85 protein-coding genes and 5 pseudogenes (1 of these 90 running past the window's edge) are annotated in these 115,343 nt (G+C 70.3%); 58 read left to right on the forward strand and 32 right to left on the reverse strand.

Features of this window, described 5'->3' with window-relative positions:
• From E1288_RS48565 to E1288_RS04395, 5 genes and pseudogenes are all read left to right on the forward strand, one after another.
• Window positions 1-127, forward strand: a pseudogene (locus tag E1288_RS48565) (IS630 family transposase); the annotation flags it as partial.
• 54 nt (window positions 128-181) lie between these two features.
• Entirely contained in the window at window positions 182-820 is a 639-nt protein-coding gene (locus E1288_RS04380) for a type VII secretion system-associated protein (protein ID WP_132481131.1), read from the forward strand.
• Between the two features lie 29 nt (window positions 821-849).
• Window positions 850-1,542, forward strand: coding sequence for a type VII secretion system-associated protein (locus E1288_RS04385; protein ID WP_132481134.1), 693 nt, complete (start codon window positions 850-852; stop codon window positions 1,540-1,542).
• Between the two features lie 175 nt (window positions 1,543-1,717).
• A complete protein-coding gene (locus tag E1288_RS04390) occupies window positions 1,718-3,007 on the forward strand; it encodes a YrhB domain-containing protein (RefSeq protein ID WP_132481137.1) in 1,290 nt (429 codons plus the stop codon).
• A 331-nt stretch (window positions 3,008-3,338) separates the two neighbouring features.
• Complete coding sequence (locus E1288_RS04395; protein WP_132481140.1) at window positions 3,339-3,806, forward strand: DUF6314 family protein; 468 nt, start codon at window positions 3,339-3,341, stop codon at window positions 3,804-3,806.
• A 34-nt stretch (window positions 3,807-3,840) separates the two neighbouring features.
• Here E1288_RS04395 and E1288_RS04400 read toward each other — a convergent pair whose 3' ends face one another.
• Complete coding sequence (locus E1288_RS04400) at window positions 3,841-4,749, reverse strand: CPBP family intramembrane glutamic endopeptidase (RefSeq protein WP_132481143.1); 909 nt, start codon at window positions 4,747-4,749, stop codon at window positions 3,841-3,843.
• Between the two features lie 353 nt (window positions 4,750-5,102).
• Between E1288_RS04400 and E1288_RS04405 the strand changes: the two genes are divergently transcribed.
• A complete protein-coding gene (locus tag E1288_RS04405; RefSeq protein WP_132481146.1) occupies window positions 5,103-5,828 on the forward strand; it encodes a MerR family transcriptional regulator in 726 nt (241 codons plus the stop codon).
• Window positions 5,829-6,042: 214 nt separating this feature from the next.
• On the opposite strand, the gene E1288_RS04410 is transcribed toward E1288_RS04405, so the two are convergent.
• Window positions 6,043-6,969 (reverse strand): LysR substrate-binding domain-containing protein, encoded by a 927-nt coding sequence (locus E1288_RS04410; RefSeq protein ID WP_132481685.1) that lies wholly within the window; start codon window positions 6,967-6,969, stop codon window positions 6,043-6,045.
• A gap of 84 nt (window positions 6,970-7,053) precedes the next feature.
• On the opposite strand from E1288_RS04410, the gene E1288_RS04415 reads away from it, so the two are divergent.
• The 3 genes from E1288_RS04415 to E1288_RS04425 all read left to right on the forward strand — a co-directional run bounded on the left by E1288_RS04415 (window position 7,054) and on the right by E1288_RS04425 (window position 9,853).
• Window positions 7,054-8,358, forward strand: a complete 1,305-nt coding sequence (locus tag E1288_RS04415; protein WP_132481149.1) for an aspartate aminotransferase family protein — start codon at window positions 7,054-7,056, stop codon at window positions 8,356-8,358.
• Between the two features lie 137 nt (window positions 8,359-8,495).
• Complete coding sequence (locus E1288_RS04420) at window positions 8,496-8,747, forward strand: hypothetical protein (RefSeq protein WP_132481152.1); 252 nt, start codon at window positions 8,496-8,498, stop codon at window positions 8,745-8,747.
• Window positions 8,744-9,853: a sensor histidine kinase gene (locus E1288_RS04425; RefSeq protein ID WP_132481155.1), complete on the forward strand. Its 1,110-nt coding sequence runs from the start codon at window positions 8,744-8,746 to the stop codon at window positions 9,851-9,853. The genes E1288_RS04420 and E1288_RS04425 overlap by 4 nt, the downstream gene beginning before the upstream one ends.
• Before the next feature lie 8 nt (window positions 9,854-9,861).
• Here E1288_RS04425 and E1288_RS04430 read toward each other — a convergent pair whose 3' ends face one another.
• Window positions 9,862-12,516, reverse strand: coding sequence for an AAA family ATPase (locus E1288_RS04430; protein WP_165967981.1), 2,655 nt, complete (start codon window positions 12,514-12,516; stop codon window positions 9,862-9,864).
• A 232-nt stretch (window positions 12,517-12,748) separates the two neighbouring features.
• Between E1288_RS04430 and E1288_RS04435 the strand changes: the two genes are divergently transcribed.
• The 4 genes from E1288_RS04435 (at window position 12,749) to E1288_RS04450 (ending at window position 17,250) form a co-directional block, all read left to right on the forward strand.
• Window positions 12,749-14,122 carry a helix-turn-helix transcriptional regulator gene (locus E1288_RS04435; RefSeq protein ID WP_132481161.1) on the forward strand — a complete coding sequence of 458 codons (1,374 nt, stop codon included), beginning with the start codon at window positions 12,749-12,751 and terminating at the stop codon, window positions 14,120-14,122.
• 379 nt (window positions 14,123-14,501) lie between these two features.
• On the forward strand, window positions 14,502-15,182 hold the full coding sequence (locus E1288_RS04440; RefSeq protein WP_235883333.1) for a helix-turn-helix transcriptional regulator: 681 nt from the start codon (window positions 14,502-14,504) through the stop codon (window positions 15,180-15,182).
• 209 nt (window positions 15,183-15,391) lie between these two features.
• Window positions 15,392-16,141 (forward strand): response regulator transcription factor, encoded by a 750-nt coding sequence (locus E1288_RS04445; protein WP_132481164.1) that lies wholly within the window; start codon window positions 15,392-15,394, stop codon window positions 16,139-16,141.
• The gene (locus E1288_RS04450) at window positions 16,138-17,250 is read left to right on the forward strand and encodes a sensor histidine kinase (RefSeq protein ID WP_207954171.1); all 1,113 of its coding nucleotides are present in this window, start codon (window positions 16,138-16,140) and stop codon (window positions 17,248-17,250) included. The genes E1288_RS04445 and E1288_RS04450 overlap by 4 nt, the downstream gene beginning before the upstream one ends.
• Before the next feature lie 5 nt (window positions 17,251-17,255).
• On the opposite strand, the gene E1288_RS04455 is transcribed toward E1288_RS04450, so the two are convergent.
• Together E1288_RS04455 and E1288_RS04460 are read right to left on the reverse strand one after the other, a co-directional pair.
• Window positions 17,256-17,663, reverse strand: a complete 408-nt coding sequence (locus E1288_RS04455; protein ID WP_132481170.1) for a CAP domain-containing protein — start codon at window positions 17,661-17,663, stop codon at window positions 17,256-17,258.
• A 161-nt stretch (window positions 17,664-17,824) separates the two neighbouring features.
• Window positions 17,825-18,028, reverse strand: coding sequence for a histidine kinase (locus tag E1288_RS04460; protein ID WP_132481173.1), 204 nt, complete (start codon window positions 18,026-18,028; stop codon window positions 17,825-17,827).
• A 244-nt stretch (window positions 18,029-18,272) separates the two neighbouring features.
• On the opposite strand from E1288_RS04460, the gene E1288_RS04465 reads away from it, so the two are divergent.
• Genes E1288_RS04465 through E1288_RS04475 form a run of 3 tightly spaced genes read left to right on the forward strand, consistent with a single transcriptional unit; the run spans window position 18,273 to window position 21,549 of the window.
• The gene (locus E1288_RS04465; protein WP_132481176.1) at window positions 18,273-18,896 is read left to right on the forward strand and encodes a helix-turn-helix domain-containing protein; all 624 of its coding nucleotides are present in this window, start codon (window positions 18,273-18,275) and stop codon (window positions 18,894-18,896) included.
• 44 nt (window positions 18,897-18,940) lie between these two features.
• Window positions 18,941-20,419, forward strand: a complete 1,479-nt coding sequence (locus E1288_RS04470) for a peptide MFS transporter (RefSeq protein ID WP_132481179.1) — start codon at window positions 18,941-18,943, stop codon at window positions 20,417-20,419.
• Between the two features lie 32 nt (window positions 20,420-20,451).
• Window positions 20,452-21,549 (forward strand): NAD(P)/FAD-dependent oxidoreductase, encoded by a 1,098-nt coding sequence (locus E1288_RS04475; RefSeq protein WP_132481182.1) that lies wholly within the window; start codon window positions 20,452-20,454, stop codon window positions 21,547-21,549.
• Window positions 21,550-21,857: 308 nt separating this feature from the next.
• On the opposite strand, the gene E1288_RS04485 is transcribed toward E1288_RS04475, so the two are convergent.
• Both E1288_RS04485 and E1288_RS04490 read right to left on the reverse strand, forming a co-directional pair.
• On the reverse strand, window positions 21,858-22,271 hold the full coding sequence (locus E1288_RS04485) for an SRPBCC family protein (RefSeq protein ID WP_132481185.1): 414 nt from the start codon (window positions 22,269-22,271) through the stop codon (window positions 21,858-21,860).
• A 30-nt stretch (window positions 22,272-22,301) separates the two neighbouring features.
• Window positions 22,302-23,312: an aldo/keto reductase gene (locus E1288_RS04490; protein ID WP_132481188.1), complete on the reverse strand. Its 1,011-nt coding sequence runs from the start codon at window positions 23,310-23,312 to the stop codon at window positions 22,302-22,304.
• Window positions 23,313-23,455: 143 nt separating this feature from the next.
• Here E1288_RS04490 and E1288_RS04495 point away from each other — a divergent pair, with 143 nt between their 5' ends.
• Complete coding sequence (locus E1288_RS04495) at window positions 23,456-24,355, forward strand: LysR substrate-binding domain-containing protein (protein ID WP_132481191.1); 900 nt, start codon at window positions 23,456-23,458, stop codon at window positions 24,353-24,355.
• A 66-nt stretch (window positions 24,356-24,421) separates the two neighbouring features.
• Here the strand turns inward: E1288_RS04495 and E1288_RS04500 are convergent, their stop codons facing one another.
• The 7 genes from E1288_RS04500 to E1288_RS04530 form a co-directional block, all read right to left on the reverse strand.
• Window positions 24,422-25,240, reverse strand: coding sequence for an aldo/keto reductase (locus E1288_RS04500; protein ID WP_132481194.1), 819 nt, complete (start codon window positions 25,238-25,240; stop codon window positions 24,422-24,424).
• Between the two features lie 57 nt (window positions 25,241-25,297).
• Window positions 25,298-26,500, reverse strand: coding sequence for an MFS transporter (locus E1288_RS04505; protein ID WP_132481197.1), 1,203 nt, complete (start codon window positions 26,498-26,500; stop codon window positions 25,298-25,300).
• Window positions 26,501-26,969: 469 nt separating this feature from the next.
• The gene (locus tag E1288_RS04510; RefSeq protein ID WP_132481200.1) at window positions 26,970-27,764 is read right to left on the reverse strand and encodes an SDR family NAD(P)-dependent oxidoreductase; all 795 of its coding nucleotides are present in this window, start codon (window positions 27,762-27,764) and stop codon (window positions 26,970-26,972) included.
• A 371-nt stretch (window positions 27,765-28,135) separates the two neighbouring features.
• Window positions 28,136-29,302 carry an NAD(P)/FAD-dependent oxidoreductase gene (locus tag E1288_RS04515; RefSeq protein WP_132481203.1) on the reverse strand — a complete coding sequence of 389 codons (1,167 nt, stop codon included), beginning with the start codon at window positions 29,300-29,302 and terminating at the stop codon, window positions 28,136-28,138.
• Window positions 29,299-30,750: a sodium:solute symporter family protein gene (locus tag E1288_RS04520; RefSeq protein WP_132481206.1), complete on the reverse strand. Its 1,452-nt coding sequence runs from the start codon at window positions 30,748-30,750 to the stop codon at window positions 29,299-29,301. Before E1288_RS04520 ends, E1288_RS04515 begins: the two co-directional genes overlap by 4 nt.
• Window positions 30,751-30,766: 16 nt before the next feature.
• A complete protein-coding gene (solA, locus tag E1288_RS04525) occupies window positions 30,767-31,903 on the reverse strand; it encodes an N-methyl-L-tryptophan oxidase (RefSeq protein WP_132481209.1) in 1,137 nt (378 codons plus the stop codon).
• Window positions 31,904-32,019: 116 nt separating this feature from the next.
• A complete protein-coding gene (locus E1288_RS04530; protein WP_132481212.1) occupies window positions 32,020-32,730 on the reverse strand; it encodes a GntR family transcriptional regulator in 711 nt (236 codons plus the stop codon).
• Between the two features lie 174 nt (window positions 32,731-32,904).
• On the opposite strand from E1288_RS04530, the gene E1288_RS04535 reads away from it, so the two are divergent.
• Both E1288_RS04535 and E1288_RS04540 read left to right on the forward strand, forming a co-directional pair.
• Entirely contained in the window at window positions 32,905-33,351 is a 447-nt protein-coding gene (locus E1288_RS04535; protein ID WP_132481216.1) for an RrF2 family transcriptional regulator, read from the forward strand.
• Window positions 33,352-33,426: 75 nt separating this feature from the next.
• The gene (locus E1288_RS04540; protein WP_132481220.1) at window positions 33,427-34,611 is read left to right on the forward strand and encodes a globin domain-containing protein; all 1,185 of its coding nucleotides are present in this window, start codon (window positions 33,427-33,429) and stop codon (window positions 34,609-34,611) included.
• A 127-nt stretch (window positions 34,612-34,738) separates the two neighbouring features.
• Here the strand turns inward: E1288_RS04540 and E1288_RS04545 are convergent, their stop codons facing one another.
• Together E1288_RS04545 and E1288_RS04550 are read right to left on the reverse strand one after the other, a co-directional pair.
• Window positions 34,739-35,782 (reverse strand): NAD(P)H-dependent flavin oxidoreductase, encoded by a 1,044-nt coding sequence (locus E1288_RS04545; RefSeq protein WP_132481225.1) that lies wholly within the window; start codon window positions 35,780-35,782, stop codon window positions 34,739-34,741.
• A 74-nt stretch (window positions 35,783-35,856) separates the two neighbouring features.
• A complete protein-coding gene (locus tag E1288_RS04550; protein ID WP_207954172.1) occupies window positions 35,857-36,813 on the reverse strand; it encodes an NAD(P)H-dependent flavin oxidoreductase in 957 nt (318 codons plus the stop codon).
• 131 nt (window positions 36,814-36,944) lie between these two features.
• Between E1288_RS04550 and E1288_RS04555 the strand changes: the two genes are divergently transcribed.
• Window positions 36,945-37,859, forward strand: a complete 915-nt coding sequence (locus E1288_RS04555; RefSeq protein ID WP_132481234.1) for a LysR family transcriptional regulator — start codon at window positions 36,945-36,947, stop codon at window positions 37,857-37,859.
• A gap of 260 nt (window positions 37,860-38,119) precedes the next feature.
• Window positions 38,120-39,304: a Gfo/Idh/MocA family protein gene (locus E1288_RS04560; protein ID WP_132481238.1), complete on the forward strand. Its 1,185-nt coding sequence runs from the start codon at window positions 38,120-38,122 to the stop codon at window positions 39,302-39,304.
• Window positions 39,305-39,740: 436 nt separating this feature from the next.
• Here the strand turns inward: E1288_RS04560 and E1288_RS04565 are convergent, their stop codons facing one another.
• Window positions 39,741-40,673 (reverse strand): zinc-dependent alcohol dehydrogenase, encoded by a 933-nt coding sequence (locus tag E1288_RS04565; protein ID WP_132481242.1) that lies wholly within the window; start codon window positions 40,671-40,673, stop codon window positions 39,741-39,743.
• Between the two features lie 85 nt (window positions 40,674-40,758).
• Between E1288_RS04565 and E1288_RS04570 the strand changes: the two genes are divergently transcribed.
• A complete protein-coding gene (locus E1288_RS04570) occupies window positions 40,759-41,529 on the forward strand; it encodes a TetR/AcrR family transcriptional regulator (protein ID WP_235883334.1) in 771 nt (256 codons plus the stop codon).
• Between the two features lie 389 nt (window positions 41,530-41,918).
• Here E1288_RS04570 and E1288_RS04580 read toward each other — a convergent pair whose 3' ends face one another.
• Genes E1288_RS04580 through E1288_RS04595 form a run of 4 tightly spaced genes read right to left on the reverse strand, consistent with a single transcriptional unit; the run spans window position 41,919 to window position 46,093 of the window.
• A complete protein-coding gene (locus E1288_RS04580) occupies window positions 41,919-42,947 on the reverse strand; it encodes an ABC transporter ATP-binding protein (protein WP_235883335.1) in 1,029 nt (342 codons plus the stop codon).
• Window positions 42,944-43,966 (reverse strand): ABC transporter ATP-binding protein, encoded by a 1,023-nt coding sequence (locus E1288_RS04585; protein ID WP_132481251.1) that lies wholly within the window; start codon window positions 43,964-43,966, stop codon window positions 42,944-42,946. The genes E1288_RS04580 and E1288_RS04585 overlap by 4 nt, the downstream gene beginning before the upstream one ends.
• On the reverse strand, window positions 43,963-44,874 hold the full coding sequence (locus E1288_RS04590) for an ABC transporter permease (protein WP_132481256.1): 912 nt from the start codon (window positions 44,872-44,874) through the stop codon (window positions 43,963-43,965). Before E1288_RS04590 ends, E1288_RS04585 begins: the two co-directional genes overlap by 4 nt.
• A gap of 16 nt (window positions 44,875-44,890) precedes the next feature.
• Entirely contained in the window at window positions 44,891-46,093 is a 1,203-nt protein-coding gene (locus E1288_RS04595) for an RNA-guided endonuclease InsQ/TnpB family protein (protein WP_132481259.1), read from the reverse strand.
• Window positions 46,094-46,109: 16 nt separating this feature from the next.
• On the opposite strand from E1288_RS04595, the pseudogene tnpA reads away from it, so the two are divergent.
• A pseudogene (gene tnpA / locus E1288_RS50280) lies at window positions 46,110-46,353 on the forward strand (IS200/IS605 family transposase); the annotation flags it as partial.
• A gap of 26 nt (window positions 46,354-46,379) precedes the next feature.
• Here the strand turns inward: tnpA and E1288_RS04605 are convergent.
• Window positions 46,380-47,354: pseudogene (locus E1288_RS04605) on the reverse strand (peptide ABC transporter substrate-binding protein); the annotation flags it as partial.
• Between the two features lie 445 nt (window positions 47,355-47,799).
• Here E1288_RS04605 and E1288_RS04610 point away from each other — a divergent pair.
• From E1288_RS04610 to E1288_RS50095, 11 genes and pseudogenes are all read left to right on the forward strand, one after another.
• Window positions 47,800-48,696, forward strand: a complete 897-nt coding sequence (locus tag E1288_RS04610) for an SIS domain-containing protein (RefSeq protein WP_132481262.1) — start codon at window positions 47,800-47,802, stop codon at window positions 48,694-48,696.
• Entirely contained in the window at window positions 48,693-49,586 is an 894-nt protein-coding gene (locus E1288_RS04615; RefSeq protein WP_235883337.1) for an ROK family protein, read from the forward strand. The genes E1288_RS04610 and E1288_RS04615 overlap by 4 nt, the downstream gene beginning before the upstream one ends.
• 161 nt (window positions 49,587-49,747) lie before the next feature.
• Window positions 49,748-49,904, forward strand: a pseudogene (locus E1288_RS48575) (N-acetylglucosamine-6-phosphate deacetylase); the annotation flags it as partial.
• A gap of 102 nt (window positions 49,905-50,006) precedes the next feature.
• Complete coding sequence (locus E1288_RS50285; RefSeq protein WP_408012976.1) at window positions 50,007-50,165, forward strand: amidohydrolase family protein; 159 nt, start codon at window positions 50,007-50,009, stop codon at window positions 50,163-50,165.
• Window positions 50,166-50,170: 5 nt separating this feature from the next.
• On the forward strand, window positions 50,171-51,034 hold the full coding sequence (locus tag E1288_RS04625) for a class II fructose-bisphosphate aldolase (protein WP_132481700.1): 864 nt from the start codon (window positions 50,171-50,173) through the stop codon (window positions 51,032-51,034).
• Window positions 51,031-51,978 carry a 1-phosphofructokinase family hexose kinase gene (locus tag E1288_RS04630; RefSeq protein ID WP_132481266.1) on the forward strand — a complete coding sequence of 316 codons (948 nt, stop codon included), beginning with the start codon at window positions 51,031-51,033 and terminating at the stop codon, window positions 51,976-51,978. Before E1288_RS04625 ends, E1288_RS04630 begins: the two co-directional genes overlap by 4 nt.
• Before the next feature lie 178 nt (window positions 51,979-52,156).
• Window positions 52,157-52,942, forward strand: a complete 786-nt coding sequence (locus E1288_RS04635; RefSeq protein ID WP_132481269.1) for a DeoR/GlpR family DNA-binding transcription regulator — start codon at window positions 52,157-52,159, stop codon at window positions 52,940-52,942.
• 89 nt (window positions 52,943-53,031) lie between these two features.
• Window positions 53,032-53,409, forward strand: coding sequence for a PH domain-containing protein (locus tag E1288_RS04640; RefSeq protein WP_132481273.1), 378 nt, complete (start codon window positions 53,032-53,034; stop codon window positions 53,407-53,409).
• A gap of 655 nt (window positions 53,410-54,064) precedes the next feature.
• A complete protein-coding gene (gene rox, locus E1288_RS04645; RefSeq protein WP_132481277.1) occupies window positions 54,065-55,492 on the forward strand; it encodes a rifampin monooxygenase in 1,428 nt (475 codons plus the stop codon).
• Between the two features lie 362 nt (window positions 55,493-55,854).
• Window positions 55,855-56,877 (forward strand): LLM class flavin-dependent oxidoreductase, encoded by a 1,023-nt coding sequence (locus E1288_RS04655; protein ID WP_132481280.1) that lies wholly within the window; start codon window positions 55,855-55,857, stop codon window positions 56,875-56,877.
• Between the two features lie 501 nt (window positions 56,878-57,378).
• Window positions 57,379-57,870, forward strand: a complete 492-nt coding sequence (locus tag E1288_RS50095) for a hypothetical protein (RefSeq protein WP_132481284.1) — start codon at window positions 57,379-57,381, stop codon at window positions 57,868-57,870.
• 237 nt (window positions 57,871-58,107) lie between these two features.
• Here E1288_RS50095 and E1288_RS04665 read toward each other — a convergent pair whose 3' ends face one another.
• Window positions 58,108-58,734: a TetR/AcrR family transcriptional regulator gene (locus tag E1288_RS04665; protein WP_132481288.1), complete on the reverse strand. Its 627-nt coding sequence runs from the start codon at window positions 58,732-58,734 to the stop codon at window positions 58,108-58,110.
• 83 nt (window positions 58,735-58,817) lie between these two features.
• Between E1288_RS04665 and E1288_RS04670 the strand changes: the two genes are divergently transcribed.
• The gene (locus tag E1288_RS04670; protein ID WP_132481291.1) at window positions 58,818-59,789 is read left to right on the forward strand and encodes a zinc-dependent alcohol dehydrogenase family protein; all 972 of its coding nucleotides are present in this window, start codon (window positions 58,818-58,820) and stop codon (window positions 59,787-59,789) included.
• Window positions 59,790-60,209: 420 nt separating this feature from the next.
• Here the strand turns inward: E1288_RS04670 and E1288_RS04675 are convergent, their stop codons facing one another.
• Window positions 60,210-60,635: a nuclear transport factor 2 family protein gene (locus E1288_RS04675; RefSeq protein ID WP_132481296.1), complete on the reverse strand. Its 426-nt coding sequence runs from the start codon at window positions 60,633-60,635 to the stop codon at window positions 60,210-60,212.
• An 83-nt stretch (window positions 60,636-60,718) separates the two neighbouring features.
• On the opposite strand from E1288_RS04675, the gene E1288_RS04680 reads away from it, so the two are divergent.
• From E1288_RS04680 to E1288_RS04700, 5 genes are all read left to right on the forward strand, one after another.
• Window positions 60,719-61,288 (forward strand): PadR family transcriptional regulator, encoded by a 570-nt coding sequence (locus E1288_RS04680; RefSeq protein ID WP_132481300.1) that lies wholly within the window; start codon window positions 60,719-60,721, stop codon window positions 61,286-61,288.
• Window positions 61,275-62,087 (forward strand): SGNH/GDSL hydrolase family protein, encoded by an 813-nt coding sequence (locus tag E1288_RS04685; protein WP_132481305.1) that lies wholly within the window; start codon window positions 61,275-61,277, stop codon window positions 62,085-62,087. Before E1288_RS04680 ends, E1288_RS04685 begins: the two co-directional genes overlap by 14 nt.
• A gap of 289 nt (window positions 62,088-62,376) precedes the next feature.
• Complete coding sequence (locus E1288_RS04690; protein WP_207954192.1) at window positions 62,377-65,001, forward strand: DEAD/DEAH box helicase; 2,625 nt, start codon at window positions 62,377-62,379, stop codon at window positions 64,999-65,001.
• Between the two features lies 1 nt (window position 65,002).
• Complete coding sequence (locus E1288_RS04695; RefSeq protein WP_132481315.1) at window positions 65,003-66,331, forward strand: SWIM zinc finger family protein; 1,329 nt, start codon at window positions 65,003-65,005, stop codon at window positions 66,329-66,331.
• Between the two features lie 836 nt (window positions 66,332-67,167).
• The gene (locus tag E1288_RS04700) at window positions 67,168-68,508 is read left to right on the forward strand and encodes an amino acid permease (protein WP_132481703.1); all 1,341 of its coding nucleotides are present in this window, start codon (window positions 67,168-67,170) and stop codon (window positions 68,506-68,508) included.
• Window positions 68,509-68,566: 58 nt separating this feature from the next.
• On the opposite strand, the gene E1288_RS04705 is transcribed toward E1288_RS04700, so the two are convergent.
• Both E1288_RS04705 and E1288_RS04710 read right to left on the reverse strand, forming a co-directional pair.
• On the reverse strand, window positions 68,567-69,676 hold the full coding sequence (locus tag E1288_RS04705) for an aldo/keto reductase (protein ID WP_132481319.1): 1,110 nt from the start codon (window positions 69,674-69,676) through the stop codon (window positions 68,567-68,569).
• Window positions 69,677-69,693: 17 nt separating this feature from the next.
• Window positions 69,694-70,071 (reverse strand): nuclear transport factor 2 family protein, encoded by a 378-nt coding sequence (locus tag E1288_RS04710; RefSeq protein WP_132481322.1) that lies wholly within the window; start codon window positions 70,069-70,071, stop codon window positions 69,694-69,696.
• A gap of 133 nt (window positions 70,072-70,204) precedes the next feature.
• On the opposite strand from E1288_RS04710, the gene E1288_RS04715 reads away from it, so the two are divergent.
• Window positions 70,205-71,167 (forward strand): quinone oxidoreductase family protein, encoded by a 963-nt coding sequence (locus E1288_RS04715; protein WP_132481326.1) that lies wholly within the window; start codon window positions 70,205-70,207, stop codon window positions 71,165-71,167.
• Window positions 71,168-71,260: 93 nt separating this feature from the next.
• Here the strand turns inward: E1288_RS04715 and E1288_RS04720 are convergent, their stop codons facing one another.
• From E1288_RS04720 to E1288_RS04735, 4 genes are all read right to left on the reverse strand, one after another.
• Window positions 71,261-71,746 (reverse strand): DUF6130 family protein, encoded by a 486-nt coding sequence (locus E1288_RS04720; protein WP_235883338.1) that lies wholly within the window; start codon window positions 71,744-71,746, stop codon window positions 71,261-71,263.
• A 384-nt stretch (window positions 71,747-72,130) separates the two neighbouring features.
• Window positions 72,131-72,724, reverse strand: coding sequence for a TetR/AcrR family transcriptional regulator (locus E1288_RS04725; protein ID WP_132481709.1), 594 nt, complete (start codon window positions 72,722-72,724; stop codon window positions 72,131-72,133).
• Window positions 72,725-72,839: 115 nt separating this feature from the next.
• The gene (locus tag E1288_RS04730) at window positions 72,840-73,547 is read right to left on the reverse strand and encodes an alpha/beta fold hydrolase (RefSeq protein WP_165967983.1); all 708 of its coding nucleotides are present in this window, start codon (window positions 73,545-73,547) and stop codon (window positions 72,840-72,842) included.
• Between the two features lie 127 nt (window positions 73,548-73,674).
• Window positions 73,675-75,306: a tannase/feruloyl esterase family alpha/beta hydrolase gene (locus E1288_RS04735; protein ID WP_132481334.1), complete on the reverse strand. Its 1,632-nt coding sequence runs from the start codon at window positions 75,304-75,306 to the stop codon at window positions 73,675-73,677.
• A gap of 395 nt (window positions 75,307-75,701) precedes the next feature.
• On the opposite strand from E1288_RS04735, the gene E1288_RS04740 reads away from it, so the two are divergent.
• Together E1288_RS04740 and E1288_RS04745 are read left to right on the forward strand one after the other, a co-directional pair.
• A complete protein-coding gene (locus E1288_RS04740; RefSeq protein WP_132481337.1) occupies window positions 75,702-78,428 on the forward strand; it encodes an ATP-binding protein in 2,727 nt (908 codons plus the stop codon).
• A 160-nt stretch (window positions 78,429-78,588) separates the two neighbouring features.
• The gene (locus E1288_RS04745) at window positions 78,589-79,626 is read left to right on the forward strand and encodes an alpha/beta fold hydrolase (protein WP_132481341.1); all 1,038 of its coding nucleotides are present in this window, start codon (window positions 78,589-78,591) and stop codon (window positions 79,624-79,626) included.
• Between the two features lie 178 nt (window positions 79,627-79,804).
• Here the strand turns inward: E1288_RS04745 and E1288_RS04750 are convergent, their stop codons facing one another.
• Window positions 79,805-80,236 (reverse strand): organic hydroperoxide resistance protein, encoded by a 432-nt coding sequence (locus E1288_RS04750; RefSeq protein ID WP_132481344.1) that lies wholly within the window; start codon window positions 80,234-80,236, stop codon window positions 79,805-79,807.
• Window positions 80,237-80,525: 289 nt separating this feature from the next.
• Window positions 80,526-81,281, reverse strand: a complete 756-nt coding sequence (locus E1288_RS04755) for an AfsR/SARP family transcriptional regulator (RefSeq protein WP_132481347.1) — start codon at window positions 81,279-81,281, stop codon at window positions 80,526-80,528.
• 408 nt (window positions 81,282-81,689) lie between these two features.
• Here E1288_RS04755 and E1288_RS04760 point away from each other — a divergent pair, with 408 nt between their 5' ends.
• From E1288_RS04760 to E1288_RS04830, 15 genes and pseudogenes are all read left to right on the forward strand, one after another.
• Window positions 81,690-84,173, forward strand: a complete 2,484-nt coding sequence (locus E1288_RS04760) for a BTAD domain-containing putative transcriptional regulator (protein ID WP_235883339.1) — start codon at window positions 81,690-81,692, stop codon at window positions 84,171-84,173.
• Between the two features lie 570 nt (window positions 84,174-84,743).
• Entirely contained in the window at window positions 84,744-85,481 is a 738-nt protein-coding gene (locus tag E1288_RS47870) for a helix-turn-helix transcriptional regulator (RefSeq protein WP_207954173.1), read from the forward strand.
• Window positions 85,482-85,673: 192 nt separating this feature from the next.
• Window positions 85,674-86,068 (forward strand): annotated as a pseudogene (locus E1288_RS48580) (aldehyde dehydrogenase family protein); the annotation flags it as partial.
• 420 nt (window positions 86,069-86,488) lie between these two features.
• Window positions 86,489-86,803: a WXG100 family type VII secretion target gene (locus E1288_RS04775; protein WP_268951795.1), complete on the forward strand. Its 315-nt coding sequence runs from the start codon at window positions 86,489-86,491 to the stop codon at window positions 86,801-86,803.
• A gap of 33 nt (window positions 86,804-86,836) precedes the next feature.
• The gene (locus tag E1288_RS04780; protein ID WP_132481353.1) at window positions 86,837-87,127 is read left to right on the forward strand and encodes a WXG100 family type VII secretion target; all 291 of its coding nucleotides are present in this window, start codon (window positions 86,837-86,839) and stop codon (window positions 87,125-87,127) included.
• A gap of 99 nt (window positions 87,128-87,226) precedes the next feature.
• Window positions 87,227-87,814, forward strand: coding sequence for a hypothetical protein (locus tag E1288_RS04785; protein WP_132481356.1), 588 nt, complete (start codon window positions 87,227-87,229; stop codon window positions 87,812-87,814).
• Window positions 87,815-87,901: 87 nt separating this feature from the next.
• The gene (locus E1288_RS04790) at window positions 87,902-90,688 is read left to right on the forward strand and encodes a hypothetical protein (RefSeq protein ID WP_132481359.1); all 2,787 of its coding nucleotides are present in this window, start codon (window positions 87,902-87,904) and stop codon (window positions 90,686-90,688) included.
• Between the two features lie 37 nt (window positions 90,689-90,725).
• Window positions 90,726-94,703 carry a type VII secretion protein EccCa gene (eccCa, locus tag E1288_RS04795; protein ID WP_132481362.1) on the forward strand — a complete coding sequence of 1,326 codons (3,978 nt, stop codon included), beginning with the start codon at window positions 90,726-90,728 and terminating at the stop codon, window positions 94,701-94,703.
• 37 nt (window positions 94,704-94,740) lie between these two features.
• Window positions 94,741-96,156: a type VII secretion integral membrane protein EccD gene (eccD, locus tag E1288_RS04800; protein ID WP_132481365.1), complete on the forward strand. Its 1,416-nt coding sequence runs from the start codon at window positions 94,741-94,743 to the stop codon at window positions 96,154-96,156.
• Window positions 96,157-96,163: 7 nt separating this feature from the next.
• Window positions 96,164-97,501 carry a type VII secretion protein EccB gene (gene eccB / locus E1288_RS04805; protein ID WP_132481368.1) on the forward strand — a complete coding sequence of 446 codons (1,338 nt, stop codon included), beginning with the start codon at window positions 96,164-96,166 and terminating at the stop codon, window positions 97,499-97,501.
• Window positions 97,502-97,506: 5 nt separating this feature from the next.
• Window positions 97,507-100,041 (forward strand): hypothetical protein, encoded by a 2,535-nt coding sequence (locus E1288_RS04810; RefSeq protein ID WP_132481372.1) that lies wholly within the window; start codon window positions 97,507-97,509, stop codon window positions 100,039-100,041.
• A 15-nt stretch (window positions 100,042-100,056) separates the two neighbouring features.
• Entirely contained in the window at window positions 100,057-103,353 is a 3,297-nt protein-coding gene (locus E1288_RS04815; RefSeq protein ID WP_132481375.1) for a right-handed parallel beta-helix repeat-containing protein, read from the forward strand.
• A 49-nt stretch (window positions 103,354-103,402) separates the two neighbouring features.
• Window positions 103,403-103,807, forward strand: coding sequence for a YbaB/EbfC family nucleoid-associated protein (locus E1288_RS04820; RefSeq protein WP_132481379.1), 405 nt, complete (start codon window positions 103,403-103,405; stop codon window positions 103,805-103,807).
• 7 nt (window positions 103,808-103,814) lie between these two features.
• Window positions 103,815-104,255: a hypothetical protein gene (locus tag E1288_RS04825; protein WP_132481383.1), complete on the forward strand. Its 441-nt coding sequence runs from the start codon at window positions 103,815-103,817 to the stop codon at window positions 104,253-104,255.
• A gap of 96 nt (window positions 104,256-104,351) precedes the next feature.
• Window positions 104,352-115,343: the start of a WXG100-like domain-containing protein gene (locus tag E1288_RS04830; protein WP_235883368.1), read on the forward strand. It continues 27,687 nt past the right edge of the window; only the first 10,992 of its 38,679 coding nucleotides appear in the window; it begins with the start codon at window positions 104,352-104,354; the stop codon falls past the right edge of the window.

Raw genomic sequence — 115,343 nt, forward strand, 5'->3', positions numbered from 1 at the left:
GGACATCCGCGAGTGGATCAAAACATGGAACGACAACCCCCGGCCGTTCGTGTGGCGCAAGACCGCCGAGGAGATCATTGACTCACTCGCCCGATATTGCCAACGAATTTCCGGCGCAGCACACTAGCCTTCCCGCCTCAACGGCGTTACCAGGCACAGCGCATGCAGAAAGGAATCACCAGTGACCAGTGACCACCCCACTCCGGAGGAGGGCGAAGCTCCCGCTGGTCCCAGCGAGGAAACACCCGCCGGTCCCGACCAGGAGGCGTGGGCCCTCGTGATCGACCCGGCCTGGCAGCCAGAGTCCGATGAGGACGAGCCGCCGAACGAGGCCGTCCTCGGTTCCTGGCAAATCGGAGCCGACGGCACCGTCAGCGCGTTCCAGGCCAACCCGGACTATGTGCCCTCCCGCGAGGATTCCGCCACCGACCCGGTGGACGCGGTGCTGCAACTGGTGGCACGCGGCGACTACAGCGGCGAGGCGCTGCTGGAGGCCATGCGTGATGCGCTGCTGCTGATCGCGCTGGACGACGAGAGCAACGCCGTCGTCACACTCTCCCCGGACGAGGTGCCGTCAGTGCTGGTCGCCACTTCGCCGGTGCACGCCCGGCGGGTCGACGTGCCGACCTGGCACGAGATCACCGCGCAGGCGCTGGCCGACTCGCTGCCCGACGAGGGGGTCGACGTGCTGCTCAACCCGGGCGCGCCGATGTCCATGCGGGTGCTGGCGAGCTCGCTCAAGCACGCGATGGCCGACGCCGGAACCGCCGATCCGGACGCGGGCGGAACCCCGCCCGAGCCACCGGCGGAACAACGTTGAAGCCGACAGGAAGCAGCGAGGAAACTTCGATGTCCGAGGACGAAACGCCCGAAACCGCCCCCGCTGCCGAGGGCGAGCCCGTCGACCAGTGGGTCGTGCTCATCGACCCCGAGTGGGAGCCCGAGCAGGAGCAGCAACAGCCGCCGGAAACCGCGATCGTCGGTTCCTGGTACATCGACGGCGACGGCTCGCTGCGGGACTTCCGCCCGAACCGCGCCTACCAGCCGTCCAGCCCGGACTCGCCGACCGACCCGGTGGACGCCACGCTGCGGCTGGTGATGCGGGGCGAGCTGCCCGTTCCCGAACTGCTGGCATCACTGCCCGGGTCGCACCTGGTCATCGGCCTGGACGAGGAGCACGCCCCGATCGTCACCCGCGCACCGGACGGCAAGCCGTCGGTGCTGGTGCTGACCGCCTTCGCGCATGCGGAGCGGTTGACCGTCCCGGCGTGGGCGGAGATCACCGCCGAGGAGCTCGCCGATGCCCTGCCCGAAGAAGGCGTCGACGTGCTGCTCAACCCGGGCGCGCCCGCATCGACGCGCATCGGGGCGCAGGAGTTCCGTGATGCGGTGCGCGGTCAGGGCGGCGACCACCCGGACACGGCCGGTGCGTCTGGGGAAGGCGAACCCGGACCCGCGGCCGAACAGGCAGGAGCCGCCGGGCCGGCGGAATCCTCCCGCATTACGGACTTGGCGCCGGCGGACGTCACGTTACTGGGATGACCCGACGACGCGGCGAGCTCCCGAGGCGCCTGCGCGGTGGTGGGGGATTTCCCGGGCGCGGCGGCCGAGCGCGCCCCTCCGCGGCGGCGGTGGCCCACGCTGCAAGTGGCTTCCGCCGCGTACTGAACAGATCCAAGAGGTCCGAGCTGTCGGACGAGCATTGACCGAGGTGACGATGAGCGACGATCTCTCCCGCAGGGCCGCCGACTGGCTGGACCGCACGTATGGGGACCTGGTCACCCTGACCGATGACCGGCCCCTGGTCGACGGTGACCGGACGCAGCTGTTCGGCTGCGACTACGCGGGCGGCTCCGCCGAGCCGCTGTTGGCCGCCACCATCGCGGTGCCCAAGGACGGCGGCCAGCCGTTCCCGGTCTCCAACGCCGACCCGTTGGATGAGGAGCTCAACGCGGCGGCGGGATTCTCCGACCAGCAGCCGTGGCGCTGGCGGGTCAACGCGCGCAGCTGCCTGGTCGCGACGGACGCCGCGGTGGACCGCCGCCCGGCTTCCGCGCTGCCGTGGGAACCGCTGGACGAGGCGCCCGGCTGGTGGGACCGGATGCTGACCGCGCACTTCCCGACCGCGGAGGTGTCCACCTGCTCCACCTGGGCGGACGTGACGTCGATGCTCTTCGAGGGCGGGCCCGGCACGCGCAGTGCGGTGTGGCTGCGCAGGCAGCACTCCGGGGTGGAGATCACCGGCCACCTGCTCTACGCGTTCAACGACGACGGCAAGGCCATTTTCCTGGACGGGCAACGGGGTTCGCTGGCGCGACTGGACGACGACGAGATCGGGCAGCTCGTGGTTGCCCGCTTCCATCGGCCCGCCGTGGACGGCGTCGAGGTGCTCCGGGCGCCCTGGGAGAACGCCGCGCCGGACCTGCGAGCCGCGCTGGACAAGGCGAACAGCTGGCTCGACCACACCTACCAGGAACCGGTCGTCGTGGTGGACCCGGACGAAGCGGACGAGACCGAACGCGGCTGGCTGTTCGCCTGCACCACCCGGCGTTTCCAGGAGTCCGGCGACTGGCGGGACCAGATGCTGGATGCCGCCCTGGTGGTGCCGAAGGAAGCGGGCGAGGCCCCGTTCGGGCTGCCGAACAACGACCCGTGGAGCTACCTGATGGGGTGGGACGCGCGGCAGGACGGGCTTTCCGCGCCCCCGGGCCCCGCCGCCGCGGCGTGGTTCGAGCCCACGATGCGCGAGCTCGGCCCGCCGCTGAGCGCCACCATCCACCAGGGCTGGGGCGAGGTCCTGACCGAGATCGCGGGCGCCCCGACGGGCGCGAAGGCGCTGGTGTGGATCCGCCGCACGGACTTCCGCGGTCGGGAATCGGTGGGCAACCTGCTGGTGGCGGTCAACGAGGGCGGCGAGGTGCGGCTCATCGACTCGCTGGCCGAGAACGGGCAACCATCCTTCGACCAGGACCCCTTGGCCCTGCACGTCATCCGCTACGGCTCGTGACAGGTCGGCGCGGTTCGCGCCGCGCCGACCACCGCCCACAATGCAGTCGTGAGTGCGTACCCGGGCCGGAGCCCCGGTACGCACTCACGACCGGTTCGAACGTCACGCGGGCGCCGAAGCGGGGTGTCACCGGTGCCCGGCGGAGCCGGGGGCGGACAGGGCCGGTCGGCGTGACCTTCGCACTGCGGTATCAATGGGCACAGGTGCCCTCACCCGCCTGTTCACGAGGCGCCCGGGGAAGTTCCCAATTTTAGGCAAAATTGGAATCCCCTGGCCGCCGAGGCCACCCGGCTCAGCAAGTGGACACGCTCCTGTGCGGCAGAATGCACGTGTGGACTCCGTGCACACCGCTACCGGTTTCCGGGTTACCGACCTCGTCGCTCACTTCGCCGGGCGGTGGGGGCTGGACCGGAAGATCGTCGATTCCACCGGTGCGGGTATGGCTACGCTCACCGGCGTCGCGAGCTTCACCCCTGACGACGACGGGCTCGTCTACCGGGAACGTGGAACGCTGGTGATGGGGGAGTACCAGGGACCGGCGACCAGGGTCCTGCATTTCCGGGTGCGTGGCCCCGGGCTGGCCGACGTGCATTTCGACCACGGCGGTTTCTTCCACGATCTCGACCTGCGCGACGGCCGGTGGCCGGTACGCCATCCCTGCCGCGATGATCTTTACCGTGGCGAGGTCGTCATCCACGGCCCGGATGACTGGCGTCAGGTGTGGACGGTCACCGGCCCGGCCAAGAGCTATACGTCCACCACTGCGTTCCGCCGCATGTCGGTCGAAGACGAAACCTGACCGCGGTCGCTGGTCGCAGGCCCCGGTGGTGCCATCAGTTGGGCGAGGTGATCCACGGTGCCAACCGCCACACGATGGCTGCGGCCAGGGCGATGACGGCCATGGGGATGATCAGCACCGGACCGGTGGGGGCCGACAGAGTGCCCAGGCGATCGGCCAGGATCGTCGGGACGAGCAGCATCGTGTTGTTCACCGCATGGACGAGGACGGCGACTTCGAGGCCACCGATGCGCTGCACCACCACCGAGAGGGCCACCCCGCAGATGATGTAGTAGGCGAGGGTCCAGCCGTTCGCGGCGCCGTGGATCGCACCGAACAGCAAAGCGGTGACGGCAGTGGCGACGGTGAACGCGGCGGCCGGGCGGCGGAAGCGCGCACCGATCGCGCGGGAGAGCAGGCCGCGGAAGAGGTACTCCTCACCTGCGGACTGCAGGGGCACGGTGATCACGGCGACGGCGGAGAGCGCGATCGTCGTCGCGGTCAGCTGGATCGGTCCGGTCGGCATGACGAACTGCAGAACGACCATGTACGCGGCCCACAACGGGACGATGACGACAGCGGCACGCCCGAGAACCCGCCACCGGAAGCCACCTGCCAACGACGACAGCCATCGAGGCTTGTGCCGGTAGATCGACCACTGCAGCAACCCCGCCGTCGGGATCAGCGCGGCGAGCAGGAGGTTTCCGGTGATCCAGAACCCGACGGTGAACGACGGCGCAGCCGGATCGAACGGTGTCACGCCGAGGAGGCGGTCGAGCGCGGTTCCGACCGGCACGGCCGCGACGAAGAGCACGGCGAGCAGCGCGCCAAGGCCGGCCACCATCGCCAGGATCGTGCGCCACACCTGCTGCCGGTCCCGATACGCCTGGACGTACGACAACGCCTGCGGGATCTTGCCGCCTTCGTCGATGTTGCCGTCGCGGGCCGGCGGTGCGTGGTTCATGTCGTCTCCTCGGTCCGTGCTCACGTCATCGCGCGTGATGCCTGGACCGAGGAAAAACTACGACGTAGCGTCGGAGTCAAGATTGATTGAGCCTAATCCTGGTCGGCCCGCAGCCGCGGGTCGCAAAGCTGCACGTCGACGGGATATCGCATGCGCCGCAGGCGCATAGCCCACCTACGACACCTGCACCGCCGCGGGTTCTCAGGGGCTTCCTGGCGAGGACGGCCCCTCCGCCGTGTATTGGACATACATCAGGAGGGGCATCCACAGACCAGGGAGCCTCTGAGGTTCCGCCACCCGCACCGCCACGCAAAACGAGGTTGGAATAACCTCTTTGGAACGGAGGGCCTTCCATGAGGTCGCAGGAACTCGCGGATCTTGCCGGTGTGACCGTGCGGACACTGCGGCATTACCACCAGATCGGTCTGCTCCCCGAGCCGCCCAGGTCCTCGAACGGCTACCGGCGATACACCGCGGTCCACCTGGTACGGCTTCTGCGCATCCGGCATCTCGCCGAGCTCGGGGTGAGCCTCGTCGATGTGCCGGCCATGCTGGACGATGAGTCGACGGACACGAGCGCGACGATTCTCGAGCGAGTCGAAGCCGGCATCGACTCGCAGATCGAGCGGTTGAAGGCGCAACGCGATCTCGTGCGCGCCCTGCGCGTGGAAGGGCGCAGCCCCGACATCCCGGCCGACGTCCACGGCGACCTCACCCGGCTGCACGACGTCGCCCGCCTCCCGCCCGATGCGACGAGACTGGACCTCGACGTCGCCACACTGATGGGGCACCTGCCCGGCTCCGACGTCCGTGCGCGTCGCGAGGAGCTTGTGGCCGTGGGCGAGCACGCGCAGAGCACGGAGTTCCTGGATGCGCTCAGATGCCTGGCCGAAATGCCTCCGGACGCCACCGACGAGCGCAGGCAGCGCGTCGCGGACGAGTTGCGGACCCACGTGCAGGCCATCCGGTCCGGCACGAGCTCTTCGCTGCCTGTGAGAGCTGCCCCGCTCATCGGCCAACTGCTGGAGCAGTACTTGAACGCTGCCCAGCTCGACACCTTCGTCCGCATCGCGCAGTAGCCGCCGTCGTCGGGCCGCTCATATCGCCCCGGCCGGCGGTAGCGAGAGGGTCGATGCCACCCTTGCCGAGATCGGCGAAGACCTCGACGGGTTCGAGCCAAGCGTCCACAATGGATCAGGAGTTCGCGGAGGAGCCCTGTTTTTCCGCAATTTCCATTGAAATCGAAGATTCAATTTCAATGGAAATTGCGGGATGGGGAGGCCGAAGCGGGCGTCACCGGTGTCCGGCGGAGCCGGGGGCGGACAGGGCCGGGATGTCCGGGTGATCGAGCAGCGTCTCGACCACGGCGTCCACGGCCGCGCGCGGCCCCGCCTCCCGGCGCCGCACGATCGCGACGTTGCGGTGCACCGGCGTGCTGAGCTCGCGGGTGACGACCGGGGTGCCGGGCGGAACTGCCAGCGCGGGCAGCAGCGCCACCGACCGGCCGGATTCGACGTGCTGGAGCAGCAGCAGGCAATTGCTGAACCGGCAGGCCACTCGGGGTTCGAAGCCGGACTCGTGGCACAGCCGTTGGGTCAGCTCCGCCATGTACGAGCCCGGCCGGTCGCACGCCCAGGTCTCCTCCGCGCATGCGGCGAGGTCGATCACCCGGCGCCGCGCGAGCGGATGGTCCGGCGGCAGGACCAGCACCACCGGGTCGGTCCCCAGCGGGACGACTTCGAGATCCCGGTCCCACGGGAACTTGACGTAGTCCGTCGTCGTGACGATCACGTCCACCTCGCCGCTGCGCAGCGCGGCCCCGCTCTCGTGCGGTTCGGACTCGATCAGCTCCACGTGCAGGTGCGGGTGCGAGTCCGCCAGCCGGGCCGCCGCCGGCACGGCGAGCGTGTAGATCGCGCTCTGGAACACCCCGAGCCGGACGGTGCCGATCGGCTCGTCGTTGAGGGCGCGCAGCTCGGCCTCCGCCTCGGCAATCTGGGCCAGGATCTCGCGGCCCCGGCGGGCGAGGGCGATCCCGGTGCGGGTGAGCCGCACCCGGCGCCCGGACCGCTCGATGAGCCGACTGTGCGTTTCGGTTTCGAGCACGGCGAGTTGTTGGGACACCGTCGACGGGCTCATGTGCAGCGTCTCGGCCACCGCGCGGACGGTGCCGAGGCTGTCGAGCAGCCCGAGCAGGCGCAGGCGCCACGGGTTGAGCATGCCACCATTGTGCAGTTCCATCGAACAGCATCGTCGAAATCGTGTGATGGACGCGCACCTACGTCCCTTCGTAGCGTCGGGGCCATGCTGGACGACATCGCGAACACCGCACCCGAACGCCACCTGGTCCGCTACTCGGGTCGCGGCGCCTTCAGCCCCGGGATCATCGCCCGCGCCGAGGGGAGCTCGGTGTTCACCGAGGACGGGCGCGAGCTGCTCGACTTCACATCGGGGCAGATGAGCGCGATCCTCGGCCACGCCCACCCGGAGATCGTCGCGACCGTTCGCGAGCAGGTCGCCCGGCTCGACCACCTCTACAGCGGGATGCTGAGCCGCCCGGTGCTCGACCTGGCCGAGCGGCTCGCGGGGACGTTGCCGGAGCCGCTGGACAAGGCGATGTTCCTGACCACCGGGGCCGAGGCGAACGAGGCCGCGCTGCGGATGGCGAAGCTCGTCACCGGCGGGCACGAGGTCGTTTCGTTCGCCCGGTCCTGGCACGGCATGACCCAGGCCGCGGCGAACGCCACCTACAGCGCCGGGCGGGTCGGGTACGGGCCGGCCGCCACGGGGAACTTCGCCCTGCCGGTCCCCGACCGGTTCCGGCCGGGAATCGTCGACGCCGACGGGAACCTGGACTGGCGTCGGCAGCTCGACCTCGGCTTCGAGCTGATCGACGCCCAGTCGGTCGGCAGCCTCGCGGCCTGCCTGGTCGAGCCCGTGCTGAGCTCGGGCGGTGTCATCGACCTCCCGCCGGGCTACCTGGCGGCGCTGCGGGACAAGTGCCGCGAGCGGGGCATGCTGCTGATCCTGGACGAGGCCCAGACCGGGCTGTGCCGCACCGGTGACTGGTACGCGTTCGAGCGCGACGGCGTCGTCCCGGACATCATCACCCTGTCCAAGACACTCGGCGCCGGGCTGCCCCTCGCGGCCGTGCTGACCAGCGCCGAGATCGAGCAGCAAGCCCACGACCGCGGGTTCTTGTTCTTCACCACGCACGTCAACGACCCGCTTCCGGCGGCCGTCGGCAACACCGTCCTGGACGTGCTCAGCCGCGACCGCCTCGACGTGCGCGCCCGCGAGCTCGGCGTACGGCTGCGCGGCGGACTGGAGGAGCTCGCCGCGCGGCATCCGGTGATCGGCGACGTGCGCGGGCGCGGCCTGCTGGTCGGACTGGAGCTGGTCGACGGGCCGGGCGGCGAGGACGCCGACAAGCTCGGCGCCGCCGTCACCCGGCGCTGCGCCGAGCTCGGGCTGCACATGAACATCGTGCAGCTGCCCGGCATGGGCGGGACGTTCCGCATCGCGCCGCCGCTGACCGCCACCGACGCCGAGATCGATCGCGGCCTGGCGATCCTCGACACCGCGCTCGCCGAGACGACCGGCCGCTGACGGGCCACCGGATTCGATCGTGACGGCGTGAACCGCCCCGCTGCGGGTCGAACTTGCCACAACGGCAAGAGCGTTTCCGGGTCGTGTTGATCGGTGACTATTGTGGACCGATCAACGCTCTGAAGCAGGTTCGGAACATGACGCAGACGGATCACGCCGCGGATCCCCGCCCCCACCAGGAAAGGCAGAGGATCCTGGACGACCTCGTGGTCGCTCAGGTGCTCACCGGCCGCCCGGGACGGACCGGCTTCCCGCCGGTCGCAGTTTCGGGCGCGGGGCAGGAGCCGGCCGAGGATGATCGGTCACGCTCAGGCTCTCGTGAGCTCGTGCGGCGGGCGGTCATCGGCCACCGGTTCGGCCCGCCCGGCCCCGCGGGCGGCCTGCGGTGAATCCGTCGCTGATCCTGCTGATCGCGGTGTGCGAGTCGGTGGGCGTGGGACTCGTCGGCGCCGTGGTGCTGCGCTTGCTCCGCCGGTCCCCGGTCGGGAACTCGCTGATCGCGGTCATCGTGATCACCGTCTGCGGGACCAACGCGAGCACCATCACAGTCGTCCTCGTGACGCAGTCCGCCGAAGTGCCGGTGGTGGTGACGCTGCTGGTCAACTTCGTCGCCGGCGCGGTTTCGCTCGGGATCGGCCTGCTGCTCGGCAGGTCCGTGATGAAGGGCAGCAGGCAGCTGGCCGACGCCACCCGCACCTTCGGCGTGGCCGAGCGGTTCCGGCTGCCGGAGGACCCGCCGAGCGCGGAGCTCGCCGAGCTGGCGCGGGAATTGCGGATCACCAGCGACAAGCTGGCGGAGTCCAGGCGGCGGGAACGGACGGTCGAGCAGTCCCGGCGGCAGCTGGTCGCCTGGATCTCGCACGACCTGCGCAGCCCGCTGGCGAGGCTGCGGGCCGTGGCGGAGTCCATCGAGGACGGTGTGGTCGACGACCTGGACGACTACCTCGGGAGGATTCGCTCGGACACCGAGCACCTCACCGCGATGGTGGACGACCTCTTCCAGCTCTCCCAGATCCAGACCGGGACGCTGCGCCTGAACCCGCGGGAGGTGGCCCTCGACGATCTCGTCAGCGACGAGGCGGCCGGGCTCGACGTGCTGGCCGCCGGCCGCGGAATCCGGTTGCACGCCAGGACGATCGAGCCGGTCACCGTCCGGGTGGACGACCGGTCCATGACCCGGGTGTTCAACAACCTGCTGTCGAACGCGATCCGATACAGCCCGGAGCGGACGACGGTGGTGGTCGACGTCCGCGCGGTGAACGGCTGGGCGGTGGTGTCGGTGTCGGACGAGTGCGGCGGGATCCCCCCGCAGGACCTGGGTTCGGTCTTCGACATGGGATGGCGTGGCCGCAAGGCGAAGACCGGGACGGCCGGGGGTGGCGGTTTCGGGCTGACCATCGTGCACGGGCTGGTGCAAGCCCACGGCGGGCACGTGTCGGTGCGCAACGTGCCCGGCGGCTGCTGCTTTGACGTCCGGTTGCCCCTGATCCGCTGAGCCGCCGGTCAGGCGCAGCCGCGGAGCGTCGCGGTCGCGAGTTCGGCGCGCGACCGGTAACCCGTGCGCTGGAAGAACCTGGTCAGTCGCCCCTCCACGCTCTTCTCGCTGGTCCCCAGCACGGTGGCGACCTGCGAATTGGTCAGGCCCTCGGTGATCAGGGTGGCCAGCAGCCGCTCGTTCTCCGCGACCGTCGCGTTGCGACCGGGGACGGCCACGTTGCGCGTCCGCATCAGCAACCGCAGCCGCGCGCGGGGGATCAGGGCGCCGAGCTCGCCGAAAGCCTCGTACGCCGCGAGCAGGAGCTTCCGGTCGGCGAACCCGCGTTCCGCCACGGCGGTGACGGTGGTCGCGAACTCGAAGGGCCGGTCCTGCTCCGCCGCGAGTTGCAGCACTTCTGCCGCGGCGTCGGAGGCGCCTTCGACGAATACCCGTGCGAGCAGCCGGTTCTGGTGGGCCTCTGCGGTGCCGAGCTCGTCCGCGATCTGCTCGATCCGTTCCGCGCACAGCTTCGCCGCGTCCTTGTTCCCGCGCCGCGATTCCAGCTCGGCGATGTGCAGCCACAACTCCTCGGTACCGGCGATGGCACCGGTTTCGGCGGCCGCGGTGAGCGCTTGCTCGACGACGGCGCGTGACTGCTGGTGTTCGCCGATCGTCAGGTCCAGCAACGCTTCCGGGAGGGCCAACCGGTGCGGCAGCAGCAGGTGCCGGGAGCGGGCGTCCTCGATGGCGGCCCGGGCCCGGTTCAGCTGGCCGCGCGCGGTGAGGATGGTCGCCATGTCCCGGAACATCGCGGCCTGCCCGGGCGGATCGCCGTGGAGGGACGCGGTGGCGATGGCCGACCGGGCGAGGTCCAGCGAGCGGTCCCACTGCCCGGACCTGGCGGCACGGACCGCCCCGCCATCCGCCGGAGCGTCGGGGGAGCCCAAGCCGAGCGCCTGGAGCAGAGTCCGGGCCGCTTCGACGGTGGGTGGGGCGGCCGTGGGTGTCGTCCCACCCGCGACCGCCACCGCGGCTTCGGTGAGGGCCTGCCCGAAAGCGGCCGGGCCGGTGCCGCCCGCGTGCCACGTGCCGTGCCCGGCGAGGAGTTCGTCGCGCGCGTCGGACCAGCGGTCGAGCAGGCAGAGCGCGGCGGCGCGGGTCACGAGCCGGGTCGCGTCGCCGCCCGAGTGCCATCCGGCTGCGGCGATGTCGCGCAGCGCGGCCGTGTTCCCGTTGCTCGCGAGCCCGGCGGTGGCGATGATCTGCAGCTCCTGCAAGGAATCCGCCGCGAGCCAGTCCTGGTGGTCGCGCAGCGCCGCCTCGGCCGCCTCGGCGGCGGGGGCCAACCTCTGGTGTTGGGCGCAGAGGACCGAATGCCGGTGCAGCGCCGCGGCGCGCCGGACGGGATCGGCGATCAGCCCGCACGCCGCCCACCGCCACCGGACGGCGCGAGCGTCCTCCGATGCGGCCTCGCCGTGGGCCAGCAGCTCCGCCGCTGCCCGCTCGACGTCCACGAGCCTGCCCGCATCCACGATCCGGTCCGGCAGGTAGCCGTCATCGGGGCAGGTCGCGGCACGTTCCCAGATCGCGGTCACGGCCAGCTGCGCGCTCCTGCTCCGCTCGTAGGGGCCGAGGCACGCGGTCAGCAACGCGGCGAGCATCGGCACGCGGAACCGCCACCCGTTCCGGAACGTGACCACTCCCGAAGCGCGCAGCTCGCGAAGGACGTCAAGGACCTCGTTTTCGCCGATCCCGGCCGTCGCGGCGATCAGCGCCGGGGCCGCCTCGCCCAGCGGGTGCAGCACCGACAGGGCCTTGGCCACGGGCCAGGTCGCCGGATCGCGCAGGGCCGCGAACAGCGGGTGGGTGATCGGCAGCCGGGGAGCACCGGTGCCGATCAGGTGCGCCCGGCGGTCGACGACCCGCAGCCGGTCGGCCGCCAGGTAGCCCTCGATGGCGGCGTGCACCAGCGTGGGCACGCCCCGGCATGCGTCGCGGAGTTCGGCGGCCAGCCCAGGCGCGGGCTTGGCCCCGAGGAGCGAGGTGAGGATGTGGTCCACTGCGGACACCGATAGCGGCCGGAGCCGTTCCTCGTGCACCAGGCCGCGGGCGCGCAGCGACGCCAGGTCGCCGCCGCCGTCGTTGGGCGTGGTGGCGGTGCAGACGAACGTGATCCGGTCGCCGGCCAGCGCGTCGAGCGCGGCGGAGAGGCTTTCGGGGGCGAGCCGGTGTGCGTCGTCGATGAGGACGACGAGCCGGCCTCCTCGGATCGGGGCGGACGACAGCCGCCGCACCGCGGCCGCGCCGGACTCGCCGCGGACCGGCGGCGCGCCCAGCTCGTCGGCGATCCTGCCCACCAGAGCGGGGAAATCCCTATCCCCGGCGGAAACCTTGATGTCCGCAGTGGAGACATCCAGCCCGGCCAGCCGCGCCCGCAGCTGACCCAGCACCCAGCTGCGGCCGATCCCGGCCGGGCCGATGATCACGACCAGCGGCCGCCCCGGACGGCTCGTGCAGACGTCGAGCACGCGGGCGATCAGTTCCTCGCGGCCGGACGAACGGGCATCCAGCTCGGCTTCTCGGGCACCGTTGGCGGCGTGGGGTGTACGCCTGTCCGCGATCTCGGGAAGAGTCGGGATCGTCCGGTTGGGAGTGGGGATCGTCCGTCGGGAGTTCAGCACGAATCCCAGTATTGCCAGCCGGCCCCGGCGCATCGAGTTCCAAGTTGTGAGGAGATTCTTAAGCTTTTCTTGCCAGGTCATCCGCTGGTTCGGAATCCTTGCGCATTTCTGAATTCTGTCGTTCAGGAGTCTTTCCGCGCCCGGGTTTCCGGGTCACCCGGCATTAGCGTCCGCCCGACGCGGTAAATGCATCGAGTCTGGCGCGACGGCGCCGGGAACGGGACGGACGGCAATGGGGCGGGAACAGATGGCGATCGAGGGCAGGGATGACGCGCTGGCGGCGCTGCGGTCCGCGTTGCGGACCAGCGCGCCCGGCGGTCGCCTGCTGATCGTCCGCGGCGATGTCGGCATCGGGAAGACGCGACTGCTGGACGCGGCGGGCCGCCGCTGGCGTGCCAGGGGCACGCGGGTGGCGCAGGTGCGCGGCCGATCCCGCGCGACGGCAGCGGAAGCCGGCACCGACCGGTACGGGGTCGGCGCGGTCGTCGACGCGCTCCGGCAGGACTTCGACCGGTTCGGCGACTGCGGGCTGGTCGACGCGATCAGCGCGCTGACCCGGTTCCGCCAGGCGGAGGAGCCGGCCGCGCGGTTCCCCGCCGTGGCGGCCGAGTTGAACTGGGTGTTCGGCCGGATCAGCAGCCGTGGTCCCGTCGCGGTGCTCGTCGACGACGCGCCGGCCATCGCCGACCCCGTCCCGCTGCTGCAGGCGGCCCGCCGCCCCGGTTGCCTGGTCGTAGCGTCGATCCGGCCGGACGAGGCGGTGGCCGCCGAGCTGCTCGACCTGGCGGACGAGGTGATCGACCTGGATCCACTCGCCGACGAGCACATCGCGGCCCTCGCGGGCGATGATCTGGACGAAAGCGTTCACGTGGCTCTGCGCGCGGCGCTCGGGCCGCTGTACGGCAACCCCGGCACGGTGCTGGCGACGGTCGAGGCGCTGCGGGACAGGGGACGGCTCGTCGCCGATGGCGACCACCTCCGCCTCGACGACCAGGCATCCATCTGCCTGCCCTACGACCACGACCTGCTGCTGCGCGCCCGGCGGCTCGGCGGCCTCGGCCCGCGGCTGCTCGCCACGACGGCCTGGCTCGGCGCGTTCGGCATCGATGACCTGCCCGCGGTCGCGGACGCGCTGGGCGAGGACGTCGCCGAGTGCGGCCGGACAGTGGACCGGCTCGTCGAGAACGGCTTGCTGGTGGGGGATGTTCGGGGGCGGCTGTGCTGCCTGTGCCCGGCGCTCGCGGTCTCCGCGGTGGCCGAGGAGCGCGCCGCGGTCCGGTGCTTGGCGGGCCCGGCCGCCGAGTTCCCGAAACCGGCGCTGCTCCGCGAAACCGGTGGTTCGCCGCTGGCGGCGGCCCCGGCGCAGCCCCCGTCCGCCGCGCAATCCTGGTCGGCCACCGAGTCCCGCATCGTCGAGCTGATCGGCATGGGGCTCACCAACCGGCGGATCGGCTCGGCGCTCGGGTTGAGCGAGAAGACCGTGGAGAGCCAGCTCACCCGGCTGTTCGCCAAGACCGGCTGCCGCTCCCGCGTGGCGCTCGTGGCGGCCGCGAACTCGGCCGGAAGCCTGCGAGGCGCCGCGCTGCGCGGGCGGTCCGCGGCTTAAGAAGGTCCGAAGTGGACAGTAGGCGCGAAGATGTGTTGATGAACTGGTCGGGTCCTGGCGTGGGCGGGCGAATTCCTTGTCTCGAAATGAGTTTCACCCACAATGCATTGCGGATTCGTCATGTACCCCAAGCGGTGCCGCAGGGGATGCGGTGTCGCCTTTGGACAATTGGATCGGCGCGGTCGCCGGCAGATCCGCGGGGGGAATCCGGTGAGGGGATTCCCGCGAGCCCGCCCCGAGGACGCGATCGGCCCTCCCGGCGCCGGACACTCGAATCATGTGGCTCGCGCGTTGTGCCGCCGAGAGCGCCGGGGCGGAGCGGAAGGTCGGGCGTCGCGTCGAACAGCACGCTCGCAATGCAAGTCGGAGGAAGAGCGCGATGATGACCAAGGTCGAATCGGCAACGCACACGGTGAACTCGGCAGCGCGGGAGCCCGGCGAGCAGGTTCGGGTCGCGGTGTGGGCGCAGGACCCCATCACCTTGACCGGGCTGACCGGAATGCTCCTGGGCACCGCGGACGTGTTCGTCGCGGCGGACCCGTTTCCCGCCGACGTCGACGTGCTCGTGTTCGCCGTGGACCGGGTGACCCCGGAAGTCCTCGCCAGCATGAGCAAGGCGGCCTCGGAATCGGCGGCGCCCGCGGTGCTGGTGGCCAGGCAGTTGGAGCGCACCGTGCTGCTGCGGGTGGTCGAGTGCCGCGTGGTCGCGGTGCTGCACCGCGGCGTCGCCACGGGCGAGCGGCTGGCCGAGGCGATCCGCGTCGTGGCCGAGGGAGGTGGTGTGCTGCCGGCCAACCTGCTGGGCGAGTTGCTGCGGCAGGTGGAGAACCTCAACCACGAGGTCCTGGAGCCGCGCGGCCTGAACTCCGCAGGCTTCACCTCCCGGGAGATCGGCGTGTTGCGGCTGCTGGCGGAAGGCTGGGATTCCGAGGAGATCGGCAAGAAGCTCTGCTACTCGGAGCGCACGGTGAAGAACGTCATCCACGCCATGACGAGTCGGCTCAAGCTGCGCAACCGGCCTCAGCTGGTGGCCCACTGTGTGCGGACGGGCGTGATCTGAGCGATCCGGAGATGCCGCGATGCGCACGGACGTCGTCCGTGCGGGAGAACGACTTTCGCGGTCGCTCGTACGAGCGCGCCCGTGCTCGACTGCGGTTTCCGGTTGCGGGAGCGCAGGCATCCCGCGGCACGGCGCACTTCGACCGGCTGCACGTGGCTCGGTGGTTCGGACTAGGGTGGCATGAAAACGGCAAGAAGCAGGTTTCGACGATGACGCAGGCTGATCTTGGCGCGGATCACCGATTCCGGGGGCGAGAGCCGCGGATCCTGGTCGTGGAGGACGATCCGACGGTTGCCCAGGTGGTCACCGGCTACCTGCGCCGGTCCGGCTACACCCCGGTGCACGCCTCGGACGGCGCGATGGGGCTGGAGCTGGCGCGGCAGATGTCGCCGGACCTCGTCGTGCTCGACGTGATGCTGCCGGGGCTCGACGGCATCCAGGTCTTGCGCGAGCTGCGCGCGTCCAACCAGGTGCCGGTCATCATGCTGACCTCGCTGGGGGAAGAGGAGCACCGGCTGCGCGGCCTGGAATCCGGCGCCGACGACTACCTCACCAAGCCGTTCAGCCCGCGCGAGCTGGTGCTGCGGGTCCAGTCCGTGCTGCGCCGGACGATCGCCATGCCGCCGGCCCGGGTCGACGGCGTGCTGCGCGTCGGCGACCTCTTGGTGGACCGGGCGGCGCGGGTGGTCAGCAAGGCCGGACGCGAGCTGAACATGCCGATCAAGGAATTCGAGCTGCTGGTCTTCATGATCCGCAACGCGGGTCGGGTGGTGCGGCGGGACGAGCTGATGCGCGAGGTCTGGGCGCACAACTTCGGCGATGCCTCCACGGTCACGGTGCACGTCCGGCGGCTGCGGGAGAAGGTCGAGGACGACCCGTCCCGCCCCGCGCTGCTGAAGACCGTCTGGGGCGTCGGCTACCGGCTCGACCTCCCCGAGACCGGCGCCGGATCAGCATGACGTCGCTGCTGGTCGCGTTGATCGCGGTGTGCGAATCGGTCGGCGTGGGTCTCGTCGGCATGGTGGTCCTGCGGCTGCTCCGCAAGTACCCGGTGGGATATTCGCTGGTGGCAGTGATCATCATCACCGTGTACGCGATCAACACGAGCGCCCTCACCGTGGTGCTCGTCGCGCGGTCGGCGCAGCTGCCCGCCGACCTGCTCCTCGCGGTCGTCCTCATCGCCGGGGCGGTGGCCATCGGCGTCGGACTGGTGCTCGGCCGGTCGGTGATGAACGGCAGCCGGCAGCTGACCGACGCCACGCGCTCGCTCGGTCAGCGGCATCGGTTCCAGCAGCCGGCGGACCTGCCGAGCGCCGAGTTCGCCGAGCTCGCGCAGGAGCTCCGGATCACCAGTGACAAACTCGCCGAGTCGCGGCGCCGAGAACAGGCGATGGACGCGTCCCGGCGGCGGCTGGTCGCCTGGATCTCGCACGACCTGCGTAGCCCACTGGCGCGGCTGCGCGCCGTGACGGAGTCCATTGAGGACGGCGTGGTGGACGACCTGCCGGACTACTGCAGGAAGATCCGCGGCGACACCGAGGTCTTGTCGGAGATGGTGGACGACCTGTTCGAGCTCTCCCGAATCCAGTCCGGGACGCTGCGCCTGGCCCCGCGGATGGTGGCGCTGGACGACCTCATCAGCGACGAGGTGGCGGCGCTCGAAGTGGTGGCCGGTGACCGGGGGATCAGCCTGCGGGCGAGGACGATCGAGCCGATCGTGGTCAACGTGGACGACCGCGCCTTCACGCGGGTGTTCAACAACCTGCTGGGGAACGCGATCCGGTACGCCCCGGAGGGTTCGACGGTGACCGTGGACATCCGCGCGGTCGCGGGCTGGGCGGCCGTCGCGGTGAGCGACGAGTGCGGGGGAATCCCGGAAAGCGACCTGGCCTCCGTGTTCGACATGGGGTGGCGCGGGGAGGACCGGAGGACGCGCGGCAGCAGCGGCGGGGGCCTCGGCCTGGCCATCGTGCAGGGTCTCGTGCAGGCGCACAACGGGAACGTGTCGGTGCGCAACGTTCCGGGTGGCTGTTGCTTCGAGGTGCGTCTCCCGCTGCCCGCGGCCTGAGGCCGTCAGTAGCCGAAGTTCTGCGTCCACCACGGGCCGGTGGCGTCGATATGCAGCCCCACGCCGATGAACCGGAAGTCCGCGTTCAGGATGTTCGCGCGGTGCGGGATGCTCTGCATCCAGGCGTGCACCACCGCGGCGGGCGTTCCCTGGCCGGCCGCGATGTTCTCCCCGCCGGGGTCCTCGAAACCCGCGGCAAGCATCCGTTCGAACGGCGACGGGCCGCGCGTCGCCTGGTGCGCGAAGAAGCCGCGCCGCGCCATGTCGGCGCTGTGCCCGCGAGCGGCGCGGCGCAACCGCTCGTCGACGTGCAACGGGCCGAGCCGCCGCTTCTCCCGCTCCACGTTCACCAGCCGGACGACCTTGTCCTCGGTCTGGGTTCGCACCAGATCTCGGCTGGAACCTAAAGCCATTCTCCCGATCCTCCCGAACTTCACCGACCGGCACCAGCTTCGCCCATGCGAGGGCTGGGACGAGCCGGCCGGGCCGCGAAGTCGGCGAACGGGCAGGAATCCGCGACTTTCGGGCAACGTTCCGGCTGCACCGTTGCCCCTCGCCGGCTTTAGGGGTCGTTTCAGAGCGCGAGCTGCGGGTCACCGGCCGTGGCGGAGATCAGCCCGAGCTGGAGGGTCAGTGCCGACAGGCCCGCAGCCGGCCCGTCGTGCAGCTCGCGTTCCAGCTCGTAGCGGTACCTGACGGTGCTGCGCCCGGGCGCGCGCAACCAGCCGGGCAGCAGCCTGCCCAGCCCGGTGAACCTGCGCGCGATCTCAGTCGTCATAACAGCATCATCCCGGTGAAGCCTGGGAGAAAGATCGCAAACCGGGCAGGACAGGGATATCCCTCATCTCCCGTGCACAGCGCCGATTCGAGTCCACGAGTCGTGCTGGACTGTCCACATCGGATTCATAGCTGAAGCCGCGCTGGTAGGGGCTCTGCCGGGGCCGGTTGCCGAGATGTTCAGTATTGACTGCCTCTGTTTGGTGTGACTAAATGCCAGTACCCGAGGGAAGGGGGCAGGAATCGTGGCCGACAGCGCTCCTCCGGCCGAACCCGCCGCCGATGGCCCGACCCGGCTGGTGGGGGCGGCGATCAAGCGGATCCGCACCGAGCGCGGCCTGACGCTGCGGGACCTGGCGGAACGCTGCGGGCTGTCGCCTGGTTTCCTCTCGCTGGCCGAGCGCGGCATCAACTCGATCTCGCTGACCTCGCTCTTCGCGCTGGCCAGCGCGCTGGAGGTGGACGCGGTCGAGCTGCTGGGCGCGGCCGGTCGCCGCGGCCGGCGCGAGTACTCGATCGCCCGGCACGACGACCCGCACGCCACGCGGGTGGTGATGGGCGAGCGGGAGCACCGCGTGCTGACCGCGGACCTGCCCGACCAGCGCCTCGAAGCGATGGTCACCGCGGTGCACCCGACCGCCGAGCCGTCACCGGTCACCCAGCACGACGGCGAGGAGTTCTGCTACGTGCTGCGCGGCGAGCTGGCGTTCCTGCTGCCGGACGAGACAGCGGTGCTCGGCGCCGGTGACTCGATCCACTTCAAGTCCCGGATTCCGCACGCCATCCACAACCGCGGCACCGCGATCGCGGAGGTGCTCTGGACGGTCGACCGCCCGCTGCTGCGGCGACCCGACGGCACGACTCGCTGACCGCGCCTCTCCCGCCGGTGCACGCCATCCATCGAAAGGCGGCCATGAGCGAGCAGACGGAGATCCCCACGAGCGACCGAGGTTTCTTCGGCCACCCCCGCGGCCTGGCCACGTTGTTCTTCCTGGAGATGTGGGAGCGGTTCTCCTACTACGGGATGTCCGCGATCCTGCTGTACTACCTGTACGACCAGACCTCCGATGGCGGGCTCGGGCTGGACAAGCCGACGTCGTCGGCGTTGGTGTCGATCTACGGTGCCCTGGTGTTCATGTCCGGCATCGTCGGCGGCTGGATGGCCGACCGGTTGCTGGGCATGCGCCGCGCGGTCCTGCTGGGCGGCCTGCTGATCATGTGCGGTCACCTGGCGCTGGCGGTGCCCGGCGGGTTGCCCGCGCTGCTGGTGTCGATGCTGCTGATCGTGGTCGGCACCGGACTCTTGAAGCCGAACGCGTCCAGCATGGTGGGGGAGCTGTACACGCCGGCGGACAACCGCCGCGACGCCGGGTTTTCCCTCTTCTACATGGGCATCAACCTGGGCGCTTTCATCGCGCCGTACCTCGTGGGCACGCTCGGGCAGCAGGTCGACTACCACTTCGGCTTCGGTCTCGCGGCCGTCGGGATGGCCGCGGGCCTGGTGGTGTACGTCCGGGGGCGGGCAAGGCTTGGCCAGGCCGGGGACGCGCCGACGAATCCGCTCCTCTCCGGTGAGCGGCGCCAGGTGGCGTTGCGCGCGGCCGTGGGCGTCGCGGTGTTGGCGGTGGTGGTCGCGGTTCTCGGCGCCACCGGGTTCTTGACCGTCCAGGTGCTGATCAACGCTGTCTCGGTGCTCGCGGTGCTGCTGCCGGTGGCGTACTCGATCATGATGCTGCGCAGCCCGAAGGCCGATGCCGTGGAGCGGTCCCGGTTGATCGCCTACATCCCACTGTTCATCGGCGCGGTGTGCTATTGGGTGGTCAACGAGCAGTCCGGCTCGGTGCTCGCGCAGTTCGCCGATACGCGAACCGACCTGGAGATCTTCGGATTCGCGGTGCCGTCCTCGTGGTTCCAGTCGCTGAACCCGATCGCCACGCTCGTGCTGGCCCCGACCTTCGCCTGGCTGTGGATCAGGCTGGGGGACCGGCAGCCCACCACGCCGCGCAAGTTCGCCACCGGACTGCTGCTCGGCGGGGCGTCGTTCGTGCTGATGGCCGGGCCCGGTCTGCTGCACGGCGTGGATGCGCTCGCCAGCCCGTGGTGGCTCGTCGCGAGTTACTTCGTGGTGATCTGCGGGTCGATGTGCCTGTCGCCGGTGGGGCTTTCGGCCACCACCAAGCTCGCCCCGCGGGCGTTCCTGGCCCAGATGATGAGCCTGTGGTTCTTGGCCTCCGCCGCGGCCGCGGGCATCAACGCGCAGCTGGTGCAGTTCTACCGCGCGGAGACCGAGGTCGGCTACTTCGCCGGGGTCGGAGCGGCGGTGATGGCCGCCGGGGTCGTCATGCACCTGATCGCGCCGTGGGTGCAGCGACGCATGGGCGGTGTGCGATGAGAAGAAGTCGGTCGAACCGGGAGGAGCGGGAAATGCGGGTGGTGGTCGTCGGTAGCGGCATCGCGGGTGCGGCAGCCGGATACGAGCTGGCCCGGGCCGGGGTGGACGTGGTCCTGGTGGACTCGCCGGCCCCAGGCCGCGCGACGTCGGCCGGTGCGGGCATCGTCTGCCCGTGGTCGTCCAAAGTGGATGATCCGGACTGGTACCGGATCTCGGTCGCCGGGGCGGAGCACTACCCGGAGCTGCTGTCGGCGTTGGCCGCCGACGGAGAGACCGAGCTCGGCTACCGGCGGGTCGGCTCGCTGCGGCTGGTCTCCGAAGACGAATCGGTCGAGGCGTTTCAGCGGGTGGCGGAGCGTGCCGCGGAGTCCCCGATGGCCGGCGAAGTGGAGTTGATCAGCGGTCGCCGGGCCCGCGAGCTGTTCCCGCCGCTCGAACACGAAGGCAAGGCGATCCACATCCCCGGCGCAGCGCGCCTGGATGGCCGCTTGGTCCGCGACGCGATGCGCCGCGCCGCCGCCCGGCGCGGCGCTCGGATCATCAATGGCACGGCCACGATCGTCGCCGACAGCGCGGTCCGCGGCGTGCAGGTCGACGACGTGTTCATCGGCGCGGACGCCGTGATCGCGGCGGCCGGTGCTTGGTCGCCGCAGCTGCTCGAACCGATCGGCGTCCAGGTGCGGGTCACGCCGCAGCGCGGCCAGATCATGCACCTGCGGCTGCCAGGCGTGGAGACCACGAACTGGCCGGTCGTGCTGCCGCGGTCGCGGCACTACATCCTGGCCTTCGACGACTCGCGGGTCGTGGTCGGCGCGACCCGCGAGGACGAGGCCGGCTTCGACCACCGGGTGACCGCGGCGGGGATGGCGGAGGTGCTCGGCGAGGCGCTGTCGGTGGCCCCCGGGCTGGCCGGCGCCACGCACGTGGAGACCCGCATCGGGTTCCGCCCGATGGGACCCGACATCCGGCCGCTGCTCGGCGCGGTCCCGCAGGTCGCCGGGCTGGTCGTGGTCAACGGCCTGGGGGCGTCGGGGCTGACGATCGGCCCGTACGCGGGTTCGGTCGCGGCGCGGCTGGCCCGCCAGGTCGACCCGGGGATCGACCTGGCACCTTACGACCCGCTGCGCTGAGGTTCCGGCCCGCGCCGGGTCGGCACTAGGCCGCCGACCCGGCGCCGGGTGCCTGACGCCGATGGCGATTTCGCGCGAAATCGGCGCCTTGCTCGCGCCGCGCTCGGCTGCGGTCAGCTCTCCGCGTCGCGATCGGAATACAGGTCGCGTCCCCGGGTTTCCCGGACGATCACCGCGCAGACGAGCCCGATCAGCGCCGCCACCGCCCACAGCGAGGCGATCGGCCAGGAGGCGCCGCCGGCGGCGTTGCCGAGGGCACCGGTGACGAGCTCCGGCGGAGCTTGCGCGCGGACATCCCGTATCCGGGCTCACGCGCCCAGCGTTTTCGTCAGTGCAGCCAAGCCGTCGGCGTAGATGCCGTGGAACAGGGCGATCGCTTCCTCGTCGCTCGTTCCCACCGGCGTGAAGGTGCCGGACCACTCCACTCGGCTCTGCGAGTCCGACACCTCGTGCACGGTGATGGTGGAGCGGTAGCCGGTGACGGGGAACGGGGCCTGGACGATCGAGTAGGTGTAGGTGCGCGCGTCGTTGTCGAACGCTTCGAGGCGTTCGACGATGGTGCCGCCCTCCTCGTTGGTAAGGCTGCGGACGCGTCCGCCCTCGCCGAGCTCGCTCGCGGGGATGTAGGGCAGCCAGTCGGGCAAGGAGTCGAAGCCTCCGATGAGCTGCCAGATCCGGTCGGCGGGCACGCGGATGTCGATGGTTGCGGTCGTAGTTGCCATGGTCTTCTCCTGAAGAGGCGGAATAGCGGGTCAGGCGTTGGGGACGGGGGCGTCCGGCGCGATCAGCCCTTCGGCGCGCAGGGCCGCCCAGAAGGCCGTCGGAACGGTCTCGTCGAGTGCGGCGACGTCCTCGGCGATGCGGCTCGGCCGTGTGGCGCCGGGAATGGCCGCGGCGACGGCGCGGTGGGCGAGGGAGAACTGCAGCGCCGCTGCTTTGATGTCCACGCCGTGCTGCGCCGCGAGCGCCTTGATGCGGTCCACCTTGGCGATGATCGAGGCGGGGGCCTTCTGGTACTCGAAGTGCTGTCCGCCGGCGAGAATGCCGGAGCTGTACGGCCCTCCGACGACGATGTCGACGCTCTGCGCCTCGGCGGCCGGCAGCAGCCGCTGCAGGGCGCGCTCGTGGTCGAGCAGCGTGTAGCGCCCGGCGAGGAGGAACGCGTCCGGCTTCGGCTCGTCGAGGTCGAGCGTCAGCTCCAGGGGCTCGACGCGGTTGACGCCGAGGCCCCAGGCCTTGATGACGCCTTCGTCGCGCAGCTGCTGCAGGACCCGGAATGCGCCGGTGCGGGCGGACTCGTATGCGGCCAGCCATTCGTCGCCGTAGAAGTCCTGGGCGACGTCGTGCACCCACACGATGTCGAGGCGGTCCGTCCTCAGCCGCTTCAGACTGTCCTCAATGGAGCGCATCGTGGCGTCGGCCGAATAGTCGGGGACGATCTTGTTGGGCCGTCCGTGTTCGAAGATTCCGCCCTTCTCACCCAGATCCCGGGCCGCGGGGTCCTCGATCTCGTTGAGGATGACGCGGCCGACCTTCGTGCTCAGCACGAATTCGTCGCGGGGGCGGTCGGCCAAACCGTCGCCCAGCCGGATCTCGGCCAGGCCCGCGCCGTAGAAGGGGGCGGTGTCGAAGTAGCGGATTCCCTTGTCCCAGGCGGCTTCCACGGTGGCCGCGGCCTCTTCTTCGGGGATGGCCCGGAACATGTTGCCCAGCGGTGCGGTGCCGAAGCCCAGTCGGCCGGGCAGGAAGGAACTGATGGACATGGTGCGGATTCCTTGCTGTGCGAGGTGCGACGGGAAGTTGCTTCCTGCGTCGGTTCGTCGATTGACAAGTTCGAGGTTAGGGACGAAACTTGAGACTGTCCAAGACTTACTTGGACAGAGTTAAGTCTCCTGAGGTCTTATCCATGTTGGATTTGCGGCAACTCCGCTACTTCGTCGCCGTCGCCGAGACCGAACACGTCGGTCAGGCCGCCGAGCGGCTCCACATCTCCCAGTCGCCGCTCAGCCGGCAGATCGCGCAGCTCGAGAAGAACCTGGGGCTTACCCTGTTCGAGCGCAGCCAGCAGCGGATCCGGCTCACCCGGGACGGCGAGGTCTTCCTGGCCGAATCCCGTGCGCTGCTACGGCATGCCGACCGCCTGGAGAGCCTGGGCCGTCGGCTGGGCCGCGGCGAAGAAGGCGGCCTGTGCATCGGCTACGTCGCCGACGCCATCCACACCGGCATCCTGCCCGGCGCACTACGTGCACTGCACGACACAAACCCCGACGTCCACATCGCCCTGTACAACCTGGCGCCCAATGCGCAGTTCGAAGGACTGCGGCAGCGCAGCCTCGACATCGCGCTCGTCCACGAACCTCCGTCCGCGGATGATCCCGACCTGTTGGCCGCGCCGCTGTTCCAGGACCCGTTGCTGCTCGCCCTGCCCGCGAGACATCCGCTCGCAGACAAGGAAGAGATCGCTCCCGGCGACCTGGACGGTCAGTCGTGGATCGCGATCGAGAACGCCCAGGATCCCGCCTGGCGGGACACGTTCATCGCGTCCTGCGCCGCGGCCGGCTTCACGCCGGACATCCGCCTCGACGCCGCCGAGCCGCTGACCGCGCTCGGCCTGGTCGCCTCCGGGCTCGGGCTCGCATTCGTGCAGAAGAGCATGGCCGGCGCCACCACCGAGGAGGTCGAGGTGCGCGAACTCCCTTGGCACGACGGCTGCGTCCGGCTGTGGGCCGCATGGCACCGAGTCGACCTGCGGCCCGTGGTGACCTCGTTCCGCGCCACCGTCCTTCGCACGAGCAGCGCCGAATAGCTCGCAACTGCGCGGAAAGGTCGCACGGGCGGAGAAGATCCGCCCGTGCGACCTGTGCGCGGGTCCTCAGTTGAGGGTGTCGGGGTCCGGCCCGGTGCGCAGACCGCGGTCGAGCGCGGCGATCGCGGTCATCTCGTCCTCGGCCAGCGCGAAGTCGAAGACGTCGATGTTCTCGCGGATGCGGGACGGGGTGACGGACTTCGGGATCACGATGTTGCCCAGCTGCAGGTGCCAGCGGATGACGACCTGGGCGGGCGACTTGCCGTGCCGAGCGGCGATTTCGGTCACCGTGCTTTCGCGGAGCAGCGCACCCTGGGCCAGGGGACTCCAAGCCTCGGTTGCGATTCCGCGCTCGGCGTGCAGGGCGCGCAGCTCGCGCTGCTGGAGCCCGGGGTGCAGCTCGATCTGGTTCACCGCCGGGACGAGCGCGCTGTTGTCGAGCAGGCGACGCAGGTGCGCGGGCTGGAAGTTCGACACACCGGCGGCGCGAACCCGCCCGTCCGCCACCAGCTTCTCGATGGCCTTCCAGGTCTCCAGGTACAGGTCGCGAGCCGGCGTGGGCCAGTGGATGAGGTACATGTCCACGTGGTCCAGCCCGAGCGCGTCCAGGCTGCGGTCGAACGCCTCGAGTGTCGTGTCGTAACCCTGATCGGCGTTCCACAGCTTCGTGGTGACGAACAGTTCGTCGCGGGCGATTCCGGACTCGGCGATGGCGCGGCCGACGCCGGCCTCGTTCCCGTAGATCGTGGCGGTGTCGATGGAGCGGTAACCGGCCTGCAGGGCGGCCGCGACCGCGGCCGTGGTCTCCGCGTCCGGCACCTGGAAGACGCCGAAGCCGAGCTGCGGGATCTCGACGCCGTTGTTGAGGGTGGTGGTGGGAACCATGATGTGCAGAACTCCTCGTGGGTGTTGCGGATTTGCGTCCCCGTAGGGGGAGCGGGATCAGTGCTGGGCGGCCACCGGCTCGGCGGGTGCGGGAGCCGCGCTGGGAGCGTGCGCCCGGCTGCGGCGGTCGAGGAAGGCCGCGAGGAAGGACAGCAGCAGCGCCGTGCCGGCGAGCACGGCTCCGACCCAGTTGGGCGAGGTGTAGCCGTATCCGGCGGCGATCACGACGCCGCCGAGCCAGGCGGCGAGGGCGTTGCCGAGGTTGAAGGCGCCGATGTTGGCGGCGGAAGCCAGGGTCGGGGCGGCGGATGCCTGGTCGAGGACCCACTTCTGCAGCGGGGGCACGGTGGCGAAGCCCAAGGCGCCGATGATGGGCAGGGTGATCGCGGCGAGGACCTGGCTGTGCGCCGTCACGGTGAACAGCAGCAAGGCGACCGCGAGGGCGGCGAGCGTGGCGAAGAGCATGGGCATCAGGGCCTTGTCGGCGAACTTGCCGCCCAGCAGGTTGCCCAGGAACATGCCGATGCCGAACAGCACGAGCAGCCAGGTCACGCCGCCCTCGGAATAGCCCGCGACATCGGTCATCATCGGCGCGATGTAGGTGATCGCGGCGAACACGCCGCCGTACCCGAGGACGGTCATCGCCATCGCGAGCCAGACTTGCACGTTGCGGAACGCGGCGAACTCGGTGCGGATCCTCGCGGCCTCGGGCTTGCCCTGCTCCGGGACGAGCATGGCGACGCCGAGGAATCCGATCACGCCCAGCAGGGCGACGATGCCGAAGGTGACCCGCCAGCCGGCGGCCTGCCCGACGTAGGTGCCGCCGGGGACGCCGATGATGTTGGCGATGGTCAGCCCCATGAACATCAGCGAGATGGCCGAGGCCTTCTTCTCGGGGGCTACGAGGTTGGCGGCGACCACGGAACCGATGCCGAAGAACGCGCCGTGGGCGAACGAGGCGACGACCCGGCCGATGAGCATGACGCCGAAGGTGGGAGCGGCGGCGGAGAGCGCGTTGCCCGCGATGAAGATGCCCATCAGGAACAGGAGCATCTTCTTGCGGGAGACCTTGGTGCCCAGGACGGTGAGGATCGGCGCGCCGATGACGACACCGAGCGCGTAGCCGGACACCAGCCAGCCCGCGGCGGGGATGCTGACGCCGAACTCGCCGGCGACCTGCGGAAGCACGCCCATGATCACGAATTCGGTGGTGCCGATCCCGAAGGCGCCGATGGCGAGGGCCAGGAGCGCGAGAGGCATGTGCACGGCCTTCCGTTATGACTGCGTCTGAACCTTACGAGCGTCGACAATAGTTGCAGACGCGTCCTAGTTCAATGTGCAGTCATTGTGACGCGGGAGATAGTTGCAGACGCCTCATAAAGGTGCAAGCTCGGTGTTGCAGGTAATCGACAGGAGGTGCTCGTGGGAATCGCCGACGATGCCGTCGAAGTGCGTGCCCAGCTGATCAGCGCCGGCGGACGGGGCCTCGAACCTGTCAGGCGGCAGGTTCCGGCTCAAGGGTCGTTCCAGGCCGGTGCGTGGGGGCCCCTGTGAGGTGTGGTCGTCCGGGTGGAGGGCGTCGATTTCGCGCGAAATCGACGCCGCGCGTGGGGGCGGGTTGGCGATTTCGCGCGAAATCGCCCGCCTGTGCCAGGCGCCGGGGCCTTCGGGATCAGCCGGGCGGAGCCACTCTGAAACACCTCAGGGTCGGTGCCCCGGGTGAGACCGGTCAGGGCAGGATCGAATCGACGTAGCCACCGTCCACGCGCACCGCGCCGCCAGTTGTGGCCGATGCGAGCGGTGAGGCCAGGTAGACGACCATGTTCGCGATCTCCTCGGGCTCGATGAGCCGCTGCAGGAGCGACTGCGGCCGGTTGGTGCGCATGAACTCGCGTTGCGCTTCTTCCCAGGGGAGGGCCCGGTCGACGAGCTGGTAGACGAAGTCCTCCACGCCGCCGGTGTGGGTCGGGCCGGCGATGACCGAGTTGACCGTGACCCCGGTGCCTGCGGCGGCCTTCGCGAATCCGCGGGAAGCGGCGAGCAGCGCGGTCTTGCTCGTGCCGTAGTGGATCATCTCCTCGGGGATGACCACGGCGGAGTCGCTGGCGATGTTGAGCACGCGTCCCCAGTCGCGTTCGATCATCGCGGGCAGCAGCAGGCGGGTCAGCCGCGCCGATGCGAGGACGTTGACCTCGAAGTAGCGCCGCCAATCGTCATCGGTGATCTCGAGCGCCGGGGTGGCGCCGAAGATTCCGAGGTTGTTGACCAAGATGTCGACGTCGCCCGCCAGGTCCACGACCCGGTTCGCGCCGTCCTCGGTGCTGACATCGGCGACGGCCGCGCGCACGGCCGCGTCCGGGACCTCCTGCCGAATCTTGTCGACGGCGGCGGTGACGGTCTTCTCCGAACGGCCGTTGACGACGACATCGGCGCCCGCGCCGGCGAGACCGCGTGCGATCGAGAAACCGATCCCCGCCGAGGAACCGGTGACGATAGCGGTCTTCTCGCTGAGATCGATGCGCATTCTTCGCCTCTCTGGCAGGGAAAACGTTGTCTGGTCGTCCTATGAGGATGGTGGTCGTGGCGTCGATGCGGTACGCGGCGCCGCGACCTTCGTGGGATTCTCCCCCACGAGACCGTCCGCCGCTGACGCGCCGGTGCTGCTCCGGGGTCCGGATGTCCGCAATTTCAATGGAAATCAGAGGTTCGATTTCCATTGAAATTGCGGGAGTTGTCCACAGCCTCCGGCGTGTCGTGGCCCGACACGCCGGAGGTCCGCGGTTTCAATTGAAACTGCGGACCACCGAAACGTAGACCACCGAACGTAGATCACCGTTGTGCCGGTCTGCGCGGTGCGCAGGTGGCCGGAGGAGCGCCTGGGCACTGCGGGTTCCGTTACTGCTGGCCGGCGAAGCGGGCCGGTTGGAGGGCGGGGAGGTCGGTGCGGCCGATGAGGCGCTGGGGACGGAAGTCCGCGAGCATCTCCGCGAGGTCTCCGGTGAGGAGTTCCTGCGCGGCGAGACGCCCGAGGAGTGGGCCGAGCGTGATGCCGCTGTGCGTGCAGAGGGTGTAGATCCTGCCCCGGTCACCGAGGAACCCGGCGACGGTCAGGCCGTCGGCGGGCATGGCGCGCTGGCCGATGCGCAGGGACTCCAAGTGGGCCCCTCCGGTGCCGTCGAGCAGGTCGTTGAGGCGGCTGCACAACTGCCCGGCGTGGTAACCGTCGAGCGCCGGCGGGTTGGCCGGGTCGGCGTCGGTGTCGAGGTCAAGGCCTTGCACGATCAGCCGACCGCCGCCGTCCGGGCGGACGTTGAGCCGCGGCGTGGTGAGGATGCGGTCCAGCCTCGTGGGGAGCGGGTTGGTGAAGCCGAGCATCCCGACGGTCGCGGTTCCCGCGGCGTCTGGGTCGGCCACGGGGATGCGGTGCCCCGCCGACGCGGTGAGCGCCTCGGTCCAGCGGCCGACCGCGAGGACGACGGCGTCGGCCTCGGCGACGCCGTCGGTCAGCTCGATCCGCACCCCGCTGTCGGTCTCGGACAGGCCGGTCACCGTCGCGGGGCAGCGCAGGCGTGCGCCGTGGTCGCGAGCTTCGCCCCACAGCCGCGATACGAGCAGCGCCGGGAAGACGTGTCCTTCGGTGGGGTAGTGGGCGATGTCGGTGACGTGGTCGGGGATGCGCAGGTCAGGCACGAGTTCGCGGGCCCGCTGCGGGGTGATCCAGTCGACGGGGTAATCGCGGCCGGTGAGTTCCGCGACCGAGGCGGCGAGCCGGTCCGCGCCCGTGGGGTCTTCGGCCCACTCGAGATTTCCGTTGCGCACCAGCCATGTCTGCGCGGTGTCGGAGGCGAGCGCGTCGTGTTCGGCGAGGCCGGCGACGTTGAGGTCGTGGTAGGAGCGCGGGTTCTTGCTGTGCGAGTTGGTCCAGGCGAACGACGTGCCCGACGTTCCGGCCAGCGCCGCGGACCGTTCGAACACGGTCACCTCGGCGCCCCGCAGGGCCAGCGATCGTGCGACGCTGGCACCCAGCACTCCGAGACCGACGACGGCGATCCTCTTGCTCATCGTTCCCTCACAATCTCACTGCGAACGGCCGGCGCGGGTGCGTCGGCCCTCTTGCTGGACGTCGCGACGGTCATCAGCAGCAGCACCACGGCCGAAGTGACGATGCCGTACACCGCGTAGGGCACGGTGGTGTCCAGCACCTGCGCGACGCCGCAACCGACGATGCCCGCCACCATGCTCGCGATCGCGGTCGCCGGGGTGAGGTGGCGGCGGCGGTGCAGCAGGTAGCCGAGGAAGATCGGCGCGGCCAGCGCCGCCGCCGAGTAGGCGTAGGTGGCCACGAGCCACGGCAGGGCCTGCGGGAACACGACCGCCAGCACGGCGGCGATGATCGACACTGCGACGGTCAGCACCCGCGACAGCGCGACGGTCCGGCGCTCGCTCGCCTGCTTGCCGGCGATGTTCTGGTAGACGTCGCGGGTCAGGTTGGCGGTGACCGACTGCAGGGCGGCGCCGCTGGTGGCGACGATCGTCGAGACGAGGAACGCCGCGAAGACGATGAGCATCCAGGACGGGAGCTGGGTGAGCAGCCAGCCGGCGGCGTCCTCCTGGGAGGCCAGGTTCGGGTTCATCGCGTGCACCGCGAGCCCGATGCAGCCGGCGTAGACGCCGCTGATGAGCATCGTCAGCCCCGAGAGCCCGAGGCCGCGGCGCGCATCGCTGATCCGCTTGGTCGCGAACACGCGCTGGTAGTAGAGCTGGTTGGTCAGCGTTCCGGGGATGATCGCGGCCGCCCACAGCCAGATCTGCTGCCAGCCCACGGCCGTGATGCCCTCGAAGCCCCACAGCCGCTGCGGCACGACCTGGGTGACGTGCGTCCAGCCGCCGGCCAGCTGGATGCCGTAGAGCGCGACGACGAGCGCCATGGTGATCTTGAAGAGTCCGAACACGAAGTCGGCCCAGGCCACCGAGGTCAGCCCGCCGGGCAGCACGAACGCCAGCGAAGCGAGGGCGATGACCGCGACGAGCACGGGGAGCGGGATTCCGGTCAGCTGGCCGAAGAGCCGGGCGAAGGCGACGAACTGCGTCGCGATCCAGCCGAACGGGACCACCAGCGCGGCGAGCGCGGCGATGGCGGTGAGCAGCCGGTTCTGGCCGAACAGGCGGGTGACGACGTCGGGCACGGTGGTGAACCGCTGCTCGCGCAGCCAGCGTGCGATCAGCATGAGCAGCAGGAAGCCGACCAGCACGCAGCCTTCGTAGATGAACACCGACCACCCGGAGCTATAGCCGATCCCGACGTGGGCGATGAGCACGCCACCGCCCGAAGCGGCGGCGAACTGGGTGATGACGACGACGAACAGCGGCAGCGACTCGTTGGCCGCGAGCCAATCCTGGGACGTCTTCGCGCGGCGTCCGAAGTAGACGGACATGGCGGCGCCGGCGCCGATCACCAGCAGGCTGGTGAGGACGATCCCGACCAGCTGTCCGGTCGAACCTGTGGGCATGGTGTGCCTCCAGTGATCACGCGTTGGTGAAGCGGCTGGGGTCGAGGTGGTCGATGTCGTGCGCGGTGCCGCCGGTCAGGACCAGGTCGGCGCCGATCTCGCCGAAGACCGGTGCGAGCTTGAAACCGTGGCCGGAGAAGCCGGTCATGACCGTGGCGTTGCGCAGGCCGGGCAGGGCGCCGAGCAGCGCGTGGTCGTCCGGGGTGAACCCTTCGGCGTAGGTGCCGATCCGGATCGGGTGCGGCACGACGCCGGGCAGCAGCCGGGCCGCGGCGGCCGATGCCGCGCGGACGAACTCCGGGGAAGCGTTGCGGGGCAGGGCATCCGGGCCGTCCAGCACCGGGAACCCGAGGTGGTGCGGCACGGTCTTGATGGATGCGCCGTCCAAGGACGGGAAGCAGGAGAACCCGGCTTCGCGGTGCCGGCGGATGGTGATCGGCAGCCGGTCCGGCAGATGGGCGGCGTGGTCGCGGGCCGCCCACCAGCACGCGGTGATCAACCGGACCTCGACCGGAAGTCCTCGCAGCGCTTCCAGCCGCGACGCCCACGGCCCGGGGGCGAAGACGACGTGATCGGCGTCGAAGTCCTTGCCGTTGCTGGTGATTCGCCATCCATGCGCGGTCTCGGAGACCTCCTGGACCGGGTGGTGGGACAGCAGCGTCGCACCGGATGCCTCGGCGGCGTGCAGGGCTGCCTGCACCGCGAGTTCGGGGCGGAGGACGCCCGCGGCCGGATCGAACACCGCTACTTCGTCATCGTCGACCGCGTGCTGGGGAAAGCGCTTTCGAGACCGGTTCGCGTCGAGGACTTCGTGGTCGAGCCGGTGCTCTTCGGCGCAGCGCTGGACGGCCTGGATGTCCGGATGGTCGGCGCGACCGATGGTCAGCCCGCCGCACATGGTCAGCAGATCGGATCCGGACGTTCGCTCCAGGTCGTGCCACAGGCCGCCGGACCGCTGCAGCAGCGGAACGTAGCTCGACCCTTCCTTGTAGACGGTCCGGAAGATCCGCGATTCACCGGCGGATGCCCCGCGGTCGTGACCGGGGGAGTAGGCGTCGAAGGCCAGTACCTCGGCCCCTCGACGGGTGAGCTGCCAGGCGGTCATCGCACCGATCACGCCGGTGCCGATGATCGCGATGCGCGGGATTGCCAATGGTCACACTCCTTCGTGCGCCGATGACGACGTTCACCGGGGATGGGAGGTCCGTGAAAATGCGCACGGCGTATCGACCGATCCACTGGGGATCGGCGGCTGAGGGGGATTCCTCGTTACTGGGGAATCGTTTGTTCGAGGAAGTACTCGACGAGGTCGGGGCGCATGATCCACCACGCCACTTCGGCGAGATCGCCGTCGGTCAGCCAGGTCAGGCGCCGCAACCGAATCACCGCCTTGCCCGCGGGCAGCTGCAGCCGATCCGCGGTCGCTTCGTCGAGGTTGATCGGGTCGATGTAGACGCGGGACTTCGCCGCGGGAACGCCGATGCGGGTGAAGTAGTCGTGCACGGTCAGGTGGACGAGGTCCTCGTCCTGCAGTCGTGGTGCCAACGAGAACGGGATGACGGACAGTTCGACGGCGATCGGGTTGTCGTCGACGTCGAACTTCAGCCGCCGCAACTCGTGCACCGGCGCGTCGTCGGCCACGCCGGGCAGGTCGACGTCGGCGTCCCGGGCCGGGAGCACCGTGATCGAGTCCACCGCGTGCCGCCCCGGGATCTCCGGGCCCTGCAGCACCGGGTTGGCGATGCGCAGCAGGTTCTCCTGCCGTGCACTCGATGCGACGAACGTTCCGCGCCGGCGGTGGCGCTCCACCAAGCCCGCCTGCGCCAGCTCGGTCAGCACTCGCTGCGCGGTCGCGCGGCCGATCGAGTGCTCCCGCTGGAGCTCGGACTCGGTCGGCAGCCGGGTTCCAGGCGGAAGCGCGCCGGAGCGGATCTGCCGCTCCAGCTCGTTGCGGATCCGCAAGTACGCCGGGACTGCCATGGGAGGAGAATCTAGCGGGCGCCAATTGACCGGTCAATACAGGATTTGCACGGTCAATACCGTTGCGGGACGGCGGTCGTCCTGATCGGATCTGCGCGCGCCGGGTATGAGCTGCCTTACAGGCGTGCGGGGGATATTTGGATTTTGAGATTCCAGTTATCTAGGGTCGTGCTCGTGCGGCTGACCAAAAGAACCGATCTCGCGCTGCGGATAGCGATGCGCCTCGCGGTCCTGGACGACGAGGCCGCCCCGACCACTCGCGAGGTCGCCGACCAGGTCGCCGTTCCCTACAGCCATGCTGCGAAGGTCGTCACGCTGTTGCAGCGCCTAGGCGTCGTCGACGCTCGGCGGGGCCGAGGTGGCGGGCTCGCTCTGACCCAGTCGGGGCGCACCGGATCTCTCGGCCGACTCGTCCGCGAGCTCGAAGGCGTGGGCGATGTGGTGGGCTGCGAGGACGATCCGCCCTGCCCGCTGCGGTCGGCATGCCGGCTGCGCACGGCGCTGCGCAACGCCCAGGAAGCCTTCTTCGCCGCGCTCGACCCGATCACCATCGAGGACCTGGTGGCCGCCCCCACCGGGCCGATCCTGCTGAGCCTGTCGTCGAGGCCGCCGGCGGGCTGACCCCGGAACGCACCGCGCCCGGTGATCCGGTGCGGCCGAAAATACGAATATTGGATACCAGTTTGGAGTTGGCCGATGTTGTCCGAGGAATCGATCGAAACGGTGCGCGCCACCCTGCCGGCGGTCCGCAGCGCCATCGGCGAGATCGCGTCGGTGTTCTACGACAAGCTCTTCACCGCCCACCCCGACCTGTTGCGCGACCTGTTCAACCGGGGCAACCAGGCGAGCGGTGCGCAGCAGCAGGCCCTGGCGGGATCGATCGCCGCGTTCGCCTCGGCGCTCCTGGAACATCCCGGCACCCCGCCCGAGACGATGCTGAGCCGCATCGCGCACAAGCACGCGTCTCTGGGGATCACGCCCGAGCAGTACGCGATCGTGCACACCAACCTGTTCGCCGCCATCGCCGAGGTGCTGGGCGAGGCCGTCACGGACGAAGTCGCCGCGGCGTGGAGCGAGGTCTACTGGTCGATGGCGGACGCGCTCATCGCGATCGAAGCCCGCCTGTACGCCGAGGCGGGCACTCCCGACGGCGACGTCTGGCGCGACTACCGCGTCGTGGGCCGCCTGCCCGACAACGACGTCGTCACCTTCCTCGCCCGCCCGGTCGACGGCGCCCCGCCGCCCGTGTCACGACCCGGCCAGTACGTGTCCGTGCAGGTCGAACTGCCGGACGGGGCGCGCCAGATCCGCCAGTACAGCCTCTCCGGCGCGCCCGCCGACGCGGTGCAGTTCACGGTCAAGAAGGTCGTCGGCAGCCCGGACGGCGAGGTCTCCAACCACCTGCACGAGCGCGTCGCCGAAGGCGACGTCCTCCGGATCGGGGCGCCCTTCGGCGATGTCACGCTCGATGATGGCGACGGACCGGTCCTGCTCGCCTCGGCCGGCATCGGCTGCACACCGATGATCAGCATGCTCAACCACCTGGCGGCCACCGGCTCGCCGCGCCGGGTCATCGCCGTGCACGCCGACCGCGCCCAGGGCACCCACGCATTCCGCGCCGACCTCGACCAACTCGTCGCGAAGCTTCCCGACGCCACCGCCGACGTTTGGTACGAGGCCCCCGAAGGTCCCTGGCCTGCCGACCGCACGGGCCTGGTCGACCTGGCCGTGATCGGCATCCCGGAGGGCATCACGGCCTACCTGTGCGGGCCGTTGCCGTTCCTGCGCGCGGTCCGCACCCAGCTCCGCGAACTCGGCGTCCCGGCGGCCGACATCCACTACGAGGTCTTCGGCCCCGACCTCTGGCTCGCCCAGGACTGACGTTTCCGAGCGGTGCTCCGATGATTCCGTCCAGCCCGCATCGCTGAACCGCGTCTCGACCACCAGGGCGCCGACCACACCCGAACATCCGGATGCATCGTCGGCGCCACCTGGTGCTCGTCTGCGATCAGGCGAGCAGTTCGCGCGCGTCCGTCCACATGCGAGTGACGATTTCTCCCGCCGGTGCCGTGGTGGCCAGGGCCGCGCTCTGGCCGGCCCAGTGGTTGACCCGGTCGAGACCGGCCGCACCGCCTCGGCGCCACCGGCCCACCAGCTGCCGCTGGACGGGATATGGGGCGGGCAAAGGAGCTTCGTCGCTCGTCCATGCCGTCACGAATGGCGTCGGCGCCGTCCGTCCGAGTCGGCCGGTGTACGCGCGGGTGGTGACCGTCCGCTCCGGCGACAGCCCTTCCATGGCGGCCGACCAGCCGTCGTCGATGCCCGCCTCGGGGGAGCGCAGCAACGCGGTCCCCACCTGGACCGCGCTCGCGCCGAGGGTCAGCGCGGCGGCCACGCCACGTCCGTCCGCGATTCCGCCGGCCGCGATGACCGGGATCCGCAGCCGGTCGGCAAGGTGCGGGATCAGGGCGAACAGGCCGACGTCGGTCTGCTCGGCCGCCTGCGGGTCGAAACTGCCCCGGTGCCCGCCCGCCTCCATGCCCTGGGCGACGACGGCGTCGGCGCCGGCGTCCTGGGCCGCCAGGGCATCGGCGAGGTTGGTCGCGCAGGCGAACCACGCGATGCCCGCCTGGTGCAGCCGCTCGACGTAGTCATCGGCGAAGAGCCCCATGATCGACGAGACGACCGTCGGCCGGGCCGCCAGCATGGCCTCGCACTGCTCGGCGAAATCCGGGCTCGGGGGCCCGGCCTCGCCCGCTTCGCCGAATCGCGCCAGGAACTGCTCCGCGGCCTGCTGCCGCCCGGGGTCGTCGACCGGCGCGTCCGGGATCCAGGTGTTCAGCTGAAACGGGCCGGTCGTTCCCGCGCGGAACCGCTCCACCCAGTCGCCGATGAGTTCGGGCCGGTCGAGCACCACCCCGTTCGCGCCCATCCCGCCGGCTTCGGCCACCGCGATCGCCAGCCGGGGCGGGCAGGCACCGGCCGTCGGCGCCTGCAGGATCGGCACGCGCAGACCGAAGCGCGCGCAGAAATCCCGGACTCGTTGCTGCATGTGCAGTTCCTTCCATGGTGTTGCGTGGTGGACGAGCAGATCAGGTCTGCGGGTGCGGCGCGCTGTCGACGAGCTCAGGTCGGGACGAGGATGGACGAGGCTTCCCGCACGACGCGGTCGATGATCGCTTTGACGGGCTCGAGTTCGTCGATGAGGCCGATCGCTTCGCCGACGATGACGTTCCCGATGCTGTAGTCGTCGTTGTCCTTGGCGTTCTTGAAGACCTCTTGCAGACGGGGCAGGTCTTCGCGCATCTTCTGCTCGTGCCCGTGCCACTGCCGAACGAAGTCGTTGCGCAGCACTCTTCCGGTGTAGTGGGAGGGCCAGTCCACCGCCCGGACGATGTCGTACACGCTCTGCCGCACGGTGTCGTCGCCGCTGGAGGCGAGTGCACGGCGCTGCGCGGCGGCGGACACGGCCGCCTCCGTGCTCGCCCACAACCGGCTCCCCATCAGTACGCCGTCGGCCCCCAAGCACAAGGCGGCGGCCAGTCCGCGGCCGTCCGCCACCCCGCCCGAGGCCACGAGCAGTGTGTCCGGAGAACGTGCGGCGAGCAGGTCGGCCAGTTCGGGAACCAGGGTGAGCGTCGAACGGGTTCCGGTGCCATGCCCGCCCGCCTCTCCTCCCTGGGCCACCAGAACGCGCGCTCCGGCGTCCAGGGCGCGTCGCGCTTCTTCGACCGTGCAGACCTGGCACAGCAGCGGCACGCCCGAGTCGTGGATCCGGTCGGCGAACGGCATCGGGTCGCCGAACGACAGGAACACCGCTGCCGGGTCGTGATCGAGCGCGACGTCGAGCAGCTCGGGGTTCCGGGCCAGGCACCACGTGATGAACCCGCATCCGACCCGCCTGCTCACCGACGCCAGCTGCTCGTCCAGCCATTCGCGGTCGCAGTATCCGCCACCGAGCAAGCCCAGCCCACCCGCCGCGGACACCGCCGAAGCGAGCCGGGCATCGGCGACCTTGTCCATCGGCGCGAGCAAGACCGGCTGCTCGATGCCCAGCGCCGCCGTCAGTCTGGTTGGGATCACCGGGCTCTCCCCGCTGTCGACCTGCGTCTTCGGTGCAGGAAGGACGCTAAGCTCTGCTTGGCATCGTGTCCAACGATGAGTGGCGAACGCTGCCATCGTCAGCGACGAACCCTCAAGGTCAGGAGCGAGACGTGGAGTTGTCGGACCTGCAGGTGTTCGTCGTCGTGGCACGCACCGGCGGCATCACGCGCGCGGCCGCGGAACTGCACACCGTGCAGTCCAGCATCAGCGCGCGAATGGCAGGGCTGGAACGAGAACTCGGCGCGATCCTCCTCCGCCGTCACGCCCGGGGAGTGGCCTTGACCGCGGCCGGGGAGCAGTTCTTCGGTTACGCCCAGCGGATCACATCGCTCGCTGACGAGGCCCGCCGCGCCGTTCGGGACGAAAGGCCCTCCGGGCCTTTGAGGATCGGAGCGATGGAGACGACGGCCGGGATTCGGCTGCCGCCCGTCCTGGAGTCCTACACCGCGGCCTGGCCGGATGTCGACCTTTCCGTGCTCACCGGCCCCACCGAGTCGTTGGTGGCGCTGGTCAAGGACCACGCCCTCGACGGAGCGCTCGTCGCCGGCACCATCAACGACGAGGACCTGCACGAAGAAGAGGTCTTCACCGAGGAAATGGTCGTCATCACCGCGCTGCGGCACCGCGACCTCGATGACGCATTGCGCGGACCCAACGGCCCTCGACTGCTCGTGTTCCGCGCGGGGTGCTCGTACCGGCGCAGGCTCGAAGCCGTCGTCCGAGCGCGCGGCGTGGAACCGAAGGTCCTCGACTACGGCACGGTCGAAGGCATCCTCGGCTGCGTCGCCGCCGGCCTCGGGGTCACGATGCTGCCCCGGGCACTGGTCGAGCATTCCGGACTGCGCCACCGACTCCGCCTGCACCGGATGGCGCCTACCGATGCAACGGTGACGACCGTGTTCGTTCGTCGTCGCGACGCACACGTCACCATGGCGCTGAAGGAGTTCCGCCGGCACCTCCACGCCGCGGCCGACCGCAGCGTCGGCGCGGTCTTGCGCACGGTCGCGCCAGGAGAGGGCGGGTAGTCCCTCCAGGGGTGCTGTCGCCGACGTCGGTTGTGGTTGCCCTCCCGTCGAATTCGGCCAGAAGGCCGGTCGCCGCCCAGGCGCAACAGTGATGCCGCTCGCGTGTGCCATGTCCTGTCCTGGGGGTGGTGTCGGCGGCGTGGGCGACATAGAGTGGATTGCGCGAAAGTGATCGATATATGCTGCAAACAATCATGTTGGAGCAAAAGTGCGCAGTCTTGCCGGTGCGCGCACGTGGCCGTGGTGCGGGAAGGTGACCCATGGACGTAAGGACAGGTGTGCTCGGTTGCGGGTTGCGGGTGGGGATCGCCGACCACGCCCACCGGCCTGGTGAGGGCTCGCGGATCGTCGCGGTGTGCGATCCGGATCCGGCGCGCGCCGCTGCCGCCGCGCAGCGCTACGGCGACGACGTCCGGCAGACGCACACGCTCGACGAACTGCTGGAAAGCGAACTGGACGCGGTGTTCGTGGTCAGCCCCGACCACCTGCACGAAGAGCACGCCATCCGCTGCCTGGAAGCCGGACTCGCCGTCTACCTCGAGAAGCCGCTGGCGGTCACCACGGCCGGCTGCGACCGCGTCCTCGCCGCGGCGCGGCGGTTCGGCGGCAAGCTCTACGTCGGGCACAACATGCGACACATGCCGGTGATCCGCACGATGCGCGATCTCATCACCTCGGGCGCGATCGGGGAGGTCACCTCGATCTGGTGCCGCCACTTCGTCGGGCACGGCGGCGACTTCTACTTCAAGGACTGGCACGCCGACCGGAGCAAGAGCACGAGCCTGCTGCTGCAGAAGGGCGCGCACGACATCGACGTGCTGCACTGGCTGGCCGGCGGGTACAGCAGGCGCGTCAACGCGATGGGCGCGTTGACCGTCTACGGCGACCTCACCGACCGCAACGAGCGCGAGACCTACAAGACGGGCCACGACTGGGCCGAGTACGAGCAGAACTGGCCGCCGCGCAGCCAGACCGGCCTCAACCCGGTCGTGGACGTCGAGGACCTGAGCCTGGTCAACCTGGAGCTGGACAACGGCGTGCTGGCGAGCTACCAGCAGTGCCACTACACGCCGGACTACTGGCGCAACTACACCGTCATCGGCACCGAGGGCAGGCTGGAGAACTTCGGCGACGACGCGGACTCGGTGGTCAAGGTGTGGAACCGCAGGCACCGCGGTTACGCGCCGGACGCCGACCGGGTGGTGGAGGTCGAGCGCGCCAGCGGCGGGCACGGCGGCGCGGACCCGCGCATCGTGGCCGAGTTCCTGGCGTTCGTGAGCGCCGACGTGCCGACCGTCACCTCGCCGATCGCGGCGCGGGAAGCGGTCGCGACCGGTTGCGCGGCAACGGAATCGCTGCGCAGCGGTGGAATGCCGGTCGAGGTGACCGCGCCGGACGCCGCCCTGATCGACTACTTCGAGCGGTCCCGCGTCAGCTCGTCCTGACCAGCGCTCCGCTGCGCCCGCCGCATCGGCGGGCGCAGCGGACACTTCTCCGCGGCACGCCAGCACAGCGCTCCCGGGGGTCGTTTCAGAATGCTGCGCAGGTACGCGTGGGACATGGCCGTCTGAGGTGCACGGCGCCGGTTTCGCGCGAAAGCGGCGTTCCGCGTGGGGCGGGATGGCGGTTTCGCGCGAAAACGCCACCGGCGTCAGGCACCCACCACCGTGGCGTACTTGTCCACTTCGGACGTTGATCGGTTTGTTGGCCACAACAAACATCCGCTCATGCCGCATAGCGCGTTCGCCGGCGCCGTCGGCTGGATCGCCATCGCTGCGGAGCGGTGGCTGGCGCCCTACTGGTAGAGCGCCTCTACCAGGGCATACTGCGGAACCAACCCCGGCCACCGCTAGGAGTGCGTACGCGCCGGACGGTGTGCTGTCAGGGGTGGAGGACGACCTTGATGGCTCCGGAGGCACGGTCGCCGGCCACGCGGAAGGCCTCTGCGGCGTCGTCGAGGGGGAAGCGGTGGGTGATCACCGTCTGCGCGATCTCGGGGTTGCCGGCGAGCATCGCCGCGGCCTGTTCGGTGTCGCGGACGCCGTCGTGCCGGCCGTAGGCGATGGAGTGGATGTAGACAAGTTCCTTGACCAGGCTGACGATGCCCGGGATGGGCACGGTCTGCTGGTATACGCCCAGCAGCACGACGCGACCGCCGACGCGGGCCAGTTCGGCGCACCGGGCCAGGCCGGCCTCGCTGCCCGCAGCGTCGATCACGACGTCGTAGACGCCGTCCGCCGAGCCGAATCCGAGGCGTTCCGCCGCGATCCTCTGGTGTGTGTGGCGCACCTCGACATCGACGTCGAAGCCGCGCTGCCGGGCTGCCGCTGCAGCCAGCAGCCCGATGCTGCCGCCGCCGACGACCGCCACCCGCTCCCCGGGCTCGAGTGCCGCGCTACGCACACCGTGCCAGGCCACCGACGCCGGCTCCACGAGGCAGGCGTCGCGCACATCCAGGCCGGACGGGAGTCGGACGAGCATGTTCTCGGCGACGGTGACGGCATCGCACATCCCGCCGTCCCTGAATATCCCCAGCGTTCCGTGCTCCGGCGCGTTGCACCGCTGGACGTGGCCGGCGCGGCACTGGTCGCACTCTCCGTAGTAAACGGTGGGTTCGACGGCGTAACACGTGCCGTCGGCGGCGGTGCCGGCGAACTCGTGACCATAGGTGTAGCCCAGTACGCCATTGGTCGCGAAGTCCACGTCGGTCCCGCAGATACCCGCCGAGGCGATGGTGAGGCGAACCCCGGGCGCTCCCAGTTCTTCGACCTCGGCCACGAGGATGCCCGAATCGGTGTTTCGTACGGCGCGCATGGTGATTCCTCTCCGCTTCAGTTATGCGAACGCCGTTAGCTTAGACTAAAGTGATAGATGTTCGCATAGCGGTTACCCTTGCCTGGTGCGCGAACCGATGACGACAGCCGGGACGGGCGATCCGCCGCCGAAGAGCGGGCCGGGAACGAGGCCGGGCTCGGCGGCCTGGTGGCTCGCCCGGGAGCAGGAACCCGTGCGGCAGCGGCGGCGCCGGTCGTTGACCCTCGAGGCCATCCTCGACGCGTCCATGGCCCTGCTCGACACCCGCGGGGCAGCCGCGCTGACGATGCGCAACCTCGCCGAGGCACTCGACTGCACGCAGGCGTCGCTCTACCGCCACGTGCGCAACCGCGAGGAGCTGGTGACCCTGCTCGTCGACCGGACCCTCGGCGTGGCGAGTTCGGTTCCGCCTGACGGCGCGGACTGGGCCGAGAAGGCGGCGTGGTCCGCACGCCTGTTCCGCGAGCACCTGCTCCGGCACCCTGGCGTGGCCTCGCTGCTTCGCGGGACCGAGCGGCTCGGTCCCAACTCGCTGGCCGGGAGGGAGTACTCCCTCGAACTGTTCATCGGCGCCGGTCTCAGCCCCCGGCTCGCGGCCGCCGTCGCGTCGTCGCTGGCCACCTTCGTGATCGGCTCGGTGCACTTCAACCTCGGCCTGGACGCGTCGGATTCCGAGGAGATCAGTCACCGGCGCCTGCTGTACCGCTCACGAGACGCTGCGGCCTTTCCACTGCTCGTCCAGCACGCCGATGTCCTCGCGGAGGTCGGTAGCGACGACGAGTTCGAAGTCGGACTCAACGCATTGCTGACCGGATTCCGGATCCTGATCGAGCGCGAGAACACCACACGCGACTGATGTGAAACAGGTGCGAGGAGGGCGGCCCCGTCGCGATGGTCTCCGGTCCCGCTGGCTGTCCAGCGCTCCTAGCGCAACCATACGAACGCGTTCGCCGACGCCGGGACCTGCTGCACGGCCCGGGTTCCTCTGCGCACCACGGTGATCGGCTGCTGGCCCGGGGCGACGTCGCACTGCCGTACTCCCAGCAGCTCCGACGCGCGCCCCGGTCGAGATCCAGAACGCCACCAGCACCCGGTCCCGGTTGGGCGGCCAGATTCACGTGGCCCAACAGTGCCGCGCCGATGGGAATCGGCAGCCCGCTGTCCACATCGGACATGCACCAACTCTTCCGTCGCGGATGGTCGCTCATCCTTGATCAACACGAGTTGGTGCAGTCAACTGAACGGTCACCGCGATCCGCCGAGCGCGGCGCGCGGGTCGGCGTCGGCGACCTCGGTGGCGAAGTGGCAGTGCGAGACGTGCCCCTCGCCCAGGTCGTGCCCGGCCGGAACGGTGTGCGCGCAGTCCGGTCGGGCCATCCAGCACCGGGTGTGGAACGGGCAGCCGGGCGGCGGTGCGATCGGCGACGGCGGGTCGCCTTCGAGCACGATGCGCTCCTGCTCCGGTTCGTCGTCGAAACCGGGGCGCGGGATCGCGGACAGCAGCGCCCGGGTGTAGGGGTGGGCCGTGCGGTCGTAGACCGCGTCGCAGTCGCCTTCCTCGACCACCCTGCCCAGGTACATCGTCGCGATCCGGTCGCAGAAGTGCCGCACCACGTCGAGGTCGTGCGCGATGAACACGACGGTCAGCGACAGTTCGCGCTGCAGCTCGGCGAGCAGGTTGAGGACCTGCGCGCGCACCGAGACGTCGAGCGCCGAGACCGGTTCGTCGCAGATCAGCACCTCCGGGTTCAGCGCGATGCCGCGGGCGATACCGATGCGCTGGCGCTGTCCGCCGGAGAACTCGTGCGGGTACCGGTCGAGGTGGTCCGGCCGCAGGCCGACCTGTTCCAGGAGCTGCTCCAGTCGCGGGCGCAGGCCCGACTCGGGTAACGCGTCGCGGTGGATCCGGAACGGCTCGGCCAGGATCGAGCCGACGGTCTTGCGCGGGTTGAGCGAGGCGTAGGGGTCCTGGAAGACCATCTGGATGTTGCGCCGCATCTGGGTTCGGGCGGCGCCTTTCGCGCTGTGAACGTCGACGCCCCGGTAGCGGATCTGCCCGCTGGTGGGCTTCTCCAGCGCGGTGAGCAGCCGGGTCAACGTGGACTTGCCGCACCCGGACTCGCCGACGATGCCCAGCGCCTCGCCCTTGCGCAGTTTCAGGCTCACGCCGTCGACCGCTTTGACGGTGGCGGATCCGAGGCCGAACCGCCCGCCGCCGCGCTTGCGGTAGTGCTTGGTGACGTCGTGCACGTCGAGGATGTGCTGATCGGTCACGATGCGACCTCCGTCCAGAAGTGGCACCGGGTCTGCCTGCCGTCGTCCAGCTGCAGCAGTTCCGGTTCGACCGACTCGCAGTGTTCGCGCGCGATGCTGCAGCGGGGGTGGAAGCGGCAGCCCGCGGGGCGATCGGTGAGGCTCGGCGGCAGGCCGCTGATCGCGGGCAGCGGACCGCCGCGGTGCGACCGCCGCGGGATCGAGGCGACCAAGCCCTGGCTGTACGGGTGGATCGGCGCGGTGAACAGCCGGCGGATCGGCCCGTGCTCGACGACGCGCCCGGAGTACATCACCAGCGCGCGGTCGGCCATCTTGGCCGCGACACCGAGGTCGTGGGTGATCAGCACCAGCGCCAGGCCGCGCTCGGCCTGCTGCTCGGCGAGCAGGTCGAGGATCTGGGCCTGCACGGTCACGTCGAGAGCGGTGGTGGGCTCGTCGGCGATCACGACCTCCGGGTCCAGCGCCAGCGCCATCGCGATGAGGATGCGTTGGCGCATGCCGCCGGAGAACTGGTGCGGGTAATCGCCGGCGCGGCCGGCCGCCGCCGGAATCCGCACCCGGTCCATCATTTCCACGGCCTGCCGCCACGCCTGCTTCCGCGACGCGCCGCGGTGCAGCCGGTACAGCTCGCCGATCTGCTTGGCCACCGGTTGCACCGGGTTCAGCGCCGTGAGCGCGTCCTGGAAGATCAGCGACACGCGCGATCCCGTTGCCGCGCGCCGTTGCCGCTCGGGCAGCGCGAGCAGGTCCTGGCCACCGAGCTCGACGGTGCCGCTGACGATCTCGGCCGGCGGCGTGTCGAGGATGCCCATGATCGCCTGCGCGGTGACGCTCTTGCCCGAGCCCGATTCGCCGAGCACGGCGAGCGTTTCGCCCGCGCCCACGCTGAAGCTGACGTCCTGGACGGCGTGCAGCCGGCCGGCGGGCGTGTGGAAGTCGACGCTGAGGCCGCGCACGTCGAGAACCGTGCGCCGGTCGTCCTCGGCCTGGTGCGGCGCGGACCGCGCCTTCGCGTTCACGAATGGTTTCCCTTCGGGTCGAGGGTTTCCCGCAGGCTGTCGCCGAGGACGACGAACGCCAGGACGGCGCCGGTCAGGAACAGGGCCGGGTAGACCAGCAGGTGCGGGCTGGCCTGCCACTGCTGCTGGGCGGTGGAGAGTTGGAGCCCCCACGAGATCGCGGGCGGCTGGAGCCCGATGCCGAGGAAGGTCAGCGCCGCCTCGGCGGCGATGACACCGCCGATCTCGAGGGTCTTGAGCACGATCAGCGAGGTCAGCGCGTTCGGCGCGATGTGCGTGCCCATGATGCGCAGGTGGCTGCCGCCCAGCACGCGCGCGGCCTGCACGTATTCGAGGTTGCGGATCTTGAGCACCGAGCCGCGCATGTAGCGCATGCCGCCGGGCCAGCCGAAGACGATCAGCACCAGGCTCACCGTCCAGATCGTGCGTTCCTCGAACAGGTTGAGCACCACGATCGCGGCGATGATCATCGGCAGGCCGAACACCACGTCGGCGATCCGCGACACGACTCCGTCGACGATGCCGCCGAAGTAACCGGCCAGCGCGCCGAGCACCGCGGCCAGCACGAAGGTCACCGCGGTGACGAGCAGGCCGATGGCGATCGACGGCCGGGCGCCGTGCACGACGTTGGCGAAGTAGTCGCAGCCCTGCATGTCGAAGCCGAACGGATGGCCCGGTGCCGGGCCCGCGCCGCTGAGCCGCAGTTCGCAGTGCATCGGATCGGCGGAGGTGAACAGGCTCGGCCAGACGGCCATCAGCACGTAGCCGGCGGCGATCAGCGCCGCCACCACGAACAGCGGCGCGCGCAGCGGCCTCGGCAGCCGGCCGACCAGGCTGAGCCCGAGGTAGTTGACTGCTCCCCGTCCTTGAAGGGCGGAGATTCTTGATCTCAGCGCCCGACACGGCATGATGGGGATTTCTGGCTCAAGCCGCCTCCCGGCTCTGCGAGCCGGGAGGTCTTCCGCTCTCATCACCAGCCGGGTACAGCCCAGCCCGGACGAGCATCACATGCGCCGAGTTCTTATCCCTCGCAGACGCGTGGCCGCATGCGGTGCAGGTGTAGGTACGTTCGGACAGCGGCAAGGCGTGCTTGGTTCTCGCTCCGCACTTGGCGCAGTCTTTGGTCGTGTTCTTCGGGTCCACCAACACGACCTGCCGGCCGTGCTTGCGGCCCATCGTGATCAGTTCGTTCTTCGTGGCCGTAATCGCCGCATCGGCGGCTTTGCGAGCCATCGTGGTTTTGGCCAGGAACTTCGGGCGGAAGTCTTCAACGGCGATCGCATCATGGTCGGCTACCACGCGCTTAGCCCACGTGCGGGCGGTGTCCTGGCGTTGCCGGGCGATCTTCTTGTGTGCCTTGGCCGCTTGGCGTTGTGCCTTGCGGTAGCCCTTGCTCTGGGCCTTCCCGCGCGGTGCACGGCGCCGGGCCATCATGCGTTGATACCGGGCAAGTTTCGCCACCGCGTCCTTGCCATGCTGGGCGTGGGGAAGGTCGTGGTCCTCGGATGTGGTGGTAGCGGTTTCCTTGACTCCCCAGTCGATACCGATCACACGACCTGTCTCCGGCAACGGCTGGACACGGGTCTCGACCACGAAGCTCGCATACCAGTGGCCCAGCACATCGCGGTACACCCGCACCGACGAAGGCACGGCAGGAAGCTCCCGGGACCACACCACAGTAGCCACGATGCCGCCCGCCAGGTGCAGACGAGAATCCTTGACCCGGAACCCGCGCAGCGTGTAGTTCAAGCTCGGCGCGGCCAGATGCTTCCTTTTGAACCTGGGCATCCCGGCGCGCTGCCGCATCGGCAGACGCGCCTTGATGTCCTTCAACGCCTTGGCCCGGGATTTCGCGAAGTCACGGATGATCTGCTGCTGCGGCACCGAGCCACCTGCGCGCAACCACTCGTAGCCTGCACGCCAGCCGGTCAGAAGCTTGTCCAGGTGCGCGGGACCACACTGCTCGCCATCGCGATGCGCCTGCCGGGAGGTAGCGACGCAGGAATTCCATACCCAACGGCACCGATCCCACTCGGCCAGCAGTGCGCGGCCAGCGGCGCGGGAGAGACGCAAACGATAGGTATACCGAGCATGCCCGGCATCCCTCGTCTCATCGCTCGCGCGCATGAACGATCATTGTAGGGCCGACCTAGAAGAACTCAACGACGAGACCAACCACGTCCACTTACTGGTCGACTTCCCACCCAAAATCGCGGTATCGAAACTGGTCAACAGCCTCAAAGGCGTCTCGTCCCGACTGCTACGCAAGGAAATCGAAGACCTACACTTCGCCTACTGCAACGGAGTACTTCGCCGGATCCGTCGGGGGCGCGCCAATCTCCGTCGTACGCCAGTACAACCAGCGGCAAGCCCGACCCATCGTCTGAGTGGCCACCTCAGGTGCAGACGCCGTGCCGCGCAGCAGCGCCCCGGCCATCGCGTCGCGGTCGATCGACAGCGAGATCGCCTTGCGCAGCCGCGGATCGCGCAGCGACTCGACGTACTCGGGCACCAGCATCTGGGTGATCTGCCGCTGCTGCGGGATCGCGAACAGGCCGGAGTCGCCGAGCTGGGTGCGGGCGTCGTTGAGCAGGCCGCCGGGCAGGTTGCGCAGCACGTCGAGCTGCCCGGCCTGCACGTCGCGGTAGGCGGTGTCCTGCGACTGGTAGATCTTGAACTGGATCTCCTCGGCCGCCTCGGGCAGCACCTCGCCCTGGTAGTCGTGCCAGCGCTGCAGCACGATCTTCTCGTTGCGGTCCCAGCGGACGAAGCGGTACGGGCCGTTGCCGATCGGCGCCTGCGAGTAGGCGGTGGGGTCGGCCAGGCCCTCCTTCGGGATCGGGCACGCGCTGTAGGAGGCGATGATCTTCGGGAAGTCGTAGTTGGGCTGCCTGAGCGTGACCTGCAAGGTCAGCGGCCCGAGCACTTCCAGTCCGCGCAGCGTGTCGCGCACTGGCGGATCCTCGTTGACCTCGTCGAAGCCGTCGATGACGCTGAAGGTGGAACTCGCCTTGTACGCGTTGGGGCCGTAGGAGACCGCGTTCCAGGTGTCCGCGTAGGTCTGCGCGGTGATCGGTTCGCCGTTGTGGAACGTGCGGCCGGGGCGCAGCGTGATCGTCCACACCCGGCCGTCGGCGGTGCGCACGCTTTCCGCGCCGCGCATCCGGAGGTCGCCGGCCCTGGCGAAACCGAGGCCGGTCAGCGGCTCGCACAGTCCCATGTAGACCTGGCTGCCTGATTGCTGCTGCGAGTTGAGCTCCGGCGGATCCGGGTACTGCGCGACCCGCAGCACTCGCCCGGCGTCGGTGTCGGGCATGCCGCAGCTCGTGAGCAGTGCCAGGCACATCCCGGCGGCGAGCACCAGCCGTCTCCGGAGCTTCTGGGGCATGTGTTGCTCTCCCTAACTCAGATAACCAGCTTGCGCATGTGTGCTCGTAAGTCCGAGTTATCGAGCAACTTCATGCAAGTTCGGTCATTATTAACGCGGGCAGTGGTGCCTGTCACTACTTCGGCCCGCATTGCTTGGAACGTGCTGGTCAATGCGCGTGATCCGGTGACGTCGCGTGGTCGAGGCGCTACGCAAGGCTTCTTCCCGGCGGTCGTCATCGCAAGTCGGCGGCTCCTACGGGTGGCGATGACCGGGCGATACGATGATTGATATTGATTGCTTTGCCTCTTGTTCGATCAAATTCGGGCATCTAGGCTGGCGGCGTGGCGCGCTGCGACGGACTCCGCGTGGCGGTTCGGCAGTGCCCGGCCTCCCGCTGCGCCGTCGTTCGGCGGCGCACCGGAGGGCCGGCTCGCCGCGGAAACGACAGGTTTTGGAGGACTTGATGGCGTCTGGCGGATACCTCGTGGACGGCGAGATCGACAGCCAGCCGGAATGCTGGCTGCGCGCCGCGGAGCTGGCCCGGGAGGTGGCCGACGTGCTGCCGGCTCGCGGCGAGCGGGTGGCCGTGGCCGGGTGCGGCACCTCCTGGTTCATGGCCATGGCGTACGCGACGCTGCGGGAGGCCGCCGGCGAGGGCGTGACGGACGCGTTCCCCGCATCCGAAATGCCCGTCGGCCGGCCCTACGACCGCGTGGTGGTGATCAGCCGCTCGGGAACCACCACGGAGGTGCTGGAACTCCTGCGGCGGCTGAGCGGAACGGTGCCCACGGTCGGGATCACCGCCGTCCCCACCGCGCCAATCGCGGAGGTCTGCGACGAGCTGGTCGCGCTGGAGTTCGCCGACGAGAAGTCCGTGGTGCAGACGCGGTTCGCGACGACCGCGCTGGCCCTGCTCCGCGCTTCGCTCGGAGCGGACCTCGCCGGGGCCGTCGCGGATGCCCGCGCCATGCTGGGCGCCGAGCTCGGCGCGCTCCCGGCCAGCGAGCAGATCACCTTCCTCGGGAAGGGCTGGACGGTCGGGCTGGCGCACGAGGCGGCGCTGAAGGTGCGGGAAGCCGCGGGCCTGTGGTCGGAGGCGTACCCGGCCATGGAGTACCGGCACGGCCCCATCAGCATCGCCGAACCCGGCCGGGTGGCCTGGATGTTCGGCGAGACCCCGACCGGGCTCGCCGCCGAGGTTTCCTCGGCCGGAGCCGACTTCGTCGACAGCGGGCAGCGCGACCCGATGGCGCACCTGGTGCTCGCCCAGCGAGTCGCGGTGGCCGCGGCGGTGAAGCGCGAGCTGGACCCGGACAACCCGCGCAACCTGACCCGGTCGATCGTCCTGGACGACGTGTGACGGACAACGCCGGCGGCCCCGTGGTCGGTGTCGACGTGGGCGGGACCGAGACGAAAGCAGTGCTCGTCGACGCATCAGGGACGGTGCTGGCGCAGCGGCGCCGCGCCACGCCGCCGCCGTCGTCCGACACGGTCCAGCGGGTGCTGGACCTGACGTGCTCGCTCGTCGCCGACCTCGCCGAGCACACCGCGCCGGCGGCCGTCGGCTTCGTCGTGCCCGGGATCGTCGACGAGTCCCGGGGCGTCGCGGTGTTCTCGGGGAACCTGGGGTGGTCGGACGTGCCGTTCGCCTCGTTGCTCGCGGAGCGGATCGGCCTGCCGGTCGCCTTCGGCCACGACGTCCGGGCCGGGGCGCTGGCGGAACACCGGCTCGGTGCCGCCCGAGAGGCGAGCGACGCGGTGTTCCTCCCGGTCGGCACCGGAATCTCGGCGGCGCACGTGCAATCCGGTCGGGTGCATGCCGCAGGCGGATACGCGGGGGAGATCGGGCAGGTCCCGATCGAGGCTCGGATTCGCCTGGAGGAGGTCGCGTCCGCGGGCGCGATCAGCCGGCGCTACCAGGACCGGACCGGGACTCCGGTGGCGGGCGCGGCGGACGTGGCGAGGCGGGTCGCCGCAGGGGACCCGGTCGCCACCGCCGTCTGGGACGAGGCGGTCGACGCGCTGGGCGGCGCGCTGATCTGGCTCACCGCCTTGCTGGCGCCGGAGGTCGTCGTGGTGGGCGGTGGCCTGTCGCAAGCCGGGTCGCTGCTGTTCGACCCGCTCACCCGTCGCGTGGAAGAGGACTGGAACCTCCAGCGCACACCGCGGATCGTGCCCGCCGCGCTCGGCGATCGCGCGGGCAGCCTGGGCGCGGCGCTGCTCGCCGCCGAACTGGTGGGGGCGACATGATCCTCGGCGGCGGCAAGGTCGTCGCGGCGGACTCCGCCGTGCTCGATCCCGGCTGGGTGGAGGTGCGCGACGGGCGGATCGCCTCCGTCGGGGCCGGTCGGGCGCCGAAGCCCGTCGACGTCGACCTGCGGAATCGGTGGCTGGTGCCGGGTTTCGTCGACATGCACGTGCACGGCGGCGGAGGAGCCGCATTCCAGGACGGGACCGGCGAACGGGTGCGGCGGGCTGCCGAATTCCACCGCTCCCACGGCACGACCACGCTGGTGGCCGGGCTGGTCACCGCTCCGCTGCAAGCGATGGAGCGGAAAGTCGCCGAGCTCGCCGAGTCTGTCCAGGACGGGCTCATCGCCGGGGTGCACCTCGAAGGCCCGTTCCTCGCCGCCGCGCATCGGAATCCCGTTCCTCGACGCGCTCGCGGCGATCACGAGCGTTCCCGCCCGCGCCGTCGGGCTCGGCGGCGAAGCCGGCTCGCTGGCTCCCGGCCGCCCGGCCGACCTCGTCGTGCTCACGGACGACCTCCTCGTCGACGCCGTGTTCGCGCGCGGCAACCCGGTCATCAACCACACAGAAGAGAGGTAGTAGCCATGCCTTTGGTCGGCACCGGCAGCGTCGTCGACGCCGCCGTCCGCACCGGTCTCGGGGTCGGTGCGTTCAACGTCATCGGGCTCGAACACGCGGATGCCCTGGTGGCCGGCGCCGAGCGCGCGGGGGCCCCGGTGGTGTTGCAGATCAGCGAGAACTGCGCGCGCTACCACGGCGCGCTGGAGCCGATCGCGTGCGCGACGCTCGCCCGCGCCCGCAGGGCCGAGGTGCAGGTGGCCGTGCACCTGGACCACGCCGAGTCCGAAGATCTGGTCGCCGAGGCCATCGAGCTCGGGTTCGGCTCCGTCATGTTCGACGCCTCGAAGCAGAGCTACGAGGAGAACGTGGCCCGCACGCGCGCCGTCGTGACCAGGTGCCACGACGCCGGGCTCTGGATCGAAGCCGAGCTGGGCGAGGTCGGCGGCAAGGACGGCGTCCACGCGCCGGGAGCCCGCACCGATCCCCGCGAGGCCGTCGACTACGTCGCCGCCACCGGAGTGGACGCGTTGGCCGTCGCGGTCGGCACCTCGCACACGATGGTGACGCGCGACGCCTCGCTCGACTTCGAGCTCATCGAGCGGCTCGACGACGCGCTGAGTGTTCCCCTTGTGCTGCACGGTTCTTCGGGCGTGTCCGACGAGGACCTCGGCTCCGCAATCCGCAGCGGGATGACCAAGATCAACATCTCCACGCACCTGAACAAGACGTTCACGGAGTCGGTGCGGCAGGTCCTGGCGGGCAACCCGAGCCTGGTCGATCCGCGCAAGTACCTCACCGCGGGAAAGGACGCCCTCGCGGCGGAAACCGCGCGCCTGCTCGGGGTATTGCGGCTCGGCGCCGGCTCGCCCCAGGATGCGACCGGATGATCATCACCGTCACCCCGAACCCCGCGCTGGACGTCAGCTACCGGGTGGAGCACGTCCACCCCGGAGAATCGCACCGAGTCCGCAGCGTCCACGAACGCGCCGGGGGCAAAGGCCTCAACGTCAGCAGGGTGCTGCACGGCCAGGGCGTCCCGACGCTAGCTGCCGCCCCTGTCGGGGGTGTCCTCGGCGACGTGATCCGCGATGACCTCACCGCTGCCGGGATCGAACACGCGCTGCTGCCGGTGTCCGCTCCCACCCGCAAGACCATCGCGGTGATCGCCGAAGCGGACGCAGGCGAGGCGACGCTGTTCAACGAGCCCGGCAGCCACCTGGGAGGCGAGGACTGGCAGCGCCTCAGGGGCCTCGTCGCCGAGCGGCTGACCGCCGCTTCGGTCCTCGTGTGCTCGGGAAGCCTGCCGCCCGGGTGCGCGGCGGGCAGCTACGCCGAGCTGGTCCGGGACGCCCATGCCCGCTCGGTGCCCGCGGTGGTCGACGCCACGGGCCCCGCGCTGCTGGCGGCGGCTGAAGCCGGCGCGGACCTCGTCAAACCCAATGCCGTCGAACTCCGCGAAACGACAGGACATGACGACCCGCTCAGCGGAGCTCAGCAGCTGCGCGACCGCGGCGCGGCGGCCGTGATCGTCTCCCTCGGCCCGGACGGACTGCTCGCAGCCACCGGTGAGGGGTTCTGGCGCGCAGCGCCGCCCTTCGCGGTGAGCGGCAACCCTACGGGCGCCGGTGATGCGGCGGTGGCGGCGTTCGCCGCCGGCATCATGCGCCGGGAGACCTGGCCCGAGCGCCTGCGCAATGCCGTTGCGTGGTCAGCGGCCGCAGCGGCGGCGCCGGTCGCGGGAACGCTCGACCACCGCGTCCTCCGGGACATCGCCGACAACATCACGATCGAGCCGCTGGCCGCCGACGGAACGCGCCGGAACCTCGGGTAGTTGCATGAAAGTGGCTCGACGGGCAGGAAAGGGGCCTCGGGATTCGGCGCAGCAGGACCTGCTGGATGGCCGCTCGCGCCGGACCTGATTGGAACACCTGTCACCAGGTGAGCGTTTATGAGCGATACTGACCGTGGAGTGATCGATTCTGCGTTCGGCCGAAGGATGGGGGACACCGGTGGACCGGCATGCGCGACTGTCCGCGTTGCTCGACCTGCTCGGGGAACGAGGCAAGGTCACCGTGGACGAGATCGCGGACGAGCTCAACGCTTCTGCGGCCACGGTTCGCCGCGACCTCGATCACCTCGCGGAGCAGCAGCTGCTGACCCGCACGCGCGGCGGAGCCGTCGCCCAGAACATCTCCTACGACTTGCCGCTGCGGTACAAGGCCGCCCGGAACGCGCGTGAGAAGGGGCGCATCGCCCGAGCGGCTGCGGCGATGGTCGCGCCGGGTGCGGTGGTCGGGGTCAACGGAGGTACGACCACCACCGAAATCGCGCGCAGCCTCGTGTCGCGCGCCGATATCGGCGACTCCGGCGAACGCACTTCGCTGACCATCGTCACCAATGCCCTGAACATCGCCAACGAGCTCGTCGTCAGGCCCCAGGTGAAGATCGTGGTGACGGGAGGCGTGGCGCGACCGCAGTCGTTCGAACTCACCGGGCCGCTCGGCACCCACCTCCTCGAGGAGATCACCCTCGACATCGTGTTCCTCGGCGTGGACGCCGTCGACCCGTCGCGCGGCGCGTTCGCGCACAACGAGGCCGAAGCCAGCATCAACCGCCTCATGACCGAACGCGCCGACCGCGTGGTCGTCGTCGCCGACAGCTCCAAGCTCGACCGCAGCGCCTTCGCCCACATCTGCCCGGTGGAGTCGATCGACATGCTGCTGACCGACTCGAACGCGCCAGCCGAACTCATCCAGCGCTTCGACGCCGCAGGAGTACCGGTCAAAGCGGTGTGAGCGACGCCGGCTGGAGGGGCGCCGTCGGGCATCCGGCGTTTTCGTTAGTGTGATCGTGGAGCATTCGATCTTCGCCGGGGAGGGCGAGCATGGGACTTTTCGACGGGATGATGGGCAACGCTTCGCGGGTCGACCCCCGTGCGGCAGCGAAGGAGTTCGGGCGCTTGCTGGCGCAGGGCGAGGAGATCCATGCCGCGTACCAGTTGATCCGGGACTCGTTCCTCTTCACGGACCGGCGCCTGGTCCTCGTCGACAAGCAGGGCATGACCGGCCGGAAGGTCGAGTACCACTCGATCCCGTACCGCAGCATCACCCACTTCTCCGTCGAGACCGCCGGCACCTTCGACCTCGACGCGGAGCTGAAGATCTGGCTCTCCGGCACGGCCGAGCCGATCACGAAGCAGTTCGGCAAGGGCGTCGACGTCTACGAGGTCCAGGCCCTGCTGAGCGCCTACGTCGCGCGCTGATCAAAGCAGTTGCCGACTTCGGGCCACGGGGCCTTGGAGATCGATTCGGTGATCGACGAGAGGGCGCTGGAGCAGTTCCGGCAATGGGTCTTCGAATCCAGCTCGACGATGTGCACGATGGATCACTGGAGCAAGAGGATTTCCGTTCGCTTCAGTCGGTCGCTGAACGCGTGAATTCTGCGGATGGATCTGCATCCGTTCGCGCTGAAGTGTCGCTCGAAGATTCGGCGGACTGGCGCGAGTTGCGTTCCGCGCGAGGTCGGCCAGGTCTGATTTGGGGCGCGAAAACGCCATCAGTGCCAGGCGTCGAGCGCCTTCGGGTGAGCCGGGTGGGGCCATTCTGAAAACGACCGCTCAGCGAAGGCACCCGGGAAAAAGAGGACGGTCCGGAGCGAGCCTGGACGACTGCATCGGACCTCTTCAGGGCATGCGGCGTAGCGACCACTCCATGGGATTGGCGCCGCCCCGAAGGGATTTCATCCGTCCACATCGGGCAAAGAAGTGGGGAATGTATTCCCTCCCCACTTCAACATATAGCGCACCAGGGGGCTTGCGGCAAGACCCGGGTTGTGCCGCAGAATCTCCGGCCGAAGCCAGAACCTGCGGAATTGTGCGGGGCGGCTGGCCGAACGAAACCTTGCTGAATCGGGGATTCATGTACGACGTGATCATTGCCGGTGGCGGGCCGACCGGCTCGATGCTGGCCGGTGAGCTGCGGCTGCACGGTGTGCACGTGCTCGTGCTGGAGAAGGAGGCGGAGCCGGCCAAGTACGTCCGCGGGCTCGGTATGCACGTGCGCAGCATTGAGATCATGGACCAGCGCGGCCTGCTGGAGCGGTTTCTCGCGCACGGCCAGGAGTATCCGCTCCACGGTTTCTTCGCCGGTATCGCCAAGCCATCGCCGGACGGGCTGGACACCGCGCATTCGTACGTCCTCGGCATCCCGCAGACCATCACCGATCGCCTGCTGGCCGAGCACGCCACGGAGGTCGGCACCAAGATCCGGCGCGGCTGCGAACTGGTCGGGCTGAGCCAGGACGACCACGGGGTGACCGCCGAGCTGGCCGACGGCACGCGGTTGCGTGCGCGCTACCTCGTCGGCTGTGACGGTGGCCGCAGCACGGTGCGCAAGTTGCTCGGCGTCGCCTTCCCCGGCGAGCCCTCCACGATCGACATGCTGCTGGGTGAGCTGGAGGTGACCGCGCCGCCGGAGACGGTGGCCGAAGTGGTGGCCGAGATCCGCAAGACCAATCGGCTGGTCGGCGCCGGGCCCGTCGGCGACGGCCTCTACCACGTCGTCGTGCCTGCCGCGGCGGTGGCCGAAGATCGCTCGGTTCCGCCGACCATTGATGAGATCAGGCAGCAGCTGCGGGTGTTCGTCGGAACCGACTTCGGTGTGCACTCGCCGCGCTGGCTCTCCCGCTTCGGCAACGCCACCCGGCTGGCCGAGCGATACCGGGTCGGCAGGGTGCTGTTGGCTGGCGATGCGGCGCACATCCACCCGCCGATGGGCGGGCAGGGGCTCAACCTCGGCGTCCAGGACGCGTTCAACCTCGGCTGGAAACTGGCCGCCGAACTCGCCGGCTGGGCACCGGAGGGACTGCTGGACAGCTACCAGGCGGAACGGCACCCGGTGGCCGCTGCCGTGCTGGACAACACGCGCGTCCAGATGGAGCTGCTGTCCACCGAGCCCGGCCCGCAGGCGGTGCGCCGGCTGGTTTCGGAACTGATGGACTTCGAGGAGGTGAACCGGTACCTGATCGAGAAGATGACCGCGATCGACATCCGCTACGACTTCGGTGAGGGGCATGACCTGCTCGGTCGGCGGCTGCGGGACGTGACGGTGAAGCAGGGGCGCCTCTACGAGCTGATGCGCGGTGGTCGCGGCCTGCTGCTCGACCAGACCGGCCTGCTCTCGGTGGCGGGCTGGGCGGACCGGGTCGACCACGTCGTCGACGCCAGCGAGAAACTGGACGTGCCCGCCGTGCTGCTGCGGCCGGACGGCCACGTGGCCTGGGTCGGTGACGATCAGCAGGATCTGCTCAGCCGACTGCCACGCTGGTTCGGCGCCGCAGTCGGCTGAGCTCGCAGGTGTGCTCCACCCCGTCTCGACGTGCCGACCCCGCACGGGTCGATGTCTCTTGTGGACGATGGTGGCAGGCCGATGTCACGCGTCGGCCGCGAGGTCCGGCGCGACTTCGAACGCGGCACCCGTGGCCAGCACTGCGTCCGCGTGGTGCACCGTCGGAACTCCATTCCACCCCCACGCGGAACGCTGATTTCGCGCGAAATCGCCACCCTGCGCCCCGGACGGCCGGCGCCCGCGCAGCAATCTGAAACGACCTCTGGAGGGCGCTCAGGGGCATGGCGGTGCGGCACGTTCCGTGTGATCGCGTCGTTCGCTGGTTGCGGAATCAGGCCGTGGGGTAGGGCGTTGCAGGTGTTATGAAGCGCATCGGATTCCTGTCGTTCGGGCATTGGTCCGACACTCCGCATTCGCAGACCAGGACCGCCTCGGACTCGTTGCTGCAGGCCATCGACCTCGCCGTGGCGGCCGAGGAGCTCGGTGCCGACGGTGCTTTCTTCCGGGTGCACCACTTCGCCCGGCAGCAGGGCTCGCCGTTCCCGCTGCTGGCCGCGATCGGCGCCAAGACCTCGCGCATCGAGATCGGCACCGGCGTGATCGACATGCGGTACGAGAACCCGATGTACATGGCGGAGGATGCCGGGGCGGCGGACCTGATCTCCGGCGGCAGGCTCCAGCTTGGCATCAGCCGCGGCTCGCCGGAGCAGGTGATCGACGGGTGGCGGTACTTCGGCTACCGGCCGAACGAGGGCGAGACCGAGGCCGACATGGCCCGCAGCCACACCGAGGTGTTGCTGAAGGTGCTGGAAGGCAAGGGGTTCGCCGAGCCGAACCCGCGCCCGATGTTCGCCAATCCGCCCGGGCTGCTGCGCCTCGAGCCGCACTCCGAGGGGCTGCGGGAGCGGATCTGGTGGGGCGCCGCCTCCAACGGCACCGCGGTGTGGGCGGCCAAGCTCGGCATGAACCTGATGAGCTCGACCCTCAAGGACGACGAGGGCGGGGCGCCGTTCCACGTGCAGCAGGCCGAGCAGATCCGGGCGTTCCGCAAGGCGTGGGCCGACGCCGGGTGGCAGCGCGAACCGCGCGTGTCGGTGTCGCGCAGCATCTTCGCGCTCACCAACGACCTGGACCGCGCGTACTTCGGCCGCGACAGCGGCGGCGCGGACCACGTCGGCTACATCGAGGAGAACACGCGGTCCATCTTCGGCCGCACCTACGCCGCCGAGCCCGACGTGCTGGTGCGGCAGCTGGCCGAGGACGAGGCGATCGCGGAGGCCGACACGCTGCTGCTGACCGTGCCCAACCAGCTCGGGGTGGACTACAACAGCCACGTGCTGGACAGCATCCTCACCCACGTCGCGCCCGCTCTCGGCTGGCGCTGACCTCCACCTGCCAGGTGACGGCTTCGGCAGCGAATCCCGCTGCCGAAGCCGTCCTCCGGCCCCGTACGTCCCCTCTCGACGGGGCCGGTCAAAGACGCCGGCGAACGTCGGCCCACACGGCCAGGTGTGCTTTCCTGCCGGATTTGAATGCGGTGTTGTCGCCCAGTAGAGGTAATTGCGCCGCTCTAACGGGTGATCAAAACTGGGCTCTTGTCCCGAATTTGAGTGCGACACACATTCATTTTTGCTGGTCAGGCGATGAATGGCCGGTTGCCGGTCGCGCTGTCCCGCTTGCGTGGCGACCGCTGGAAACGCGGGATAGCTTCCACGAGCGCTTGATCCTTGATCAGGTGTTCGCACAGGCGCTTTCCGGCTGCTGTTCGCCGGAGCCCGCTGCGAACGGTACGCCAGTGTGGCAAGGAGCCGATCATGAGCCTTCCCTGCGGTGACCCGGCCGCAGATGTGAATTTCCGCATGGAAAAAGGAAAAGAGGGGTAACCGATGCGATCTGTGCGCAAGACGGCCTGCAGGGCCGTCGTTCTCGCCGCCAGTGCCGGCCTGCTCGTCGGCGGAACGCCCGCGTCGGCCGACAGCGCCGACAACGACGGCATCAACATCGGCAACGACAACAACCTGAGCGTGCTGCCGGTCCAGCTGTGCGGCAACAACGTCGGAGTTCTCGGCGCGGTGGCGCCCATCGGCTCCCCGCAGAACTCCGATTGCACGAACGCTCCCATCGTGGATCACCCCGGTGCGGATGAGCCGCCCGCGGCCGGACCACCGGCAGATGAACCACCGGCAGGTCAGCCACCGGTGGGCCAGCCGCCGGTGGGCCAGCCGCCCGCGTCCGGGCCGCCCGCAGGCAAGCCGCCGGTGGTGAAGCCGCCGTCGTCGGGTCCGAGTCCTTCTGCCGGGTCACAGGGCGGGGCGGAAGACCTGCCGGTCGCGCCGATTCCGGTCGCCGTCGAGGGGCACCACGCGGTCACCGGCTGAAGCACTCCGGACACCCCGCCGGCCACCTGCACGTGGGATCACTTCCCCGACAGGTGGCCGGCGGGCCGTTACCGGCCTCCTGCTCGCGTTGCGATGAAGCGCGCACGTCGGGGTTTTCGCCGCCGCCGCGGGATTTCCGATCCATGGTTGGAGCGCATCGCAGGTCCAAGCCCTCGAAGCGACATAGCGATCGTTGTCCGGCCCGTCTTCGTCATCCGCTGCGGAATGGTGTGCCGTTCACGGCCGGTGAAGGGGTCGGGATGATGCCATCTCCTGTCGATCTGGCGCCGGCGACGAGGCTTGGAACGCCTGGAGCGTGAGCGCGGCGAAGCGCCGGGAAGCCGCGACGCGGGCAGTCGGGGAAGCGGCCTGGATGCCACTGTTGGCCATGAGTACGAGGATCAGGTCGTCCAGGACGACGTCGGGGCGCAGGCGACCGGCGTCCTTGGCGCGGCGGGTCAATTCCGCGATCGACCTCAACGCCTGTTCGCGGTCCGCGGCGAAGTCCATCGCGTTGGGGAAGGTCGACATGAAGGCTGTGGTGAAGCCCCGGTCGCGTGCGTGCAGCTCGAAGAGCTTCTCGATCACCAGGCAGAAGCCGTGCCACGGATCCGGATCGGCGAGCCCCTCGTCGACGATGGCGTAGCACGCGCGCATCTGGTCCGCGAAAGCCTCGGTGGCCAGCATCTCCTTGGTGGGGAAATGGCGGTACAGGGTGGCGGGGCCGATCCCGGCGCGCCGGGCGATCTCCCGCATCGGCACGTTCAGACCTTCGACGGCGAACACCGCACGAGCCGCGTCGAGAATGCGTTCGCGGTTGTCCCGGGCATCGGAGCGCAGGATGTGAGGCAAAAGATCGGGCACGCTCTCACTTTAGCCAAACGGACGGCAGCGTCCGTTACTGTCCGCCGGTGAGTCCCGATCGATCCAAGAGCACGGAGACGACAGTGAAAGCAGTTGCGGTGCAGGCGTTCGGAAGTCCCGAGGGCCTCGCTGTCATCGACCTCCCTACCCCGAGCCCCACCGACGGGCAGGTGCTGATCACCACCGAGGCGATCGGCGTCGGCGGCGTCGACGCCGTGATCCGAAGCGGCGCTCTCGCCGCCTACGGCTTCAAGGACGGTCACATCCTCGGCGGTGAGATAGCGGGCACCGTGGCCGCGGTCGGCGATGGCGTCGACACATCATGGCTCGGTCAGCGCGTGTGGGCCTTCACCGGCGTGGGCGGCGGCTACGCCGAGCAAGCGATCGCCCCGGCCACGACGCTCCTCCACCTACCGGCGACCATGTCGGCCGCCGAGGCGGTGACGCTCGGGAGCTCCGGAGCGGTGGCCCACTTCGGCCTTCGCCATGCCCACTTCGTTCCCGGCGAGACGGTGCTGGTGCGCGGCGCGGCCGGTGGCATCGGGATCATGGCGGTCCAGCTCGCGGCTCGTGGTGGTGCCAGTGCGGTGGCGGTCACAACATCGTCACCCGAACGTGGCGATCGTCTGCGCAAGCTCGGCGCGACTCACGTGCTGGACCGCGCCGGCGAGGGAGGTGAGGACGATCCCGCAGGCTTCGACGTCATCATCGACATCGTCGCCGGCGCGGACCTGCCTTCGTTCTTCGCCAAGCTCAACCCGAACGGTCGCATGGTGGCCGTCGGCGCAGTCGCAGGTGACCCGCCGACGGACTTCGCCATGGAGATGTTCGCGGCGTTCCAGAAGTCGATGTCGTTCGCTACCTTCAGCGCCAACACCGTGCCCGCAGCTGACCGACAGGTCGTGACCGCCGAGCTGTTCGCCGCCGCAAGTCGCGGCGAACTGGCCACGGTTGTGCACGAGGTGCTGCCGTTGGAGCAAGCTGTGCTGGCCCACCGGAAAATGGACGCTGGCGAAGTATTCGGCAGAATCGTGCTCATGCCCTCGGGGAGCTAGCGCACGCTGCCCTGTGGCTCAGCCAGCCGCTAGATCATGCTTGAGCGAGAACACGAAGAGGGCAGACTCGCTTCGCCTTCGGTGTGCATTCCAAGCCCGCCAACACCTGGCGGTGATGGGCTTTTCGAGCTCCCTCTACATAGGACAGCACCCCGGTCTGCTCGCGTAGTTCGTTTTCGAGGGCCTTGACCTACCTGTGCGGGGCCATGCTCGTGATCGTCTTCGGGGCGGTCTCGCGGCGGCGGCCGCCGTCCCCGCCGGCGCCGACCGGTAATCCCGCGCAACGTCCGGATGTAAGGAAAGGTGGTTTGTCTCAAGGAATTTTGGGGCGAGCCGAAGATGGAAGTCTACTGTGGATCGACCCGGCCGTCGTGACATCCGATGGGTCTGTCGGGGCGGCCGGTTCGTGAGCGGACGTCGTCAGCTTTCGTTGGGGAGTAGGCCTTCTGCGATGAGGGCTGCGTGCACCGCTTCGCCCAGGGTCGTTACCGCGCTCAGGGGGCGGACCATGACCGTGAACTCTTCGATCAGGCCGTTCTCGTCCAGTTGGATCAGGTCGATTCCGTGGATCTGCTTGCCGTTCACCGTGGAGCGGAAGATCAGCACGTGCGAGTCCGCCGCCGTGCCCGCCGCGGTCTCCGCCGTGCCCTGCAGCTCTCCGACGTAGCGGAACTCGTCGAAGACGCGCCGCAGGAGGACGCCGAAGACGCCCAGGACCATGGCTCGCCCTTCGAACGGGCTGAACTTGATCGGGCTGAAGAACCTCGGCTCGGGCGCGAACAGCGTCTCCAGTGCGTCGACGTCGCGCTCTTCCACCGCGGTGCGGAAGCGGTCGATGGTATCCACGCAAGCTCCTTGGTCAAGGATGTGATTAGTCCTAAAATTGACTATAGTGGCGTTGGGTGGCCTCGGCTAGGGAGTGATGTGCGATGGCCTTGCGGCATGCGGTGCTGGCGGCGTTGCTGGACGGCGAGTTCAGCGGTTACCAGCTGGCGAAGGCGTTCGACGTCGGGATGGCCAACTTCTGGCACGCGCTGCCGCAGCAGCTCTACTCGGAGTTGGCGAAGCTGGAGCAGGACGGGCTGGTCTCCGGCCGCGAGATCGTGCAGGAGGCCCGGCCGAACAAGCGGCTGTTCACGGTCACGGACGCGGGGCTGGCCGAGCTTCAGCGGTTCGCCGCCGCCCCGTCCAAGCCGTCGTTCATCCGCGACGATCTCCTGGTCAAGGTCGCGGCGGCCGATTCGGTCGATGCGGCCGAGCTGATCGGCCGGCTCCAGGAGCGCGCGGCGATCGCCGAGGCGAAGATCGAGCTCTTCGACAAGCTCCTGCGCAAGATGCGCGGTGAGCTCGACGAAGCGGAATTCCTTGCGAGTGCTGCGAAGATCGGCCCCTACCTGACGTGCTTGCGGGGGCGGCGGTTCGAGAGCGAGAACCGCGACTGGTGCAACGCGACCGCCTCGGTGCTGCGAGCCAGGGCGGGTGCCGATGTCCAGGGATGACCGCACTCCGCGCTACGCCCGGTTCGTGGCGCTCGGCGACAGCCAGACCGAAGGGCTCAACGACGGCGATGACGCGCGGGGATACCGCGGCTGGGCGGACCGCCTGGCCGAACAGCTCGCCGTCGTGAATCCGGGACTGCTGTACGCGAACCTGGCGGTGCGCGGGCGACTCGCCCACGAGGTGCACGCGGAGCAGTTGTCGCCGGCGCTCGCGCAGGCCCCGGATCTGGTCACCGTCATGGCCGGGGTGAACGACCTGATCCGCCCCCGCTTCGATGCCGCGGCCGTGTGCGGCCACATCGAGGACATGCTCAGCGCTCTCGCGGCCACCGGGGCCACCGTCGTCACCTTCACCTATCCCTACCCCGGGCAGCGCTTGCCGGCCGGGCGGCTGCTCACCGCGCGGACCCGGGACTTCAACGACCGGATCCGGGCGGCCGCGCAACGCCACGGGGCGGTGGTCGCGGACCTTTCGGTCCACGCCGTGACATCCGATCCTCGGCTGTGGAGCGGCGATCGGCTGCACCTCAACGCCCTCGGTCACACGCGGCTGGCGGGCGCCGTCGCCCACGCCCTGGAACTTCCGGGCGGCGACGATGCGTGGAGCGAATCCCTTCCGGTGCAACAGGAATCGTCGGCGTGGCGGGTAGCCGAGGCGGAGCTCCGGTGGGTGGCGGGCTTCGTCGGGCCGTGGCTCGTGCGCCGCATGCTCGGCCGTTCCTCGGGCGACGGCCGCAAGGCGAAACGCCCGACGCTCGGCCCGATGTCCGCCGATGACCCGGTGAACATCGAATCGTGAGCGGCCTACCCCAGCGTACGCCATACGGTACTCTGTACTGAGAAGCTGTGTGCGAGGGGAGACGCGGGTGCGGCTGGGGCGGTGCGCGGTGGTGTTCGATCCGGCGGATCCGCCGCGGGCGGGCGCGTTCGTCGTCCACGACCCGGGCGGTGGTCCGCTCCCGGCCGACCTGACTTCGGGGGAACCCGCGGAACCGGTGATCACCCTGGTCGAGGACGGCTCGGTCGTCGCTCGTCGAGTGCCCGCCCGTCGGATAGCAGTGGCGCAGGCGTTGCCATTGCTCGTGGCGATGCGCGACGAACGGGAGGCGCATCCATCGGCGGTCTTCCACTCCGCCGCGGCCGTGTTGGCATTGCACCTGGTCGCTCGTGGCCGCGTGCTGCCCGGCGTCTCGCCGGACGGGGTCGATGCCTGGCGGATCGGGCCGCTCGACGTCGCCGACGTCGAACGGCTCCGCGCGCTGGCCGCCGCGATGCCGGCGAGCGCGCGATCGATTCCGCTGGATCCGGCCGCCGAACCGCTCGTGCTGCCGGATCCCGAGCGGCTGTTGCGCGGGTTCCTCGACGCGGTCGCCGACACGATGCCGCGCACACCCGGCGCCGTGTGGCTCACGGGCGATCCGCGCTACGCCGCCGACGAACGCACGTCGGCCGACGAGGACCTCCGCGAGTGGGCGCGGCAGGTCGCAGTGGGGGTGGACGCCGGGCTCCGGGTCGCGTTGCGCCTCGAAGTCCGCGGCGAGTTCGGCGCGAGCCCGTTCACGGCAGTGGTCCGGCTTCGGAACCTCGCCGATCCCACGCAGGTCGTGGACGCCGAGGCGCTGTGGGCCGGGGAGGGCCAGGGGTTCGGCGAGCGCGCGACGTTCGAGGCCATGCTCGCGCTGCGCCGCGCCGCCCGGATCTGGTCGCCGCTGGAAAGCCTGCTCTCCGAAGCCGAGCCGGTCGAGCTGGAACTCGTCGACGAGGACGTCGACGACCTGCTCGGCGGGGCCGAGACGCGGTTGGCGGCGGCCGGGATCGACATCGAGTGGCCGCCGGAGCTGTCCCGGGAGCTCAACGCCCGGGTCGTCGTGTCGGCACCCGGCGAACAGCCCCAGGACGTCGCCGCCTTCCTGCGCGAGTCCTCGCCGTTGCCGGTGAGCTGGCAGCTCACGCTCGCCGGTGAGCCGCTCGCGGACGTCGAGATGGACGTCGTGGCCAAGAGCGGGCCGGTGGTGCGGATCCGCGAGCAATGGCTGCTGGTGGAGCCGGAGTTGGCGCGCAAGGCCCGTGAACGGGCCCTGCCGCCGGTGCGTGCGTACGACGGTCTCGGCATCGCGTTGATCGGCAGCGCGGAGCTGCGTCCACCGCAATTTCAATGGAAATTGGACCTTCAATTTCAATGGAAATTGCGGAGCAACGAAGGTGCCCGCGTCGAAGCCGTCGCGTCCGGCTGGCTGGGCACGCTGGTGGAGCAGGTGGCGGATCCCGACGGTGGCCCCGAAATGCTCGGTCAACCCGAGGCGCTGCGCGCCACGCTGCGCGACTACCAGCAGCGGGGTCTGCGGTGGCTGCACCGGATGACCGCGCTGGGGTTCGGCGGCTGCCTCGCCGACGACATGGGCCTGGGCAAGACGATCATGCTGATCGCGCTGCACCTGCGCCGGGCGGCGGACCCGGCGACGGCGGGCGCGACGCTCGTCGTCTGCCCCGCGTCGTTGCTGGGCAACTGGGAGCGGGAGATCGAGAAGTTCGCCCCGGGCACGCCCGTGCGCCGGTTCCACGGGGCCTTGCGGTCGCTGGCCGGGCTCGACGGCGGCTTCGTGCTCACCACCTACGGCACCATGCGCGTCGACGCGGCGGCCCTCGCCGGGCACCGGTGGGGGATGGTGGTCGCGGACGAGGCGCAGCACGTCAAGAACCGGTTGAGCGGTACCGCCAAGGCGTTGCGCGAGATTCCTGCGTCCGCGCGGGTCGCGATGACCGGGACACCGGTGGAGAACAACCTCGCCGAGCTGTGGACGATCCTCGACTGGACCACGCCTGGTCTGCTCGGCCGGATCGGGGATTTCCGGGCAAGGTGGGCGCGTTCGGTCGAGGAAGAGCGGGACAACCTGACCGCGCAACGGCTTTCCCGGCTCGTGCGGCCGTTCCTGTTGCGGCGCCGCAAGTCCGACCCGGGAATCGCCCCCGAGCTGCCGCCGAAGACCGAGACCGACCACGTCGTCGCGCTCACGCCGGAGCAGGTCGCGCTCTACGAGCGCGTGGTGCGGGAGGTGATGGCCGAGATCCGGGACAGCAGGACCGAGATCGCCCGCCGCGGCCTGGTGCTCACGCTGCTGGTCGGCCTCAAGCAGGTGTGCAACCACCCGGCGCACTACCTGAAGGAGAGCGCCGGCCCCTCGGCCGCTCGCTCGGAGAAGCTGCAGCTGCTGGACGAACTGATCGTCACCATCCTCGCCGAGGGCGGCGCGGTGCTCGTGTTCACCCAGTACGTGCAGATGGCCAGGCTGCTGGAGAAGCACCTGGCCGACCGCGGCGTGCTCGCTCAGCTGCTGCACGGCGGTACCCAGGTGGCCCGCCGCGACGAGATGGTGCGCCGGTTCCAGGCGGGTGAGGTGCCGGTCTTCCTGTTGTCGCTCAAGGCGGCCGGCACCGGTCTCAACCTCACCCGCGCCGACCACGTCGTGCACTACGACCGCTGGTGGAACCCCGCGGTCGAGGAGCAGGCCACCGACCGCGCGTACCGGATCGGCCAGACCAAGCCGGTCCAGGTGCACCGCCTGGTAGCCGGGGGAACGCTGGAGGAACGCATCGCCGTCCTGCTGGCGGGCAAGAAGGAGCTGGCCGACGCCGTCCTCGGCGGCGGCGAAGCCGCGCTCGGCGAGCTTTCCGACGCCGAGCTGCGGCGGCTGGTCGAGTTGAGGAGCGCCTGACGTGCCCGGTCACGACGAGTACGACGACTTCCTGCTCGGCTTCGACGACGAGGACGAGGAGGACGCGGCCGACGAGGTCGATCCGCACCGGCGTGCGATCACCTTCCCCGCGTTCCCGCCGGGCAAGCGGTACGGCAAGAAGTTCGCCGACACCTGGTGGGGCAACGCCTGGATCGAGGCGATGGAGGACACCGCGCTCGACCCGGAGCAGCTCAAGAAGGGCCGCAGGTACGCGTTCACCGGCCAGGTGGGCTCGATCACCGTCAGCCCCGGCCGCATCTCGGCCCCGGTCCACGACGGCGACCACTATCGCCCGCACACCACGGTGATCCGGTTCCGCGAGCTGTCCGGCGCCGGCTGGGACCGGTTCCTGGACAGGGTCGCCGGCAATGCCGGGCACATCGCCGCGCTACTCGACCGCGACATGCCGCGCGAACTGGTCCGAGCGGCCGACGACGCGGATGTGCGCCTGCTGCCGGGCTACGGCGATCTCGATCCCGATTGCGGTTGTCCCGGTTGGGACAGCCCGTGCCAGCACGCGGCCGCCTTGGCCTACCAGGTTTCCTGGCTGCTCGACCGGGATCCGTTCGTCCTGCTGCTGGTGCGAGGGCGGGGCGAGGACGAGCTGACCGAGGAGTTGCACCGGCGCAACGCCCGCCGCGCCGTGGACGCGAGCGCTGCTGCCTCGGCGGCGGGAACGCCTGCGGCGGAGGCGTGGTCGGCCCAACCGCCGGCCTTGCCCGACTCGCCGGGGCCGGTGTCGGCGGCTCCGCTGGACCTGGCTTCTTTGCTCGCGGACGTCGACGCGTCGCCGGTCGCTGCGGCCGCGATCGCCGTGCTCGCCACGGATGCGGCGGACCGGGCGCGTGCGCTGCTGGCGGGTGCGCCCGTGGGCGAGCCGGATCAGTGGACCGACGCGGTGCGGCTCGCTGCCCGGGCCGACCGGGACGACCTGACCGGACGAGCGGGCCGCGCCGCTGCCCGGCCGGTGGACTTCACCCGCGCCGTGCGCGCCTGGAAACTGGCCGGGAGGACCGGTCTAGCGGCGCTGGAAGACGCGTGGACGCCGCCACGCGAAGCATCGGCCCGTGCCCGGGTGGAGATCGACGACGCGTGGCGGGACGTCGGCCTCGGCGAACCGCCGGAGATGCGCGTGTGGCGTAACAGGTGGACGCTCGGGGATCACGGGGTGCAACTGCGCCTCGGCCAGGATGGTCTTTGGTATCCCTTCAGCGCCGATGGGAAGGGGTGGGCCCTCGCCGGTCCGCCCGTCCAGGACGTCGCCGAAGCGCTTGCGGAACTGCTGGACGGCGGCCGGGACGGGGTCTGATCAGGCGCGTCGGTGAGCACCGCTGCGTGCCGCGCGATTTTGACTGGCCACAATGGACTTTTGGCGCGTGGCGGGTCGGGCGTGCGAGCTCGATGCCGGCTGGGAATCGTGCGATTGCAAAGGTTCTCGGCCAAATGGTCTGCACCAAATCCGCGGCGGTGGCATGGTGGTGGCCGTGGGGCTCCCACCCGCCCGGGGTGCGGAATTCCGGCGGGGTTTCGGCGGGGTTTCGGCACCGGTTGATGTCCCTTTTCATGGGGCTTGCGGGCAACCCCGGACCCGCTTGACGTCCGGTGCGTTGGCGGAATTCTGTCTGGTTCTCCACGTTTCGGTGCTCGACCGTGTCTGAAACGTTGTCTCCCGGCGGGTCGCCGCGATCGGGTGTGCACCGAAATCCGGTCGGCCGCAGGAAAGTCCGCGACTTGGCCGCGCGCCAAGAAGACGCAGGTCCGGGTGCGCCCGGAGGCTCGTCGGCAGCACGCCGTCCGTGCGGACGAGCTCGCCGGAAACGGTCCGGTGCAAAAGGTTCCGAACACTACCACCGCGTCGGTCGTCGATCGCAAATACTCCCCAGGTTGCCCTTTTGGGAAGTGTAGGTTTCGTGGACTCGACTTGGGTCTGCACGGCTGGTGGAATGCGCCGAACAGCTGGCTCGTGGGTTCTGCCGGGAACCGCTCGCTTGGCGGGCACCCCGCTGCGTTCCGGCGGAGTCCTCAAATCGGAGACGAGGATCAGTGACGCAAATCCTGCAAGGCGACGGCGAGCGCAGTGCTCAGGCGCCCGTCGACGCCGGTGACGAGGGGTACAGCAAGGCCCTCAAAGCCAGGCACATCAACATGATCGCGATCGGCGGCGCCATCGGCACCGGCTTGTTCATGGGCGCGGGAGGCCGGCTGGCGACGGCCGGGCCCGCGCTGGCGATCGCTTACGCCGTGTGCGGCGTGTTCGCGTTCTTCGTGGTGCGGGCGCTGGGCGAGCTGATCCTGTACCGGCCTTCCTCGGGCGCGTTCGTGTCCTACGCGCGCGAGTTCATGGGCGAGAAGGGCGCTTACGTCGCCGGCTGGATGTACTTCGTGAACTGGGCGACCACCGGGATCGCCGACATCACCGCAATCGCCCTGTACGCGCACTACTGGTCGCTGTTCAGCCCGGTGCCGCAGTGGGTGCTGGCGCTGATCGCGCTGGCGGTGGTGCTCACGCTGAACCTGGTGTCGGTGAAGGTCTTCGGCGAGATGGAGTTCTGGTTCGCCATCATCAAGGTCGGCGCGCTGGTGCTGTTCATGGGCGTCGCGATCGTGCTGCTGGTGCTGGGCGACCCGATCGCGGGCCACCAGCCGGGCTTCAGCCTGATCGCCGATCACGGCGGGATCCTGCCGAACGGCCTGATCCCGCTGGTGCTCGTGGTGCAGGGCATCGTGTTCGCCTACTCGGCCGTCGAGCTGGTCGGCGTCGCGGCGGGCGAGACGGAGAACCCCGCGAAGATCATGCCCAAGGCGATCAACTCGATCATGTGGCGGATCGGCATCTTCTACGTCGGTTCGGTCGTGCTGCTGTCGCTGCTGCTGCCCTTCAGCGCTTACCAGAAGGGCGAAAGCCCGTTCGTCACGGTGCTTTCCAGCATCGGCGTCCCGTGGGCCGGCGACGTGATGAACCTCGTGGTGCTCACGGCCGCGATGTCCAGCCTGAACTCCGGGCTGTACTCCACCGGCCGGATCCTGCGGTCGATGTCGGCGGCCGGATCGGCGCCGAAGTTCACCGGCCTGATGAACCGCAGCCAGGTGCCCTACGGCGGCATCCTGCTCACCGGCGCGGTGTGCGTGCTCGGCGTCGGCCTCAACATCGTGGTGCCCGGTGACGCGTTCGAGATCGTGCTGAACTTCGCCGCGGTCGCCATCATCACCACCTGGTCCATGATCGTGCTGTGCCACCTGCTGTTCGTGCGCAAGGCGAAGTCGGGCGCGGTGGAGCGGCCGTCCTACCGGCTGCCGGGCGCGCCGGTCACGCAGATCGCCACCCTGGCGTTCCTGGCGTCGGTGGTGGTGCTGATGTGGTTCGACGTCCCGGCCGGGCGGCTGACGCTGCTGTGCGTGCCGGTGCTGGTCGTGTTGCTGGTGATCGGCTGGTTCGCCGTCCGCAAGCGCGTGGACACCACGAAGGCGCTCGGCGAGAAGGTCTGAGCAACGGCAGGAGCGGGAGCGGTCGCAGACCACTCCCGCTCCTGCCTTTCGTGCCGGATCAGCGCTGGTTCTCCGGGACCCAGTTCCGCACGACCGGGTGGTACCCGGCCGGCTTGTCGCCGAGCTTGACCCCGGCGTTGATGATCCACGACTGGTACTCCGGCGTGAACATCGAATAGGGCTTGCCCTGCGGCACGGCGCTGGCGGCGTCGAGGTCGGCGCGCAGTTCCGCGGGCAGTTCGAAATCGAGCGCCGCCAGCGAGGAACCGAGCTGCTCGGCGCTGCTCGCGCCCACGATCGCCGAGGCGATCCCGGGCTGGGTCGCGACCCAGTTGAGCGCCACCTGCGCCATCGTCACGCCCAGCTCGTCCGCCACGGTCTCCAGCGTCTTCAGCAGCGTCCAGTGCCGGTCCGTCCACTCGTACCCGACACCGCCTTCGCCGCTGAGGCGCCCTTCGCCGGTCAGGCCCTTGTCGGAATTGCGGTACTTGCCGGTGAGGAAGCCGCTGCCGAGCGGGCTCCAGGCCGTGATGCCGAGTCCCAGGGCCTGGCCGGCCGCGACGTGCTCCGCCTCGATCGTCCGCTCCACCAGGGAGTAGGGCAGCTGCAGGGTGATCATCGGCACCAGCGAGTTGGCCTCGGCGAGGGTCTGCGCCCGGGCCGCGTACCAGGCGGGCACGTCGGACAGGCCCGCGTAGCGGATCTTCCCCGCCTTCGTGAGGTCGTCGAAGGTGCGCAACACCTCCTCGACCGGGGTGATCCGGTCCCACGTGTGCAGCAGGAACAGGTCAAGGTAGTCCGTGCGCAGGCGGCGCAGCGACGCCTCCACCGCCCTGATCATGTGCTTGCGGCCGTTCCCGCCCGCGTTCGGGTCGCCGGGGTCGACGCTGTTGGTGAACTTGGTGGTGAGCACCATCCGGTCGCGGACCCCGGCTTCCGCGATGAGGTTGCCGAGGATCGCTTCGCTCTCGCCCGCGGTGTAGAAGTCCGCGGTGTCGATGAAGTTCCCGCCCGCTTCGACGTAGCGGCGGAAGATTGGCCGGGCCTCGTCCTCGGTCTTGCCGTACGAGGCGTGGAAACCGCCGGTGCCGAAGTTCATCGTGCCCAGGGACAGGCGGCTGACGCGGAGTCCGGACCGGCCCAGCAGGTAGTACTGGTCGAGTGACATGGATTCGTTGCTCCTGATCAGGTGGCGAGGAGTTCGCGGGCCTTGACCGGATTGGTGTAGTCGCGCCAGGCGATGATCCGGCCGTCCTCGATCTCGTAGACGGCCATGTTCATCACCGGGGCCAGCGGTCCGCCGGGCAGCGCGAGCCCGTGGATCTGCTCGGCGATCACGACGTTGCCGTTCACGGCCTGGTGGACGGTCTCGAACTCCACCCGGTCGAAGTTCTCGAAAACCGCCTTCCACAGTTTGACGACCCCTTCGCGGCCGTGGATCTCGTCGTCGCCGTAGTTGAGGAAGACGACCTCGGGGTGGAGGTAGGGGGCGAGCTCGTCGGCGTTCTTGGTGTTGAAGGCCGCCAGGAAGCGGCGCACCAGGGTGTCGTTGTCTTCGGCCATGCCGTTCAGGGTGGAGAACAAAAAATGGACCGGCAAGTACAGAAACAGGCGGTCCACTTCTGTACTTGCCGGTCCATTTTCTGCTGCCTAAGCTCGCGCCGTCCACCGCTGCAGAAACGAGAGAAGGTTCCCGATGCACGCGATCTTCGTGCGCGAACACGGCGGCCCGGAGGTCATGAACTGGACCGAATTCCCCGATCCCGTACCGGGTCCCGGCGAAGTCGGAGTGCGACTGAGGGCGGCCGGGGTGAACTTCATGGACACCGGGGTCCGGAAGATGCCCGTCCCCACGTGGTCGCTGCCCGCGGTGCTGGGCGTCGAGGGCATGGGCGTCGTGACCGAGCTGGGCGAAGGCGTGCACGGCCTCGCCGTCGGCGACCGCGTCGCCTGGTACTACCACCAAGGGAGCTACGCCGAACGACTCGCCATTCCCGCGGATTCGCTGGTGCGCGTCCCGGACGACGTCGACGACGAGGTCGCCGCCGCCATCATGATGCAGGGCCTGACCGCCAACCACTTCACCACCGAGACGTACGCGATCCGGCCCGGCGACACGGCCGTCGTGCACGCCGCCGCGGGCGGGGTCGGATTGGCGCTGACCCAACTGATCAAGGCCCGGGGTGGCACGGTGATCGCCCTGGTGTCCCGCGAGGAGAAGGTGCCGGTGGCGGAGGAAGCCGGTGCCGATCACGTTCTCGTGTCCAGCGGCGGCGGTTTCGAAGACCGGGTGCGGAACCTCACCGGTGGCGAGGGCGCGCACGTCGTGTACGACGGCGGCGGCTCGGAGACGTTGCGATCGTCTCAGCTCGCCCTCCGCCCACACGGCGTCCACGCCTACTACGGCGTGCTGATCGGCAACCCGACGTTCCGCCCGATGGACATGCCGAACAGCATCCTGATGTCCTATCCGGCCGTCGGTGACCACGTGCCAACGCGCGAAGCCCTGGTCCGGCGGACGAACGAGCTCTTCGACTTCGTCCGGAAGGGGCAGCTCGCGCCGCGCATCGGGCAGCGCTACGCCCTGGCCGACGCCGCGCAGGCGCACCGGGACATCGAATCCCGTCGCACCACGGGGAAATTGCTGCTGCTGCCCTGAACCGTTCGGTCTCTCGGGTCTGCGGCGCACTTCGCGCGCCGCAGACCCGTGTCGACCCCGGCCGCATCCAATGTGGACAGGGTCAGGTGCGCCTCAGTGGTGGCCGCCCTGCGTGGTAATGACGAGGTCCACGGTCTTGCTGTCGATGACCTTGTGGGTGGGGTCGGCCAGTTGGACCAGCACCTTGTGCGGCCCGGGCGGCAGGCCCTGGATGATGAGCGGATCGCCGCTGCCGTCCGCCCAGTGCCAAGGGGCGTCGTCGACCGTGACGTGGATGTGGCCGATCCGGGGCGAGACGTCGAGTGCGGCGGGCCCGTACACCGGGACGATCCGCAGGTTCTCCGCCCGGTATCGGATCACGACCAATCCCATCGCCAGCTGGTCGGGCAAGGGGCCGTCGACGACGAGCGAGGCAGGTGGTTGCGACGGCAGGGGAACGACCGGAGCCGGTTCCCAGCCCGTCGCACCGGCGGCAACCTGCGCTTCGGGCTCCGATGCCGGGGACGTCGGCGCCGACGGGGGAGCGCCGGCCGAACAGGCGGTCGCGAGTGCGGCGAAGGTGGTTGCCGCGGCGCCCATCGCGATTCGGCGGATCATCGTCCTGCGCGGCGTGGAACGACGTTCCGATGGCGGAGAACTTGGCAGGTCGTGGTGTGGCATGGGGCCACGCTAGGTTTTCGCCGGAAGTCCCGGCGACCGTCGGTCGACGCCATCGCCGTACGTCGTCACCCCCGCCTGTACGGTCGGCCTACCCCGGGAGCCGACCGCGGAGTGACCACTTCGGACGGTCCTGGTAGCTCCGCGAGCGGGCGTTCGGGTCGCACGACTTGGAGGTGTTTCAGAATGACTCCGCCAGGCTCATCCCGAAGGCACCCGGTGCCTGACACCGATGGCGGTTTCGCGCGAAACCGGCGTCCGGCGTTCCACGTCCCGCGCGTGTCCGCGCCATTCCGGAACGACCCCTCAGCCGGGGCGTGCGGTTCGCAGGTAGTCGAGGCACAGGTCCAGCGCGGATTCCAGGTGTTCTGAGGAGTCCGTCGACATCAGGATCGTCACGCCGCCCTGGATCGCGGCGATCAAGGCGCCCGCGGTGCGCGCCGCGTCGAGATGGCGGCTGACCTGCCCGCCTTCCTGCATGTGCTCGATGCCCGCTTGGACCTGGCGCTGCCATTGGCCGAGCAGTTGCGCGGTCACCGCCTGGGCGGCCTGGCTGTGCTGACCGATTTCGGTGATCAGCACCCCCAGCGGGCAGTGCACGCCCTGCCTGCGGTACCGCTCGACCACGGCGTCGCGCCACCGCCGCCACGCCGCCCACGAGGTGAGCTCCCCGAGGTGCGGCTGCTGGTCGTCGAGCACCCGGTCGGCCTCCCGCTGCGCCACCGCCAGCAGCAGTTGTTCCTTGCCGTCTGGGAAGTAGTGGAACAGCTGGCTCTTGCCGGTGCCGCTGCGCCGGCCGATGTCTTCGAGCGTGGTCGTGCCCACGCCGCGCTCGCGGATTTCCGCCGCGGCCGCGTCGATGATCCGCGAGCGGGTCGCAGCGCCCTTCTTCGTGAGCACCGGTCCTCCCATGACGTGCACCTCCACCGGGAGTGTACTCAGCGGTTCATTTTTCGCGAGGGGGTCGCCGTCCCGCCACCGGGAAAGCGGGGTGCGCCGCGCTTTCCCGGTGCCATCAGGGAACTCGAACTCGGATGCCGGCGACGGTGGCGAGGGTGAAGGTGACCTCGTCGATCGCGTCCGCGAGCTCGACGGGCCGGGAGAGGAACGGCGAATGGCCGCCGGGGAGGTGCCGGACGACCTCGGCGCTCCGCAGCGCGCGCTTGATGAACAGCTCGGGGATGCTCCTGTCGTCGTCGCAGACGATCAGCGCCGACGGGATGGTTCGCCACGACGCCCGGGTCTGCTCGTCGAGGAAGACCCGCGCGCTTTGCGGCCTGAGCCGCGCCACCGCCTCGGCGGCCCACTCCGCCGGAACATCGTGGTAGAAGGCATCGTGCGGCGGCAGGTGCGGCGCGGTCTCCGCTTCCAGCGGGAACCACGGCCCGCCGAGGGGCGAGGTCACCGCCTCGTCCGCCTCCAGCATGTGCGCCGCCAGGTAGACCAGCTGCCGCACGTTCGGCAGCGTGTCGGCGACCTCGCTGACCGGGACACCGCCGTAGGAATGCGCGAGGACGGTGACCGGGCCGTCGATGGACTCAACATGCTCCCGCACCGCCTGTGCGTCGTCGCGCATCCCGGTGCCCGGATTTCCCCACGTGCTGGGCAGATCGACCGCGGACGTCGCCCAGCCGCGGCGCTCCAGCTCGGGTACGAGCCGCTCCCAGCACCAAGGGCCGTGCCAGGCGCCGTGAACGAGGACCAAGTGCCTCGGTGCAGCCATCATGTCTTCCTCATCTCTGCGTGCGAGTCGCCCCGAAGTGGACGCGGGGCGAGAGCGGGTTTCGGCCCCGTCACGGGAAAAGGCCGTCTGCGCCGGACGGTCGTCGGCGCAGACGGCGTTTCGGGGATCAGTTGTTCGTGCAGCGGTAGCTCGACGCGGCAGTGGGGTCGCCTGCTCCCGCATACCGGGAAACCTGCGGGAGCGGGCAGAGATCGCGGGTCGCGGTCCGGCCGCCGGCATCGGTCGACGCCGCCAGGGTCGCCGGGGCCTTGCCGTGCTCGACCCAGTCCACCAGGGCGCCCAGCGGGTTCTCCGGAACCGGGCCCGCGCCGCCGCCGCAGTGCTCCACCCCGGGCGCGAGGAACAGGCGGTAGAAGTCGTTCACGCGCTCGGCGCCGCCCATCCGCCGCTCCACCCGGTCGCGGTACCCGAGCGTGCCGCCCGGCGGGATCAGCTGGTCGTCGGTGCCCACGAACGTGATCAGCTTGCCGCCAGAGCGCCGGAAGCCCGACAGATCCGGGTCCGCAGTGCCGATGATCTCGTCGTACTCCTGCACCGACTGGCGGAAGAGCTCGGTGAACCGGCGGTAGGTGATCGTCGAGGTGTCGAAGCCGGGCTGCTTCTGCAGGAAGGCCTGTACCCAGCCCACGGCGACCGGGAAGCCCGGGGCCGACGGAGTGCCGTCCGCATCGACCTTCGTTCCGGCCAGCCACGCGGGGTCGGCCCCCTTCGGCAGGCCCAGCCACAGGCTCCGGCCGCGCTCATCGGTCGGTCCGGCCCAGACCTTGCGCATGACCTCCGCGTCCGCGGGCGTCACGGTGAGTTCTTCGCCGTCGCAGAGCACCTTGGTGCCCACGAGGGTGCGCGGGTCGTAGCTGCATTCGTCCGGCCGGTCGACGAAGCCGTTGGTGACGCCGTCGTCCGCGTCGCAGGCCGCGATCGCGGCCTGCCGGAACGCGTTGAGGACGCAGTTGCGCGGGAAGTGGCGGTCCTGGTTCATCACCACCTGCGGCCACAGGGTCGCGACCGCGAACCGGGTCCAGTCGACGGCGGGGGCGTTCGCCAGGATGCCGTCGAAGTCGTCGGGGTGGCTCTGGGCCTCGGAGTAGCCCTGGCGACCGCCGGTCGAGCAGCCGTTCCAGTAGGAGTACGTGATCGACCGGCCGTAGAACTCCTGGGTCACGTCCTTGCCGATCAACGCCTCTTCGTGCACCGAGCGGGTCGCGAAGTTGGTCACCAGCGGCGCGTTGATCTTCCCGTCGGCGGTCACCGCCCAACCGGTTTCGAGGGGGTCGGTGGACACGCCGGCGTCGGTCGTCACGCCGCTGTAGCCGTCCTTGACGGCCTGGACCAGCGGCGCGCCGAAGTCGCCGGCGGCGTAGGCGCTTCCGCCGATGGCCTGGAGCCGGCCCGTCCAGCCGGTTTCCGGCAGCGCCACCACGACCTTGACGTGGTCGTTCGCGCCGGGGTGGGTCAGGGAGACGGTGATCTCGCAGTACGCGGGCACGCCGGTGATCTCGGACCCGGGTGAGAGCGGTGTCGCCGGGAAGGTGACGGTTCCGCCGGGCTTCCGGGCCGCCTGCACCGACTCGATCACCGAGCCGGGCGGTGCGTCGACGGGGACCGGGGAACACGTCGGCTCGGCCGTGCTCACCACCTGCGCCGGGTCGCCGGGACCCAGCTGTGCCGCGGCGATCCCGCCCAGGGGGATCAGCGCGAGCGGCGCGGCCGCCGCTACCAGTTTCGTCAAGAGCCGCATGGACTTCCTTCTCGCTGTTTCTCGCATTCGGATTCGCCCTCGAGCTCGTGGCGGTTCCGCCACGGCGAGCGATGAGCGACCCCGGCGGCGGTGGATCCCGCGCAGGCCGGTCGTCGGCGCCTTCTCGGGCGCCGCGGGGTGAAGGTCGCGGAACCGACGCTACGGCGGCCTCGTTGACAGAAGATTTACGCCGCGTAGACGCGCTCCCCGGGCGAACTTCCGCGTCCGGGCGCGCTTTCCGGACGAACCGGGCGTCGGTGGCCTGTCGCAACGCCGCGCGGCGACGTCGGTGTGCAGGCGATTCGCCTCGCGGCGCCTTCGGTAGGGTCGTGTTCGGGGACTCGTGTACGGCCCGGGGAAATCGGCCGAGGGCACCCAGGGCAGGAGTGCGCACGATGCGACTTTTCGGGCGGGAAGCCGAGCTGAAGCTCCTGGCCGAGATCATCGACGGGTCGGGGGATCGCGGCGGCGTCCTCCTGCACGGCGAGGCCGGCATCGGGAAGTCCGCGCTGGTGGCGGAGGCCGTTTCCGCGGCGTCGGTCGCCGGCCTGCGGGTGCTGAAGACCACCGGTGCGGAGGCGGAGCAGAACCTCGCCTACGCCGGGTTGCACCAGCTGCTGCACCCGGTACGGGCGGGCGTGGACGCCCTCCCGACCCCGCAGCGGGACGCCCTGCGGACGGCGCTGGGGCTCGCCGACGGCGGGGAACCCAGCACCTACCTGGTCGGCCTCGCCATGCTGAGCCTGCTGGCCGACCAGGCCGCCGACCGGCCGTTGCTGATCGTCGCGGAGGACGTGCACTGGCTCGACCGCGCGAGCGCGGACGTGCTCGCGTTCGTGGCGCGGCGGATCGAGTCCGATCCCGTCGTGCTGATCGCGACCCTCCGCACCGATGAGCGCTCACCGCTGCAGGACGCCGGGCTGTCCCCGATGCACGTCGACCGGCTCTCCGACCAGAGCGCCGCCGAGGTGCTGGACTCGATCGCGCCCGGCCTCGCCCCGGAACTCCGGGCGCAGCTGCTGGCGGAGGCGGCGGGGAATCCGCTGGCGTTGAGCGAATTGCCCGCGGCGACGGCAGACCTCGACGGGATCGACCCGGTGCTACCGCTGGGCGACCGCCTCGAACGCGCTTTCACCGTCCGGGTCGCCGCTCTCGCCGCGCCCACCCGCACCGCCTTGCTGGTCGCGGCGCTCAACCAGACCGACTCGGTCGCCGAAACGCTCGCGGCCACCGGCCGGATCCTGGACGCGGAGGCCGACCTGGAAGTCCTGGCACCGGCCGTCGAGGTCCGGTTGGTAGAGCTCGTCATCGACGCCGTGACGTTCCGGCATCCCCTGATGCGGTCGGCGATCACGGCGGCTTCGTCGCTGGCCGAGCGCCAGCAGGCCCACCTGGCGCTGGCCGAGACGCTGCTCGACAAGCCGGACCGCCGGGCGTGGCACCGGGCCGCCGCGACGGCCGGAGCGGACGAGGACGTGGCCGCCGAGCTGGAGCGGACGGCCGACCGGGCGCAGCAGCGGGGCGGGCTCGCCGCCGCGATCGCGGCGTTGGAGCAGGCCGTCAGGCTGAGCGAGCGGCAGGACAGGCAGGCGGTTCGCCTGCTGCGTGCCGCCGAGCTGGCGGTCGAGTCCGGCCGCCGCGACAAGGCCGAGCGCCTGGTGCGCGACGCGCAGGCCCTGGAACTGTCTCCGCGTCAGCGCGCCACCGCCAGTTGGCTGCTCAGCGGCTTCGAGGACGGGGTGCGCGAGGACGTCTCCCGGGTGTCGGAGCTGGGCGAACTGGTCGAAGCGGTCGCCGCCGACGGGCAGGTGGAGGCGGCCGTCCGGATCCTGCTGGGCGCCGCCATGCGCTGCTTCTGGTCCGAACCCGGCCCAGCCGCGCGCAACTCGCTGCTGGGCGTGGCCGACCGGCTGCCCATCGATGCCGACGATCCGCGGATGGTCGCTGTCGCCGCGTACGTCGCGCCGTTCGAACGCGGCCACCGGGTGGTCGACGGGCTGCGGGAGCTGGCCGGGGTCGCCGGATCCAACCCGGAAGTAGACCGCTACCTGGGCAGCGCGGCCATGCAGGTCGGGGCCTTCGACCTGGCCGCCCGCTTCACCGCGGCGGCCGTGCCCGGACTGCGCGCCCAAGGGCGGCTCGGGACACTGCCCAGGGCGCTGACCGTCCAGGCGTGGAGCCGGGCCCGGCTCGGTGACCTGGCCACGGCCGTCCCGATCGCCGCCGAGGCCGCCGCGCTCGCCGGGGAGACCGGCCAGCCGTTCATGCACGGGCTGGCCACGGCCGTCCAGGCGGAGATCGCCGCGCTGCGGGGCGACCACGAACAGGCCGGGGCGCTGGTGAACGAGGCCGAACGGATCGGCCTCGCCGCGGGCGCCCGGCCGGTCCTGGCCACCGTCCAGCTCACCCGCGGGCTGCTGGGCTTGAGCGAGGGCCGCTTCGACGACGCGTTCGCCGACCTACGCCGGATCCTCGACCCCGCGGATCCCGCCTATCAGTTCGGTTTGCGCGCGTACTTCGTCGCGGAACTCACCGAGGCCGCGGTGCGGGCCGGGCACGCGGACGCGATGCGGGACATCTTGCGGGAGCTGGAACCGCTGGCGGTATCGACGCCGTCGCCGGCGTTGCACATCGGGCTGCGCTACGCGCGCGCGGTGCTCGCCGCGAACGACGAGGCGGAGGAGCTGTTCAAGGCCGCGTTGCGGGCCGATCTGAGCGGGTGGCCCGCGGAACGCGGGCGGGTCCACCTGGCGTTCGGCGAGTGGCTGCGGCGGCAGCGCCGGGTGGTGGAGTCCCGGACGCACCTGCGCACGGCCCGGGATGCCTTCGACGCGCTCGGGATGGCCGCGTGGGGCGAGCGGGCCCGCCGGGAGTTGCGCAGCGCGGGGGAGTCGAGCCCGAACCGGGGCCCGGACGCGCGGGAAAAGCTGACCCCGCACGAGCTGAGCATCGCGCAGCTGGCCGCCGACGGGCTGACGAACCGGGAGATCGGGCAGCGGCTCTACCTGTCGCACCGGACCGTCGGTACCCACCTGTACCGGATCTTCCCCAAGCTGGGCGTGAGCTCCCGGGCCGATCTGGTGGGCATGCTCAAGAAGCTCGAGGAAGAGCCCGCTCAGTAGCGGCGACTTACACCGGCGCAGTCATCCGACGGGCGCGGAAGCCTCCGCGGGCTGCCTAGCGTCCTGGGCATGCCGGGAGGGCGCGGATCGCGGACTTCCCGGCGCGTCGCGGGAGAACACGCCCGCGCCCCGGTGGACGAGATTCGCGCAGGAGTTCCAGATGATCAGCAGAAGACGATTCACGCAGGCGTTCGCGGCGGGTGTGGCGGCGACGTCGCTGGCCGGCTGCTCGTCGAATGCTCCCGCCACCCCCGCCGCCGCGGCACCCGCCGGCGCGGATCTCCGGGTCGGATCGGGCGAGAACACCTCGCTGGGCCCGATCAAGCAGATCGACGCCGGCGTGCTCAACATGGCCTACGCCGAGTTCGGCCCCAGCAGCGGCCAGCCGGCGGTGCTGGTGCACGGCTGGCCCTACGACCCGTACAGCTACGCCGATGTCGCGCCGCTGCTCGCCGCCGCGGGCTACCGGGTGATCGTCCCGTTCCTGCGCGGCTGGGGCCGGACCAGGTTCCTGTCGCCGCAGGCGGTCCGCAACGGGCAGCAGTCGGCGGTGGCGCTCGACATCATCGCCTTGATGGACGCGCTGCGGATCGACAAGGCGGTTCTGGGCGGGTTCGACTGGGGCGCGCGGACCGTCGCCATCATGGCCGCGCTCTGGCCCGAACGCTGCAAAGCGATCGTCTCGGTGAGCGGGTACATCATCACCAACCTCGAAGCGAACAAGCAGCCGCTGCCCCCGGCCGCCGAGCTGGGCTGGTGGTACCAGTACTACTTCGCGACCGAGCGCGGCGCCCTCGGCTACGACCGGAACCGGCACGACTTCAACAAGCTGATCTGGAAGATCGCGTCGCCGCAGTGGAACTTCGACGACGCCACTTATGACCGCAGCGCGGCGTCGTTCGACAACCCCGACCACGCCGCCATCGTCGTCCACAACTACCGGTGGCGGCTGAGCCTGGCGCCCGGCGAGCCGCAGTACGACCAGCACGAGCAGCGACTTGCCGCCGGGCCGGCCATCTCCGTGCCATCGATCACGATCGGCAGTGACTTCGACGGCGCGGCCAAGAACGGCGCCTCCTACCGCGCCAAGTTCACCGGCAAGTACGAGCACCGGATCTACGACGGGATCGGGCACAACGTCCCGCAGGAAGCCCCGCGCCCCTTCGCCCAGGCGATCATCGACGCGGACCGGCTCTGAACCATTCCGAACGCGCGCCCGGCGGCCCATCCGGCCACCGGGCGCGCGCCTGTTTGGCCGGAACAGGTTGCGGGGAAAGGACTTCCGTGATCGAACCCGGGTGAGCTTTGTGGACGGACCGGGAACGGCATCGAGCCCGCCACCGAATGGTGGCGGGCTCGATTGCGTTGGGGAGACGTCAGTCGACGGTGGCGTCGAGGGTGACCTCGATGTTGCCCCGGGTCGCCTTCGAGTACGGGCACACCTGGTGCGCGCCCTGGACGAGCTCGTCGGCGGTCGCCTGGTCGATCCCCGACGCCTCGAGGTGCAGAGCGGCGCTGAGCTTGAACTCGCCGGCGTCGGTGTCGTGGTGCAGGGTGACTTCCGCGATCACGGCGAGGTCGGTCAGCTTGACCTTCTTCTCGCCGGCCACGCGGCGCACGGCGCCGACGAAGCAGGACGCCCAGCCCGCCGCGAACAGCTGCTCGGGGTTCGTGCCGCCGCCGGCACCGCCGAGCGCCTTCGGCACGGCGAGGCCGACGTCGAGCACGCCGTCGTCGGAGATCGCCCGCCCGCCGTTGCGGCCATCCGCGGTGGAGGTGGCTACCGCGGTGTAGGTGGTTTCAGCCATGGCATTCCTTCTCGTCTTCGCGTTCTCACAGGGGTGTCGCCGCGCCCGCCCCGGCCGGGCTCACCAGCCGGCCGGGGCGGTCCGAGAGGCGGGGGCGGCCGTGCACCGCGCGACGGCGCGGATTTCTGCGCGGTGACGGCATTGGCGCTCGGGGGCTCTCCCCCGCCTCGATGTGCGGCCGTGGTGTTCGTGAAGCGCGACCACCGCGGCTCGGCACGACACCACGTTAAGAACTCGGGAAATGCCTTGGCGACAGTCGGATGACGTCATGCGCGTACGTCACCGGCGCTCAGACCAGCGAGGCGCCGACCGCCGTCCCGATCCTGGCGCGCATCCGCTGGAGGCCGGGGCCGGGTTCCAGCCCCAGGTCGTCGGCCAGCAACCGGGCGATCCGCTGGTAGGCGGACAACGCCTCGCTCCGGCGGTCGTCCCGGTCGAAGGCCCAGATCAGCAGTTCCCACAGCCGCTCTCGATACGGCTCCGCCGTCGTCGCGAGCGTCAGCTCGGCGATCGCCTGGTCGCAGTGGCCCTGCTCGATGTCCAGCGCCCAGCGATCCTCCATGGCCGTCGCGCGCAGTCGTTCCAGCCAGGTGCGGCGGCCTTCGAAGAAGGCGCCGCCCAACCCGTCCAGCGCGGGCCCGCGCCACAGCGCGAGCGCGTCGCGCGACAGGCGGGACGCCTCCGCGAGCAGCCCCTGTTCGCGGGCCTCGCGCACCGCGGACGTGGTCTGGCGGAACACCGACACGTCGACCGCGCGGGGCGCGACTACCAGCTGGTAGCCGCGGCCCGCCGAGCGGATCTCCGCCTCACCACCCGCCAGGATCCGGCGCAGCCGGGAGACGTAGGTGCGGGTCGTGACGACGGCGCTGGGCGGAGCCTCCAACCCCCACAGCGCGCGCACGATCTCGTCGACGGAGACCTGCCGCCCCTCGCTGAGCAGCAGCAGAGCGAGCACACCCCGCTGCTGCGGGGAGCCTGCCGCCAGCTCCCCGTCACCGCTCCAGACCTTGATCGGGCCGAGCAGCCCGAAGCTCAAACCGGTCATCGTGGTTGGCGCTCCTCCCGTTGATCGCGACCTGCGGTGCCGCCCGGCCGTCGCCGATCCGCGCTGCCGGGGTCCCGCCAGGACTGTTGGTGCAGCGTCGAACACACCGGCACACTTTAGGTTCCGCCATTGCCGACCGAACGCCGATGCCCCCTGTCACCGAACGTCTATCCACTGTCTACGCCGAGGCACTAGGAAGGCTCCGGCACGAGAAGTCGTGGCGAGGACATCCGAAAGGGCCGAGGCGGCGAACGCCCGGTCGCATCGCTGCCCGGGGCGACGTACGCCCTCGGCGTCGCTTGACGCACGCGATGGCGATCCGAGCCCGCCTACCTTCGGGCGTGCCCTGCTGCGGACCCGCAAACCCGGGCCGGCCGCCGCGACTCTTGCGAAGGAAAGGCCCCACTGGTGATCGGACGAGCGTCCACGGACTCGCCTCCTTGCCGGTTCACCGTTCTCGGCCCGCCGGGCCTGAACTGCTACGGCACGGAGCTGGACCTCGGCTCGCCGCAGCAACAAGCCGTCCTGATGCTGCTGCTGGCCAACAACGGCAGGTTCGTGCAGGTCGGCGAGCTGATCGACGGCCTGTGGGGAGACCGGGCGCCGGTCACCGGCGAAGCCGTCATCCGGACCTACATCTCCCGCCTGCGGCGGATGCTGTCCGGGCACGGGCTCGGCTCGGCGATCCGGTCCCAGGCCGGGGGTTACCTGCTGGACCCGTCGCTGTTCGTGCTGGATTCGACCGAGTTCGCCGACCTGGTCGAGAGCGCCAGGCGAGAGCACACGGCGGGGAACGCCTCGGCGGCGGCGGACCACTTGGCGGCTGCGCTCGACCTCTGGACCGGCACCGCGCTGGCCGGAGTTCCCGGCGAGGCCGCCGAAAGGGAGCGGTCGCGGCTGGAACGGCTGAAGCTGACCGCCACCCAGGAGCTGCTGCGGATCCGCCTGGAGCTGGGGGAGCACGCCGAGGTGGTGGCCGAGGTGCCGTTGCTCATCGAGCAGAACCGGCTCGAAGAGCCGCTGTACGAGATCTACCTGCTCGCCCTGTACCGCAGCGGCCGGCGGGCCGAGGCCCTGGAGGTCTACCGGACGGTCTACGACCTGCTCAGCGAGGAGATGGGCGTCGGCCCGGGGCCGCTGCTGCAGGCGATCCACGAGAAGATCCTCCGGGCCGACGCGGACGTCCACGACGAGATGGCCGCCCCGCGAACCGGGTCGCGCACCGCGCGCCCCGGCCAGGTGCCGGGCGGGGGCTTCGACCGGCAGTTCATCGGACGGGACGCGGAGCGAGCGGTTTTCCGGGCCATGCTCGAAGCCGGCGGCGAGCGGAGCGGGCCGCTGTTCGTCTGCGGTCCCGCCGGCATCGGAAAGTCGACGCTGCTGCGGAAATTCGCGGAGGACGCACGTGCTTCGGGCCGTCAGGTGTGGCACCTGCACGACCTGGATGCCTCGGAGCGCCGGGAACGCCTCGAACAGGTCGCCGACGAGCTCTCAGCGGCCGCCGGGCCGGTGCTCCTCCTGGACTCCTTCGAAGAGTTCGGCGACCTCGAACACTGGCTGCGCGACGAGTACCTCCGGAAGTTGCGGGGCGAGGCGATCATCGTGGTGGCGGGCAGGACCGGGCCGAGCGCCGGCTGGCTCATCGACCCGGCATGGTCCGGGACGATCACACTCCGCTGCCTCGGGGCCCTCAGCGACGAGGAATCCGCCGCGCTGGTCGAGGCCCGCGGCGTCGCCCCGGAGCTCCGGGACTCCATTGTGGACTTCGCCGAGGGCAGTCCCCTCGCGCTGTCGCTCGCGGCCGAGGTCGGCCGGAGCCTGCCGGTCACCGGAAAGCCGTCGCGACGCGACGCCGTGCGGTACGTGGTCGACAACGTCATCGCGCTGCTGGTCGGTCCCGCGCCGACCGCCGCGCACCGGTGGGCGCTGCACGTGTGCGCACACGCGCGCTACACCACCGAAGACCTGCTCCGGGCGGTGGTGCCGGGCGGCCAGGCGGCGGAACTGTTCGACTGGCTCCGGGCTCAGCCGTTCGTCGAAACGGCTGCTCACGGCCTGGACATCAACGGCGTGCTGCGGGAATCCCTCGAATACCAGCTGCGGTGGCGGGACCCGGTCGGCTACGAGCAGATGCACCGGCGGATCCGCGAGTACGTCATGGGCAGCCTCCTGCGGGACACCCGCGATCCGCATGCGAGCGTGGCGGTGATGCGGACGATCGCCCATCTGCGGCGGCGGGGCGGGGTCGTGCCGCGGTACGTTTCGGGCGCGGGCGACGAGGACCTGCAGGCGTCGGCGGCGACCTCCGCGGACCACGGGGAACTCATCGCCATGGCGCGGGAGCACCGCGGCGAGTCCGCGGCGGCTTCCGTCCGGTTCTGGCTGGAACGCCAACCGAACGCGTTCCACCTGTTGCGGGACCGCAGGACGAAGCGGCTGCGGGCGTTCATGAGCCGACTGCGCCTCACGGCTCCGGCGCCGGAAGAACTCGCGGCCGACTCGATCGTCGGAGCGATCTGGCACGACGTGCGCCGGCGGATGCACCTGCCGGCCGGCGCGCACGTCTCGGTCGCGCGGCACCTCTTGTGCCCCGCAGGCGAAGCCGAACCGTCCTTCATCACGGACGCCTTCCAGGCGCACTTGATGCGCGGCTGCCTGCACGAGCCCGGGTTGGCGGCCTCGTACCTGGTCCTGTCCAACGGGAGGCTCTGGCGCCCGCTGCTGGAGTACCTGGGCCACCACGAGGTGGAGACGGACCATCCGAACTCGGTCTTCGGCCACGACTGGCTGGCGCCACCCGGGGAATGGCGGGATCGGCACCTGGACGAAGAGCTGTGGGCGCAACGGCGCCTGAACCTGTTCGCGCCGCAGGGCGCGTCCGAAGCCCGTTGAGCGTTGCAGAAAGTCCTTCGGTGGCAACGAGATCGCGCCGTCGAAGAACGTATACCGATCGTCGGCGTGCTTCGGAATAGCATCGTGGAGTTCCGCATGGACCGTCGTCTCGCCACCCGAGCGATTACCGCCGCGCCATCGCGAATCACTCGGTGTGGCCGAGGGGACGAGGCGCCCTAATCCCCCGGGGCGCCTCGTCCCCGCCCCTCCGGAACGCGTGCCGGAGGGTGCCGGGAGCGGCGACGTACACGGCTGACGTCACGCGACGGATGCCGGGCGGTGCTGACGCTGATTAGCGTTGAGATGTGGGCGAAGACAGCACGAACGAACCCCGCCGGCGGCGATTTCGCGCGAAATCGACGCCCTGCGCCCCAGGCGGGCACGTCCCGCACACGCGTGCGCCAGCATCTTGAAACGCCTTCTTGGGGCACTCCTCGACGTGCGCGATGGGAGCGCTGGTGGTGGCTGCGAACTTCGCGGTGCCGAACGGCGTCGTCCCCGTGCTGTCGGCGAGATGTAGACATCCGGCTGATCGACTTGGGTCCGAACTACCGCAGAGAAAGGGCGACAGTGGGCGTCGACGCGCGGACTGCGCTGGGAAATCCGGACTTGGTGGTCGGTCTGCTGCCGAGGGAGGGACGCGGCGCCGCCGAACCCCTCGGCGGGCACGCCGATGACGGGATCGCCGTGTCGGTCTTCGCCGATGATCTCAGCGATGGGGTGCGCTTCCTGCGCGCCCTGAGCGAGTCACCCGAAGTCCGGGTGCTGCCGTTGAAGAGGCATGCGGAGGCGGACGTCGTGGTGGTGGTGGCCACCAGGGTCGACGACGCGCTCCTGCTGCAGATGGAGAAGGTCGCGGCGCAGGCGGAGAACTCGCGGCAGCGCATGGTGCTGATCTCCGACCCGATGCGGGAATCGCAGCTCTCCAGGGTCGTGGGCTGCGGCGTGGTGAGCATCCTGCCGCGCGCGTCGATCGCGCCCCACCTGATCGTGCGGGCCGTGGTCGCCAGCGGCAAGGGCGAGGCGGTCATGCCCAAGCGGGTGGTCCGCCGGCTGCTGGAGGAGGCCAGGGAGTTCCACCAGGCCGCGCGGCGAGTGCCTCAGGTGCACGCCGAGGCCGGGCTGACGGACCGGGAGGTGGAGGTGCTCCGGATGTTCGCCGACGGGCACGACACCGGCTACGTCGCCGTCCAGCTCAGGCTTTCCGAGCGCACGATCAAGAAGATCGTCCAGGATCTGACGCGACGCCTCGGTCTCCGCAATCGCACGCACGCCGTTTCCTACGCATTGCGGGCCGGAGTGATCTAAGCACCGTCAACGTTTCGTATTCGTTTTGTATGCGCGCACGCGTCGACCGCGGAAGGTCCTCGGGAACCTGGTTGCCAGGGATACGAGTGACTTCGAATCGTCTCATTCCTTCCTTTCCGAGGAGAAATCAAAGTGATCACCTACGACTGGCTCTTCATCGCGGGCTCGTGAGCCGAGCCGAGCAGCCCGGAACTGCTCGACATCCGGTCCCCGCACGACCAGGCGGTCATCGGCCGCGCCGCCCAGGCCTCCGCCGACGTGGACCGCGCCGTGCTCGCCGCCCGTGCCGCCTTCGACGAGGGCACCTGGCCCGGCACGGCGCCGGCGGAGCGCATCGCCGTCATCCGGCGGTTCAACACGCTCCGCGAGGCCAACACCGAGAAGATCGCCACCCTCATCGCCGCGAAGAACGGATCGGCCCGTGGTTCACGCTGGCCGGTCAGTCCGGACTCACCCGGCAGGCCAACGCCTACCTGAAGGCGGCCGAGGAGTTCGGCTGGGAGGAATTGCTGGAGCCATCCGACCCCGGCTCGGCCGTGCGCAGCCTGGTGCGTCGCGAGCCCATCGGCGTCGTGGCCGCTGTCATCTCAACGGTGAATCGTGCATCGCGGACACCCGGATCCTCGCGCCGCGCGGGTACGGAGCGGTCGGGCGGGCCCAGTACATCGAGCACAAGACCATCACCCTGTGACGGCTGTGGTGGGCGGTGCGGTGCCATCGCGCGGGTCCGGGTGCCTGTCGTGAGCGGCCGTCGGCCTTCGTCGATGCACTTAAGTGCTATCGGTAGCACTATTGGGAATTCCTCATTGCATGATCGACGCCGTCATCGATATCGTCCGATCAGGTGAATCACCCATTACCGGGAAATCGTGGTCATCCGATCCGTCTGCTTCGGACGGCTTCATCGGACTGCTCGTCCTTTCATCGTCGGCGTTGACCGGATTCCGTCGCAATTTGATCAGGGAGAACTCGAAGTGGGAATTGGCCAGGGTACGAATTCAGTCGACGTGGTTCGCATGCGCGAGGCGGCGGACCGGATGGATGTGTCCGCGGAGCGCGCGAGGGCGCAGAAGGCCGAGGTCGAGGAGGCCGTCGGGCGGCTCAGCTCGTTCACCGGCACCGCCGCCGATTCCTACCGCGGCGCGATGACCGAGTGGTACCAGAACGCCGACACGGTCATCAACGAGCTCGTAGGCATGGCCCGCAAGATGCGTGACAGCGCCGACGACTACGAGCGCGGCCACCGCGACGCCACCAACGTGGCCGACGATGCCGCCACTTTCATCCGCAGCCAGTCCTCCGCCGGCCTCACCGGGCTCTGACCGGTCGATCGACATGTTCGAAGGGATCACGAAATGGGACAGCCCACCTACACGTACAGCGCAGTCGACAACAACGGCGTCACCGACGTCATGCAGGGCGCCGGGGACGCCATCAAGACGGAACTCGGCGCCCTGGACGCTGAGGTGACCGAGTACCTCAACAACTGGACGGCGGACGCGAAGACGGCGTACGCGCGGGCCAGGGACCGCTGGAACGCAGCCGCGGACACCATGCCGGTGTCCCTCAGCCACGCCGCCGAGAAGCTCGCCGACATCACCCGCCGGCTCAACGCCGCGGACGACAGCGTCACGGGCATGTGGTGATGGTGCGGTCGCGAGTCGCCGACCAGGTGGCACGCCCGTCCGGCCGGCCGGGCGAATCCGCCCGGCCGGCCCCGGGAAATACCGAATGAGGCATGAGTAATGAGCATAATCGGCACCGACGACGACGAGGACGTCTCGCCGACCGACAACAGCAACAAGCCGCCGAAGCCGGACGGCAACTGGACGCCGGACACCGGCAACGCCGACGGCGGCGACCCGTGGGATGTCAACAAGGGCGCGTACCCGCCGTTCCCGGCCCCGCCGAAGGTGCCGGGCGGCAACGAGCACCCCGGCAAGGACGTCAACGTCATCGACGTCGAGGCGATCAAGATCTACGCGAACAACATCGAGGCGCTGCTCCCGGTCATCACGACCGTGCTCAGGGAGCTGGACGACCTGGAGGCCAAGGGTTTCGGCCCGGGCAACTTCGGTGCCGGCAACAACCTCAAGGCGAAGGTGTTCGGCGGCGGCAGCCAGGAGGGCGGCGCCTCCCTGCTCGCCTCGATCCGCACGGTCTACACCGAGGCGCAGACGATCATCAAGGAGGTCGTCGCGAGGTGCCGCGAGATCGCGAAGAAGTACAAGAACGCCCATGAGCTGAGCGAGTTCGACGCCCAGGAGTTCAAGCAGATGGTGAGCGGCGTGAAGTCGAAGGTCGACGGTCTCACGCTCGGCGCCACCGGTTGATGCGCCCCGGCGACGCGGGATCGGCGGAGACGGGCAAGACATAGCGGGCCGTTGTGGTGCCCTGCCCGAGTCACGGTATGGATGGCGATGGCTGACGACGACAAGTACAACAAGGACGGGTTCAAGCTCGGCCCGAAGGGCGGGGTGCTCGCGGACCCCGGCGCGAACCTGTCCGACAACCGGGATTTCGAGTCCTGGGACTGGAAGCAGATCAAGGCGGCCATCGTCGGCTACGCCGCCGTGCCCTCGGACGGCATCCCGCACAGCACGCCGTTCTCGGACCCCGACTCGCTCCGCTACGCCTCCGTCGTCATCAACCGCGCCCGCGCGGGGCTGGACTACCTCGCCGACAACATCAAGATGCAGAGCGAGGCGCTCGCGGGGGAGAACGGTGCGTGGAAGAGCGGAGCCGCCGATGCGTTCCGCTCGATGACGCTGCTGTTCGCGGCGAAGCTGAAGTCCAAGGCCGAGCAGATCAACGGCGGTGAGTCCGTCGGCACGAACAACGTGCCGAGTCAACTGTGGACGAGCGGGAACTACCTGCAGTGGGCCAAGGACACGATCAACTGGATCGACGGCTACTACGCGAGCTGGGTCGCCACCAACGGCACCCAGATGGGCAACGGTCTCGCGCGGATCTCGGACTACCCCGAACTCGTGACGCAAATGGGCGACGACATGAAGAAGGTCGTCCGGATCCTCGCGGGCCAGTACGTCCTCAACACCGACAAGGTCACGCCGCCGAACCCGGCCGACTTCGACTTCAAGAAGGACCCGAAGCTCGGCGACGACAACTCCGGCGGCCCCAAACCCCCGCCGAACCTGACGAACCCGCCCCCGGGCGGCGGCGACGCGGCGAAGAAACCGCCGTCCATCGACGCGCCTCCCCCCACGGGCGGCCCCACCGGCGGAGGCGGCCCCAAGTCCCCGCCGTCGTTGAACGCGCCCAAACCCCCGAGCACCGGCGCGGGCAACTTCGCGGCGAAGCCGCCATCCGTCGACGCGCCGCCCGGCACTGGTGGTGCGAACGTTCCGAAGCCGCCGTCGGTGAACGCGCCGCCCGGAACCGGCGGTGCCAACGCTCCGAAACCGCCGTCCGTCAACGTGCCCGCGCCGCCGGGTACCGGTGGTGCCAACGGTCCGAAGCCGCCGTCGGTGAACGCGCCCCCGGGCACCGGTGGCGCCAACGTCCCGAAGCCGCCGTCCGTGAACGCGCCTCCCGGAACCGGCGGTGCCAACGTTCCCAAGCCGCCGTCCGTCAACGTGCCCGCGCCGCCCGGAACCGGTGGCAAATCGGGTGGCGGCGCCAACGTGCCCAAACCCGTGAACGTGCCCTCGCCCGTCAAGTCGGGTGGCGGCAGTGGTCCCGGGGCGGGGCTGAAGCCGCCCGCGCCGCTGAACGTGTCCGCTCCTCCCGGCGCCGAGGCGGGTGCCGGAAACCCGCGCGGCAACGTGGTGAAGCCGCCGGTGCCGCACGGTGCCGAATGGCAGGCGCCGAGGAGCGCTTCCGGGACGGGCCAGAGCGGACCCGGCGTGCCGCCGCCGGCGGTGCCGCCGGGTGCCGGTGGCGGTCAGCCCGCGGCGGCCGACCGTCCGGACTCGGCGGGCCTGCTCGGCGGGGAAACCGCGCCGTGGGAGGGCGCGACGCCGCCGTCCGTGGGCGGGCCCAGCGAGGTGCCTTCTGCTGCGGCGAAGCCGGAGGAATGGGCGGCACCACCGGCGAACGCGCCGGGGATTCAGGCGCCCGGTGCGGGTTTCCCGCCGCCGATGATGCCGCCGGGTGCCGGTGGCGCTGGTCAGCCCTCGGCGGCCGACCGCCCGGACTCGGCGGGGCTGCTCGGTGGGGAGACCGAGCCGTGGCTTTCCGGCGCGGACGACAGCGGCGAGATCGGCGCCGACTACGCGCCGTCGTCGAAGCCGGAGTCCTGGGCGAACGCCGCCGACCCCGTACCCGCTGATGCGGAGGAAGAACCCGTCGTGCCAATGCTTTCGACCCAGGCGGGGCCACCTGTGTCCGATGTGGACTCCGAGGCCGGGGAGGACGCCGGTGAGCGGGTCACCGCGGTCCCCGGCGAGGCGGAGGTGAGCGCCGTCCCGGCGGCACCGCCTGCGGGCTGGGCGGTCACGTCCGGCACCGAGCCGGGCGAGGACGAACCCTGGGAGATCAGCCTGCCCCCGGCTGCCGCGCCCGAAGGATGGGCTGCGCGTGCCGATGTCGTTTCGCCGGACGCGAGTGCGCCGACGCCCGCCGCGGCACTCGTCGCCGGCGCAGCGACCGCAGCCGGCGCGATGACACCCGCCGCACCCACGGCCGCTTCGTCGACCGCGCCGCGAACCCGGCCGCTCGAGCCGACCCCGGCTCGCGAAGCGGACCAGGACTCGGATCGAGCGTTTCCGGTGCCCGGCATCGACTCGGTGGTGGTCGTCCGGGCGGCGGAAGCCGTCCGGGACACCAAGGCGTGGGACACCGGCGCGAAAGACCTCGTGCTGCCCGGCGCGCCGCTGCCACCGGCCGTGGTGAGTTCCGGCCAGTCCGGCTGGGGCGACGACTTCCCGGCCGTCACGCCGAAGGCGGCCGAACCGGTCGGCCCGGAACCCGAGCCGACCGCGCACGCCACCTACCGGCGGAAGAAACCGGGTGAGGCGGCCACGATCGTCGACTCCTGGGAACCCCCGCCGTCGTGCGGCGACGAGTATTCGCTCCCGCCGGAGGACCGCGAGGCGTACCTGGCTTCGCTGCACGACGAGCCAGAGGAAGAGGACGAGGAGACCGACGCCGAGCCGGCGGAGCGGTCCGCGGCCGACCTGCTCAACGCGAGCGATTCGTCGTGGGGCGGTTCCGGCGCCTCCCGGCCCACGGGAGTCCTCGAATGATCAACGAATTCGCGCTCCACCGGATGGAGATCGTCTGATGGCGACCGTGACGGTCAAACGTCCCCCCAGGGCCGGCGGGCCCGAGATGCCGCAGGGGCAGATCGAGCTGCAGGAGCCCCCGGTGCTCGCCGAGCCCGCGACCCGGGACTTCGCATCGATGCTGGGGTTCCTGCCGATGGGCCTCGGCTCGCTGGTGACGGTGCTGGCGTTCTCGGGCGCCGGCGGCAGTTCCCCGTTCACCTACGTCATCGGCGGCGGCATGGGCATCGCCATGATCAGCATGGGGCTCGGCCAGCTCGGCAGGGCCGCCGGCGAGCGCAAGCGCAAGATGGCCGCCGAACGCCGCGACTACCTCCGCTACATCGGGCAGCTGCGGACCCGCACCCGCACCACCGCCGACGAGCAGCGGGCCGCGGTGCTCTGGAACAACCCCGAGCCGGGGTGGCTCTGGTACGTCGCGGGCGGCTCCCGGCTGTGGGAGCGCCGGGCGGGCCACGACGACTTCGGCCGCGTGCGCATCGGTCTCGGCACCCAGCAGGCCGCGCTGGAACTGCTCCCGCCGACCACCAAGCCGATCGAGGACCTCGAACCGCTCGCGGCGATCTCGCTGCGCCGGTTCAGCGAGACCTACCGCACGGTCTCGGGCATCCCGGTCGCGGTCGGGCTGCGCAGCTTCACCAGCGTCGAGTTCGCGGGCGACATCGATGGCGCGCTGGGGCTGGCGCGCGCCGCGATCGCGCAGCTCGCGACCTTCCACGCCCCGGACGAGTTGCGCATCGCGGTGCTCGCCGCCGAGGACTGCCGGTCCGAATGGGACTGGGTCAAGTGGCTGCCGCACAACGCGCACCACTCGGCCCGGGACGACGCGGGGCCGGTCCGGATGCTCGCGTGCGACCACGACGAACTGATGGACCTGCTCGGCAAGGACGTCACCGACCGCGGCCCGCACGACAAGGCCACCGCGCCCAGCAACGCCGAGCCGTTCGTCGTGGTCATCGCCCACCTGGCGACCATCCCCGAGTCCTCCCGCCTGCTCGACGTGGGCCTGCGCAACGTGGTCCTGCTGGACATCACCGGCATGCTGCCCGGCGGCGCCAAGGTGCTCCGCCTGACCGCGACCGAGGACGGGGTCGAGTTCCCCTCCGGGGACGGAACCGGTGTCGCCTCGCGCGACGAGCTGAGCCTGGTCGAGGCGGAGGTGCTCGCCCGGCGGCTCGCCCCCAAGCGGACCAGCGGCACCGTGGAACTGGTCGAGCGGCCGCTGGAATCCGACTTCGAGCTGACCACCCTGCTCGGGATCCGCGACGTGAACACCTTCGACGTCCAGCAGCTGTGGCGTCCCCGCAACGCCCAGCGGGCCCGCATGTCGGTGCCGATCGGCGTCACCGAGGAAGGCGAGGTCGTCGAGCTCGACCTCAAGGAGTCGGCGCAGGGCGGGATGGGCCCGCACGGCATGCTCATCGGCGCCACCGGTTCCGGCAAGAGCGAACTGCTGCGGACCCTGGTGCTGGGCCTGGCCGCGACGCATTCGTCGGAGATCCTGAACTTCGTCCTGGTCGATTTCAAGGGCGGCGCGACGTTCCTCGGCATGGACCGGCTGCCGCACACCTCCGCGGTGATCACCAACCTGGCGGACGAGCTGCCGCTGGTCGACCGCATGCAGGACTCCCTCAACGGCGAGATGATCCGCCGCCAGGAACTCCTGCGGGAAAGCGGCTACCCGTCGCTGTTCGAGTACGAGAAGGCCAGGGCCGCGGGGGAGGCGCTCGCGCCGTTCCCGACGCTGTTCCTGGTCGTGGACGAGTTCTCCGAGCTGCTGGCGAGCAAGCCGGAGTTCATGGACCTGTTCGTCTCCGTCGGCCGGCTGGGGCGCAGCCTCGGCGTGCACCTGCTGCTCGCCTCCCAGCGCCTCGACGAGGGCCGCATCCACCGCGTCGAGGGCCACCTGTCGTACCGGATCGCGCTGCGCACGTTCTCCTCGATGGAGTCGCGCAACGTCATCGGCGTGGCGAACGCCTACGAGCTGCCCACCGAGCCGGGCAACGGTTTCCTCAAGATCGACACGACGAACCTGGTCCGGTTCAAGGGCGCCTACGTGTCCGGCCCGGCGCCGCTGCCGAAGGCGGACGCGGCCGCCGGCGAATTCGAGAAGGCGGTCCAGGAAGTCGTCCCCTTCGTCACGCACGCGCGCCCGGTCCGCCAGCTGACCCCGGTGGACGAGGTGGCGGAGGTCGTCGAGGCCGACGCGGCGGCGAGCTCGATCAGCCTCGCCGAGGCGTTCATCGGCAGGCTGGCGGGCGCCGGGCCCGCCGCGCGCCAGGTGTGGCTGCCGCCGCTGGCGGAGTCGCCGAGCCTGGACTCCCTGCTGCCCAGCGTGCTGCCCGGTCAGTTCCGCGGCATGAACGTCGAGGATCCGGCCATGCAGGGCAGGCTGCGCGCCCCGATCGGCCTGATCGACCGGCCCTACGAGCAGGTGCGGGAGCTGCTGGTCGCGAACCTCTCCGCCGCCGACGGGCACGTCGCCGTCGTGGGCGCGCCGCAGTCCGGGAAGTCGACGCTGCTGCGCACCCTGGTGCTCTCCCTGGCGATGACCCACACGCCGTGGGAGGTGCAGTTCTACGGCCTCGACTTCGGGGGCGGCGGCATCATGTCGATCGCGGGGCTGCCGCACGTCGGTTCCATCGCGACCCGCATGGAGCACGACCGCGTGGTCCGCACCATCGCGGAGCTGCTGCAGCTGATGGAGCACCGCGAGTCCGTGTTCGCCGCCCGCGGGCTGGAATCCATGGCGGCGTACCGGAACCTGCGGCGCACCGGGGAGATCACCGATCCGTCCGGCGACGTCTTCCTGATCGTCGACGGCTGGTACACCATCCGCCAGGACTTCGGCGAGCTCGAGGCGCGCATCAACGAGCTGGCGGCGCGGGGCCTGTCCTTCGGCATCCACGTGGTGGTGGGCGCCGCCCGCTGGTCGGAGATCCGGCCGGCGCTGCGCGACGTCATCGGCAGCAAGTTCGAGCTGCGGCTGGGCGACCCGATGGAGTCGGAGATCGGCTCGCGCAAGGCGCAGACCGTGCCCGCTCAACCCGGCCGCGGTCTCACCCTCAGCGGGATGCACTTCCTGGCCGCCCTGCCGCGGATGGACGGCAGCTCCGCCACGGACGACCTGGCGTCCGCGACGAAGGCGCTGGCGGAGGAGGCCGCGACCTTCTGGCCGGGGCGCCCGGCGCCGCCCGTGCGGATGCTGCCCGCCGTCGTGCCGCTCGGCGAACTGCCCCGGCCGGAGCGCGACGTCCGGATCTGCATCGGCCTCGACGAACAACGCCTGCAGCCGGTCTGGCACGACTTCGAGCAGACGCCGCACATGCTGGTGTTCGGGGACAGCGAGACCGGCAAGACCAACACGCTCCGCGCGGTCCTGCAGTCGATCCTGTCGCGCTACCGGCCGGACCAGGCGAAGATCCTGCTCGGCGACCCCAACCGGCAGCTCGACACCGTGGTGCCCGAGGCATACCGGGTCGGCTACGCCATCACCGGCGACACGCTGAAGGACCTCACCGCGAAGGCCGCCATCTCGATGTCCCGCCGGGTGCCGGGTGAGGACATCGGCCTGGACCGGCTGCGCCGGCGCGACTGGTGGGAGGGGCCGCAGTTCTTCCTCGTCGTCGACGACTACGAGCTCTTCGGGCTGGGAATGGGGCAGTCGCCGCTGGACGCGCTGCTGCCGATGCTGGCCCAGGGCGTCCACATCGGACTCCACCTGGTCGTCGCTCGCAGCACCTCCGGCGCGATGCGGGCGCTCAGCGACCCGGTGATCCGGCGGATGTGGGAGCTCGGGACGCCCGGTGTCGTCTTCTCCTACCCCAAGGAGGAAGGCAAGTTCCTCGGCGAGGCGGTGCCGCGGAAGCTGGTCGCCGGCCGAGCGCAGCTGGTCACCCGCAAGGGCGTCCGCCTGGTCCAGATGGCGCACGCATCCGCGCCGGTCGCGTCGCAGCCCGGTGGCGCGTCGCGGTGATCGAGACGAACAACAGCAACAGCAAGAGGAAACCGTTATGACGAGTGCGCAGACGGAGCTCTGCCGCATCACCGTGTTCGGCCCGGCGGGCCGGGCCGATCTCGCCGTCCCCGTCTCGGTCCCGGTGGCGGGACTCCTCCCGGTGCTGCTGGAGCACACGACGGCCGCGAGCGACCACATCGTCTCCGGCGTCGAGGTGACCGGCGAGCGCTCCTGGGTGCTGCAGCGGCTCGGCGAGCCGCCGTTCGACCCCGAGGGCACGGCGGAAAGCCTGGAATGGCTGGAGGGCGAGACTTTCTACCTCCGGCCCGCGGTCAACCGGCTGCCGGAGCTGGCGTTCGACGACGTCGCCGACGGGATGGCCACGGCGGTCGGCAGGCAGCGGGACCGCTGGCGCCCCGAGTTCAGCCGCTGGGCGTTCCTGGCCCTGGGCGTCGGGACGATCGCCCTGATGGCCGCGCTGGCCGTCGTGGCCGAATCCACCGCGGCATCCGCGATCACGTCGTCGGTGCTCGGCGTGCTGCTGGCGGGCGCCGCCGTTCCGATCTCGCGCAAGACCGAGGATCAGGCGCTGGCGCTGGTGCTCGCGGTGCCGGGCCTGGTGCTGATCGGCTTCGCCGGGGCCATCGTTCCCGGCGGGGTCACGACGGCGCTCGAACTGCGCCCCGGTTCGGTCGCGGTGGGCGGCCTGGCCGCGGCCGTCGCGTCGGCCGCCCTCCTCGGCGCCTCCCGGCTCTGGTCGCCCGTGCTTCCGCTGGTGCCGGTCGGAGTGCTGCTGGCCGGTGGATGCACCGCGTTCCTCACCATGCAGCTCCACCTCGGGCTGGAAATGGCGTCGGCGAGCGCTGCGGGAGTCTGCTCGACGGTCGCCCTGATCCTGCTGATCGGCGTGCCGCGGCTGGTGATCCGGATGGCGCGGCTGCGCGGCCCGCAGCTGCCGCGCACGGCCGAGGAGCTCCAGGACGACATCGATCCGCTCGACGCGGAGCTGGTCGTCGAACGCACCAAGAACGCCGATCGCTACCTGACGGTGTTCACGGTCACCGCGGCGATGGTCTTCACCTTCGGCTACCCGGCGCTGTTCGGCTCGCCGGGCTGGGCGCCGACGACGCTCGGGCTGCTGGTCGCCACGTCCGCGCTGGTGCGCTGCGTCGGATTCCCGAGCGCCTGGCAGCGGATCGCGCTCGTCACGGCCGGTGCTCTCGGCTGGGCCCAATTTTTCCTGACCCACGGCGCATCGCTGTCCTTGGGCTGGCGCATCGTTGCGCTCTCGGCGCTGGCGGTCACGCTGATCGCGCTGATCTTCGCGGTGCTGCGGCCGCCGGCCAGGAGGCTCGTGCCGGTCTGGGTACAACGTGCGCAGTGGACGGAGTCGATCGTCGCCGCCGCCACCATCCCGGTGCTGCTGCAGATCCTCGGCGTCTACGCGTGGGCGCGCGGATTGGCCGGGTGAGCCGTCGATGCAGACGCAGAAGGATCACGTCCACGCCTACCAGTTCCTGATGCAGCGGATGACGACCGCGTTGCTGGTCGGCGATCCGAGCAACGCGGAACTGCCGACCCGGCGAGGCCGGACGGGACTGATCGCCGGCGCCCTGATCGCGCTGCTGATCGTGATCGGGTTCGGCGTCTACGGGCTGATCGTGCCCGGCGGCAACACCGCGTGGAAGCAGAAGGGCGCCATCCTGGTCGAGCGGGAATCCGGTTCCCGGTACGTCTTCCTCGGCGGCAGGCTGCTGCCGACGCCGAACCAGGCATCGGCGATGCTGGTGCAGGGCCCCGGCTCGAAGATCACGCTGATCTCCCGCAGCTCGCTCGCCGAGCTGCCGCGCGGGCCCCAGGTGGGCATCGCGGGAGCCCCGGACACCGTGCCGAGGCCGAACGAGCTGATGCCCGGCCAGTGGCTGCTCTGCCCCAGCGCCGCCCCCGGCATGAGCGTGAACTTCGACGCCGCCGTGCCGAACGGTGCCGTGCCCGACGACTTCTACGCGCCGGTGCGGACGCCCGACGGCAAGGTCTTCCTGATCTGGCGAGGCGTCAAGCACCGGGTGTCCGATGTGGACTCTCTGGTGGTGCTCGGTCTCGGCTCGACGCTGCCGCTGACCGTGCCGGACCTGTGGCTCGGCCTGATCCCGGAAGGCCCGGCGCTGACCGCGGCGGACATCCCCGGGGCCGGCGGGCCGGGCCCGAAGGTGGCCGGGAGTCCACATCGGATCGGCGACCTGTTCGTCCACCGGCCCGGCAACGGGATCGAGCAGCACTACGTGCTGGTGAACGGCGGTTTGGTGCCGTTGTCCGCCACCGAGTTCGCCCTGCTGGAGGCGAAGTCGGGGAAGGCCCCGGTGGCTATCGACGCCCAGGCGGTGCTGGCGGCGCCGTTCGCGCCCGACGACTCGATGCTGACCCGGCTGCCGGACCTCGCCGGGAAGCGGCCGTTGCCGGCGACCGAGGGGCAGGTGTGCCTCGAGCGGACCGGCCGTGGCGCGGAGATCACCACGTCGGTGGTCGCGGTGCCCGGCGCGGAGAAGTGGCCACCGGTCGCGGTGGCGGGGGCTCTGCTGCCGCCGAGCCACGGTGCGCTGGTGGCGGAGCTGCCCGTGCCCAACGGGCAGGACGAGCCGAGCAGGTATCTGATCAGCGACCGCGGCAAGCGGTTCCTGATCCCCGACGACGACTCTCTCCAGGCGCTCGGCCTGGGTGGTGTGCAGCCGATCCCGATGCGCACCGAGGTGCTGTCCACGATCCCGACGGGACCGGTGCTCAGCCGCGCCGCCGTGGTCGTCGAGCAGGGAGGATGACGGCGATGGCGATCGCGACCCTGGGCAGGCAGGCCGGCGGCGGCGCCGGCCTGGCCCGGCACACCATCGGGAACGCCCTGGTGGTCTACCCGGCGGGCAACATGACGAAGGCGGCGCGGAACCTCGCGATGACCGTGGCTCCGGACACCGAGAACGACCTCGTCGTGGTCGATCTGCCCGCCAGCTCACCGATTTCGATGTGGGAGTCGGTCGCGCGGGCGCTGCCCAGGAGCAGGCGCGGGGTGCGCCTGGTGATCGGCGCGCGGTCGCGCGAGACCACCGCCCTGGCCGGGCACTGGCTGGCGGAGCGGCTCAAGCGCACCGTGCTCGTTCCCGACGGCCTGGTCGTCCAGGGCGCGGGCGGTTCGCTGTTCGTGCATTCCGGCCAGGGCAGCGGGTGGGTGCGGTGCAGCCCCGGTCGGCCGCCGAAGTGGGAGGCGAAGCGCTTCCCCCGGCCCACGTGGGACGGGGCCGTCGTCCCCGAGAACTTCCCGACCAGCGCGCGCGGTCTCGCCGAGCAGTTGCCCGGCGGCGTGTGGATCCGGCCCATCGGCGACAACCCGCAGGTGCGGGCGAACCGGGCCCGGCTGATCGAGACCATGCCGTGCCAGCCCGAGTACCTCACCGTGGTCCTCGGCAGCCCCGGCGGGGTGCCGCTCGGCCAGGACGACATCGCGCTGGTCTGGCGGGTGCTGCCGGAGAACGTGCGGCGCCGCGTGCGCTTCGTCCAGTACGGCCCGATGTCGGTGCCGCGAGGCGTGCTGGGACAGGTCATCGCCGACGCCGCCGGCCAGGAGGTCGTGTTCTTCGCGGGCATGCCGGTCGGGCCGGCCGTCGCCCCCGAGATCTTCACCGTGCGCACGGACGGCAGTCCCGGCTGGCATACCTACGCGCGCGAGCTGGCCTACCGGCCGCGTGCGGCGGCGGACGAGCCGGTCGGGGCGCCGGCCGTGCTGAGCCACCGCGCGCCCTTCCCCGGCGGCCGGGAGGTTTCGCCCGGCGTCTACTGGCTTTCGGTCGACGCCGTGGTGGAGGTGGTCCAGGCCGGGCTGCTCGTTCGCCCGCCCGCCGAGGCGGCCGGTCTCGACGCGATCCGGTCGATCCCGGCGGTCCCGGACGCCCACATCCTGATGTTCGACGCGGAGTCCCAGGACGACCGGTCCCGCATGGAGTACCTCGCGGGCGAACTCGCGCAGCGGCTCAGCAACTCGGTGCGCCACCTGAGCCAGGTGATCGGTGCTCGGTCGTTGCTCGCCGAGACCCAGGTCAAACCGGCCCTCCCGCAGGCGGCGTCCGGTGTCGCGGACACCAATCCGGCCAGCGAGCGCTACGTGGAGGCGGCGACCGAGAAGCTGCCGGTGCCGACCGGGCCGGCGCCTGCGGCGGCGGAGATGACGGCGGTGATCCGCCCGGTGGCGGGCCCGGCGGTGCAGCCGCCCGCGGCGGAGTCGCCGTCGCGCCGGGAGGACGTCCGGCTGGCCGCCGAACCGGTCGTCGTCGCGGGGCCCGGAGTGCCGGATTCGCTTGCACCGGTGGAACTTCCAGCATCGCCTGCACTTCCGCCCGGCGAGCCTGCTTCCGCGGCACCTGCTCCGGTCGACGCGCCGTTGCCGACCTTCGCGCCCACTCCTGCGGAGGTGCCGGGCGAGCCGGAACCGGCCGCCGACACCTCCGTCCCCGTCGAACCGGCGGAAGAACCCGAGGCCGCGGAAGAGGTTGCAGAGCCGCTGCCGGCCGTCGCACGGCTGCAACCCGTGCCGACGCCCGATGCGACCGGCTCGTTGCCCGAGCGCGGCATCGAGGACGAACGCGCGTGGCTGCGGCGCACGCTGAACGCGGAGTTCGGCACGATGTCGAACTCCGTCGCCCGCATCCTCTCCGAGCACCCGGGCTTCCAAGGGGCCTTGACGCGGTCCTCGGCCGACGTGCTCACCGACGCGGTCGCCGTGCAGCTCTACCTGACCGCCCGCGGCAAAGCCGTCGACGACGCGCTGCGCACCGCGGAGGTCGGCCCGCACGTTCCGCTCGCCCGCTGCGTCGTGTCCGGGCTGAGCAGGCTGCCCACGCATCGCGGCCCCGCGGTGTTCACCGCGACACCCACGCCCGGCCAGTGGGAGCTCTACCGCAGCCACAAGCTGGTCACCGAATGGGGATTCCTGCACGCGCTGACCGAACCGCCCGCGGGCAGCGAGGACACTGTAGACGTCCTGGTGTGGTCGATGACCGGTCGGCGCACGCGGCTGCTGGAGACGGAGGGCGGCGTCAACGAGCGAGTGCTGTTCGTGCCCGGCAGCAGTTTCAAGGTGCTGGAGCTGGCCGAACCCCAGCAGGACGGCACCCGGGGCCGGATCCTGCTGCGGGAATTGGCCGCGGCCGAGATCGACGCCGATGGCCGGGTGGACCAGGACCGGATCTCGCTCGACGAGCTCGCGCTGAACTCGCTGCGCAGGCAGCTGGAGCAGTGGGCGGGCGGCGGATCGCAGGTCCAGGTCGCCGCCGCCGCGGCGGATCGCTTCGGCGCATTGCCCGGTCTGGCGTGAGGGATGGGTGAACCGATGAATCGTCAGCTGCTCACCGTCGCCGGGGACAAGCCCGGCGCGTTCGCGTCGATCGGCGCCGCGCTCGGCAGCGCGCTACCAGGGGCGATGATCACCATCGCGCCGGGCCGCTACGAGGAGAACCTCGTCATCAGCAAGCTCGTCACGCTCAGCGCGGAGGCCGGTGCGGGCACCGTCGAGGTGGTGGCGAAGCAGGGCAGCGTGCTCGTCGCGGGCGCGGAGGCCGTGCAGCTCAACGGACTCGACCTGACCAGCGAGGACACCGACCTCGCCGCGGTCGACGTGGTGCGCGGCGAGGTGGCGTTCGACCACTGCGAGGTCGGCGGCGCGTCGTGGGCGACGATCTACGCGCGCGGCACCGGAGCGGTCGCGTTGCGCGGCTGCAAGGTGACCAGCCGGGCGGGCGCGGCCGTCGTGACGACCTCGCCTTCGGTCAGCACGATCGAGGACACCGAGATCGTCGATGCCGGGTCCTCCGCGGTGGTCGCGACCGACCGCGGGTCCGTGGTGCTGCGCCGCTGCGCGATCACCCGACCGCAGGGCAACGGGATTTGCGTCAACGGCACGGGCTCGGTCCAGGCCGAGCAGTGCGGGATCACCGGCGCCGCGAAGCCGGCCGTCGTGGCCGAGCAGCAGGGCAGCCTGTCGCTGTCCAGGCTGACCGTGGCCGGCAGCGAGAACGTCGACCTGTACCTCATGAGCCAGGGCGAGGTGTCCATCTCGGATTCGGAGTTCCACGGCGCGGCGGTGCAATCCGCCCACATCGCCGGGGCCTCCGAACCGGTGTTCACCGGCTGCGTGTTCCGCGGCGCCGGGCGCAACGCGATCCAGGTCAACGGGGCTTCCGCGCCGCGGTTCGCGGACTGCGAGATCGGTGAGTCGCCGGTCGGCATCGCCGTGGACGAGGGGAGTTCGCCGCGGTTCGACCGGACCGCGCTGACCGGGATCACCCAGACCGGCGTGCACGTGGCGGCGGAGTCCAAGCCGGTGTTCACCGGATTGCGCGCGGCGGGGAGCTCCGCGCCCGGCCTCGTCGTCGTGGGCAAGAGCGTGATCCGGTTGTCCGACACCGAGATCGACTCGGCCGCGCACCCGGCCCTGGACGCGTCCGGGGAATCCACTGTGGAGTCTTCCGACATGCGGATCGCCTCCACGGCGGAGGCGGCGATCGTGTTCGACGGCGTGCACGCCACCTTGACGTCTCTGCTCATGCGCGGTGGTGGCCTGCGCCTGTCGGATTCCCGGCTTTCCATGCAGGACAGCGAGATCGTCGGCGCCGAGGGTCACGGCGTGGACCTGCGCTCCGGGGTGGTGGCGGCGCTCACCAGGTGCCGGGTGCGGTCCGCGAAGCGCACGGGCGTGAACTTCTCCGCCGGGGCCGGCGGCACGCTGACGGCCTGCGAGGTGGTGGGCAGCGCGGAGGACGGCATCAGCCTGGACACCGCCGAGCCGGTGCTGCTCAGCCGGTGCACCGCGCAGGACAACCGGGGCGTCGACATCCGCCGCTTCGGCGCGGACCGGGTCACGATCGAGGAACCGGCTGCGGCGCGGGACGAGCGGCCCGCGTCCGTCGCCGCCGCGGTCGGGGAGCGCGCGGCGGAACCCGCCCCGCCGCAGGAGGCTGCGCCGGACGAGGCGCTGTCGGGTCCGCTGGCGGAGTTGGGTGGTCTGGTCGGCCTCGCCGGGGTCAAGCAGGAAGTCACCGCGCTGATCAACCTCATCAAGATGTCCCAGCTCCGCAAGGAGATGGGACTGCCGATGCCGCCGATGAGCAGGCACCTGGTGTTCGCCGGACCGCCCGGCACCGGCAAGACCACCGTCGCCCGGCTCTACGGCACCGTGCTCGCCGAACTCGGTGTGCTGAGCAAGGGGCACATGGTCGAGGTGGCGCGGGCGGACCTCGTCGGGCAGTACGTCGGTTCGACGGCGATCAAGACCACCGAGGTGGTCATGAAGGCCATCGGCGGGGTGCTGTTCATCGACGAGGCGTACACGCTGTCGGCCCAGACCGGCGGTTCCGGCCCGGACTTCGGGCAGGAGGCCATCGACGCGCTGATGAAGATCATGGAGGACCACCGCGACGAGCTGGTGGTCATCGTGGCGGGCTACTCCGAGCAGATCGGGCAGTTCCTCGACTCCAACCCCGGCCTCGCGTCCCGGTTCACCCGCACCATCGAGTTCCCGAACTACAGCGTCGACGAGCTCGTCACGATCACCACCAACCTGTGCCGCAAGCACTACTACGAGCTCACCGAGGACGGGCTGCAGGCGCTCACCGAGTACTTCGACCGGGTGCCGAAGAACTCGACCTTCGGCAACGGCCGCGTGGCGCGCAAGCTGTTCGAGGCGATGGTGAACAACCAGGCGTCCCGGCTGGCCATCGCACCGCCGTCGAAGGAATCGGAGATGAACCGCCTCACCGCGGCCGATCTCGAAGCCGAGATCGACCAGCTCCGGTCGAACTCCGGCGGCGCACCCGCGGTCGCCCGCGACGAGCTCGATCCCGCGACGGCCGTGCAGGTCGGCCTCGGCTGGAAGCGGTTGCAGGAGCTGATCGGCCAGGCGGCGGTCCGGGAGGCGGCGGGCTCGAACCTGGTGCGCCTGATGACCGCCAAGCGGAACAACCAGGCGCTCGGCGCCGCGGCGAACGTCGTGATCGGCGGCAAGCGCGGCAGCGGCCGATCCGCGATCGCCCGCCTGTACGCACAGGCGCTGTCAGAGCTCCAGCTGGTGCGGGTCGGGCACGTGGTCCGGACATCGGCCGCCAGCGATCTGCTGCCCCATTGGCCGGGGCAGGCGGAAAGCCTGGTGCGGACCGCGTTCGAGGACGCCGAGGGCGGTGTCCTCGTCATCGACGTCGACGGCGACCTGGAACCCGACCACGCGACGGAGGTCGCGGAGGCGATGGTCGCCCTGATGCGCCGCCGGGCGGGGGATCCCGCGGTCGTCCTGCTCGGCGAACCCGACCGGCTCGTGTCGCTGTTCCAGCAGGTGCGGCCGCTCGCGGACTGCTTCCTGCAGGGATGGGACCTCGAACCGTACTCAGTGGACGAACTGGCCGGGCTCGTCGTGCGCGAACTCCTCAGGCGCGGCCACGAGGTTCCCGACGAGGTGCGCGAAGCGGTGGCCGCGCGATTGGCCGGCACCGCCGATCGCGACACCGTCCACCCTGCCCGCGAGCTCGCCCGCAGGCTGGCCCGGACGGCCGCGTCCCGCACGCTCGCCGTGGCGGACCTACCGCCGGCCGCGGTGCGGGGAACCCAGACGGACCAGGGGCTGGTCTCCGTGGGTTGACCGCCGGCTCGTCCATCAGCATCCGACCAATTCCCGATGAGGAATCCCCATGTCCTTCCAAGACAAACTCGAACAGGTGCTCGCCGACTATCGGCGGAACCGGGAGAACCTGCAGTCCCTGCAGGAGAAGATGGCCGAGAAGTCGTCGACGGCCACCGCGCCGCGCAATGCCGTCTCGGCGACCGTCGACATCCACGGCCAGGTGACCGCGATCGCGTTCCCGACCAACGCCTACAAGAACATGGCTCCCGCCGAACTCGCGAACGCGGTGCGCGACACCGTCCGGAAGGCCCAGCAGCAGGCGCGGGAGGAGATGATCGGCTTGGTGGAGCCGATGATGCCCGAGGGCATGTCGATGCGCGGCGCGGAACCCGGCAAGATCGACGTGGACCGGTTCTTCCCCAGCGACCCCGAGGACAGCGTCTTCCTCCGCGCGCTGAAAGAGGGGAAGTGAGCCGTCGATGAGCGACGTGTCGTGGGTGAACCAGCCCGGGTTGAAACTGGCCGCCGAGCAGCTCAGGGCGCAGGCCCGCAGGCAGGAGCAGGTCTTCGCGAGGATGTACGACCTGGTCGGCAACCTGACCGACCCCGCGGTGTTCGGCGATGACAAGAACGGCCGCGAGTTCTTCGCCAAGTGGTCCAAGGACGTCGGCGACTGGGAGGACGGCGCCCGGGACATCCCGGCCAACACCTGGAGCACCGCGAACGCCGTGGACCTCATGGCGGCCATCTACCGGGCGGCGCACGAAGACGCCGAGGACATCGCGAATTCGGTCGGCAACTCCGTGAAGAACATGACGCCGAACGGCTTCGGGAAGGTCGACGGCCCGTCCGCCGACGGCCCGAACACCTCGTCCGGCGGCGGGAACAACGGCGGCGGCAACCACCACGGTCGCCGGTAGCGAAGGAATCGGTGTCATGAGTTGTGCGGGAGCCCGGTTGGGGCTGTTGTCCCGGCCGGGCTCCCGCAGCCCCGCTGGGGGTGACCGGCGTTGGCGGTGAGGGGGAACCTGCGCTTTCCGGAGGAGCTGAACTGGGTTCTCTGGATCATCGCGGGCGGTGACTGGCCACCCGGACTCGAAGGGGACGTGTGGAAGATCGCGGAGGCCTTGGACGAGGCCGCCGACGATCTCGACGGGGTCGTCGACGGCCTCGTCGCCGCGCTGAACGAGGTGACGCGGAACGTCGACGAGACCGTGGGCCGCGCTTTCTGGCGCTACGGCGAGAAGCTGGCGGAACAGCCCGCCTTCTACGCGGGCGGCGCGCGCGATCTGGCGGCGATGGCGCGGGACTACTCGCTGAACGTCCAGGCCGCGAAGCTGTCGATCATCGTGCAGTGCGCCTTCTCGGGCGCGGAGATCACCCGCATGTTGGGCGACCCGTTCGAATGGCCGCTGATCGGGCCGTTCATCGGGATGATGCGCGGGATCATCCAGCTGATCTTCGCCCGGCTCGGGCAGGCGATCGCGAAGGCGCTGCAGACCGTCATCAAGGTGGGTTCGGGCTTCGCGGGCAAGCAGCTCGACTCGGCCGCGCTGGCCACGGGCACCGGGATCGCCGGTGCCGTGGTGGCCGGCATGACGAAGCAGGCCATCGACGAGGGCCTGGAGGAGGTCTTCCAGGACGGGATCGTCCAGACGTGGCAGAAGTTCGAGAGCGACAAGGAGTGGGACTGGCAGGACACGGCCAACGCGTTCAAGTACGGCGCCGCCGCCGGGGCGTTCGCCGACGCCCTCGGCTCGGCGGTGAAGCACCTCAAGCCGGGCTGGCAAGGCAAGGCGCTGACCGCGGGCGTCATCGAGATGCTGACCGAGGGGTTCGTCGGCGCCATCACGGTGCCGGAAGGCGGCGACCCGGGCGACATCTGGAAGGGCATGATCAACGGCCTGGCGATGGGCACCGGCGAGAGGGCCCTGCACAACTGGAAGCATTCCCGCCAGGGGGGTTTCAAGGGCGAGAAGCTCGCCGCCCCGGGCAGCCCGAACGTCGATGTGAGCCCGCCGGATACGTTCGCGGTGCCGGATGGAGACGTCGGGGCGGATTCGCAGTTCGATGGCCCGGGTGACCCGCCGCCGGGGTCGTTGGTGCAGGACTCGCCGGGTGGCGCCGCGAATTCCGGTGCTGATGGCGCGGCTCATGGTGCTCCGAACAGCACGACGACGGATCGGCCGGGCGGCAGCGGTTCGGACCTCGGTGGTGGCACTGCGGGCCGGGGGACCGAAACCTCGCCAGGCGTCGGCGATTCCGGGGCGAATGCGCCGGGATCCGGCGTTTCTGACCAGCCGGGCACGCCGAAGACCGCCGAGTCCGGCACCTCGGGTGGTGCTGACACCCGGGCGGCGGCTCCCGGGCGGCCGAATCACCTCTCTCCGGAGGTGCCGTCGGCGGCACCGCCGTCCTCGGTGCCGGTGACGACCTCGCCGGCAGGTCCGGCCCTGGCGGCTCCGGCCGCAGCAGCCCCGGCTGGGACATCCGCGGCCCCATCGTCCGCCGTATCGTCACCGGCGAACTCCGCTGGTCCGAGCACGACAAGCGCGCCGAAGCCGGATTCCGCGGCCGGGTCGCCGGTGCCGTCGCAGAACGCGCAGCCCTCGCCCGGCGCGATGGCAGCGGACACCGGCTCGCCCGGGCCGGTACCGCCGTCGACCGCGGTCGAAGCGCCGGACATGTCGTCGAGTGCACCACTGGCGGCCGACTCGTCGGCGCCGAGTGTTCCGCAGTCGGCCGACTCGCCGAATGCCGAAACCACGACGGCTCCGCCGAACCCGGCCGCCACGCCCGGTGTGAACCCGACCGCTGCACCCAGTGCGAGCCCCACCGCCACGCCCGGTGTGAGCCCCACTGCCACGCCTGGTACGAACCCGACCGCTGCACCCAGTGCGAGCCAGACCGCCACATCAGGTGCGAGCCCGACCACGCAGCTGACCACGGCACCAGGCGCACAGTCCACGGCGCCGTCCAGCACTGGACAGCCGTCCGCCGGACAGTCCACTGTGGCGCAGTCGAAAACCTTTGTACAGCAGGAATCTGCGCCGATCCAGGGGAGTGTCACCGGCGGCAGGACTGCGGGACCGAAGGACGACACCGGGCGGATCGGCACGACACCGCCGCCCACCGAGGTGGCGGCGCCGCCGGTCGCGCGGGCGACCGATGCCGACACGGCGGTGCTCGCCGAGCTCAACTCCCAGCTGCGGCGGTGGCAGTGGCCGGGTGGCGAGGTCGACGCCGAGAAGTTGGCGCAGCTGCGGGAATCCGAGGCGGTTCGAGACGTCGTGCTACCCGAGGATTCGGCCGGGGCCGGTAGGCAGCTGGCCGAGGTGCTCGTGTCGGGTGGTCTCGTCCGGCAGCGCGGCGGAGGCATCGGCGACTTCCTGAAGTCGGTCCGTGACGGTGCGGGTTCCACTTCGGCGGAACCCGATTCCGCCCTGACGGTGATCCAGCTGGGTGCGCTGAGCCTGCCCGCCGTTCGGGTCGGCGATTTCTACCGGGTGCGGGGTTTCCCGTTGTTCATCGCCGCGTCGGTCGTGGAAGGCGGCCGGAAACGAGCGCTGGCCGACCAGGTGTCGGCGTACCTGGGCGATGGGCTGGTGCTGCACCGCGGCCTGCCGAGCTGGGATCGGAGGTGGCGCAACGTTCAGGACGGCGCGATCACGTCGCTCGGCGTGGAGGCGCACCCGGATCTCGGCATGCAGGGCACGAACGTCGTCGCGTTCACGACGGACGTCGACGCGGCCAGGGCCGACGCCACCGCGCCGACCGGTCCGGGGGACGGGGACGAAATCCGGTTCGTCGCGGGCTACGACCCGCGCGACGAAGCCTTCCCTGTCGGCACGGTGCTGACCACGAGGGTGTCCGCCGCGGAAGGCACGACGCTCGTGCTGACCGGCAGCGGCGAGGCCCAGGTCGCCGGCCCGGTACCGGATTTCGGCGGGATCACCTACTTCATGAGCACTCCGCTGCGGGACATCGGCGGCGGTGGCGATTCGGTCCTGGGATCGGTGATGCCGCCCGCCCCGAGCCCCGCCGAGATCGCGGATTACGTTGCTGAACACGGTGGTCTGCGCCCGGCGCCCATGCCGGAATCGAAGGGCAAGGCGCGCGCGATCGAGCCGGAACGGCCCGCCCTGCGCACGGAAAGCGCCGCACCCGCGCTCCCGGCCCCGGCCGGTGCCAACGCGGATCCGGTGGTGGTGGGCGCCAACGCGGCGCCCGCACCGCACCAGTACTTCTCGGATGTCGTGGCGAACGAGCACAGGTGGCTGTTCATCATCGATTCCAGAGACCACGCCACGGCGCTGCGAGAGCACCCCGACGACCCCGGCTCGCTCTACGACCACCAGCAGTCGCCGGGTTTCCAGGACGCGATGCTCGCCGCGTTCGACGAGGTGCTGGACGGCGACCTGGTCCGGGGTACCGCGCTCGACTGGGACGCGTACCGCGGACTGCACGGGCGGCTGGCCCGCGGCGGGGTCTTGAACCCCGGTCTGACCGGCGCGGACGGCGGCTGGACGCTCTTCGGCATGGGGGCGGACGCCCCCGCGCCGGACCTGCTCCGGGAGACCGTCCTCGGCAGCCCGCTCATCGCCTCGATCGACGAGTACCGCGCGGTCAGGCTGGAGAACGGCACGCCGCCGCTCCTCACCTATGCGAACACCGGCGAGGACGGCGCCGCGGTCATCCACACCACCTACTGGTCGGATGTCACCCCGGATGTCGTGAACGCGATGTTCGACGGCTATCGCGGCGAGGTGGGACGGGCGCAGGACGGGCGCTCCCGCCTGATCGCGATCGGGCGGCTGGTGCGCAACCTGCACGTGTTCCACCCGTTCACGGACGGCAACGGCCGCCTCCACGTCTACTTGCTGCTGCCGAGGCTGCTGCTCGAAAACGGCTTCACCCCGGTCGTCCACCCGGACCTCCACGCGTTGTTCAACGGCGGTCACAGCGCCCAGCAGATCGCCGATGCCCTGCAGTCGGTGCAGGGCCAGGACCTCGACGAGTACGTCCGCACCCTGACCGCGGACGACGACGTAAGCGTGTACAGCGAGGAATCCAGCGATGACGACGTAAGCGTGTACAGCCAGGATTCCAGCGACGATGACGTAAGCGTCTACAGCCAGGAATCCCGCGATGACGTGGAACTGGGTGCGCTGGTGGCCGAGTCGGGGGAGCCGACCGGCGAGGATCTTCGCGACCACACGACGATCCTCGCTCGGCTCGACCCGTCGAACTTCGCCGGCAAGGAAGAGTGGAACGCGGCGTGGGACCGGGTACTCGCCGACGCGGCTCACGAACTGGCGCTGCTGCCGAGAGACGAATCCAACGCGCTGCTCAACGCCGCTTACCGCGCCGTCGGCATCCCGCGGCACACGTGGGCGGCGGGCGATGGCGCGTTCGGAGCCCACGGCGATGCCGAACTCGGTCGGCTGCGGGGCGTGATGGCGATGGTCGCCCTGCAACTGCAGGAATCCAGCAGCACGCAGGCGTTCGATCTCGCACGGCGGCTGGTGATCGCGCGGCGCACCGCCTCGTGGGGAGTCCCGCTGCCCGGCCCGCACGCTTCCGAGTCGCTGGAAATCCCACCTGGCGTCGACCGGGGCGACGCTATCGCGGAAGCCGTCGGCATCTTGGACGACATCCGCCGCCGTTACGGGGTAGTGGTGGATTCCGCCAGGGGAGTGCGCGCGGTGCCCACGCGCCTCTCGCCCGCACCCGCCCACGACATCGCGGCGATCCGGACGCGACCTTGGCAGCTCGACGAGCTGCGCGGCCTGCGAGCGGCTCTCTCGCACTTCGCGCACATCCTCGGCCCGCAGCGCGCCCACTCCGATCGCGCGGGCATCGCTCAGGAGGTCAAGGCGGTCGGCGCGGTCACCTTCGGGCTCTCGCCGGAGGGCGTCGACATCACGGCGAACGGGCAGTACTTCGAGCAAGAGGGGGTGTTCAACCTCTACGGCGGCGCGCTCGCGCTGGGCGGTTTCGGGGGCGGCCCGAAGTCGATCGAAGCGGTCGGGACCCACGAGCTGACCCACGGGCTGCTCGACGATGCCCTCGACGCCTTCCGCGATGCGGTCGGCACCTGGGACTCCGTCGGCTATCCCGTGCTCGTGGACGACGCCGAGTTCCCGCACGACGACGCTCCGACCGCGTTGACGGACTTCGCCGGGTCAATTCGCGCGGCGCTCACCAACGTGGCGGATCTCCGTGCCCGATCGCCGCGGCACGCGGCCGCGATCGACGACATCTTGCGGCGCCACCCAGAGTTCTCCGATCCTCCGGCGAGGCCGGATGACGCCCGAGTCATCGCGGATGCGCTGATCGACGAGCTGCCCGCGTTCAACGAAGCCGTCGGCGCGTGGACGGCGGACAACCGGCCGAACTTCAAGGGCGAGCAGCCCATCACGGCGTACGGCGCGACCGATCCTTCGGAAGACTTCGCCGACGCGGTCATGTACCACTTCCTCGACCCGCGTGCGCTGCGGACGAAAGCTCCACTGCGGGCCGCTTTCCTCGACGATCTGTTCGCGGATGGCGGCCAGGCGCACCGGCTGGAGCCGCAGTACTTCTCGGGTGACGGCCCGGCGCACCGGCCCGAGCATCGGTACTTCTCGGATGTCGTCGCCGACGAGCACAAGTGGCTGTTCATCATCAACCCACTCGACCACCGGGAGGCGATGGAGCGGTATCCCGACGATCCCGCGTCGATGTACGACGAGGATCTCTCGCCAGGGTTCAAGGAATCGTTGCTCGATGCGTTCGCGCAGGTGCTCGACGGCGACCACGTGCGCATCTCGCGGATGGGCTGGACGCAATACGCCGAGCTGCACGGGCTGGTCACCCGGCGCACCGAGGGCGACTTCGAGGTCATCGGCGTGGACGAGAGCTCGGTGTCCTTCGGCCTGGGGATGTCCACGCCCGATGACGAGGTCTTGAACCTGCGGGTGGCCGGCAGGCCCTTGATGTCGAGCCTGGACGAGTACGGGGAGGCACACGAGGAAGGCCGTCCGCTGCCGCTCACCGTGCACCAGCGCGACGAGAACGGCGTCCCCATGGTGCACACCATGTACGACGCCGAGGACACTCCGCCCCTGGTCGACGCGATGTTCGAGGAGTTCCGCACCACCGTCGACCGCGCCCAGGACGATCAGGCGAAGCTCCAGGCGATCGGGCAGCTCGTGCGAAACCTCCACGTGCTGCACCCGTTCGCGGACGGCAACGGCCGCCTCAACGTGTTCCTGCTGCTCCAGTTGCTCCTGCTGGAGCACGGATTCCGGCCTGTCATCGATCGGCGGCTGAACGACCTCTTCAACGGTGGCTACTCCGTCACGGAGATCGCCGTTGCGCTGTCGCAGGCGCAGCACGTGGACCTCGCCGAGTACGTGGCCGACCTGGCCCCGGATGACGACTCGGCCGATCACTTCCGCATTCCGTCCCCGCCGCCCGGAGACCCCGACCGGGCCGAGGACGGCGAGTCCGCCGGCGATTTCCGGATTCCGACGCCGACGGGGCACTGGCCCACCCGTGACATGGCCACGTTCTCCTCGGACGACGCCGTGCCGGACGAAGTCGGCGAGCGCTCGATGGGCCTGGATTCGAAGGGCGAGCAGCGCTACTTCACCGGCGACCGGGTTCAGATGCGGCCGCTGGTGGACCGGCGCGGACGTGCCGTCGGAGTCGCTTTCGCGGACGGCTCCGACTCGGCCGGCGGCCTGCTCCAGCGGTACCTCGACGGCCCCGGCCAGTCGTTCCTCTACGCGTCCACGAACGGAAGCGAGGGCCCCGGCGACGTCACCGAGCTGCTCCCGATCCCCGCACCGCAGATCGAGACGGGGCAGCCGGGCGAGTCCTTCACGCTCGCCGCCCACGGGAACGCTCCTGAGATCGGGCGCGGCCTCGCCCGGATCATGGTCGGCGAGGGTGCGCCGACCGCCTGGCGGGAGGTTGAGGTGCAGGGGGCCGAGCTGGCCAGGATCATGCTGCGCTCGCCGGAATTCCAGGCGGTGGCCACCCTCGGCCGGTTGCGCAAGATCAACCTCATGGTCTGCCATGCGGCTCGGGACCGCGAATCGGGTGTGGCGGCCGAGTTCTACCGGGAGGTGCGTTCGCGGTTCCCCGGAGTCGTCGTCAACGCCTCGACCCACGCGATCGGGACGATCGAGGTCGGCCATCGCAGCGTTTGGATGGTGGCCAACGGCGGATCGCTGATCACCCTGGGCGGCCGGTCACCGGGACACGATCCGACGCTCGACGAAGTCCTCCAATCGCTCCGGAGCTGGCACACCGTGCGCGAGGCCGAGCGCACGCACTACGCCGCGCAACTCCCGTTGTTCGACGCGGTGGATCGCGCGTACGCGATCCACCAGGCGCTGCTGCCGGACATGCGCATCCACCGCATGCTGAACCTGCTCAGCGTGCAGGAGCTGGCCGAAGCCGAGGCCGGCGCGGAGAACGCGGGGATCGCGTGGGCCGCTGCACTGGAGTCCTTGCGCCTCGATCCGCAGCTGCCGCCGGTCCGTTCGGTGATCACCGGCCTGATCGACCCGGCGACCGGCACCTTCGTGCCCGTGCCGGTGCCACCAGATGCGGCACGGCTGGTGGCGGTCGGTCCCGAGGTGGACGGCCCGGAGGGGCATGTCGTCCGCAAGGCCAGGTGGGCGACGGAACCGAACTCCGCCTCCTCACAGGCCGTCGATGCCACTCCCGGTGATCGTCGCACGAGCTCGAACCTCGCGACGTTCAGCGCGAATCCGGCCGTGGACGACAGCGATGCCGAGGACGACGGTGGTTTCCGGATCCCGACACCGCTGCCGGAGGATTCGCACGGGCGCGACTTCGCGGCGATCTTCGCGGACCTGGACCCGTCGAACTTCCGGAACAGGGCGGAATGGGACGCCGCGTGGGACGTCCGGCTCGCGAAGGCACGCAACGATCTCGCCGCACTGCCGCCGGAAGAGGGCAACCACCTGCGGATCGCCGCGCACGTCGCGACGGGGATCGACCAGGACGCCTTGTCCGAGGACAGCGATGACGACAACCCCGCAGCGGAGATCAACCGGACCAGGATCCGGGGCCTCATAGCGCTCGTCGGGTTGCAGCTGAAGGAGGACGAGCACGCCGATCCCGAGGACCGGAACCAGGCCGCCTACGACCTGTCGCGATGGGTGGTGATCAACCGGCAGCTGGCCTCCTGGGGCACGGACCTGCCGGGGTGGCGTGCCGAGCAGGTCGATGTGGAGGAGGATGTCGACGCCACGGCCTTCGCGCACGTTGCCGCCGAGATCGCCAGCGAGATCGAGCGGGAATACGGCGTCGTGCTCAATTCCGGTCTCGGCGCGAGGTACCAGGCCGAGAGGCACCCGGACGCGCCGCAGATCGAGGTCGAAGCCGTGCGGCCGCGCCCGTGGAAGCTCGAAGAACTGCGCGGCATCCGGGCCGCGCTCAAGCACTTCGCACCGATCCTCGGAGCCCGCCGCGCGAACTCCGCGCGCGCCGGCGAAGCGCAGGAGGTTCGATCGGTCGGTGCGGTCACCTTCAGCCTCGACGCCGACGGGGCCGACTTCACCGCGCAGGGCGAGTACATCGACGAGGTCGGGACGTTCACCCTGTTCTCCGGCGGGACGGCCGGGCTCGAAGACCCCGAACGCGGGGTGGAGAAGCTGGTGACCCACGAAGTGGCCCACGGCGCTGTCGCCTACGCCCTCCCCGGTTACGCGCGCGCGTTCGGCACATGGGGAGCCGACGGGCGGCCGATCCTCGTGGACGGCGCAGAGCTGCCGCACGGGGGCGCGACGACCCCCAAGGACGACCTCATCGCGTCCATCGAAGCGGCGCGCAACGACCTGGACGGCTTCCGCGCCGTGGCGCCTCGGCACGCCGACGCGATCGCCGACATCTGGCAGCGGAACCAGGAGCTGTTCGCAGACGAGGACGACGCCGAGATGATCGCGGAATCCCTGGAGCGCGAGGACCGGGTGGCGTTCAACGAGGCCGTCGGCGCGTGGACCGCGGACGACTGGCCGAACTTCAAGGGCGAGCCGCCGATCACCCTGTACGGCGCGACGAATGCTTCGGAAGACCTGTCCGAAGCGGTGATGTACTACTTCGTCGAGCCGGACGAACTGCGGGAGAAGGCGCCACTCCGCGCCGCCTACCTGGGCGACCTGATCGCGAAGTGGTCGCGCGCGCCCGAGAACACGGCCGGGTTCTGGCACGCCGGCCCGCACGACGAGCAGACCGGACTGAGCCAGGACCCGTACCGATCGGCCGGGGAACTGCTGGCCGATCTGCAGGCGGCGGCCGTCACCACGGACCTGCCCGTGCCGACGCTCGATCGCGGCAGCCTGCTGCTGGACGCCCCGAACTCGGGGCCGGACGTCTTCGAGCTCCGTGGCGCGCCTGACGCGTCGGAATTCCTGGCCGGCCAGGATTATTCGGCTCTGAATGGCGCCGGCTCGGTGGAGTTCCTGCGCGCGCTGGACATGGCGGCGGGCACGCGGCCCACGCGCGAGGAGATGGCGCCGGCGCGGTTCGCCGCGGCCGACGCGCGGTTGTCGGTCGTCGTCGAGCCGAGCGACGATGCCAGGGAGAACTGGGCGTTCGAGCCGGATCTGCCGCCACTGCCGGAGAAGCTGGATTTCTCGTCTCTGATGAGCGGCATCTGGCTGGGCGGTCCGTTGCGCGATTCGGGCACCATGCGGGCGTTCCGCGAGAACTTCGGTGCCGCCGCGACCCGCAACGCCGGGAAGGTCCAGGCGGTGCTGTGGACGGACGTGCCGCGCCAGGTGTTCGAGGACGCCGCCGCGGGCAAGACCGGCTTCGCCGGCCTGATCTCCTACGACGACGTGCGGTCCATGGCGCAATGGGCCCGGGAGAACAACATCGCCCTGGTGAACGTGGGCGAGGTGTTCAACAGCTCCGCGCCGATGGAACTGCAGGAGTTCTACGCGGTCGAGATGGCGAAGCAGACCGGCTCCGGGTACGCCGCCGCCAGCGACATCCTCCGCCTGGAGATCCTGCGGCGCTTCGGCGGCATCTACACCGATGGCGACAACGCCGTCGGCGATCTGCCGGCGAAGGCTGACTTCCTGAAGACGCGCCTGGCCTTCGCGATGCCGGAGAGCTATTGGGGCAACAGCGCTTTCGCGATGCCGAAGGGCCACCCCCTCGCGCAGATCTACCTCGACGAGATCCGTCGCGCGTACCGCAGGCCCGACGACCTGATGATGGCCTTCGCCCCGAAGGCCCACCAGGGGGAGCGGGAGACCTTCAAGACCGCCATCCGGCGCAAGTCCGTGATGTACCGGACCGGGCCGAACCTGCTCGAACAAGTCGCCGAAACGGTCGGCCTCCTGGAGAACATCGGGCAGATACCCAAGATGGACTACATCTCCGTGGGCGAGGGCGTCAGCTGGCTCAAGGAGCAACCGCGCCCCACGCCCGCCTCGGTGCCGCGCGCCACGACGTTGGATCTCACGAAGCAGGTCGTGCAGACCCTCGTCCGCGACCTGGTCAAGCGCAAGGGTGATCTGCACCTGGCCGGTGTGGCCGACGCCGTGATGCGGCACCCCCAGCCGGGGCTGGTCTGGAACGCGGCGGTCGAGTTCATCGCTTCGGTGCCGGCGTTCGCGGGCCAGGTGCGCTCGGTGACCGACGGTTGGTACGTCCGGGAGGTCCTCAGCGAGCGCCCCGCCCGCCACGGCTCCCACCTGGACTTCCAGGTGCGGTTGCCGGACCGGGCGCGGGAGTTCCTCGACTACGACCCGGCGCGGCGGAAGTTCGAGCACGGCCGGTACCGGGCGCCGGGCCGCCTGCGCACCCCGGAGGAGGTGGGCGACGCCGGGATCGACGGGGCGATCGATGCGGAGATCGTGCGGCAGGAAATTCCGGTGATCACCCAGGGCCCCGCGTACTTCGGGGCGGGTCCCGGTCCGACGGAGTCCACACCATCACCGGACGAGCACGGGATCGACGATTCGTGGCGGTCAGAAACG

It is taken from the genome of Saccharopolyspora elongata, from assembly GCF_004348985.1.
Classification (GTDB): domain Bacteria; phylum Actinomycetota; class Actinomycetes; order Mycobacteriales; family Pseudonocardiaceae; genus Saccharopolyspora; species Saccharopolyspora elongata.

What these genes read in the sequence shown, in the direction of transcription:
- E1288_RS04690 (WP_207954192.1), top strand. Translation starts at nt 62,377, where the DNA reads ATGCGCGACGAACGGGAGGCGCATCCATCGGCGGTCTTCCACTCCGCC.
- E1288_RS04385 (WP_132481134.1), top strand. Translation starts at nt 850, where the DNA reads ATGTCCGAGGACGAAACGCCCGAAACCGCCCCCGCTGCCGAGGGCGAG.
- E1288_RS04495 (WP_132481191.1), top strand. Translation starts at nt 23,456, where the DNA reads ATGTTGGATTTGCGGCAACTCCGCTACTTCGTCGCCGTCGCCGAGACC.
- E1288_RS04510 (WP_132481200.1), bottom strand. Translation starts at nt 27,764, where the DNA reads ATGCGCATCGATCTCAGCGAGAAGACCGCTATCGTCACCGGTTCCTCG.
- E1288_RS04705 (WP_132481319.1), bottom strand. Translation starts at nt 69,676, where the DNA reads ATGTCACTCGACCAGTACTACCTGCTGGGCCGGTCCGGACTCCGCGTC.
- E1288_RS04825 (WP_132481383.1), top strand. Translation starts at nt 103,815, where the DNA reads ATGAGCGACGTGTCGTGGGTGAACCAGCCCGGGTTGAAACTGGCCGCC.
- E1288_RS04735 (WP_132481334.1), bottom strand. Translation starts at nt 75,306, where the DNA reads ATGCGGCTCTTGACGAAACTGGTAGCGGCGGCCGCGCCGCTCGCGCTG.
- E1288_RS04460 (WP_132481173.1), bottom strand. Translation starts at nt 18,028, where the DNA reads ATGACGACTGAGATCGCGCGCAGGTTCACCGGGCTGGGCAGGCTGCTG.
- E1288_RS04820 (WP_132481379.1), top strand. Translation starts at nt 103,403, where the DNA reads ATGTCCTTCCAAGACAAACTCGAACAGGTGCTCGCCGACTATCGGCGG.
- E1288_RS04445 (WP_132481164.1), top strand. Translation starts at nt 15,392, where the DNA reads ATGACGCAGGCTGATCTTGGCGCGGATCACCGATTCCGGGGGCGAGAG.
- E1288_RS04485 (WP_132481185.1), bottom strand. Translation starts at nt 22,271, where the DNA reads ATGGCAACTACGACCGCAACCATCGACATCCGCGTGCCCGCCGACCGG.
- E1288_RS04610 (WP_132481262.1), top strand. Translation starts at nt 47,800, where the DNA reads ATGGCGTCTGGCGGATACCTCGTGGACGGCGAGATCGACAGCCAGCCG.
- E1288_RS04540 (WP_132481220.1), top strand. Translation starts at nt 33,427, where the DNA reads ATGTTGTCCGAGGAATCGATCGAAACGGTGCGCGCCACCCTGCCGGCG.
- E1288_RS04470 (WP_132481179.1), top strand. Translation starts at nt 18,941, where the DNA reads ATGAGCGAGCAGACGGAGATCCCCACGAGCGACCGAGGTTTCTTCGGC.
- E1288_RS04740 (WP_132481337.1), top strand. Translation starts at nt 75,702, where the DNA reads ATGCGACTTTTCGGGCGGGAAGCCGAGCTGAAGCTCCTGGCCGAGATC.
- E1288_RS04755 (WP_132481347.1), bottom strand. Translation starts at nt 81,281, where the DNA reads ATGACCGGTTTGAGCTTCGGGCTGCTCGGCCCGATCAAGGTCTGGAGC.
- E1288_RS04720 (WP_235883338.1), bottom strand. Translation starts at nt 71,746, where the DNA reads ATGGGCGCCGCGGCAACCACCTTCGCCGCACTCGCGACCGCCTGTTCG.
- E1288_RS04730 (WP_165967983.1), bottom strand. Translation starts at nt 73,547, where the DNA reads ATGGCTGCACCGAGGCACTTGGTCCTCGTTCACGGCGCCTGGCACGGC.
- E1288_RS04505 (WP_132481197.1), bottom strand. Translation starts at nt 26,500, where the DNA reads ATGCCTCTCGCGCTCCTGGCCCTCGCCATCGGCGCCTTCGGGATCGGC.
- E1288_RS04655 (WP_132481280.1), top strand. Translation starts at nt 55,855, where the DNA reads ATGAAGCGCATCGGATTCCTGTCGTTCGGGCATTGGTCCGACACTCCG.
- E1288_RS04625 (WP_132481700.1), top strand. Translation starts at nt 50,171, where the DNA reads ATGCCTTTGGTCGGCACCGGCAGCGTCGTCGACGCCGCCGTCCGCACC.
- E1288_RS04515 (WP_132481203.1), bottom strand. Translation starts at nt 29,302, where the DNA reads ATGAGCAAGAGGATCGCCGTCGTCGGTCTCGGAGTGCTGGGTGCCAGC.
- E1288_RS04440 (WP_235883333.1), top strand. Translation starts at nt 14,502, where the DNA reads ATGATGACCAAGGTCGAATCGGCAACGCACACGGTGAACTCGGCAGCG.
- E1288_RS04785 (WP_132481356.1), top strand. Translation starts at nt 87,227, where the DNA reads ATGAGCATAATCGGCACCGACGACGACGAGGACGTCTCGCCGACCGAC.
- E1288_RS04565 (WP_132481242.1), bottom strand. Translation starts at nt 40,673, where the DNA reads ATGCGCGCCGTACGAAACACCGATTCGGGCATCCTCGTGGCCGAGGTC.
- E1288_RS04450 (WP_207954171.1), top strand. Translation starts at nt 16,138, where the DNA reads ATGACGTCGCTGCTGGTCGCGTTGATCGCGGTGTGCGAATCGGTCGGC.
- E1288_RS04530 (WP_132481212.1), bottom strand. Translation starts at nt 32,730, where the DNA reads ATGGCAGTCCCGGCGTACTTGCGGATCCGCAACGAGCTGGAGCGGCAG.
- E1288_RS50095 (WP_132481284.1), top strand. Translation starts at nt 57,379, where the DNA reads ATGCGATCTGTGCGCAAGACGGCCTGCAGGGCCGTCGTTCTCGCCGCC.
- eccD (WP_132481365.1), top strand. Translation starts at nt 94,741, where the DNA reads ATGACGAGTGCGCAGACGGAGCTCTGCCGCATCACCGTGTTCGGCCCG.
- E1288_RS04410 (WP_132481685.1), bottom strand. Translation starts at nt 6,969, where the DNA reads ATGCTCAACCCGTGGCGCCTGCGCCTGCTCGGGCTGCTCGACAGCCTC.
- E1288_RS04390 (WP_132481137.1), top strand. Translation starts at nt 1,718, where the DNA reads ATGAGCGACGATCTCTCCCGCAGGGCCGCCGACTGGCTGGACCGCACG.
- E1288_RS04595 (WP_132481259.1), bottom strand. Translation starts at nt 46,093, where the DNA reads ATGCGCGCGAGCGATGAGACGAGGGATGCCGGGCATGCTCGGTATACC.
- E1288_RS04700 (WP_132481703.1), top strand. Translation starts at nt 67,168, where the DNA reads ATGATCGCGATCGGCGGCGCCATCGGCACCGGCTTGTTCATGGGCGCG.
- E1288_RS04715 (WP_132481326.1), top strand. Translation starts at nt 70,205, where the DNA reads ATGCACGCGATCTTCGTGCGCGAACACGGCGGCCCGGAGGTCATGAAC.
- E1288_RS04520 (WP_132481206.1), bottom strand. Translation starts at nt 30,750, where the DNA reads ATGCCCACAGGTTCGACCGGACAGCTGGTCGGGATCGTCCTCACCAGC.
- E1288_RS04455 (WP_132481170.1), bottom strand. Translation starts at nt 17,663, where the DNA reads ATGGCTTTAGGTTCCAGCCGAGATCTGGTGCGAACCCAGACCGAGGAC.
- E1288_RS04710 (WP_132481322.1), bottom strand. Translation starts at nt 70,071, where the DNA reads ATGGCCGAAGACAACGACACCCTGGTGCGCCGCTTCCTGGCGGCCTTC.
- E1288_RS04405 (WP_132481146.1), top strand. Translation starts at nt 5,103, where the DNA reads ATGAGGTCGCAGGAACTCGCGGATCTTGCCGGTGTGACCGTGCGGACA.
- E1288_RS04400 (WP_132481143.1), bottom strand. Translation starts at nt 4,749, where the DNA reads ATGAACCACGCACCGCCGGCCCGCGACGGCAACATCGACGAAGGCGGC.
- eccCa (WP_132481362.1), top strand. Translation starts at nt 90,726, where the DNA reads ATGGCGACCGTGACGGTCAAACGTCCCCCCAGGGCCGGCGGGCCCGAG.
- E1288_RS04415 (WP_132481149.1), top strand. Translation starts at nt 7,054, where the DNA reads ATGCTGGACGACATCGCGAACACCGCACCCGAACGCCACCTGGTCCGC.
- E1288_RS04745 (WP_132481341.1), top strand. Translation starts at nt 78,589, where the DNA reads ATGATCAGCAGAAGACGATTCACGCAGGCGTTCGCGGCGGGTGTGGCG.
- E1288_RS04685 (WP_132481305.1), top strand. Translation starts at nt 61,275, where the DNA reads ATGTCCAGGGATGACCGCACTCCGCGCTACGCCCGGTTCGTGGCGCTC.
- E1288_RS04590 (WP_132481256.1), bottom strand. Translation starts at nt 44,874, where the DNA reads ATGCCGTGTCGGGCGCTGAGATCAAGAATCTCCGCCCTTCAAGGACGG.
- E1288_RS04560 (WP_132481238.1), top strand. Translation starts at nt 38,120, where the DNA reads ATGGACGTAAGGACAGGTGTGCTCGGTTGCGGGTTGCGGGTGGGGATC.
- E1288_RS04780 (WP_132481353.1), top strand. Translation starts at nt 86,837, where the DNA reads ATGGGACAGCCCACCTACACGTACAGCGCAGTCGACAACAACGGCGTC.
- E1288_RS04680 (WP_132481300.1), top strand. Translation starts at nt 60,719, where the DNA reads ATGGCCTTGCGGCATGCGGTGCTGGCGGCGTTGCTGGACGGCGAGTTC.
- E1288_RS04810 (WP_132481372.1), top strand. Translation starts at nt 97,507, where the DNA reads ATGGCGATCGCGACCCTGGGCAGGCAGGCCGGCGGCGGCGCCGGCCTG.
- rox (WP_132481277.1), top strand. Translation starts at nt 54,065, where the DNA reads ATGTACGACGTGATCATTGCCGGTGGCGGGCCGACCGGCTCGATGCTG.
- E1288_RS04435 (WP_132481161.1), top strand. Translation starts at nt 12,749, where the DNA reads ATGGGGCGGGAACAGATGGCGATCGAGGGCAGGGATGACGCGCTGGCG.
- E1288_RS04750 (WP_132481344.1), bottom strand. Translation starts at nt 80,236, where the DNA reads ATGGCTGAAACCACCTACACCGCGGTAGCCACCTCCACCGCGGATGGC.
- E1288_RS04475 (WP_132481182.1), top strand. Translation starts at nt 20,452, where the DNA reads ATGCGGGTGGTGGTCGTCGGTAGCGGCATCGCGGGTGCGGCAGCCGGA.
- E1288_RS04815 (WP_132481375.1), top strand. Translation starts at nt 100,057, where the DNA reads ATGAATCGTCAGCTGCTCACCGTCGCCGGGGACAAGCCCGGCGCGTTC.
- E1288_RS04545 (WP_132481225.1), bottom strand. Translation starts at nt 35,782, where the DNA reads ATGCAGCAACGAGTCCGGGATTTCTGCGCGCGCTTCGGTCTGCGCGTG.
- E1288_RS04420 (WP_132481152.1), top strand. Translation starts at nt 8,496, where the DNA reads ATGACGCAGACGGATCACGCCGCGGATCCCCGCCCCCACCAGGAAAGG.
- eccB (WP_132481368.1), top strand. Translation starts at nt 96,164, where the DNA reads ATGCAGACGCAGAAGGATCACGTCCACGCCTACCAGTTCCTGATGCAG.
- E1288_RS04640 (WP_132481273.1), top strand. Translation starts at nt 53,032, where the DNA reads ATGGGACTTTTCGACGGGATGATGGGCAACGCTTCGCGGGTCGACCCC.
- E1288_RS04490 (WP_132481188.1), bottom strand. Translation starts at nt 23,312, where the DNA reads ATGTCCATCAGTTCCTTCCTGCCCGGCCGACTGGGCTTCGGCACCGCA.
- E1288_RS04790 (WP_132481359.1), top strand. Translation starts at nt 87,902, where the DNA reads ATGGCTGACGACGACAAGTACAACAAGGACGGGTTCAAGCTCGGCCCG.
- E1288_RS04500 (WP_132481194.1), bottom strand. Translation starts at nt 25,240, where the DNA reads ATGGTTCCCACCACCACCCTCAACAACGGCGTCGAGATCCCGCAGCTC.
- E1288_RS04630 (WP_132481266.1), top strand. Translation starts at nt 51,031, where the DNA reads ATGATCATCACCGTCACCCCGAACCCCGCGCTGGACGTCAGCTACCGG.